The 112,258-nt window shown below is 69.9% G+C and carries 109 protein-coding genes and 1 riboswitch (2 of these 110 only partly in view); of the genes, 60 read left to right on the top strand and 49 right to left on the bottom strand.

Features of this window, described 5'->3' with window-relative positions:
* Positions 1-227, bottom strand: the 5' portion of a protein-coding gene (locus AB0I69_RS39055; protein WP_363100504.1) for a metalloregulator ArsR/SmtB family transcription factor. Its footprint begins 109 nt before the window's first position; the window shows 227 of its 336 coding nt (coding positions 1-227); the start codon lies at positions 225-227; the stop codon falls past the left edge of the window.
* A 68-nt stretch (positions 228-295) separates the two neighbouring features.
* Positions 296-553, bottom strand: a complete 258-nt coding sequence (locus AB0I69_RS39050; RefSeq protein WP_363100524.1) for a MerR family DNA-binding protein — start codon at positions 551-553, stop codon at positions 296-298.
* Positions 554-623: 70 nt separating this feature from the next.
* Between AB0I69_RS39050 and AB0I69_RS39045 the strand changes: the two genes are divergently transcribed.
* The 6 genes from AB0I69_RS39045 (at position 624) to AB0I69_RS39020 (ending at position 4,489) form a co-directional block, all read left to right on the top strand.
* Positions 624-875 (top strand): glutaredoxin domain-containing protein, encoded by a 252-nt coding sequence (locus AB0I69_RS39045; RefSeq protein WP_363100503.1) that lies wholly within the window; start codon positions 624-626, stop codon positions 873-875.
* Positions 876-890: 15 nt separating this feature from the next.
* Positions 891-1,085 (top strand): hypothetical protein, encoded by a 195-nt coding sequence (locus AB0I69_RS39040; RefSeq protein ID WP_363100502.1) that lies wholly within the window; start codon positions 891-893, stop codon positions 1,083-1,085.
* Complete coding sequence (locus AB0I69_RS39035) at positions 1,082-1,315, top strand: hypothetical protein (protein WP_363100501.1); 234 nt, start codon at positions 1,082-1,084, stop codon at positions 1,313-1,315. Before AB0I69_RS39040 ends, AB0I69_RS39035 begins: the two co-directional genes overlap by 4 nt.
* Complete coding sequence (locus AB0I69_RS39030; protein ID WP_363100500.1) at positions 1,312-3,252, top strand: copper resistance protein CopC; 1,941 nt, start codon at positions 1,312-1,314, stop codon at positions 3,250-3,252. Before AB0I69_RS39035 ends, AB0I69_RS39030 begins: the two co-directional genes overlap by 4 nt.
* A 53-nt stretch (positions 3,253-3,305) precedes the next feature.
* On the top strand, positions 3,306-3,740 hold the full coding sequence (locus tag AB0I69_RS39025; RefSeq protein WP_363100499.1) for a hypothetical protein: 435 nt from the start codon (positions 3,306-3,308) through the stop codon (positions 3,738-3,740).
* A gap of 98 nt (positions 3,741-3,838) precedes the next feature.
* On the top strand, positions 3,839-4,489 hold the full coding sequence (locus AB0I69_RS39020; protein ID WP_363100498.1) for a DUF3105 domain-containing protein: 651 nt from the start codon (positions 3,839-3,841) through the stop codon (positions 4,487-4,489).
* A gap of 52 nt (positions 4,490-4,541) precedes the next feature.
* Here the strand turns inward: AB0I69_RS39020 and AB0I69_RS39015 are convergent, their stop codons facing one another.
* The 3 genes from AB0I69_RS39015 to AB0I69_RS39005 form a co-directional block, all read right to left on the bottom strand.
* A complete protein-coding gene (locus AB0I69_RS39015) occupies positions 4,542-5,474 on the bottom strand; it encodes an LLM class F420-dependent oxidoreductase (protein ID WP_363100497.1) in 933 nt (310 codons plus the stop codon).
* Positions 5,475-5,497: 23 nt separating this feature from the next.
* Entirely contained in the window at positions 5,498-6,412 is a 915-nt protein-coding gene (locus AB0I69_RS39010) for an aldo/keto reductase (protein WP_363100496.1), read from the bottom strand.
* An 83-nt stretch (positions 6,413-6,495) separates the two neighbouring features.
* Positions 6,496-7,131: a nuclear transport factor 2 family protein gene (locus AB0I69_RS39005; protein ID WP_363100495.1), complete on the bottom strand. Its 636-nt coding sequence runs from the start codon at positions 7,129-7,131 to the stop codon at positions 6,496-6,498.
* Between the two features lie 213 nt (positions 7,132-7,344).
* Here AB0I69_RS39005 and AB0I69_RS39000 point away from each other — a divergent pair, with 213 nt between their 5' ends.
* Positions 7,345-7,977, top strand: coding sequence for a TetR family transcriptional regulator (locus AB0I69_RS39000; protein ID WP_363100494.1), 633 nt, complete (start codon positions 7,345-7,347; stop codon positions 7,975-7,977).
* 6 nt (positions 7,978-7,983) lie between these two features.
* On the opposite strand, the gene AB0I69_RS38995 is transcribed toward AB0I69_RS39000, so the two are convergent.
* The 4 genes from AB0I69_RS38995 to AB0I69_RS38980 form a co-directional block, all read right to left on the bottom strand.
* Complete coding sequence (locus tag AB0I69_RS38995) at positions 7,984-8,211, bottom strand: hypothetical protein (RefSeq protein WP_363100493.1); 228 nt, start codon at positions 8,209-8,211, stop codon at positions 7,984-7,986.
* 131 nt (positions 8,212-8,342) lie between these two features.
* Complete coding sequence (locus tag AB0I69_RS38990; RefSeq protein WP_363100492.1) at positions 8,343-8,912, bottom strand: lamin tail domain-containing protein; 570 nt, start codon at positions 8,910-8,912, stop codon at positions 8,343-8,345.
* A gap of 329 nt (positions 8,913-9,241) precedes the next feature.
* Positions 9,242-10,783 (bottom strand): glycoside hydrolase family 16 protein, encoded by a 1,542-nt coding sequence (locus tag AB0I69_RS38985; RefSeq protein WP_363100491.1) that lies wholly within the window; start codon positions 10,781-10,783, stop codon positions 9,242-9,244.
* 137 nt (positions 10,784-10,920) lie between these two features.
* Positions 10,921-12,573, bottom strand: a complete 1,653-nt coding sequence (locus AB0I69_RS38980; protein WP_363100490.1) for a chitinase — start codon at positions 12,571-12,573, stop codon at positions 10,921-10,923.
* 231 nt (positions 12,574-12,804) lie between these two features.
* Between AB0I69_RS38980 and AB0I69_RS38975 the strand changes: the two genes are divergently transcribed.
* Positions 12,805-14,139 (top strand): acyltransferase, encoded by a 1,335-nt coding sequence (locus tag AB0I69_RS38975; protein ID WP_363100489.1) that lies wholly within the window; start codon positions 12,805-12,807, stop codon positions 14,137-14,139.
* A 212-nt stretch (positions 14,140-14,351) separates the two neighbouring features.
* On the opposite strand, the gene AB0I69_RS38970 is transcribed toward AB0I69_RS38975, so the two are convergent.
* A complete protein-coding gene (locus tag AB0I69_RS38970; protein ID WP_363100523.1) occupies positions 14,352-16,742 on the bottom strand; it encodes an endonuclease/exonuclease/phosphatase family protein in 2,391 nt (796 codons plus the stop codon).
* 389 nt (positions 16,743-17,131) lie between these two features.
* Here AB0I69_RS38970 and AB0I69_RS38965 point away from each other — a divergent pair, with 389 nt between their 5' ends.
* The gene (locus tag AB0I69_RS38965; RefSeq protein ID WP_363100488.1) at positions 17,132-18,931 is read left to right on the top strand and encodes a beta-ketoacyl-[acyl-carrier-protein] synthase family protein; all 1,800 of its coding nucleotides are present in this window, start codon (positions 17,132-17,134) and stop codon (positions 18,929-18,931) included.
* 598 nt (positions 18,932-19,529) lie between these two features.
* Here the strand turns inward: AB0I69_RS38965 and AB0I69_RS38960 are convergent.
* On the bottom strand, positions 19,530-20,591 hold the full coding sequence (locus tag AB0I69_RS38960; RefSeq protein WP_363100487.1) for a Ku protein: 1,062 nt from the start codon (positions 20,589-20,591) through the stop codon (positions 19,530-19,532).
* 71 nt (positions 20,592-20,662) lie between these two features.
* Between AB0I69_RS38960 and ligD the strand changes: the two genes are divergently transcribed.
* On the top strand, positions 20,663-21,547 hold the full coding sequence (gene ligD / locus AB0I69_RS38955) for a non-homologous end-joining DNA ligase (protein WP_363100486.1): 885 nt from the start codon (positions 20,663-20,665) through the stop codon (positions 21,545-21,547).
* Between the two features lie 897 nt (positions 21,548-22,444).
* Here ligD and AB0I69_RS38950 read toward each other — a convergent pair.
* Positions 22,445-23,248 carry a nuclease-related domain-containing protein gene (locus AB0I69_RS38950; protein ID WP_363100485.1) on the bottom strand — a complete coding sequence of 268 codons (804 nt, stop codon included), beginning with the start codon at positions 23,246-23,248 and terminating at the stop codon, positions 22,445-22,447.
* 96 nt (positions 23,249-23,344) lie between these two features.
* Here AB0I69_RS38950 and AB0I69_RS38945 point away from each other — a divergent pair, with 96 nt between their 5' ends.
* The 11 genes from AB0I69_RS38945 (at position 23,345) to AB0I69_RS38895 (ending at position 33,465) form a co-directional block, all read left to right on the top strand.
* On the top strand, positions 23,345-23,851 hold the full coding sequence (locus AB0I69_RS38945; protein ID WP_363100484.1) for a dual specificity protein phosphatase family protein: 507 nt from the start codon (positions 23,345-23,347) through the stop codon (positions 23,849-23,851).
* A 125-nt stretch (positions 23,852-23,976) separates the two neighbouring features.
* A complete protein-coding gene (locus AB0I69_RS38940) occupies positions 23,977-24,714 on the top strand; it encodes a hypothetical protein (RefSeq protein WP_363100483.1) in 738 nt (245 codons plus the stop codon).
* Positions 24,714-25,958, top strand: coding sequence for a HAMP domain-containing sensor histidine kinase (locus AB0I69_RS38935; RefSeq protein ID WP_363100482.1), 1,245 nt, complete (start codon positions 24,714-24,716; stop codon positions 25,956-25,958). The genes AB0I69_RS38940 and AB0I69_RS38935 overlap by 1 nt, the downstream gene beginning before the upstream one ends.
* Positions 25,959-26,143: 185 nt before the next feature.
* Entirely contained in the window at positions 26,144-26,590 is a 447-nt protein-coding gene (locus tag AB0I69_RS38930) for an SH3 domain-containing protein (RefSeq protein WP_363100481.1), read from the top strand.
* Between the two features lie 61 nt (positions 26,591-26,651).
* A complete protein-coding gene (locus AB0I69_RS38925; RefSeq protein WP_363100480.1) occupies positions 26,652-28,010 on the top strand; it encodes an FtsW/RodA/SpoVE family cell cycle protein in 1,359 nt (452 codons plus the stop codon).
* Positions 28,007-29,464 (top strand): penicillin-binding transpeptidase domain-containing protein, encoded by a 1,458-nt coding sequence (locus AB0I69_RS38920; RefSeq protein WP_363100479.1) that lies wholly within the window; start codon positions 28,007-28,009, stop codon positions 29,462-29,464. The genes AB0I69_RS38925 and AB0I69_RS38920 overlap by 4 nt, the downstream gene beginning before the upstream one ends.
* Before the next feature lie 44 nt (positions 29,465-29,508).
* Positions 29,509-30,027, top strand: coding sequence for a DUF3291 domain-containing protein (locus AB0I69_RS38915; protein ID WP_363100478.1), 519 nt, complete (start codon positions 29,509-29,511; stop codon positions 30,025-30,027).
* Between the two features lie 134 nt (positions 30,028-30,161).
* Entirely contained in the window at positions 30,162-31,100 is a 939-nt protein-coding gene (locus tag AB0I69_RS38910) for a diiron oxygenase (RefSeq protein ID WP_363100477.1), read from the top strand.
* A 164-nt stretch (positions 31,101-31,264) separates the two neighbouring features.
* Positions 31,265-31,912 (top strand): helix-turn-helix domain-containing protein, encoded by a 648-nt coding sequence (locus AB0I69_RS38905; protein ID WP_363100476.1) that lies wholly within the window; start codon positions 31,265-31,267, stop codon positions 31,910-31,912.
* A gap of 10 nt (positions 31,913-31,922) precedes the next feature.
* Positions 31,923-32,237, top strand: a complete 315-nt coding sequence (locus tag AB0I69_RS38900; protein WP_363100475.1) for a hypothetical protein — start codon at positions 31,923-31,925, stop codon at positions 32,235-32,237.
* 103 nt (positions 32,238-32,340) lie between these two features.
* Positions 32,341-33,465, top strand: a complete 1,125-nt coding sequence (locus AB0I69_RS38895) for an NlpC/P60 family protein (protein ID WP_363100474.1) — start codon at positions 32,341-32,343, stop codon at positions 33,463-33,465.
* Here the strand turns inward: AB0I69_RS38895 and AB0I69_RS38890 are convergent.
* From AB0I69_RS38890 to AB0I69_RS38870, 5 genes are read right to left on the bottom strand one after another with little or no spacing between them, the layout of a single operon-like run.
* Complete coding sequence (locus tag AB0I69_RS38890; protein WP_363100473.1) at positions 33,462-34,715, bottom strand: styrene monooxygenase/indole monooxygenase family protein; 1,254 nt, start codon at positions 34,713-34,715, stop codon at positions 33,462-33,464. The genes AB0I69_RS38895 and AB0I69_RS38890 overlap by 4 nt on opposite strands.
* A 50-nt stretch (positions 34,716-34,765) precedes the next feature.
* Positions 34,766-35,407, bottom strand: a complete 642-nt coding sequence (locus AB0I69_RS38885) for an ATP/GTP-binding protein (RefSeq protein WP_363100472.1) — start codon at positions 35,405-35,407, stop codon at positions 34,766-34,768.
* Positions 35,388-35,798, bottom strand: coding sequence for a DUF742 domain-containing protein (locus tag AB0I69_RS38880; RefSeq protein WP_363100471.1), 411 nt, complete (start codon positions 35,796-35,798; stop codon positions 35,388-35,390). Before AB0I69_RS38880 ends, AB0I69_RS38885 begins: the two co-directional genes overlap by 20 nt.
* Positions 35,795-36,298 (bottom strand): roadblock/LC7 domain-containing protein, encoded by a 504-nt coding sequence (locus tag AB0I69_RS38875; protein WP_363100470.1) that lies wholly within the window; start codon positions 36,296-36,298, stop codon positions 35,795-35,797. Before AB0I69_RS38875 ends, AB0I69_RS38880 begins: the two co-directional genes overlap by 4 nt.
* Positions 36,295-39,150, bottom strand: a complete 2,856-nt coding sequence (locus AB0I69_RS38870) for a nitrate- and nitrite sensing domain-containing protein (protein ID WP_363100469.1) — start codon at positions 39,148-39,150, stop codon at positions 36,295-36,297. Before AB0I69_RS38870 ends, AB0I69_RS38875 begins: the two co-directional genes overlap by 4 nt.
* A 354-nt stretch (positions 39,151-39,504) precedes the next feature.
* On the opposite strand from AB0I69_RS38870, the gene AB0I69_RS38865 reads away from it, so the two are divergent.
* Positions 39,505-40,293, top strand: a complete 789-nt coding sequence (locus tag AB0I69_RS38865) for a protein phosphatase 2C domain-containing protein (protein WP_363100468.1) — start codon at positions 39,505-39,507, stop codon at positions 40,291-40,293.
* Positions 40,294-40,311: 18 nt separating this feature from the next.
* Here AB0I69_RS38865 and AB0I69_RS38860 read toward each other — a convergent pair whose 3' ends face one another.
* On the bottom strand, positions 40,312-40,833 hold the full coding sequence (locus AB0I69_RS38860) for a MarR family transcriptional regulator (protein WP_363100467.1): 522 nt from the start codon (positions 40,831-40,833) through the stop codon (positions 40,312-40,314).
* A gap of 209 nt (positions 40,834-41,042) precedes the next feature.
* Here AB0I69_RS38860 and AB0I69_RS38855 point away from each other — a divergent pair, with 209 nt between their 5' ends.
* Complete coding sequence (locus AB0I69_RS38855) at positions 41,043-41,861, top strand: lysozyme (protein WP_363100466.1); 819 nt, start codon at positions 41,043-41,045, stop codon at positions 41,859-41,861.
* A 75-nt stretch (positions 41,862-41,936) separates the two neighbouring features.
* On the opposite strand, the gene lon is transcribed toward AB0I69_RS38855, so the two are convergent.
* Complete coding sequence (gene lon, locus AB0I69_RS38850; RefSeq protein WP_363100465.1) at positions 41,937-44,354, bottom strand: endopeptidase La; 2,418 nt, start codon at positions 44,352-44,354, stop codon at positions 41,937-41,939.
* Between the two features lie 194 nt (positions 44,355-44,548).
* On the opposite strand from lon, the gene AB0I69_RS38845 reads away from it, so the two are divergent.
* Positions 44,549-45,367, top strand: coding sequence for a GNAT family N-acetyltransferase (locus AB0I69_RS38845; protein ID WP_363100464.1), 819 nt, complete (start codon positions 44,549-44,551; stop codon positions 45,365-45,367).
* A gap of 425 nt (positions 45,368-45,792) precedes the next feature.
* Here AB0I69_RS38845 and AB0I69_RS38840 read toward each other — a convergent pair whose 3' ends face one another.
* Positions 45,793-46,353 (bottom strand): TIGR03086 family metal-binding protein, encoded by a 561-nt coding sequence (locus tag AB0I69_RS38840; RefSeq protein WP_363100463.1) that lies wholly within the window; start codon positions 46,351-46,353, stop codon positions 45,793-45,795.
* A gap of 170 nt (positions 46,354-46,523) precedes the next feature.
* On the opposite strand from AB0I69_RS38840, the gene AB0I69_RS38835 reads away from it, so the two are divergent.
* Positions 46,524-48,020 (top strand): sulfatase, encoded by a 1,497-nt coding sequence (locus AB0I69_RS38835; RefSeq protein WP_363100462.1) that lies wholly within the window; start codon positions 46,524-46,526, stop codon positions 48,018-48,020.
* Here AB0I69_RS38835 and AB0I69_RS38830 read toward each other — a convergent pair.
* A complete protein-coding gene (locus tag AB0I69_RS38830) occupies positions 48,017-48,886 on the bottom strand; it encodes a rhomboid-like protein (RefSeq protein ID WP_363100461.1) in 870 nt (289 codons plus the stop codon). The two genes, AB0I69_RS38835 and AB0I69_RS38830, sit on opposite strands and share 4 nt — an antisense overlap.
* A gap of 193 nt (positions 48,887-49,079) precedes the next feature.
* Between AB0I69_RS38830 and AB0I69_RS38825 the strand changes: the two genes are divergently transcribed.
* The 5 genes from AB0I69_RS38825 to AB0I69_RS38805 all read left to right on the top strand — a co-directional run bounded on the left by AB0I69_RS38825 (position 49,080) and on the right by AB0I69_RS38805 (position 56,080).
* Positions 49,080-49,757 carry a spermidine synthase gene (locus AB0I69_RS38825; RefSeq protein WP_363100460.1) on the top strand — a complete coding sequence of 226 codons (678 nt, stop codon included), beginning with the start codon at positions 49,080-49,082 and terminating at the stop codon, positions 49,755-49,757.
* A gap of 114 nt (positions 49,758-49,871) precedes the next feature.
* Complete coding sequence (locus AB0I69_RS38820) at positions 49,872-50,612, top strand: response regulator transcription factor (RefSeq protein WP_033282112.1); 741 nt, start codon at positions 49,872-49,874, stop codon at positions 50,610-50,612.
* Positions 50,609-51,715: an ATP-binding protein gene (locus AB0I69_RS38815; protein ID WP_363100459.1), complete on the top strand. Its 1,107-nt coding sequence runs from the start codon at positions 50,609-50,611 to the stop codon at positions 51,713-51,715. The genes AB0I69_RS38820 and AB0I69_RS38815 overlap by 4 nt, the downstream gene beginning before the upstream one ends.
* Positions 51,716-51,996: 281 nt before the next feature.
* Entirely contained in the window at positions 51,997-55,812 is a 3,816-nt protein-coding gene (locus tag AB0I69_RS38810) for a multifunctional oxoglutarate decarboxylase/oxoglutarate dehydrogenase thiamine pyrophosphate-binding subunit/dihydrolipoyllysine-residue succinyltransferase subunit (protein WP_363100458.1), read from the top strand.
* 85 nt (positions 55,813-55,897) lie between these two features.
* Positions 55,898-56,080: a DUF6104 family protein gene (locus tag AB0I69_RS38805; RefSeq protein ID WP_019075209.1), complete on the top strand. Its 183-nt coding sequence runs from the start codon at positions 55,898-55,900 to the stop codon at positions 56,078-56,080.
* Positions 56,081-56,107: 27 nt separating this feature from the next.
* On the opposite strand, the gene AB0I69_RS38800 is transcribed toward AB0I69_RS38805, so the two are convergent.
* Positions 56,108-56,953, bottom strand: a complete 846-nt coding sequence (locus AB0I69_RS38800) for a hypothetical protein (RefSeq protein ID WP_363100457.1) — start codon at positions 56,951-56,953, stop codon at positions 56,108-56,110.
* 184 nt (positions 56,954-57,137) lie between these two features.
* On the opposite strand from AB0I69_RS38800, the gene AB0I69_RS38795 reads away from it, so the two are divergent.
* Positions 57,138-58,136 (top strand): hypothetical protein, encoded by a 999-nt coding sequence (locus tag AB0I69_RS38795; protein ID WP_363100456.1) that lies wholly within the window; start codon positions 57,138-57,140, stop codon positions 58,134-58,136.
* 1 nt (position 58,137) lies between these two features.
* On the top strand, positions 58,138-59,217 hold the full coding sequence (locus AB0I69_RS38790; protein WP_363100455.1) for a helix-turn-helix transcriptional regulator: 1,080 nt from the start codon (positions 58,138-58,140) through the stop codon (positions 59,215-59,217).
* Between the two features lie 58 nt (positions 59,218-59,275).
* On the opposite strand, the gene AB0I69_RS38785 is transcribed toward AB0I69_RS38790, so the two are convergent.
* The 4 genes from AB0I69_RS38785 to AB0I69_RS38770 all read right to left on the bottom strand — a co-directional run bounded on the left by AB0I69_RS38785 (position 59,276) and on the right by AB0I69_RS38770 (position 62,783).
* Entirely contained in the window at positions 59,276-59,845 is a 570-nt protein-coding gene (locus AB0I69_RS38785) for a Clp protease N-terminal domain-containing protein (protein WP_363100454.1), read from the bottom strand.
* On the bottom strand, positions 59,845-60,054 hold the full coding sequence (locus tag AB0I69_RS38780) for a helix-turn-helix domain-containing protein (RefSeq protein ID WP_363100453.1): 210 nt from the start codon (positions 60,052-60,054) through the stop codon (positions 59,845-59,847). The genes AB0I69_RS38785 and AB0I69_RS38780 overlap by 1 nt, the downstream gene beginning before the upstream one ends.
* Before the next feature lie 132 nt (positions 60,055-60,186).
* Complete coding sequence (locus AB0I69_RS38775; protein WP_363100452.1) at positions 60,187-61,152, bottom strand: zinc-binding dehydrogenase; 966 nt, start codon at positions 61,150-61,152, stop codon at positions 60,187-60,189.
* Positions 61,153-61,559: 407 nt separating this feature from the next.
* Entirely contained in the window at positions 61,560-62,783 is a 1,224-nt protein-coding gene (locus tag AB0I69_RS38770; protein ID WP_363100451.1) for an NADP-dependent malic enzyme, read from the bottom strand.
* 500 nt (positions 62,784-63,283) lie between these two features.
* Between AB0I69_RS38770 and AB0I69_RS38765 the strand changes: the two genes are divergently transcribed.
* From AB0I69_RS38765 to AB0I69_RS38755, 3 genes are read left to right on the top strand one after another with little or no spacing between them, the layout of a single operon-like run.
* Positions 63,284-64,234, top strand: a complete 951-nt coding sequence (locus tag AB0I69_RS38765; RefSeq protein ID WP_363100450.1) for an ABC transporter substrate-binding protein — start codon at positions 63,284-63,286, stop codon at positions 64,232-64,234.
* A gap of 33 nt (positions 64,235-64,267) precedes the next feature.
* A complete protein-coding gene (locus AB0I69_RS38760; RefSeq protein WP_363100449.1) occupies positions 64,268-65,206 on the top strand; it encodes an amino acid ABC transporter permease in 939 nt (312 codons plus the stop codon).
* Positions 65,203-66,009: an amino acid ABC transporter ATP-binding protein gene (locus AB0I69_RS38755; RefSeq protein WP_363100448.1), complete on the top strand. Its 807-nt coding sequence runs from the start codon at positions 65,203-65,205 to the stop codon at positions 66,007-66,009. The genes AB0I69_RS38760 and AB0I69_RS38755 overlap by 4 nt, the downstream gene beginning before the upstream one ends.
* Positions 66,010-66,076: 67 nt before the next feature.
* Here the strand turns inward: AB0I69_RS38755 and AB0I69_RS38750 are convergent, their stop codons facing one another.
* Positions 66,077-66,835: a methyltransferase domain-containing protein gene (locus AB0I69_RS38750; protein ID WP_363100447.1), complete on the bottom strand. Its 759-nt coding sequence runs from the start codon at positions 66,833-66,835 to the stop codon at positions 66,077-66,079.
* Positions 66,836-66,935: 100 nt separating this feature from the next.
* On the opposite strand from AB0I69_RS38750, the gene AB0I69_RS38745 reads away from it, so the two are divergent.
* On the top strand, positions 66,936-67,565 hold the full coding sequence (locus tag AB0I69_RS38745) for a CGNR zinc finger domain-containing protein (protein ID WP_363100446.1): 630 nt from the start codon (positions 66,936-66,938) through the stop codon (positions 67,563-67,565).
* Here the strand turns inward: AB0I69_RS38745 and sodX are convergent.
* Positions 67,469-67,903 carry a nickel-type superoxide dismutase maturation protease gene (gene sodX, locus AB0I69_RS38740; RefSeq protein ID WP_363100445.1) on the bottom strand — a complete coding sequence of 145 codons (435 nt, stop codon included), beginning with the start codon at positions 67,901-67,903 and terminating at the stop codon, positions 67,469-67,471. The genes AB0I69_RS38745 and sodX overlap by 97 nt on opposite strands.
* Before the next feature lie 145 nt (positions 67,904-68,048).
* On the opposite strand from sodX, the gene sodN reads away from it, so the two are divergent.
* The 4 genes from sodN to AB0I69_RS38720 all read left to right on the top strand — a co-directional run bounded on the left by sodN (position 68,049) and on the right by AB0I69_RS38720 (position 70,263).
* Positions 68,049-68,444 carry a superoxide dismutase, Ni gene (gene sodN / locus AB0I69_RS38735; protein ID WP_019058247.1) on the top strand — a complete coding sequence of 132 codons (396 nt, stop codon included), beginning with the start codon at positions 68,049-68,051 and terminating at the stop codon, positions 68,442-68,444.
* A gap of 146 nt (positions 68,445-68,590) precedes the next feature.
* The gene (locus AB0I69_RS38730; protein ID WP_363100444.1) at positions 68,591-69,001 is read left to right on the top strand and encodes a helix-turn-helix transcriptional regulator; all 411 of its coding nucleotides are present in this window, start codon (positions 68,591-68,593) and stop codon (positions 68,999-69,001) included.
* 10 nt (positions 69,002-69,011) lie between these two features.
* Positions 69,012-69,428 carry a VOC family protein gene (locus AB0I69_RS38725; protein WP_363100443.1) on the top strand — a complete coding sequence of 139 codons (417 nt, stop codon included), beginning with the start codon at positions 69,012-69,014 and terminating at the stop codon, positions 69,426-69,428.
* Positions 69,429-69,510: 82 nt separating this feature from the next.
* A complete protein-coding gene (locus AB0I69_RS38720) occupies positions 69,511-70,263 on the top strand; it encodes a VOC family protein (protein WP_363100442.1) in 753 nt (250 codons plus the stop codon).
* A gap of 10 nt (positions 70,264-70,273) precedes the next feature.
* On the opposite strand, the gene AB0I69_RS38715 is transcribed toward AB0I69_RS38720, so the two are convergent.
* The 7 genes from AB0I69_RS38715 to AB0I69_RS38685 all read right to left on the bottom strand — a co-directional run bounded on the left by AB0I69_RS38715 (position 70,274) and on the right by AB0I69_RS38685 (position 75,951).
* On the bottom strand, positions 70,274-70,627 hold the full coding sequence (locus AB0I69_RS38715; RefSeq protein ID WP_363100441.1) for a DUF952 domain-containing protein: 354 nt from the start codon (positions 70,625-70,627) through the stop codon (positions 70,274-70,276).
* Positions 70,628-70,636: 9 nt separating this feature from the next.
* Positions 70,637-71,854 (bottom strand): sigma-70 family RNA polymerase sigma factor, encoded by a 1,218-nt coding sequence (locus AB0I69_RS38710; protein ID WP_363100440.1) that lies wholly within the window; start codon positions 71,852-71,854, stop codon positions 70,637-70,639.
* A 5-nt stretch (positions 71,855-71,859) separates the two neighbouring features.
* On the bottom strand, positions 71,860-72,273 hold the full coding sequence (locus AB0I69_RS38705; protein WP_363100439.1) for a YciI family protein: 414 nt from the start codon (positions 72,271-72,273) through the stop codon (positions 71,860-71,862).
* Positions 72,274-72,358: 85 nt separating this feature from the next.
* Entirely contained in the window at positions 72,359-72,544 is a 186-nt protein-coding gene (locus AB0I69_RS38700) for a hypothetical protein (protein ID WP_363100438.1), read from the bottom strand.
* 4 nt (positions 72,545-72,548) lie between these two features.
* Positions 72,549-73,154, bottom strand: a complete 606-nt coding sequence (locus AB0I69_RS38695) for a GNAT family N-acetyltransferase (RefSeq protein ID WP_363100437.1) — start codon at positions 73,152-73,154, stop codon at positions 72,549-72,551.
* Positions 73,155-73,327: 173 nt separating this feature from the next.
* Entirely contained in the window at positions 73,328-74,431 is a 1,104-nt protein-coding gene (locus AB0I69_RS38690) for a family 2 encapsulin nanocompartment cargo protein polyprenyl transferase (protein WP_363100436.1), read from the bottom strand.
* Between the two features lie 113 nt (positions 74,432-74,544).
* Positions 74,545-75,951 carry a family 2B encapsulin nanocompartment shell protein gene (locus AB0I69_RS38685; RefSeq protein WP_363100435.1) on the bottom strand — a complete coding sequence of 469 codons (1,407 nt, stop codon included), beginning with the start codon at positions 75,949-75,951 and terminating at the stop codon, positions 74,545-74,547.
* Positions 75,952-76,246: 295 nt separating this feature from the next.
* Between AB0I69_RS38685 and AB0I69_RS38680 the strand changes: the two genes are divergently transcribed.
* Both AB0I69_RS38680 and AB0I69_RS38675 read left to right on the top strand, forming a co-directional pair.
* Positions 76,247-76,837: an N-acetylmuramoyl-L-alanine amidase gene (locus AB0I69_RS38680; RefSeq protein WP_363100434.1), complete on the top strand. Its 591-nt coding sequence runs from the start codon at positions 76,247-76,249 to the stop codon at positions 76,835-76,837.
* A 261-nt stretch (positions 76,838-77,098) separates the two neighbouring features.
* Positions 77,099-78,013, top strand: coding sequence for a pyridoxal-phosphate dependent enzyme (locus AB0I69_RS38675; RefSeq protein WP_363100522.1), 915 nt, complete (start codon positions 77,099-77,101; stop codon positions 78,011-78,013).
* Positions 78,014-78,214: 201 nt separating this feature from the next.
* Here the strand turns inward: AB0I69_RS38675 and AB0I69_RS38670 are convergent, their stop codons facing one another.
* Positions 78,215-79,810 carry a Na+/H+ antiporter gene (locus tag AB0I69_RS38670; protein ID WP_363100433.1) on the bottom strand — a complete coding sequence of 532 codons (1,596 nt, stop codon included), beginning with the start codon at positions 79,808-79,810 and terminating at the stop codon, positions 78,215-78,217.
* A gap of 62 nt (positions 79,811-79,872) precedes the next feature.
* Between AB0I69_RS38670 and AB0I69_RS38665 the strand changes: the two genes are divergently transcribed.
* From AB0I69_RS38665 to AB0I69_RS38655, 3 genes are all read left to right on the top strand, one after another.
* On the top strand, positions 79,873-80,133 hold the full coding sequence (locus AB0I69_RS38665) for a UBP-type zinc finger domain-containing protein (protein ID WP_266772430.1): 261 nt from the start codon (positions 79,873-79,875) through the stop codon (positions 80,131-80,133).
* A gap of 266 nt (positions 80,134-80,399) precedes the next feature.
* A complete protein-coding gene (locus AB0I69_RS38660; protein WP_004925829.1) occupies positions 80,400-80,813 on the top strand; it encodes an anti-sigma regulatory factor in 414 nt (137 codons plus the stop codon).
* On the top strand, positions 80,810-81,952 hold the full coding sequence (locus tag AB0I69_RS38655) for an RNA polymerase sigma factor SigF (RefSeq protein WP_363100432.1): 1,143 nt from the start codon (positions 80,810-80,812) through the stop codon (positions 81,950-81,952). The genes AB0I69_RS38660 and AB0I69_RS38655 overlap by 4 nt, the downstream gene beginning before the upstream one ends.
* 27 nt (positions 81,953-81,979) lie before the next feature.
* Here the strand turns inward: AB0I69_RS38655 and AB0I69_RS38650 are convergent, their stop codons facing one another.
* Positions 81,980-82,435 carry a hypothetical protein gene (locus AB0I69_RS38650; protein WP_363100431.1) on the bottom strand — a complete coding sequence of 152 codons (456 nt, stop codon included), beginning with the start codon at positions 82,433-82,435 and terminating at the stop codon, positions 81,980-81,982.
* Between the two features lie 116 nt (positions 82,436-82,551).
* Between AB0I69_RS38650 and AB0I69_RS38645 the strand changes: the two genes are divergently transcribed.
* Entirely contained in the window at positions 82,552-83,520 is a 969-nt protein-coding gene (locus AB0I69_RS38645) for a diacylglycerol kinase family protein (protein ID WP_363100430.1), read from the top strand.
* 319 nt (positions 83,521-83,839) lie between these two features.
* Positions 83,840-84,097, top strand: coding sequence for a WhiB family transcriptional regulator (locus tag AB0I69_RS38640; protein ID WP_006142322.1), 258 nt, complete (start codon positions 83,840-83,842; stop codon positions 84,095-84,097).
* A 171-nt stretch (positions 84,098-84,268) separates the two neighbouring features.
* Here AB0I69_RS38640 and AB0I69_RS38635 read toward each other — a convergent pair whose 3' ends face one another.
* Both AB0I69_RS38635 and AB0I69_RS38630 read right to left on the bottom strand, forming a co-directional pair.
* Positions 84,269-85,735: a PAS domain-containing sensor histidine kinase gene (locus AB0I69_RS38635; protein ID WP_266867674.1), complete on the bottom strand. Its 1,467-nt coding sequence runs from the start codon at positions 85,733-85,735 to the stop codon at positions 84,269-84,271.
* Between the two features lie 363 nt (positions 85,736-86,098).
* Positions 86,099-86,728, bottom strand: a complete 630-nt coding sequence (locus tag AB0I69_RS38630) for a TetR/AcrR family transcriptional regulator (protein WP_363100429.1) — start codon at positions 86,726-86,728, stop codon at positions 86,099-86,101.
* A 108-nt stretch (positions 86,729-86,836) separates the two neighbouring features.
* Here AB0I69_RS38630 and AB0I69_RS38625 point away from each other — a divergent pair, with 108 nt between their 5' ends.
* Entirely contained in the window at positions 86,837-87,589 is a 753-nt protein-coding gene (locus AB0I69_RS38625; protein WP_363100521.1) for an SDR family oxidoreductase, read from the top strand.
* Between the two features lie 33 nt (positions 87,590-87,622).
* Here the strand turns inward: AB0I69_RS38625 and AB0I69_RS38620 are convergent, their stop codons facing one another.
* Positions 87,623-88,693, bottom strand: coding sequence for an SIS domain-containing protein (locus AB0I69_RS38620; RefSeq protein ID WP_363100428.1), 1,071 nt, complete (start codon positions 88,691-88,693; stop codon positions 87,623-87,625).
* A 215-nt stretch (positions 88,694-88,908) separates the two neighbouring features.
* On the opposite strand from AB0I69_RS38620, the gene nagB reads away from it, so the two are divergent.
* Positions 88,909-89,694, top strand: coding sequence for a glucosamine-6-phosphate deaminase (gene nagB / locus AB0I69_RS38615; protein WP_363100427.1), 786 nt, complete (start codon positions 88,909-88,911; stop codon positions 89,692-89,694).
* Positions 89,695-89,807: 113 nt separating this feature from the next.
* Here the strand turns inward: nagB and AB0I69_RS38610 are convergent, their stop codons facing one another.
* The 4 genes from AB0I69_RS38610 to AB0I69_RS38595 form a co-directional block, all read right to left on the bottom strand.
* Positions 89,808-91,337 carry a glycoside hydrolase family 3 protein gene (locus AB0I69_RS38610; RefSeq protein WP_363100426.1) on the bottom strand — a complete coding sequence of 510 codons (1,530 nt, stop codon included), beginning with the start codon at positions 91,335-91,337 and terminating at the stop codon, positions 89,808-89,810.
* 8 nt (positions 91,338-91,345) lie between these two features.
* Positions 91,346-92,209, bottom strand: coding sequence for a carbohydrate ABC transporter permease (locus AB0I69_RS38605; RefSeq protein ID WP_363100425.1), 864 nt, complete (start codon positions 92,207-92,209; stop codon positions 91,346-91,348).
* Complete coding sequence (locus tag AB0I69_RS38600; RefSeq protein ID WP_363100424.1) at positions 92,206-93,189, bottom strand: sugar ABC transporter permease; 984 nt, start codon at positions 93,187-93,189, stop codon at positions 92,206-92,208. The genes AB0I69_RS38605 and AB0I69_RS38600 overlap by 4 nt, the downstream gene beginning before the upstream one ends.
* A 100-nt stretch (positions 93,190-93,289) precedes the next feature.
* Positions 93,290-94,576 carry an extracellular solute-binding protein gene (locus AB0I69_RS38595; RefSeq protein WP_363100423.1) on the bottom strand — a complete coding sequence of 429 codons (1,287 nt, stop codon included), beginning with the start codon at positions 94,574-94,576 and terminating at the stop codon, positions 93,290-93,292.
* A gap of 309 nt (positions 94,577-94,885) precedes the next feature.
* Here AB0I69_RS38595 and AB0I69_RS38590 point away from each other — a divergent pair, with 309 nt between their 5' ends.
* From AB0I69_RS38590 to AB0I69_RS38545, 10 genes are all read left to right on the top strand, one after another.
* Positions 94,886-95,650, top strand: coding sequence for a GntR family transcriptional regulator (locus AB0I69_RS38590; RefSeq protein WP_363100422.1), 765 nt, complete (start codon positions 94,886-94,888; stop codon positions 95,648-95,650).
* 68 nt (positions 95,651-95,718) lie between these two features.
* Positions 95,719-97,866, top strand: a complete 2,148-nt coding sequence (locus AB0I69_RS38585) for a carbon starvation CstA family protein (protein WP_363100421.1) — start codon at positions 95,719-95,721, stop codon at positions 97,864-97,866.
* On the top strand, positions 97,838-98,038 hold the full coding sequence (locus AB0I69_RS38580) for a YbdD/YjiX family protein (protein ID WP_363100420.1): 201 nt from the start codon (positions 97,838-97,840) through the stop codon (positions 98,036-98,038). Before AB0I69_RS38585 ends, AB0I69_RS38580 begins: the two co-directional genes overlap by 29 nt.
* 152 nt (positions 98,039-98,190) lie before the next feature.
* Positions 98,191-98,454: a DUF3311 domain-containing protein gene (locus AB0I69_RS38575; RefSeq protein ID WP_363100419.1), complete on the top strand. Its 264-nt coding sequence runs from the start codon at positions 98,191-98,193 to the stop codon at positions 98,452-98,454.
* The gene (gene mctP, locus AB0I69_RS38570) at positions 98,451-100,052 is read left to right on the top strand and encodes a monocarboxylate uptake permease MctP (RefSeq protein ID WP_363100418.1); all 1,602 of its coding nucleotides are present in this window, start codon (positions 98,451-98,453) and stop codon (positions 100,050-100,052) included. The genes AB0I69_RS38575 and mctP overlap by 4 nt, the downstream gene beginning before the upstream one ends.
* A 106-nt stretch (positions 100,053-100,158) precedes the next feature.
* Positions 100,159-100,665, top strand: a complete 507-nt coding sequence (locus AB0I69_RS38565) for a GNAT family N-acetyltransferase (RefSeq protein WP_363100417.1) — start codon at positions 100,159-100,161, stop codon at positions 100,663-100,665.
* 17 nt (positions 100,666-100,682) lie between these two features.
* Positions 100,683-100,842, top strand: a riboswitch (cobalamin riboswitch).
* A 262-nt stretch (positions 100,843-101,104) separates the two neighbouring features.
* Positions 101,105-103,405: a ribonucleoside-diphosphate reductase subunit alpha gene (locus AB0I69_RS38560; RefSeq protein ID WP_363100520.1), complete on the top strand. Its 2,301-nt coding sequence runs from the start codon at positions 101,105-101,107 to the stop codon at positions 103,403-103,405.
* A complete protein-coding gene (locus tag AB0I69_RS38555) occupies positions 103,405-104,418 on the top strand; it encodes a ribonucleotide-diphosphate reductase subunit beta (protein WP_318018734.1) in 1,014 nt (337 codons plus the stop codon). Before AB0I69_RS38560 ends, AB0I69_RS38555 begins: the two co-directional genes overlap by 1 nt.
* Positions 104,419-104,728: 310 nt before the next feature.
* On the top strand, positions 104,729-106,813 hold the full coding sequence (locus AB0I69_RS38550; RefSeq protein WP_363100416.1) for a putative Ig domain-containing protein: 2,085 nt from the start codon (positions 104,729-104,731) through the stop codon (positions 106,811-106,813).
* 126 nt (positions 106,814-106,939) lie between these two features.
* On the top strand, positions 106,940-107,395 hold the full coding sequence (locus AB0I69_RS38545) for a hypothetical protein (RefSeq protein WP_363100415.1): 456 nt from the start codon (positions 106,940-106,942) through the stop codon (positions 107,393-107,395).
* Here the strand turns inward: AB0I69_RS38545 and AB0I69_RS38540 are convergent.
* The gene (locus tag AB0I69_RS38540) at positions 107,373-107,537 is read right to left on the bottom strand and encodes a hypothetical protein (protein WP_363100414.1); all 165 of its coding nucleotides are present in this window, start codon (positions 107,535-107,537) and stop codon (positions 107,373-107,375) included. The two genes, AB0I69_RS38545 and AB0I69_RS38540, sit on opposite strands and share 23 nt — an antisense overlap.
* Positions 107,538-107,624: 87 nt before the next feature.
* Between AB0I69_RS38540 and AB0I69_RS38535 the strand changes: the two genes are divergently transcribed.
* Positions 107,625-108,587 carry a helix-turn-helix domain-containing protein gene (locus tag AB0I69_RS38535; protein WP_363100413.1) on the top strand — a complete coding sequence of 321 codons (963 nt, stop codon included), beginning with the start codon at positions 107,625-107,627 and terminating at the stop codon, positions 108,585-108,587.
* A 4-nt stretch (positions 108,588-108,591) separates the two neighbouring features.
* On the opposite strand, the gene def is transcribed toward AB0I69_RS38535, so the two are convergent.
* The 4 genes from def to AB0I69_RS38515 form a co-directional block, all read right to left on the bottom strand.
* Positions 108,592-109,242, bottom strand: coding sequence for a peptide deformylase (gene def / locus AB0I69_RS38530; protein ID WP_363100412.1), 651 nt, complete (start codon positions 109,240-109,242; stop codon positions 108,592-108,594).
* Between the two features lie 263 nt (positions 109,243-109,505).
* Positions 109,506-110,486, bottom strand: a complete 981-nt coding sequence (locus tag AB0I69_RS38525; RefSeq protein WP_363100411.1) for a hypothetical protein — start codon at positions 110,484-110,486, stop codon at positions 109,506-109,508.
* 104 nt (positions 110,487-110,590) lie between these two features.
* Positions 110,591-111,841, bottom strand: a complete 1,251-nt coding sequence (locus tag AB0I69_RS38520) for an HD domain-containing protein (protein WP_363100409.1) — start codon at positions 111,839-111,841, stop codon at positions 110,591-110,593.
* A 4-nt stretch (positions 111,842-111,845) separates the two neighbouring features.
* Positions 111,846-112,258: the 3' end of an HD domain-containing phosphohydrolase gene (locus tag AB0I69_RS38515; RefSeq protein WP_363100408.1), read on the bottom strand. 895 nt of this gene lie beyond the right edge of the window; the window shows 413 of its 1,308 coding nt (coding positions 896-1,308); its start codon lies off the right edge, out of view; it ends in the stop codon at positions 111,846-111,848.

The raw sequence follows: 112,258 nt of genomic DNA, 5'->3' as shown, positions 1-112,258 counted from the left end.
TCGTAGCGGGTGCGGCGGCCGACGGGGACGGCGACGACCAGGCCGCAGTCGCGCAGGCAGGCGAGGTGGTTGGAGAGCCGGGTACGCGAGATGCCCAACCGGTCGGCCAGATCGGACGGGTGGGCCGGCGCGTCGCGCAGGGCGAGCAGCAGGCGGCAGCGGATGGGGTCGGCGAGGGCACGGCCGAAGCGGGCGAGTACCTCGACCTCCGTGGCAAGAGTCAGCACACCCTGACGATACAAGAATTCCTGAATTCAGAAAATCATGGATCAACGCCCGCTGTGTGGCACCTGCCTCAGTCAGGAGTCGCGCCTTCGATGATTCGGCAGACGGCGGGGCTCGCGCCCGGCTCGGTCGCTTGGTCAGCCGTCTGCCGAGCCCGCCGAAGGGTGGTGCGCAGGGACTGGAACTCGGTGATGCGGCGGTCGATGTCCTCCAGGTGCTGGTCGAGGAGGCCGACGACGAGCGTGCAGGGCTGCTCGCCACCGCGGTGGAGGTCGAGGATGTCCTTGATCTTCTTCAGGCCGAGGTCGAGCGCCTGGGCCCGGCGGATGAAGCAGAGAAGCGGGATCGCGTCTTCTGCTCCTCGCCGACCTCAAAGCCGGAGCCGGAGTCCGATCGTCGTGATCGCGCTGACCCTGCTCACCCGGGCGGACTGCGCCTGGTGCGACCGCGCGAAGAAGCTCCTGACCGAGACCGACGTGGACGTCGAGGTCACCGAGGTGTCCCTGGACACCGACGAGGGCCGCCAACTGGCCGCCCGGCACCGGTTGTTGTTCGCCCCCGGCCTCCTGCACGACGACCGCCTCATCGCGTACGGACGCCTCTCCGAGCGCGCCCTGCGCCGCGAACTCGCCCGAATCCCGCAGACCTGACAAGGAGTTCCCGCCATGGACAAGCTGCTCTACGTCCTCCCCGTACTGGCCTGCCCGGTCGGCATGGGCCTGATGATGTGGCTCATGATGCGCCCCAGGCACGGCGCCCAGTCGGCCTCCAGCACCGACCAGCAGGAACTGCTGCGCCTGCGCAAGGAGATCGACGCCCTGCGCACCGAACACACCGACGTCCAGGACCATTTGGCGTGACGGACATCTGGCTCCCGCTCGCGGCAACCGCTCTCGCCGCAGCCCTGACCTGGTGGTGCTGCATCCGCCCGATGGTCAGAAACCGCTCCTGCTGTACGACCGCTGCCGACACGGAGTTGCAGGAGGAACTGCGCCGCGCCCGCGAGGAGTTCCAGCAGCTCCCGCAGCTGCGCAACGATGCGACCCCGCCCGCCGTACGCCCCCGCCGACCGGAGATCCTCGACCGGTGACCGTCCTCGCACCGACCCTCCGACGCCCCGCCGCCGCGCTGCTCACGCTCGTCTCGCTCGTCCTGGCTCTCCTGCTGGGCACCGGCGCTCCCGCCTCCGCGCACGCCACCCTGCTGTTCACCAGCCCGGCAGCGGACGCCACGGTCGCGGACTCTCCGGCCTCGCTGGTCCTCGTCTTCGACCAGCCGGTCGGTGTCAGCGGCTCGGCCGTACGCCTTGAACCGACGGCCGGGCTCGGCAGGCCGACGCGGAGCCACGGCGGGCGGACGGTCACCTTCCCGGTGCACGGCAAGCTCGCCGAGGGCGTCCACACGATCGAATGGCAGGCCACCGCCCAGGACGGCGACATCATGACCGGCAGCTACCGTTTCGCGATCGGCCCCCGCACCGTCGCCCTCGCCTCCGGCCAGAGCACCACCGCCAAGGACCCCGTCCCCACCACGATCCTGCGCTGGCTGCTGTTCACCGCCCTGGCCGTGCTCCTCGGCGAAGCCGCGCTCAACCGCCTCACCGCCCGCGTCCCCGACACCCCGTCCCGACGGCCGCGCTCCTGGGCCCTGCCCGCCGCCCTGGTCGGCTGCGCCGCCGCGCTCGGACTGACCGCGCTGGTGATCGGCGACGGCTCCCTGCGGTCCGCGGTCGACACCCGCCCCGGCGTGCTGTCGCTGATCGAGGTGGCGGGCTTCGCCCTGGCGGCCGTGGCCGTAGTCGTTGCCGTACGCCGCCGGGTCTGGGCCCTCGTACCGCTCGCCGCCGTCGTGATCGCCGAGGCACTGCGCGCGCATCCACAGGCCGAACAGGCCGTCGCCGGGCCGGTGTTGACCTTCGCCCACCTCGCTGCCGCCGCCCTGTGGGTGGGCGCGCTGGTGCAGGTGCTGCGCACGGTGGTGGCCTGGCGGGGTGAGCGAGCCGCCTGCCGAACCCTCATGCTCGCGTACGCCCGGCTCGCCGCCTGGCTGTTCGCGGCCGTCGTCACCTCCGGCGTCATCGCCGCGCTGCTGCTGGTCCCGCTCGACGACCTGGCCACCACGACCTACGGCCAGGTCCTCCTCGCCAAGACCGGCGCGGTCGCGCTCGTCGCCGCCCTCGCCTACACGGCGCGCGGACGCCTGCGCCGTACGACCGGCGGGCTCGCGTACCGCCCGGCTCGCGTCGAAGCCTCCGTCCTGGCTGTCGTCCTCGCCCTGTCCGCCACCCTCACCGTCCTGCGCGCACCCGCCGACGCCAACCGCCCGCTGTCCTTCGCGCCGCCTACCACCGGACCGGTCGTCCCCGCCGGCACCCGCGCCGGAGAGATCGGCATCAGCGCCCGCGCCGGCACCGGCCAACTCGTCATCGAGCTGACCGCGCCCCAGGCCGGCGACGCCTCGAAGCTGTCGTACGGCCTGACCGCCACCCTCGCCGATCCGCGCGGCAGCAAACGAAGGCTGGGCCTGCGCGGTTGCGGCACCGGCTGCTTCTACACCCCGCTGACCTGGCGCAAGGGCACCAGCCACCTCACCCTGACCGCGTCGGCGGGCGAGGAGTGGGCCGGCGGGCGTGCGGGCCTGGCCATCACCTGGCCGTCCCGCCCCGATCCCACTCTGCTGCGCGAGACCGTGGCCGCGATGAAGAAGGCCCCCCGCTTCACCCTGCACGAACTGGTCACCAGCAACACCACCCTCGGCCTCGGCGACCTCAAGCAACTCCCCATCACCGGCAAGGAGTTCCTCGCCGCCGAGCCCTACGGCAGCGGCACCGCCCCGGTCACCACCCGCCTGCCCGACGAGAACGGCCACCACCGCCTCGCCCTCGCCTACCCCGCCGAGCACACCCAGCTCGACCTCACCCTCGACGAGACCGGCCGCATCCTGCACGAGACCCTGACGGCCCCCAACCACCTCGTCACCCGCACCTTCGTCTACCCCGGGACCGACGAGGACGACCATGGCCACTGACCTCACGGGCCCGGCCGAAAGCGTGCTCACAGGCACCGCTTAGCATCACCGTGATGAGCAACTGGCCGCAGCGGCACAGCAGGGCCCACGGCGCGTGGCGGACCACGCGAACCGTGGCGCTCTGCCCTGCCCTGGCGGTGCTGTTCGCCGCGCTGGTCATGTGCCTGGGCTCCATGGCCCACGCCGCCGACGCCCCGCCGGCCGTCCCCATGACCGCCATGTCCGCTACGGCGGTCCGGGCGGACACCTCGGCGACACACCACGCCCAGACGATCGGGCACCCGGCCGGCTGTCCTGCCGGTGACGTGTGCTGCGCCCCGGTCGCCCACGGCGTACGGGCTGTCCGCACCACGCCCGCCGGGCCGCTGTCGGTGAACCTGCCCCGCCTGCGGAGCCTCCCCGGGCCGGACGCCCCCGCCGACTTCCCCGGTCTCCCGCCCGCCCGGGGTGCCCCCGATCTCCACGTCCTCCAGGTGCAACGGATCTAGAGGGATGCCCGCGCGCACGCGCACCGCCATCCACTCACCCCTGCACCCACGCGCACCGCCGCCCGACGACACCGCGCGGCGGGGACAAGGACGTACCCATGAGCAAGACCAGCAAGAAGACGGCCGCCGCCGACCGCAAGGCGCGCATAGAGGAGATGCGGCGCGCCGAGAAGGCCCGTGATCGCCGCAACCGGATCATCACCATCAGCACGGTCATCATCGCCGGACTGGTCGGCTGGGGCGCCTACGCCATCGACAACGCCAACGAGAAGAGCGACCAGAAGGCCGCCGCCGCGAAGAAGCCCATACGCGGCGAGAAGACCTGGGACGCCAAGAAGCTCGGCCGCACCCACGTGACCGGCACCGTCAAGTACCCGATGAACCCGCCCGTCGGCGGCAACCACGCCCCGGCGTGGATGACCTGCAACGGCAACGTCTACACCAACGCCATCCCGAACGAGAACGCCGTCCACTCCCTCGAACACGGCGCGGTCTGGGTCACGTACAACGACAAGGCCGGCGCCGCCGACGTCAAGACCCTCGCCGACAAGGTCACCAAGACCCCCTACACGCTGATGAGCCCGGACAGGACGGAGTCCGGGCCGATCATGCTGTCCGCCTGGGGCCACCAGCTCAGCGTGAACAAGGCGTCCGACCCCAGGGTCGAGCAGTTCCTCACCAAGTACGTGCAGGGCGCGCAGACCCCGGAGCCGGGCGCGGCCTGCACCAACGGGCTGACCGCGTCGTGACGGACACGGCCGCCGCGGCGCGGTCCGCGACGGACCCTGGCGGGGCGGCCTGTCAGAAACCGGCCGCGCGGGCCGCCGTGTACACCTCGGCGGCCACGTCCTTCAGTTCCTGGGCGTCCCGCGCGGCCCACGAGAGGTCGACCAGGAACTCGTCGAGGCCGATCTCGGCGTAGGCCATCAGGTCGGTGACGATCTGTTCGACGTCGCCCTGGAAGGGCTGGCGGTCCGGGCCCTCGTACCGCTTGGGGGTGTAGTCCGGGTTCACACGTACCACCGTCCGCAGCGGCCGGGTGCGGCCCCGCTCGGCGGCGAGGTCCTGCAACTGGCGCCAGCTCTCGGCCACTTGGGCGGGGCCGTCGGCGTACGGCAGCCAGCCGTCGGCCTGGTCGACGAGTCGGCGCATCGCCCGTGGGGTGTTGGCCGGCACCAGGATCGGGATCGGCCGGGCCGGCTTCGGGCCTACGACGGCCGAGGCGATCCTCGTGATCCGGCCGTCCGCGTAGACCACCGGGTCCGGGCCCCACACCGCCCGGCACACCTCGAACACCTCGTCCATGACCTTGCCGCGTTCCGCGAACGGGCGGACCCCGGCGGCGGCGTACTCGTCGAGGGACCAGCCGCTGCCGAGGCCCGCGATCACCCGGCCGCCGCTCGCCGCGTCCAACGAGGCCAGGGACTTGGCCAGTTGGAAGGGGATGTGCAGCGGGGCGACCAGCACTGCGGTGCCCAGTTCGGCCCGCTCGGTGGCCGCCGCCGCGAGGGTCAGCGTGACGAGCGGCTCGGCCACGCCCCGGTAGGCCTCGGGCCAGGGCAGGCCCGGGACGCCGTAGAGCGGCTGGGTCTGGGGGTCCGGGAACAGGGCGCGTTCGTACACCCAGAGGCTGTCGTATCCGATCGCTTCCGCGGCGCGTGCCACGTCGGGCACGTCCTTGCCGAGGTTGTACTGCCGATTCTGCGGGAGACCGGTTCCGAGCCGGATCGTCATGCCGGTGCGCTCCTCTTTGTTCGTCAGCCGTGTGTGGTGGGGTCCACTTCGCCCCAGGCGAGCCCTGTTCCGCGGTCCATACGGCGGATGTCGTCCATGTCGGCGTCGTCGATACGGAAGGAGAGAACGTCCAGGTTCTCGCGCATGCGCGCCGGGTCGGTGCTTTTGGGGAGCACCGGCCAGCCGTTCCGCACGCCCCAGGCCAGGAGGAACTGCGCCTCGGTCACGCCGTATTTCTGCGCCAGCTTCTTGAAGGGAGCATCGGAGCGTTCTCCTTCGGCGCGCATCTCCCGCGTCTTTCCGCTCAGGTGGCCCGGCGCGGTACGCCAGGTCGACAGCGGGACCAGGCTGCTGTAGGCGATGGGCGTGATGCCCTGCTGGTTCAAGTAGGCGACCAGTTCCGGCTTTTGGGACCAGGGGTGCAGTTCGATCTGGTCGGCGTGCGGAACGGGAAGTCCCGCCTCGACCAGCTCGTCGATGTGAGCGGCGTTGAAGTTCGAGACGCCGATCGCACGCGCCTTGCCACTCTTGTGGGCCTCGACCAGTGCCTGCCACTGTTCCAGTCGCTGCTCGCGCCCGAACGTGGCGTGGACGAGGTACAGGTCGACCTGTGCCAGACCCAGCCGGTCGAGACTCTCGTCGAGGGACCGCAGGGTCTCCTCGCCCGTCTTGTTGCGGTCCTGGGTCAGCGGCCACAGCTTGGTCGTCACGAACACGTCGCCGCGTTCGAGGCCTGCCTGCCGCATACCGCGCCGCAGTCCTTCGCCGACGCCGCGCTCGTTGTCGTAGATCTCGGCCGTATCGATGTGTCGGTACCCCGCGGCCAGGGAGTTCTCCACGGCGGACGCGGCCTCTTCGTCCGGGATGAGATACGTCCCGAAACCGACGAGGGGAATCCTCACCTCAGCGGTCAGCTCACGATCATGTGTACCGGTCATCAGCGTCTCCTCATCTCCTTGCGGCAGAAAGCGGCGGGTGAGGTGCGGCTGGTGGTGCCCGCACCTCACCCGCCGGGGACGGTTCAGTGCTTGTTGACCGCCGAGGCCCAGTCGAAGTTCACGCCCATGTCGGAGTACATCTTCGAGTAGCCGACGAAGCAGTTGAACGTCGTGACCTTGCCGTTCTTCAGGTACCAGAAGTCGGCGGTCGGCGCGGCGACCTTGTTGCCGTTCCCCTTGAGGACGCCCGCCGGCGTCTGGAGCTGCCCGTCGAACGTGCCGTCGATCGACAGCTCGATGCTGACGGTGTCGCCGTTCACGGTGATGCGCTTGAGGTCACGGTGAACGTTGGAGAAGAGGCTCTTCATGTAGGGCAGGACGGTGCCGAGCGCCTTACCCCGATAGGCCACGCCGGGGACCATGTCGTTGAAGACGCCGTCCTTGGTGAAGCTGTTGACGAACGTCGGGACGTCGATGTGGCTGCCCTCCGCGACGTAGTAGTCGCGCAGGACGATCGCGAGGTTGGCCTTCTCGTGCTTGGTCAGGTGCCGGTCGGTGAGCGGCAGCTTCGCCAGTTGGCGTGCGGTCAGGGTCGGGGCGGCCGTCGCCTTGTGGTGGGCGGGGCTCGCGGCCTGTGACGGCACCGCGGCGATGGAAAGACCGCCCAGGACAGCTACTGCGGTGGCGGCGGTGATCGACTTCCGGCTGAGCAGCTTCATGTCGTATTTCTCCAGGTTCGTTCACGAGGTCCGAGAGCCGTCGGGCGGCCTCCCGTGCGCTCTTAGTAAATCAAGCGATGGCTTGACTTTATGAACGGCGGCGCCAACCTGTCAAGCCACTGTTTGAATTGTTTGCCTCCTCGACCGCAGGGGCACCTCGACCTGCAAGCAACCGCTTGACAATGAAGTCAATCAACTGATTGAGTACATGATGTGATACAGGCGAAAAAGACGGACCTGCGCCGAGAAGCCGGCCAACGCACACGGGACGGCCTGCAGTCGGCCGCCCTGGAGCTGCTCGCGCAACGGGGCCAGGAGGGCGTGACACTCCGCGAGATCACGGACCGCGCCGGAGCCAACGTCGCCGCGGTGAGCTACCACTTCGGGTCACTGAAGGCACTGTGCGACGCGGCGATCGAGCACGCGCTGGAACAGTATCTGGACGCGCAGATGGCGGCTCTCGACTCCCTCGCCCCCACTGCGACACTCCATGAAGTGGCGGCAGCGTTCGCCGGGCCGATGATGCGCGCACTCGCGGCCGGCGGACAAGAGCTCGCCGTGATGCGCACCGTGGCGCGCGTCGGCATCGAACCGCCCCAGGGATGGGAGCGGCTGACCGGCAAGTTCGACAAGAGTCGCCGGGACGCCCTCCGGGTGCTGAAGCCGAACATTCCCGGAGTCGACGAGGAGGAGCTGATCTTCCGTACGCGCTGCGCGGCCGGCCTGCTGAACTGGCTCGCGCTGGCACCCATCGGCACGGAGCTGGCCGCCATGTCCGCCGAGCAGATCGAGCGGCAGCTGGTCCCCGTGGTGGCCGGGGCGTTCCGCGGGGACCAGGGTTCGTAGTGTGCGCTACTTGTCCGCCCGGTACAGCTTGATGTCCTTGTTGACGAAGAGGTGGACGTAGCCGCAGCGCCAGCAGATCAGGCCGGTGGCGTTCTCGTCGGCCCAGGCCAGCTTCATGAACTCCATGCCGGTGCTGTTGAGCAGGACATCCCGCTCTCGGAACAGATCCCCTTGGCAGACCTGGCACTTGAGCCAGACATCCCCCAGTGCCGCCCGTACCGGTTTCTTCGCCATCGCGTGAACTCCCCCGTCCCTGCCCTGTGTTGGGAACGAGGCTACCCACACGCGCCCGCGGCGCGCCGCCCCTGGATGGGGAAGCGCGCCACGGGTGTCACGTCACTGCTCGGACGTCATGGTGCGGGTGGTCAGTGGTGGCCGCCACCACCGTGGCCGCCGCCCTCGTGACCGCCACCACCGTTGTGACCGCCGCCGTTGTGCCCGCCGCCGTGGCCGCCACCGCGGTGCTCACCCCAGGACTTGTCGTCGACGAGGCGTCGGTGGTCGTTGCGCAGGGTGGCGGTGTCGGAGCGGTTGTCCCACACGTAGTCACGGCTGTCCTGGTAGACGTCGTTGCCGCTGTCGCGGCCCATTCCGGTGTGGACGCGGACGGTGGCGTGGCCGTCGAGGCGGTAGTGGTGGAAGGTGTAGGTCTTGCCGTCCTTGTTCGACAGCTTCCAGCCGTCGAGGTTGACGCCGCGGCGGCCGTGGTTGGTGATCTCCACCCACTCGTTGTTCAGCGAACGGGCGGAGCGGTCCTCCGGTCCCGGAGAGTCGTACTGCACGCGGCTGATCTCCACGTTCGCCCGGACCGCGTGGTGGTCGGCAGCGGTCGCCGGCAGTGCCGCCGCGCCGACGAGAGCGCCGGCGGCCAGAGCGGCTGCGGCCAGACGGCGGACGGACACGGAAGGTGAAGAGGTCACGGGTTCCCCCAGCATGGTGCGGGCACTTCCCCGGATACGGCAACGGCCGGATCCCGGGTTGTGCGGTGTGCGGGTGGCGGCCTGTTGGCCGCACACCCACACCTTCTCCACCGGGCGGACGAGATATGAGCGATACGTGAATCGTGTTACGAGTCGGTCGTATTTCCGTGACTGTCGGCTGTAGCGTCCATTTATGCGCGTGATGCACCAGGTTGACGCCCTGGCGAGCGGACGGGCCTTGTGGGCACTGGACCGAGCTCCGCGATCGCCACGGTGCGCCACCCCAGTCCCGCCGGGAGCGTCACCCGAAAGTGGATAACGGTGGGCCTCCCACCTGCGCATTGTTACTGGTAGTAACAGTACTTCGCCGTTCCTGATGCCGGGTCACCGAACACCCCGTTGGTGCAGGGGGTGCCGCCGCTGAACGACCCGTAGAAGTACTGACCGTTGGCCCCGTACGCCACCTCGTGGGTGCCGGAGAAGGAGCAGGTGCCGTTCTCCGCCGCGCACGTCGTCCAGGTCACGAAGGTCGGGGGTGGCGATACGACTGAGCAGGTCTTCGCCGTGCCGGAGATCGGGTCGCCGAAGACCGCGTTGGTGCACGGGGTGCCGCCCGGCAGCGTGGCGTAGCGGTAGCTGCCGTTCGCGCCGTAGGCCACCGTCATGACGCCGGAGAAGGCGCACGTGTTGTTCTCGGACGCGCAGGCGGACCAGATGTCTGTCGCTGGGGGTGCCGCTTCGGCGTAGCAGGACTTCACCACTCCGGAGGCCGGGTCGCCGAAGACGCCTGTGGTGCAGGGAGTTGAGCCGGTGGCTGTCGTGTAGGTGAAGCGGCCGTTCGCGCCGAAGGCGACTGCCGAGGTGCCGTTGAGCGTGCAGGTTCCGTTCTCGGCGGCGCACTGGGTCCAAGTGCCGGGCAGGGCTTGGGTGGTGGAGCCCGTGGCGCTTCCCGTTGTGGTGTACGCCGCCACGTAGTCGACGCTCAGTGTGCCGCCCGAGGTCGTCGAACCGGACGGCGTCGTGCAGCCGCATGCCGCGTCGGGGAAGGTGCCGCCCATGGCCAGGTCCAGGATGATCGACTGGTTGTGGTCGAAGGCCGCCTGCCAGGTGGCTGTGCCCACCTGGGCCTCGGAGACCGAGTAGTAGGCGCTGCCGTCCAGGTAGAACGTGATCGTCTCCGCCGCGGTGTCGGTGCGGTCGAGGATCATCGAGTACGTGTGGAAGCCGCTCTGGCAGCCGGAGCAGGCGCGCAGGCCGCTGCTGATTCCGGTGCCCTCGTTGCAGGGGCCGCCCGGGGAGGTGCCGCAGTGGATCGTGCCGGCCACGTCGGACAGGGCGTTGACGTCCTCCATGACGTCGATCTCGCCGTTCTCCGGCCACTGGCCGGGGCCCAGCATCCAGAACGCGGGCCAGTAGCCCAACCCGCTTGAAGGGCTGGGCTGTTGGATGGACGCGGTGACCTGGAGCTTGCCACCGGCCGGTGCGCCCACGTTCGCGGTCGGGGTCTGGATCCTGCCCGAGGTCCACGAACTGCCGGAGCCCAGCGCGGTGATGTCCAGGTTGCCGTTGCCGTCGAGGTGGGTGTTGGCGGTGGAGTCGGTCATCGTCTCGATCTCGCCGGTCCCGAAGCCGGCGCCCGGGCCGGTGTCGAACTTCCAGTTGGCCGACGAAGGGGCCGCTCCCGCCGACCCGTTGAAGTCGTCGCTGAAGACGGTGGACCAGCCGGAGGGGGCTCCGGGGGCGGCGGCCGTGGCGGGCTGGGTGGTTGTGGTGCCGTAGAGCAGGGCGACCATCGGGGCCAGGGTCGCCAGCCAGACCAGTCGTCTCGTCCGTGCCCTGCGCCCGGTGGTGTGGGTGTCCTTCAATCCGAACTTCGATCTGAACATCGTCCGGCCTCCCATGTGAGGATCTGGCGGAACGTGCAGAACCCGGCGGCCGGTGGATTGAAACGATCGAAACGTTCAATCCACCGGCCGACCGAGCGGAATCGGCATCGACAGCGACATCGGCTTCAGGGGTGCAGCTACTGCACGTAGCAGGACTTCGCGGTACCTGACACCGGGTCACCGAAGACGGTGTTGCTGCACCCGGTGGACCCGGACACGGACCGGTAGACGTACCGTCCGGCCGCGCCGTACGCCACCTCGTGGGTGCCGGAGAAGGTGCAAGTGCCGTCTTCTGCCGCGCAGTTGGTCCACGTGGCGAAGGACGGCGGGGCGCCGATCAGATAGCAGGACTTGGCGGTGCCGGCGGCCGGGTCACCGAACACGGTGTTGGAGCACGCCGCACCGCCGGGCAGGGTCGCGTAGTTGAACGAGCTGCCGGCGCCGTAGGCCACCGTCATCACGCCGGAGAAGGCGCAGGTCCCTCCCTCGGCGGCGCAGGACGTCCAGACGTTGGTCGCGGGTGGGGCGCTCTGGCCGTAGCAGGACTTGGCGGTGCCGGAGATCGGGTCACCGAAGACCGCGTTGGTGCAGGGCGTGGAGCCGGTCTCCGTCGCGTAGTTGAAATGGCCGCTCGCACCGTAGGCCACGGCCGTCGTCCCGCTGACCGCGCAGGTGCCGTTCTCGCTCGCGCACTGGGCCCAAGTCCCGGGCAGGGCCTGCGCGGTGGAGCCGGTACCGCCACCGCCACTACTGCTGCCGGAGGTGAACGGCTGGAAGATCCGCGCGAAGTCACCGGTGTTCTGGCTGACGCCGCTGCACGTGCCGGAGGCCGAAGTCTGGCCGGGGCAGCCGCCGTTGTCGCGGTTCTGCGACCAGTACGACGTCAGGGCGATGCCCCGGGAAGCGTCGAAGGCTTCCACGCTGCGGGCGTTGTCGAGGGTGAAGATCTCGCCGGCGCTGTCGTTCTGGCCGATCATCGGGGTGTTGCCGAGCTTGGCGTACGCGGCGGACGTGGAGATGCCGAACGCGCTCGCGACCTGGCTCGCCGCGGCGTCCACGGACTGGTTGGCCGCGCTGCCCATGTCGGTGCCCGAGGAGCCGTAGTCCATGGTCATCAGGTTGACGACGTCCGGGGTGAAGCCGTTGGAGCGCGCGTTGTTGAGGACGTTCAGTCCGTCGCCCGAGAGGCCGCTGGGGAGGGCCGGGAGCGTGAACGAGACCGACAGGGAACGGCCGTTGTTCGCGGCCCAAGTGCGCACCTGGGCAAGGGCTTTGTCGCGGCGGTCGATGCCGGACGAGTTGGTGAGCGACGCCGATTCGATGTCGAAGTCGACGTGCGAGAGGTTGAACGTGGTGATGACGTTCTCGATCTGCGCTGCCGCCGCCTCCGGGCTGGAGCAGGAGTCGCCGATCTCGGTGAGTGCGGTGTCGGCGCCGTAGCCGCCGAACGAGACGGAGACGTCGCCGCCTTGGGCGCGCAGGGCGTCGATCTGCGACTGGAGGGAGGCCTGTTCGCCGATCTGCCAGTTGCAGCCGGGGCCGTCGACGAAGGCGATCGTGAAGAACTTGGTGCCGTAGTTGTTGGCCACGTCGGTGAGGGAAACGTTTCCCGACCACGTGTCCGCGAACGGGGCGAAGACGTGAGCGGGCCAGGCGTTCGGGGCGGAGGCCGCCGACGCGGGTGCCGCCGCCGAGGTGAGGCCGGCCGCCGCGAGGGCTCCGGTCAGCAGGGCGGTGGAGAGGACGGAACGGGAGAGGGAACGGGAACGGGATCTCGATCGGGTGCGCATGTGCGACCTCCACGGGGGACGGGGGGTGAATCGATTCAATCCCTGCGCGATATTGGTGCAGACCAATTCGCTGTGTGGGCCCAGGGAAGCAGCGTTGGCAGGGGCGAGTCAAGGCAAGGGTGGGTCAAGAGACACGGTCAGCTGTCGCGGGTGTCGTGTCGGGTACGGATTGATTGCGGGACGGCGCCACTCCCCCTCAACTGCCGCCCGCCGACGGCACTATGACGTCCCATGGGGAGCTTGAGCGGGGGCAACGGTGGCCGGGATCGCTACGTCGACTTCTTGCGGGCCTGGGCGATCGCGCTGGTGGTGTTCGGGCACTGGCTGATCACCGGGCTGGTGCGGGACCCCAACGGGGCGATCAGCGCACCGGAGTTGCTCGCGACCGTGCCCTGGACCCAGTGGCTGACCCTGGGGTTCCAGATCATGCCGTTGTTCTTCCTGGCCGGAGGGCATGCGGCGGGCGGCTCCTGGGCACGGGCGCGGACCGAGGGCCGTACGGCGACCGGATGGGTGGGGCAGCGGGCGCTACGGCTGCTGCTGCCGGCCGGGGTGTACAGCGGGCTGGTGCTGGTCGCCGTCGCGATCTGCTCGGCGGTCGGGGTGGACCCCGGCATCCTCGCGCTCGTCGGGTGGGCGATGGCCATGCAGTTCTGGTTCCTGCCGGTGTATCTGCTGCTCAGCGCGGCAACGCCGGTGTTGCACACGGCACATCGGAGGTGGGGGCTGCGGGTGCCGGTGGTGATGGGGGTGGTCGCGGTCGGCGCCGACGCACTGGTGGTCAGCGTGCACGCGCCCTTCGTCGGGCTGCTCAACTACGTGCTCGTGTGGGGCGTCGCCTACCAACTGGGCTTCTGCTGGCGGGACATGCTCCTCACCGAACGGTCCGCGCTCCCGGCCTGCATGGCTGCGGGCGGTGCGGTCGCCTTCGCCGCGCTGGTCGCGCTCGGGCCGTTCCCGGTGAGCCTGATCCTGGTGACCGGGCAGAGCCCGAGCAACACCAATCCCCCGTCCGCCGCGATGCTGGCCTGGGCGGTCGGGCAGGTGGGGCTGGCGCTGCTTCTCGCGCCGGTGCTGCGGCGGCTGTTGGAACGTGAGCAACTCTGGGGGCTGGTAAGGCCGTTGGGCGGCGCCAGTATGACGCTCTACCTGTGGCACATGCTGCCGGTGCTGATCGTCGCCGCCGCCTTCTATCTGACCGGGCTCGCGCCCGAACCGGCCTACGGGTCCGGGAGTTGGTGGGCGCTGCGGGTGCCCTGGCTGGGCGTGCTCGGGGTCGTGCTGGTGGGGGTCGTAGTGGTGCTGCGGCCGTTGGAGCGCGGGCTCTCGGTGGTGTACGAGCGGACGCGACCCGGCGATCTCCCGCTTGAACTCCCGCGTCGGCCTTGGGCGTTGTGGGTCGGGGCGGCGGCGAGTGTGAGTGCGCTGACGTGGTTCGCCGGGCACGGGTTCGCCTACGACGGGCGGTTCCCTGTGCTGCCTGCGCTGGGGCTGTCGGTGGGTGTCGGGCTAGTCATGGTGATGGGGCGGAGTGCGGTGGATCGGGGTGTGCGCCTTAGCGTCTGAGTGGCTTGTGTTGTCTTGCGAGTGGCGGGTGCGTTGTGGCTGGTCGCGCAGTTCCCCGCGCCCCTTAGGGGGGTGCCCTGCCCGGGACCGGGAGGCGGAGGCGGTTACTGCCGGACTGGGGGCTTGCCCTGGCTCCTCGCTGGGGCCGGGGCCGGTCATGGTGACGGGGCAGGACAGCTCACGCCGTTCTGCCCCGTTACCGTCCAACTGCCTTAGTGCCTACGGCATTTGGCGAGGTCGATACGTACGATCTGCGGGTCGTGGTCGCTTGCCTGGTCCGCGAACTCCGCGTTGATGTGCACGACGTCGTAGTTGAAGGACGTCACCGCGGGGCTGGTCAGGATGTGGTCCAGGGTCTGGGAGTTGCCGTCGTAGACGTAGGTGTAGCGCTCGGCGGCGGGGAGGGTGGTGATCAGGGGCGTGAGGACCTTGTCGGCCGTCAGGGTGGTCACCGTCTGGGAGAACTCGTAGTCGTTGAGGTCGCCGAGGACGACCGCCTTGGCGTTCTTGTCCGCCGCCAGCAGGGACTTGACGAAGGTGTTGACCTCCGCCGCCTGGGCCGCACGCTGGGTCTCCGAGCTGCGGGCGGGGGGCTGGTAGCGGCCGTGGATCGGCTGGTCGCCGCCCTTGGAGATGAAGTGGTTGGCGATCACGAAGACCTGCTCGCCCTGGAAGGTGAACTCGCCCACCAGCGGCTTGCGGCTGTCCTCCCAGGCCGCGTTGGTCGGGTCGATACGGCCCGGGGAGTAGGTGAGTTCGACGCCCTTGCGGGTCTTCACCACGCTCGTGGCCGTGGTCGCGTCGCCGCCGGGGTGATCGGTGAAGGCGACCCGCTTGGGGTTGAAGAGGAAGACCTGGCGGATGTTGCCGCCGGGCTCGCCGCCGTCCTGGTCGTTCGTCGGCGAGATGTAGCGCCACTTGTACGCCGGGCCGCCGGCCGCGCGGACCGCGTCCGTGAAGCGCTTCAGTGTGCCCTCGGCGGTCACCGTGCCGTCGTTCGTCGCGCCGTTGTCGTCCTGGATCTCCTCCAGGGCCACGATGTCGGGCGAGTTGAGGTTGACCGCGACGCCCTCGGCGAGCCGGTCGAACTTCTCCTGGGTGTCGAGCGCGTCCAGGTTCTCCACGTTGTACGTGGCGACCGCCAGCTCGTCCTTCTTCTGACGGCGGGTCACTTCCTGCTTCAGGCCGTTGTCGACGAGGGTGCCGAGCTGGGTGGCCTGGACGTTGTAGCCGCCGTAGGTGGAGTAGTCGAGGGGGCCGGTGGTCGTGCCTGACAGTTCGTCACCGACGTTGGCGGCGGGGAAGGTTGAGGTGGTGTCGAGCGACATGACCTCGATACGGCCGGTGTTGGGCTGGTCGTAGGAGGAGTAGAGGGTGCCGCCGCGGGCGGTGGCGTTCTCGTCGGGCTTGACCGTGACCCACAGCTCGCCGTAGGCATCCGAAGCGCCGACCACACGGGCGTCGGCGAACGTGACCCGCATGCCCTCCAGGGACTCGAAGAAGTCCTGGGCGTAGACGGTCGGTTGGAGCGCGAGGGACTCGATGCTGCCGCCGGACGCGGTCGGGATGTAGGCGTCGGGGACCGAGTCGGCGTCCAGCGTCACGGCGTCCGGCAGGGCGTTGCCGCTGGAGAGGACCGTCGCCGTCGGGCCGGTGATCTCGGTGTTCGACTGGCTGGTGCTGCTCGGGTAGTACTCGCTGACCTTGCCGGTGACCAGGACCGAGTCGCCGACCGCCACCGTGGGCTTGGTGGAGCCGGTGTAGACGAAGACGGCCTCGCTGGTGCGCGGGTCGGTGTCGGGGGTCGGGTCCTGGATCCAGTAGCCGAGGGAGCCGCTGCTGCGGACGCCGGTGACGATGCCCGGGACGCGGGTGACCGTCTGGCCGGAGTACGGCGAGAGGCGGGTCGTGCCCTGGATGTCGTGGACGCGGACGGTGCCGGGGTCGGTGGGCGAGCCGCCACCGTCACCGCCGCCGTCGCCCGAACCGGGCGTCTGGCCGGCCGAGTTGACCGGTGTCGGGGTGCCGGCGGTGAAGTCCGCCGCGTTGTCGTCGGTGTCGGCGAGCGAGTCGGCGCGGGCGACCGCGGCCGTGTTGGAGGCGCCGGTGGCCGGGCCGCTGCCCTCGCGGACGACCGCGGTGCCGTAGCCCGTCAGGTCGACGATGCGGGTGTCGGCCGCGCAGTCCGCGGCGGTCTTGCAGGTCAGCGCGGTGGTGCCGGAAACCAGGGCGATCGTGCCGGAGGTGGCGCTCATGGCGATCGAGCCGGTGGCGTCGGTGGTCGGCAGGGCGGTGATGCCGCCGCTGCCGGTGCCCTCGCCGACCAGGTAACGGGCGCCGGGGGCGATCGCGCCGGTGAGGGCGGTGACCTGCCAAGTGGAGCCGGAGGAAGGCGTACCGGGCAGGTACTGGACGCTGTAGCCCGACAGGTCGTAGGCCGTCGAACCGGCGTTGCCGAGTTCGACGAAGTCGCGGGTCAGGGTGGCTCCCGAGTTGCCCCCGCCGCCGTACACCTCCGCAATGACCGCCGAGGCGGACGGAGTTGCGGACGCGGTGGGCAGGGCGGTGAAGGCGAATGCGCCCGCCGCGCCCACCGAGACGATCGCTTGGGCGGTGCGGCGGGCGCGGGGTCTGCGCCCTTCAGGTCTGGACACGCTGGCGGTCTCCTCGTACTTCGTGTAGCTGCCGATACCGGTGCCTGTGGGGAGTCGGCTCAAGTTACGCGCGTAGAAAGGGAGTTGCCAGAGGGCCTCGCGTTAAATCCAGGGAACAAGTGAGCGCGGGGGCGACGGTCGCGGTCGCGAAAGTGATGTTCCACACATAACCCCGGTGATCAATTCGGGCAACTCACCCTATCTGGGTGGTCTTTGAGGGCCCCCGAGGCCCAACAGGTTCACCTTTCAACCGTGGCTTTTTCCGGTTTCGTCCAGTTCACTCGGGATGGTTTGCCGTAGGGCACAAGTCCGTTCTGCCCCCAGGAAGTGTGCGAGATATGTCTAATTCATCCGATTCGTCGCGTGTTCCCTTCGCTCCCCACGCGGTGAGTGCCGCCGAAGTCATCCCGGGCGATCTGATCGCCCTGACCCCGGACGACTCCGAACGCGACTGCTGGTACGTCGTCGCCCACACCCTCCCCGAGACGCCCGAGACGATCCGGCTCACGCTGCGGCCACCGCTCGGCGGGCCGGACCACGACGAGGTGCTCGGCCGGGACCGCCGGGTGACCAGCGCGTGCCGTCGGCTGGACGTAGGAGCCGTGCCGCGTCTCGTCTCCGACGACCTCGCCACCGTCGAGTTCCGGGAGGGCGACCGGGTGACCTTGCTCCGGGTGGTCGACCCGCGGGCCGACGAGGTGTCGTACGTACGGCGTTGGGGTGTGTGGCACCGCGACCTCGACGGCGGGACGGGGGATGTCGTGACCGATGCCGAGGTGCAGAGCTGGGGTGGTGGTGCGGAGACGCCGGGTACTGGTGCGGGGGTCGGTGCCGAGTACGTCGTACGGCATCATCCGCGGCCGGAGCGGGCGGCGGCCGTGGGTGGGCCGCGGCTGGTCGTGGTCACCGGGCTGGGGGCTGTTACGCCGCTCGGGGTCGGGGTCGGCGAGTTGTGGCGGGGGCTGCTCGACGGGCGGCACGGGATACGGGAACTGGACGGTGAGGAGTTCGCGGAGTTGCCGGTGCGGGTGGCCGGGACCGTGCCGGTCGATCCGGCGGAGCTGCTGCCGCGGCAGGCGGCGCGGCGGATGAACCGGGCCGCGCAGTTCGCCGTGCTCGCCGCGCGGGAGGCGTGGGGTGACGCCGGGTTCGTGGCGGGCGGCACGCGGGAGAGCGGGATCGATCCGGAACGGGTCGGTGTCAGCCTCGGCGCGATTCTCGGGGACGCGTCCGTGCTCGTCGGCGGCGACCGCAAGCTGCGGGACAGGGGACCACGCGCGGTCTCACCGCTCACCACCCCCATGACCGTGCCCTCGCAGGCCGCGTCCCAGGTCTCCCTCGACCTGCACATCACCGGCGAGGCCCGCACGGTCACCGCGGCGTGCGCCTCCGGCACCGAGGCGATCGGGGCGGCCATCGACCGCATACGGTACGGCCGTGTCGACGTCGCGCTCGCGGGCGGGGCCGAGGCGGTCGTCACGCCGGCGATCATGGCGTCGTTCGCGGCGATGCGGGCGTTGTCCACGCGGGGGTTGGCGGACGGTTCGTCTCCGTCCCAGCCGTTCGGGAAGGACCGGGACGGGTTCGTGAACGGGGAGGGTGCGGGGGTGCTCGTCCTGGAGGCCGAGGAACACGCACGCGCGCGTGGGGCGCGGATCTACTGCGAGGCCGCCGGGTGGGGGCTGTCCGCCGACGCGCATCACATGGCGGCGCCGGATCCGTCGGGCGCCGGGGTCGCGCTCGCGGTACGGCGGGCGGTGCGGGACGCGGGCGGGCATGTCGTGGACGTCGTCCACGTGAACGCCCATGCCACGGCGACGGTGGAGGGGGATCTCGCGGAGGCGGAGGCGCTGCGGGCCGTTTTCGGGCGACGGGACGTTCCCGTCACCGCGCTGAAGGGGCACCTCGGGCATCTGCAGGGGGCTGCGGGCGGAGTCGAGGCCGTGGCGACGGTGCTCACGCTGCATCACGGGGTGGTGCCCCCGACCGTGGGGGCGGACGAACTGGACGAGGCGATCGGGCTGGACGTGGTGACGGGGGCGGCGCGGGAGTTGCCCGGGGGCGGGGATCTCGCGTTGAGCAACTCGTTCGGGTTCGGGGGGCACAACGCGGTGTTGGCGCTTCGGAGGGTGGGGTAACGCTGCGGGGGGGCTGGGGAGGGGGGCTGGGGCTTGGGCTGGTTGTTTGCGGGGGGGCACCTTCAATGCCGGGGTCGGTCCGGAGTCGTTGCCGGGTTTCTTTGCGGTCGCGGCGAGTTTGATCGCGGTGGCGGCGATGGTGGGTGGGGCTGCGCTGCGCGGGGACCGGCGAGGTGGCTGCGGCTCAAGTCGTTCGGTTTCGCGGAGTTGCCTTCTTGGCCAAGGCCTTCGCCAGGGGTTCTCTCGCCGGCTCGGTGGACCTCGTCGCGGCGGTGGTGGGCAAGGTAACGCTGCGCGGGGGTCGGTGAGGGGGCTGGGGCTCGGGCTGGTTGTTTGCGGGGGGGGCTTCAATGCCTGGGTCGTTGCCGGGTTTCTTCGCGGTCGGCGTGAGTTTGATCGCGGTGGTGGCGGCGATGGTGGGTGGGCCGCGCTACGCGGGGACGGGCGAGGAGGCTGCGGCTCAAGCCGTTCGCCTGCGCGGAGTTGCCCTCTTCCCTGGGGGGCCTTCGCCAGGGGTTCCCTCCCCGGCGCGGTGGACCTCGTCGCGGTGGTGGTGGGCAAGGTAACGCGGCGCGGAGACCGGTGAGAAAAATGCGGCTCAAGCCGTTCGCTTGCGCGGCGTTGCCCTCTTCGCTGGGGACTTCTTCGGCGTCGCGGTGGACTTGGTCGCCGTCGTTTTTTTGGTCGTGCGCGTCGATTTCTTCGCCGGAGCCGGTGCCGATGTCGCGGACTGGGGCTGGGACTTCTTCGCCGTTGTCGTCTTCTTCGTTGCCGTGGAGGTCGACTTCTTGCCGGGGGTCTGTTTCGGGGTCGCGCGTGGTGAGAGGGGTCTGACCTCGGCCTTCACGCCCCTCTCCGCACCGCCCTTCTCCTCGCCGCGCGACTCCTTCGCCTCGCGGACGCTCTTCTCCAGGGCCGCCATCAGGTCGAGAACCTTGGCGCCGGGGGCCGGGGACGGGGATGCCGCGGGCTGTTCGCCGGAGGCCTTGGCCGTGATCATCTCCTCGACCGCCTCGCGGTAGTCGTCGTGGAGGTCGGCCAGGTCTACCTCGCCGAGCGTGTCCATCAGGGCGTCCGCCAGGTCGAGTTCCTTGTCGCGGACGGTGACGCTCGTCTCGGGGGCGACGCCCTCGGGGACGCGGATCTCGTCCGGCCAGAGCAGGCCGTGCATGGCGATCACGTCGTCGACCACGCGCAGCATGCCCAGGCGTTCCCGGCCGCGCAGCGCGTACTTCGCGATGGCCACCTTCTGGCTCCGCTTCAACGCCTCGCGCAGGAGTGTGTACGGCTTGGCCGCGGGAACGCCGTTCGCGGAGAGGTAGTACGCCGCGTCCATCTGGAGCGGGTCGATCCGGTCGGCCGGCACGAACGCCACGATCTCGATCGTCCTCGCCGTGGGGATCGGCAGCTGGGCCAGGTCCTCGTCCGTGATCGGGATCATCGTGCCGTCCGCGTCCTCGTACGCCTTGCCGATCTCGGACTGGGTGACCTCGCGGTCCTCCAGTTCGCAGACCTTGCGGTAGCGGATGCGGCCGCCGTCCTCGGTGTGGATCTGGCGGAAGGAGATGGAGTGGTTCTCGGTCGCGTTCACCAGCTTGATCGGGATGCTGACCAGGCCGAAGGATATGGCGCCGTTCCATATGGATCGCACCTGCCGCACCCGCCTTCCGATTCCGGTCCGCGATTCCGACTCACGTCCGGTTCGTCACGTTTCCATGGGATTCTCATCGTATGACGCCGATCACAGAGGTGGAGGGGCGAAGGCTCGCGCTCAGCAACCTGGAGAAGGTGCTGTACCCGGCGACCGGGTTCACCAAGGGCGAGGTCCTGCACTACTACGCGACCACCGCCGAAGTTCTGCTGCCCCATCTGCGGGATCGGCCGGTGTCCTTTCTGCGGTACCCCGACGGGCCCGAGGGGCAGGTGTTCTTCACCAAGAACGTGCCTCCGGGTACACCCGACTGGGTCACCACCGCGGAGGTGCCTCGGTCGGAGGGGCCCGCGCGGATGGTGCTGGTGCAGGATCTGGCGTCCTTGATGTGGGCGGCAAATCTTGTCACCGAGTTCCATACGCCGCAGTGGGTGATCGGGGCGCCCGGTGTCGCCGACCGGCTGGTGTTCGATCTCGATCCCGGGGAGCCGGCGACGGTCGTCGAGTGCTGTCGGGTCGCGGTGTGGCTGCGGGAGCGGCTGGCGGCGGACGGGATCACGGCATATGTGAAGACGTCCGGGGCGAAGGGACTGCATGTACTGGCGGGGGTGTCGCCGGCGTCTTCGGTGCGGGCGACCGCGTACGCGAAGGAACTGGCCGTGGAAGCGGAGAAGGCGATGCCCCGGCTTGTCGTCCACCGGATGACACGGAGTCTGCGGCCCGGAAAGGTGTTCGTCGACTGGAGTCAGAACGCTGCGCGGAAGACCACGGCCGCGCCCTACACGTTGCGGGCACGGGCGGCGGAGCGTGTATCGGCACCGGTGACGTGGGAGGAGGTGTCGATGTGCAGGAACCAGGCTCAACTAGCCTTCACCGCAAGGGAGTTGATGGTTCGACTGCTTGAGCACGGCGATCTGCTGAAACCGTTGCTCGACGCCGGACGAGCGGGAGCCCTGCCTCGATGAGGGGTTACGTGGGGATACGTCTGGCTCTCTTCAAGTGAACGTTGGGCCGCCCGCTTCCTTGTCAGGGTCGGGCTTCCGCGGCCCGAGTAAAGGGCGCTCCGCTGCGCTACGCGTCGCCTCCGGCGATGGCCCTGCGGGCCACCCTTGACTAGGGCCGCTCCAGCCCATCTCAGAAGCGAGCGAACGGCCCCGAAAAGGCGGTTGCCCAGGGGGAGGGTCCTTACGTCGACTGCGTGGTCAACGGCGTTGAGGAGCGCGCTCGCGCCTCGCCGGCACGCCGGGTCGGCTCGGCGGCCAACTCCGAGTGGCGGGTGGCGCGTTCACCCGGTCCCGGGATGCCGTCGGGTGGGCTGGCGGCTGTGCCGGGAGCCGAGGGTGCGGGGGGGCCGGGAAGCTGGGTGTTTTTCTAACCGGTCAAGTAGCAGATAGCTGGTTAGTTTTGCGACAGCTTCTTGACACCACCTACTCCGCCCCGCCCGTTCCGTCGAGCTCTGCACCGCCCCGCTCCCTCAACACACTCCACCCCACCCGGTGTCGGCCGCCGAGCCGACCCGGCGTGCCGGCGAGACGCGAGCGCGCCCCCGGCGCCGGGTGAGGGCATGACAGGCCCGAGGGCCTACTCACCTGGGCAACCGTCTCTTCGGGGCCGCTCGCTCGCTTCTCGAACGGGCTGGAGCGGCCCGAGTCAAGGGTGGAGCGAAGCGGAATCGCCGGAGGCGACGCGTAGCGCAGCGGAGCGCCCTTTACTCGGGACGTGGAAGCCCGACACTGGCAAAGAAGCGGGCGGCCCGACGTTCACTTGATGACACACGCGACAAACTCGCCCCAAGAGGGTGCGGACAACTCGGCGACGAGTTGGCCCCCGACCTCGACGGATGCTCCTCACGCCCTCACCCCTCACACTCTCCCCCACGTATGCCGATCCCGAGCCATCGCATGCAGCGCCTCCACATCCGCCGGCTTCAACACCCCGCCCGTCCTTGCCAGTCCGGACAGTTCCGTGTCCTGGAGTACGCGGATCTCGCGGAGCGGAGTCGTCACCGTGATGTCCGTCGGGCCGGAGAGGGCGAGGATCGGGTGGACCTCGGCAGTCAGAGCGTAGGACGCGCGGTCCGCGTCGGAGCGGACTCGGCGGAGGAGCGGGAGCGGGTCGCGGCGGCCCAGGGTGACCATGGGGTCGGCGATCCGGACGCGCTGTTTGCGGGCGTACAGCGTGTGCAGGGCGAAGAGGCCGCCGGGGCCGATCAGCAGGTGGTGGAGGCGGTCGCCGCCGGGGAGGGGGATGGAGTGGAGGGCGTGCCAGCCTGCGCCGTCGAGGGCGTCCAGGGCTTCGCCCACCGCCTGTTCTGCCGACAGGGCTCGGCGGCGGGGGTCGGGGCGGAGGCGGTGCGGTGGGCCCGGGTCCCGGTCGAGGGCCATGTGGAGGGCCTCGCCGGGGCGGTTGGGGGCCAGGTCGTCGTCGGGGTGGAGGGTCAGGCGGGCCAGTTCCGCGGGGGTCGGTACCGGTGGTGGGCCCACTGTGACCGGGCCGGTGAGGAAGGGGCCGAGGGCGTGCAGGACGTCCTCTCTGCGGTCCTCGCTCAGCAGGTTGATCCGGGCCGCCTCCCTGTCGTACCAGGCGACGTTCCTTCCGTCGGTGTGACAGACGTACAGCCGTTCCTGACCGTGGCGCCAGGTCGGTATGACGCGCAGTCCGCTCATGCACCATCACCCCTCGACCATGGGAACAGGCGGGGTGCTCAAGGGGCAAGAACCCGGTTACCTTTGGGTCAGTCGCTGGGGCTTGGGGAGGCGCCGTTGCGGACGCGCAGGAAGCAACCCGACGTACCCGCTCCGGACAGTCCGTGGAGCGAGATCACGCCCAGTCTGTGGATGGGCGGACACGAGTTCAGGGGGCGATCGGGGCAACTGGAGTTCGCGGTGGTGCGGGACGAGTTCGACCTCGTGCAGACGCTGCTGCGGCTGCCGGGGCACGGGCCCGATCCCGGCGTCGAGCACCATGTGTGGCCCATCCCGGACGGGCCACTGGACGGGACGCAGCTGGCGGGCGTGATGCGGCTGGCCGTCGCCGCCTGCGACGCGCTCGACGAGGGGCGGAAGGTCCTCGTCCGCTGTTATCACGGCTACAACCGGTCGGGGCTGGTCGTCGCGCACGCGCTCGTCCGCCGCGGGCACTCCACCGAGGAGGCGATACGGCTGATCCGGACCCGCCGGTCACCCTGGGCGCTGCACAACGAGCTGTTCGTGGACTACCTGCGGGCGGGGCTGTCGACGGCCCGACTGCTGGAGGAACTGGCCGAGTAGACGAATAGCCCCATAGCCGACCGGCCGAGTAATCGTTTCCCCCAACCCGCCCGCACACATGAACAAAAAGGACTTCCCTACGAATAGGGTGTACGGGTCCCACACCGGCGCCCCTCAGGAGAGCAGTGCCACCCCGTCGCCCCCGTCACCCCGCCCGCACCACCGCCGTCGTCGCCCTGCTGCTCGCGACCGCGGTGGGCTGCGGTGACACCGGCGCACTGCGCGGCGCGGGCGCGACTCCGACGGCGACCAGCCCCGCCCGGCTTTGGCCGGATCTGTCGCCCGCCGCCTCCCCCGCCTACGACTTCGACGAGGCGGACACGGAGACCGTGAAGGGCATCACAGTCCCCGGGGACGACATCCGCAAGGTGGACCCGATCGCCGTCGTACGGGCCGAGATCGCCGCGAACCCCAGTGACTACGACGGCTCCAAGGCGCCGTACCACGGGACCGCCGAGCGGATCGCCGACTGCACGGACACGGGCGCGGGCCGGAGCGGGTGTCCCGTCCTCAAGCCGTACTACCGGGACCTGACCGGCGACGGACGCGAGGACCTCACGCTGGGCTTCCGGCTGCTGCCGACCAGGATGACCGCCGTGCGGGTCTACACCGTCGAGAAGCACAGGCTGGTGCAGGTCATGGCCAACGACGACGCGGTCAGCGGCGTCGAGCTGGCCGGGCACTCGGTGATCATCCGTTCGCCGTCCGAGCTCGCGGGGTACGAGTACCGCGTCCAGTGGACCTGGGACGCGGACCAGAAGGCGATGCTGCTCACTCACGACGAGTTCCTGCGCACGGGCGGCCGTAAGCACGGCGTCCGCCGCGCGACCCCCGCCTCCCCCGTCCCTTCGGCGAGCCCGTGATGCGGCTCGCGCCGCCCCGGTGGGCCGGGACCCTCGCCTTCAAGGCCGCCGTGTTCATCACGGTGATGTGCTGCGCGCTGGCCGCCCTGCTCGGCGTACTCGTGCATGTCTCGGTGACCGACCGGACCGTCGGACAGGCCCGCGGCCTCGCGCTGTCGCGGCTGAAGGAGGCGACGACGCAGTACGAGGCCGGGGACTCGCTCGTGCACGGCGCGGGCGTCGATCCCAAGGGCGTGCCCGGGCCGCTGCAACAGCTGGCGGCGGCCGGGGAGCGCGGCACGATGGTCGGCAGGCACCGGGGGCGTCCGACGATGTGGGCGGCGGGTCCGGCCTCCGGCGACCGCGTGCTGGCCGTCGCGGTCGACTACTCCCAGGGCGCCGACACCATCGCCGGACTCGACCGGGCGATCGTCTGGTCCTCGGCGCTGGCGATCGGGGCGACCCTGCTGGTCGGCGCCTTCGCGGTGACCCGGGTGACCCGGCGGCTGCACGGGACCGCGCAGGTGGCCCGGCGGATCAGCGCCGGTGACCTGGACGCGCGGGTCGACGATCCCCGTACGAAGGACACGACCCTGCCTCAGGACGAGGTGGCCGCGGTGGCCGCCGCGCTCGACACCATGGCCTCCTCGTTGCAGGGCAAGCTGCTGACCGAGCAGCGGTTCACCGCGGATGTCGCGCACGAGTTGCGTACGCCGTTGACCGGGTTGCATGCGGCTGCTGAGTTGTTGCCGCCGGGGCGGCCGACGGAACTGGTGCGGGACCGGGTGGCCGCGTTGCGGACGCTCACCGAGGACCTGCTGGAGATCTCCCGGCTGGACACCCGGCGGGAGAAACTGGAGCTGGGCACCGAGCAGTTGGGGGCGGTGGCGGGGCGGGTGGTCCGAGCGTCGGGGACCGACACGGAGGTCGTCGTCGTACGGGATGAATGGGTGGAGACGGATCGGCGGCGGCTTGAGCGGGTGCTGGGGAATCTGGTCGCCAACGCGCACCGGCACGGTCGGGGGCCGGTTGTGGTCACGGTGGAGGGGGCCGTGGTGACCGTGCGGGATCACGGGGACGGGTATCCGGAGTACCTCGTCGAGCATGGGCCTCAGCGGTTCCGGACGGAGGGGGGTGCGACGGGGCATGGGCTTGGGTTGACCATCGCGTTGGGGCAGGCGGAGGTGTTGGGGGCGCGGTTGGAGTTCAGCAACGTGGACGCCGGCGATGATGGTGGGGCGTTGGCGACGTTGACGCTCCGTTGAGAGCGGCCGTTCGTCGGCTGCGGGCAGGTGGGGGCTGAGCGCGCCCACGCGGCGGAGCCGCATATCGATACAGCCCCGCGCCCCTTTGGGGGCGCGCTCGTGTGGACCAGTGTGGCGAGCGCCCCCCACCCTCCCCTCCTAATGTGGCGAATAGTCAGCTTCGCCCCATTCATGGAGGTACCCCCATGTCCCTCAGCCTCTCCCTCCGTCGGCTCGGTATAGCGGTCGCCGCCGGTGCGCTCGTCACCGCTGCCGCCGTCACTCCCGCCGTGGCCGACGACGAATGGGGCGACGAAGACCCGGGCTCCAGTCAGCAGCAGGACGACGGCTGGAACCAGCAGAGCGACGACGGCGGCGACCACCGCGGCGACTTCGACCACGGAGACCACGACAACCCGCGCCTCTACCACGGCATCGTCACAGCCGGCCAACTGGCCCTGCGCTCCCGCCCGGACCGCGGCAGCAGGATCATCCGGTACGCCTACCGCGGCGAGCACGTCGAGATCTTCTGCAAGACCAACGGCTCCAACGTCCAGGGCAACCATCTCTGGTACCTGCTCACGGACGGCACCTGGGCCTGGGGTTCGGCGCGCTACATCGACAACATCGGACCCGCCCCCCGCTGGTGCTGACGGACGAGACACACTCCTCACCCAAGGCACACAACCCGCCCCATTTGGGTAAGTTCCGGACATGACTCAGGCCGGAACCACCGTCACAGCGGAACCTCCCACACCCGCTGTACGCCTCCCCCGGCGCCGTGGCATCGAACTCACCCTCATCGTCGTGGCCGTCCTCCTCTCCGTGTACGGCTACTGCGCTGTCGGTCTCGCCAAGAACGGCACGGTCCCGCCCGGCGCCGCCGGTTACGGCGCCGGGCTCGGCGTGCTCGCCCTGCTGGCCCACGTAGCCGTGCGCCTGCGGGCGCCGTACGCCGACCCGCTCCTCCTCCCCATCGGGGTCCTCCTCAACGGCCTCGGGCTCGTCCTCATCTACCGGCTCGACCTGGAGACCCCTGGCGACCGCGCCGCGCCCACCCAACTCGTGTGGTCGACGCTGGGCGTGGCCTTCTTCATCGTCGTAGTACTGGCTCTCCGCGATCACCGCGTGCTCCAGCGCTACGCGTACGTGTGCGTGGCCGCCGCCCTCGTCCTTCTCACCCTCCCGGTCCTCTTCCCGGCCGTGAACGGGGCCCGGATCTGGATCCGGATCGCCGGATTCTCCATCCAGCCGGGCGAGTTCGCGAAGGTGCTGCTGGCGATCTTCTTCGCCGCGTACCTGGCGGCCAACCGCAACGCGCTCGCCTACGCGGGCCGCCGCGTCTGGCGCCTCCAGCTCCCCACCGGCCGGGTCCTGGGCCCGATCGTCGCGATCTGGCTGCTGAGCGTCGGCGTCCTGGTCATGGAACGCGACCTGGGCACGTCCCTCCTCTTCTTCGGCCTGTTCGTGACCCTCCTCTACGTCGCCACCGGCCGCACCGGCTGGATCGCGGTCGGCCTGCTGCTCGCCGCCCTCGGCGCGGTCGCGGTCGGCTGGCTCGAACCGCACGTCCACAGCCGCGTCCAGGACTGGCTGCACCCCTTCGCGTCGATCGACGCGGGCCAGGGACCCAACCAACTCGCCCAGTCCCTCTTCGCGTTCGCGGCCGGCGGCATGCTCGGCACGGGCCTCGGCCTCGGCCACTCGATCCTCATCGGCTTCGCCGCCAAGTCGGACTTCATCCTGGCCACGGCGGGCGAGGAACTGGGCCTGACCGGCCTCTCCGCGATCTTCATCCTCTACGGCCTGCTCGTGGAGCGCGGCTACCGGGCGGGCCTGGCGCTGCGCGACCCCTTCGGCCGGCTGCTCGCGGTCGGCCTCGCCTCGATCGTCGCGCTCCAGGTGTTCGTAATCGCGGGCGGGGTGACCGGCCTGATCCCGCTCACCGGCATGGCGATGCCGTTCCTCGCCCAGGGCGGCTCCTCGGTGGTCACCAACTGGGCGATCGTGGCCCTGCTGATCCGGGTCAGCGACTCGGCCCGCGGCCAGTACGACGGCGAGGTCACCGCATGACCCGCCACATCCGCTTCGCGGCGGCCCTGTGCACCCTGCTCCTGGTCGCCCTGCTGGTGAACGCCACCCGCATCCAGATCTTCCAGTCCCGGACCTACGACGACAACATCGCCAACCGCCGCCACACGATCGCCCGTTACGACCAGCCGCGCGGCTCCATCCTCGTCGGCGGGAAACCGGTCACCGGCTCCCGGGACTCCCGCGAGCAGCTCCGCTACGAACGGACGTACAAGGACGGCCCGTTGTACGCGCCGGTCACCGGCTTCGCCTCGCAGGAGTACGGCACGACGTTCCTGGAGCACTCCGAGGACGACATCCTCTCCGGCACCGACGCGATGCTCTCGCCGTTCCCCCTGTGGAACGACCTGACCCGCGCCCAGAACCCCGGCGGCAACGTCGTCACCACTCTCGATCCTGCCGCGCAGCGGGCGGCGTACACCGGACTCGGCACGCGCAAGGGCGCGGTCGCCGCGATCGAGCCGTCGACCGGCCGCGTCCTCGCGCTGGTCTCGACCCCGTCCTACGACCCCGGGGCCCTGTCGGGCAACGGCCGTGCAGCGAACCGGGCTTGGGCCCGGCTGAACGCCGACACGAACAAGCCGATGCTCAACCGGGCGGTGCGGCAGACGTATCCGCCGGGTTCGACGTTCAAGGTGGTCACGGCAGCGGCGGCGCTCGACGCGGGCGTGGTGACGGACCTGGACGCGGCGACCAACTCGCCCGACCCGTACACCCTCCCCGGCACGTCCACGACACTCACGAACGAGGGTGACGGGTGCGTGGACGCGCCGCTCCGGTCCGCCTTCGCATGGTCGTGCAACACGGTGTTCGCGAAGCTGGGCGTGGATGTGGGCGTGAAGGACATGGGGGCCACGGCGGAGGCGTTCGGCTTCAACGACGCTGACGTGAAGGTGCCGTTCGCGGTCTCGCCCAGCACCTTCGACACCTCGGTGGACAAGGCGCAGCTGGCGCTGTCGTCGATCGGGCAGTACAACACGCGGGCCACGCCGTTGCAGATGGCGATGGTCGCGGCGGCGGTCGCGAACGGCGGGCAGGTGCGGGAGCCGTATCTGGTGGAGCGTACGACGAGGCGGGGCGGCGAGACGGTGTCGGCGGCCGGTTCACGCCCGGTCCGCCAGGCGATGCACCCGGCAACAGCCGTACAGATGAAGGAACTCATGGAGGACGTGGTCACCGAGGGCACCGGCACGAACGCGGCGATCCCCGGCGCGACCGTCGGCGGCAAGACCGGCACCGCGCAGCACGGCATCGGCAACTCCGGTACGCCGTATGCCTGGTTCGTGTCCTGGGCGCAGGGCGAGCGGGACATGGAGCCGAAGGTGGCGGTCGCGGTGGTGGTGGAGGACGCGTCGGCGGACCGGTGGGACATCAGCGGGGGCGGGGACGCGGCGCCGATCGCGAAGGCGGTGATGGAGGCGGTGCTCGGTTCGTGAGACGGGGGGTGCAGCGAGGCGGGTGCCCGACCTACCGTTCGGCCATGACTGAGCCGTTGACAGTACCCGCGTACGAACTCGCCCAGGTCAACATCGCCCGCCTCCGATTCCCCCTGGACTCCCCGGAGTTGAAGGACTTCGTGGACGCACTCGACCCGGTGAACGCCGTCGCCGACGACGCCGGGGGTTTCGTGTGGCGCCTCCAGTCCGACACCGGCAACGCGACCGACGTCCCCGTTCTCGGCGACGACTGGCTGATCATCAACATGTCGGTGTGGCGCGACCCGGACGCCCTGACCGCGTTCATGTACCAAGGGCAGCACCGGGAGTTGCTGGCCCGCCGCCGGGAGTGGTTCGAGCGGATGCGGGAGGCGATGGCGGTCCTGTGGTGGGTCCCGGCGGGCCACCGGCCCACGGTCGCGGAGGCGGAGGAACGGCTGCTGCATCTGCGGGCGCACGGGCCGACGCCGTACGCGTTCACGCTGCGGACCTCGTTCCCGGCACAGGGGGCGGAGCCGATGGCACCGGTCAACATCCCGGCGGGGCTGGGCTGTTCGGTCTAGGACCGGGCAGGTGGGCGTCGCACGGACCCGACAAGTCACGCACAGGGGATTGACGAGCTTGCTGACAAGCAGTCTCATAAGACTTCGGAGGATGTGACCCCTGGTAACACGCCGATCCGCGAGGTGGGAGAACCATGACGACGCTGACCGAAGCCGACGCGGTCGACGGGCTGCGTGACGCACTCGGCCTGCTCAAGGACCGTGAGCAGGTGGCCGAGCGGCTGCTCGCCTCCTCCGCCAGGCACTCCTTCGACCCCGACAAGGAACTGGACTGGGACGCACCGTTCGAGGACGGCAAGTGGTTCTGGCCACCGGAGCTGGTGTCGCTCTACGACACCCCGCTGTGGAAACGGATGGGGGAGGAACAGCGCATCCTGCTCTCCCAGCACGAGGCCGCGGCGCTCGCCTCGCTCGGTATCTGGTTCGAGCTGATCCTGATGCAGCTGCTCGTCCGGCACATCTACGACAAGGCGGCGACGAGCGCGCACGTCCGCTACGCGCTCACCGAGATCGAGGACGAGTGCCGGCACTCGAAGATGTTCGCGCGGCTGATCTCGCGCGGGGACGCGCCCTGGTATCCGGTGAGCCGCGCCCACCAGAACCTGGGGCGGTTGTTCAAGACCATCTCCACGACGCCCGGTTCCTTCACCGCGACCCTGCTCGGTGAGGAAGTCCTCGACTGGATGCAGCGGTTGACGTTTCCGGACGAGCGGGTGCAGCCGCTCGTGCGGGGGGTCACGCGGATCCATGTCGTCGAGGAGGCACGTCATGTCCGTTACGCCCGCGAGGAGTTGAGGCGCCAGATGGTGACCGCGCCGCGCTGGTCCCAGGAGTTCACGCGGGTGACCTCCGGGGAGTTCGCGCGGATCTTCTCCATCGCTTTCGTCAATCCCGAGGTCTACACGAACGTAGGGCTCGATCGGGAGGAGGCGGTGGCTCAGGTGCGGGCGAGTGGGCATCGGCGGGAGGTCATGCAGAGCGGGTCGAAGAAGCTGACGGATTTCTTGGACGACATCGGTGTGCTGCGGGGTGTGGGGCGACGGCTTTGGAAGGCGTCCGGGCTGCTGGCTTGAGTTCACGGTGCGGCCCGGTGGGGGCTGGTCGCGGAGTTCCCCGCGCCCCTTAAAGACACGGGTCGGCCTGCGTTTTTAAGGGCGCGGGGCTGTGACATTAGCGGCTCCGCCGCGGGGCGCGACCAGCCACGACGCACCCGCACCCGCCCGACTACCCTGCACACATGCCCCCTGCCGCGCCCGCCTACCGCCGCCTGAACGTCGAAGAGCGACGCAGCCAACTCCTCGACGCCGCCCTCACCCTCTTCGCGCACCGCGCCCCCGAAGAGATCTCCCTCGACGACGTGGCGGAAGCGGCCGGCGTCTCTCGCCCCCTGGTCTACCGGTACTTCCCCGGCGGAAAGCAGCAGCTCTACGAAGCCGCCCTGCGCTCCGCCGCCGAGGAACTCCAGCAGTGCTTCGACGAACCCCGCGAGGGCCGCCTCCTCCCCCGCCTCGCCCGTGCCCTCGACCGCTACCTCGGCTTCGTCGACCAGCACGACGCCGGGTTCAGCGCGCTGCTCCAGGGCGGCAGCGTCGTGGAGACCTCCCGTACGACGGCCATCGTGGACGGCGTCCGCAGGGCCGCGGCCACGCACATCCTCAGCCATCTCGGCGTGGCCGACCCCGGACCGCGCCTCCGCATGACCGTACGGATGTGGATCACGGCGGTGGAAGCGGCCTCTCTCATCTGGCTCGACGAGGACAAGCAGCCGCCCGTGGACGAGCTGCGGGACTGGCTGGTCGAGCAGTTCGCGGCGGTGCTCTCGGTGACCGCCCGCCGGGACCCGCAGACCGCCGCGCTTGTCCAGGCGCTCGCGGCGGATGGCTGACACTGGTCCCGTGAAGAGCGAAGACACCCCGTTCGAGGGCGGCCCCATGGACGGGCGCTCCCTGCCCGTCCTGCTCGGCCCGACCGGAACCCCGCCGAAGACCTACCGCATCCCGGTCCCCGACGCGGCCGGCGGCCCGCCCACGGTACTCGTGTACCGCAGGGTGCCCCGGGGCCACAGCAAGCGGCTCGGCCTCCCCAAGGGCTGGAAGTACGAGTACGACCCGGAGGGCAAGCGAGGCAGCACTCTGCGCTGGCCCTGGACCAAGCCGGACTCCGCACCAGACGCCACGCCGGGCGGCAAGCCGGACGACACCCACGGGTGACGATGTTGCGCCGAACCGCGCACACCCGGCGCGCGGACCCGGCGCCCACGTCTGATGCTCACGATGCGGGGCGGAAGGCCCGCCGCGCACCGGAGGTGATGACGTGTCAGGAAGGCTTCTGCGTCTGGTCTGTACGGCAACGGTGGCGGCCGGCACCGTCCTCGCACCGCTGCCCGCCGCGGCCGTACCCGATCCGCAGGCACCCGGACAGCGCCCCGTGGCCGAACTGCTGACGGACCTTCAGACCCTGTACCGCGACGCCGAGCAGGCCACGGAGACGTACAACGCCACCGAGGAGAAGCTGAAGAAGCAGCGCGCCGAGGTCGACCGCCTCGACTCCGAGCTGGCCCGCGCCCGCCTCTCCCTGCACGACAGCCGAGGCGCCGCCGGCCGGCTGGCCCGGGAGCAGTACCAGAACAGCACCGCCATCTCCCCGTACGTACGACTGCTCCTCGCCCGCGATCCGCAGCACGCGCTCGACGAGGGCCATGTCATCGGCCAGTTGGCGCGGGAGCGGGCCGAGACGGTGGGCCGGCTGGTCGGCAGCGAGAAGAAGAGCGACGGCCTGGCCCGCGAGGCCCGCAAGGCCCTGGACGGTCAACTCACCCTGGCCGCCCGCCAGAAGAAGGACCAGGACGACGTCCGCAAGCGCCTGGCCGACGTCGAGAAACTCCTCACGTCCCTCTCCCCCGACCAACTCACCGCCCTGGCCGCCTTCGAGAAGACCGACGTCGACAAGGCCCAGCAGAAGCTGGTCACTTCAGGCGCGCTGGGCGACGACGCCCGCGAACCGTCCCGGGAGGGAGACCGCGCGTTGCGTTACGCGGTACAGCAGATCGGCAAGCCGTACGAGTGGGGAGCGGAGGGCCCGAAGACGTACGACTGCTCAGGCCTGACGTCTGAGGCGTGGGGCCACGCGGGCACCCCGATCCCGAGGACCAGCGAAGAGCAGTGGGCCGAGCTGCCAAGAGTCCCGCTGAACGAACTCCGCCCAGGCGACCTGGTGATCTACTTCCCCGAGGCGACGCACGTGGCGTTGTACCTGGGCGCGGGCCAGGTGGTACAGGCCCCCCGCACAGGCGAGAAGGTCCAGGTATCCCCGATCGCGTCCTACCCGATCCTAGGAGCCGTACGTCCAGATTCTTCGCCTAAAGGGGCGCGGGGAACTGCGCGACCAGCCACAACGGACCTACAGCCGCCAACTCCCCGCAACCCCAACGGCGATTAGGCCCCGGCAACCGAGGCAAGGTACGCCCCAGTCTTCTCCGGCTCATAGAAGAAGTTCTCAAAGTCGGCCGGGTCATCAAACCCGTTGGCGAACCGATCCGCCACCGGCGGCAACTGCCCCGCCGCACCAATGAGGTTGAGAATATGCTCCGGCGGCGGAGACAGCATCGCGTTGGTCCACTTGGTGACGTGCCGCGCAGTCTCCCAGTACCGCTCGAACGTCGCCGTCATCCAGTCCCCGTCGAACTCCTTCTCACCGTGGTCGAGGATCGACGCGAGATACGAAGCGGCGCACTTGGACGCGGAGTTGGAGCCCTGACCGGTGATCGGGTCGTTCGCGACGACGACGTCCGCGACACCCAACACCAGGCCACCACCCGGCAGCTGACCGACCGGGTTACGGACCGTGGGCGCGTACCGCCCGGCCAACGTGCCACCGGCGTCGGTCAGTTCGACGCCCCGTGCCCGCTCGTACTCCCACGGCGTGAACTTCTCCATGAGTCGCAGGGTCAGGGAGAGATGTTCGGCCGGGTCCTTCACGCCGTTGAAGACGTCCAACGGCCCGCCGGGTATGCCCTCCCAGAACAGGATGTCGGCGCGCCCGGACGTGGTGAGCGTCGGCATGACGAACAACTCGCCGACGCCCGGCACCAGGTTGCAGCGGACCGCGTCGTACTCCGGGTGCTCCGGGCGCGGGCCCAGACCGTGGACGTAGGACACGGCCAGCGCGCGCTGCGGCTCGGTGTACGGGGAGCGCTCCGGGTCGCGGGCGAACATCGAGACCAGCTCGCCCTTGCCGGCCGAGACGAGGACGAGGTCGTACGTACGGGAGAAGTAGTCGAGGTCGCCGACTGCCGCGCCGTGGATGACCAGTTGGCCGCCGCGCTGCGCGAACGTCTCCATCCAGCCGGCCATCTTGACCCGCTGGTCGACCGACTGCGCGTACCCGTCGAGCTTGCCCACCCAGTCGATCGCGCGCTGTGTCGGCCCCGGGTCGTGCGAGCCGGGGGCGGCGACCGAGACGCCGAGTCCTTCGATCCTCGGGGCCTGGGACTCCCAGAAGTTCACCTGGAGATCGCGCTCGTGCTGCAGTGCCGTATGGAACATGCACTGCGTCGACATGACCCGTCCGGAGCGGATCTCGTCCGCCGTCCGGTTGGACATCAGGGTGACCTCGTACCCGTGCGACTGGAGTCCGAGGGCGAGTTGGAGCCCGGACTGACCGGCTCCGACGACGAGTATCTTCCGCATACGGGTGCTGGCTCCTTGGTCGCGACTGCTCAGGGACTGCTGCTCGGGAACTACTCGGGGGTGACGTCCAGCGCGTGGGCGACGAGTGCGAGCAGGGTCTCGATGGCCGAAATCCGCCGCCGCGCATCCATGATCATGACAGGTACGTGTGCGGGGATTGTCAACGCCTCCCGTACGTCCTCGGGGTCGAACCGCTCGCTGCCGGCGAAGTGGTTGACCGCGACGACGTACGGCAGTCCGCAGCTCTCGAAGTAGTCCAGCGCGGGGAAGCAGTCCTTGAGGCGGCGGGTGTCGGCCAGGACGACGGCGCCGATCGCGCCGCGCACCAGGTCGTCCCACATGAACCAGAACCGCTGCTGCCCCGGCGTACCGAACAGGTAGAGCACCAGGTCGTCGTCGAGGGTGAGGCGGCCGTAGTCCATGGCGACCGTGGTGGTCGTCTTCTCCGGGGTACCCGTGAGGTCGTCGGTCTCCTCGCTGGCCTCGGTCATCAGCGCCTCCGTCTGGAGGGGCTGGATCTCGGAGACGGCGCCGACCATGGTGGTCTTGCCGGCGCCGAAGCCGCCGGCCACCACTATCTTCGTGGCGACGGGCGCGCGGGTGCGGTCCGTCTGCCAGGACCGCGGTTGCTCCTCTTCGGCGAGGAGCGGGGAGACGCCGTAGGCGGCGGCGTCAGAGACGACGGAGTCCACTCAGCACCTTTTCCAGCAGAGCGCGGTCAGGACGGCCCGTACCGTGAGCGGTTCCGGTTCCGTACACACGGATCTTTCCCTGGTCCGCGAGATCGCTCAGGAGCACGCGGACCACACCGAGCGGCATCTTCAGCAGCGCGGCGATCTCGGCCACCGTGCGCATACGGCGGCACAGTTCGACGATGGCCTGCATCTCCGGCATCACCCGGGTGTTGAGGGAACCATTCGCCAACTCCTTGCGCTCCTCGGGCGCTTCGAGCGCCGCGACGAACGTCTCCACCAGGAGCACGTGCCCGAAGCGGGTACGGCCGCCGGTGAGCGAGTAGGGGCGCACCCGGGCGGGCTTGCGGTCGCCGCCGCGCACCGGGAGCTTGTTGGGCGTACGGCTCATCGGGCGCTCCGCTCGGCCGCGTCTTCGAGCGATTTCCGTAGCTCGGTGCGGAGTTCGGGCGTCAGCACATGGCCGGCCCGGCCGACGAAGAGCGCCATGTGGTACGCCACGACGCTCATGTCGCAGTCCGCGGAGCCGTGCACACCGAGCAGTGAACCGTCGCTGATCGACATCACGAAGAGGCTGCCCTCCTCCATCGCGACCATCGTGTGCTTCACCGTGCCGGAGTCCATCAGCTTGGCGGCGCCGATGGTGAGGCTGCCGATGCCGGAGACGATGGTGGCGAGGTCGGCGGCGGAGCCGCGCGGACTGGTCCGCTTGGCTTCGAGGGCCTCCCTGGCCTCCGTGTTCCTCCCCGGGTCGGAGGAGAGGAGCAGCAGGCCGTCGGAGGAGACGACCGCGACCGACTGGATGCCGGGCACCTCCTCGACGAGGTTGCTCAGCAGCCAGTGCAGGTTGCGGGCTTCACTGCTCAGTCCGAAGGTACTGGGCGCGGTCAACTGCTTGCCTCCTCGACGGTGCCCCCCGTGGCTGCTTCGGATCGTTCGGTCGCGCTGCGCGGTGCCGGGACCGGGTTCTGGCCCGTCTGTTCGGCGATCTCCGCTTCTACGTCCCGGTAGCCGGCGGAGGCTCCCGCGCGGAAGCCGCCGAGTCTGCGGCGCAGGGCGTCCGCGTCTACTGCGCCGGTTCGCCGGCGCGGGGCCTGGGCGGGTTGGGTGAGCTTGGGGGTGCGTTTGGGGAGGCCCTTGGCTGTTACGGGGTCCCCGTCTGCTGCCCGCTCGTGTTCTACGGCTTCGGCTTCGCCGTCAGCCGTGATCTGATTCCCACCCGCACCGCCCGTGCGGGCATCGCTGTCGGGTGCGGGTGGCCCCTGTGGGGCGAACTCGCCGTCGGCGGCTGACCGTTCAGCTGCGGCTGATCGCTCACCTGCGGCCGGTCCTGCACCTGCGGCTGGCCCCGCGTCCGCCGCCGGCCGGACTTCCGCGGCCGACCGGTCCACCGTGACCGCTCGGTCCTCCGGTGTCAGTGGCAGCAGGAGTTCCATCGTCATTTCCGCCGGGGATTCCGCCGGGGCTGCCGTCAGGGTTTCCGCCGGGGTCTCCCGTACCGCCTTCTCCGCCAGCGCGACCAGTGGGTCCTCGTGTGGCTTCGAACGGGCGTGCAGGACGTTGGAGTTGACCTCGGCGGCGGCCCCGGGCAGGGAGTACGAGTGCGTGCCCCCGGTCATCGGCGCCGACGTCGGTACCGCCGAGGTCGAGGCCGTCGCAAGGAGCGGGCTGGGCAGGACGACGACCGCCGCGATGCCGCCCTGCTTCTGGTCGCGGAGCTGGACGCGGACGCCGTGGCGGTGGGCCAGGCGGGCCACCACGAACAGGCCCAGGCCGAGGCCCTCCTCGCCCTCCTGGTCGTAGGGGGAGTCCGGGTCGAACTCGGCGAGGCGGGTGTTGAGGCCGGCCATGCGGCCGACGGTCATGCCGATGCCCTCGTCCTGGACGGAGAGCATGACCTCGCCGTTCTCCAGGAGCCAGCCGGAGATCTCGACGGGGGCGTCCGGCGGGGAGAACGAGCTCGCGTTCTCCATCAGTTCGGCCAGCAGGTGGCTCAGGTCGTCCGCCGCGAAGCCCGCCACGTGCGCGTGCGGCGGGAGCGCCGAGATGCGGACGCGTTCGTAGCGTTCGATCTCGCTGACGGCCGCCCGGACCACGTCGACGAGCGGGACCGGGCCCGCGTGCTGCTGGACGTGCTCGGTGCCGGCGAGGACGAGGAGGTTCTCGCTGTGGCGGCGCATGACCGTGGCGAAGTGGTCGAGCTTGAAGAGGGTGGAGAGGCGCTCGGGGTCCTGCTCGCGCTCCTCCAGGCCCTCGATGACGGCGAGTTGGCGCTCGACGAGGCCGAGGGTGCGCAGCGCGAGGTTGACGAAGGTGCCGCCGATGCTGGTGCGCAGCCGCTCCAACTGCCCGGCGGAGTCGGTGACTTCGGCACGGAGTTCCTCGCGGGCGTCGGCCATCTTCTGGCGCTGGCCGACGAGGTGCTTGCGGTCGGCCTCCAGGGTCGCGATGCGCTCGTGGAGGGCGGCGGCGTGCGCGTGCAGGGTGTTGACCGAGCGGACGACCTGGGCGAACTCGTCGTTGCGGCCGGTGAACTTGATGGGCTCTTCGGTGCTCGGGTCCTCGGCCTCGGCCAGGCGCGTCGAGCCGCGGCGCAGCACCGACAGCGGGCGGGTGAGGGTGCGGGCCATGGCGGTGGCGATGCCCACGGCCAGCAGCATGAGGGCGCCGAGGATCGCGACGCGGAGTTCCAGCGCCTTGACGTCGTCGTCGCGGAGCTGGGCGAGGTCCTTGGAGCGGTGCTCGTAGAGAGCGGACTCCTCGCCGCGCATCAGGTCGACCCGGGCGGAGAGCGCCGCGTCCAGCTTCTTCGTGCTGGTGTCCAACTCGCTGTCGGACAGGGTGGGTTGTTCGGTGAGGGAGGCGAGGTACTTCTCGGCGGAGTTGACCTCGGGTCCGGTGACCGTGGAGTCGTAGCCCGCGAGGGCGTCCTTCGTCGCGCTGTCGCGGAAGTCGGCGAGGGCCGCGTCGGAGCGCAGCCGGGCCTGCTGGGCGGCGGCACTGAGGGCGTCGCGCTGCTTGGTCTGGGCGTCCGAGGAGCTGGTCTCGGTGACGGGGAGGCCGGTGATGGAGCTGATGACCGTCCGGGTGGTCGTCGGCACGTTCAGGGCGGCGAGGAGCAGCCCGCGGGCGGCGGCGGCCTGTTGGACGGCGGCGTCGAGTTCGGCGAGCGCGTAGGCGCCGGAACCGGCCCGCGGCGGCATCTTCTCGGCCAGCTGCTCGGCGAGCCGGTGCAGTTCGGTGATGGCGCCGGAGTAGGCGTTGTGCGCCTCCAGGGCGCTGCTCTTGCCGGTGAGCGCGGCCCGTCGTACGGCGGCGACGTCGTCGAGGTCCGACCTCAGGGTGGCGGTGGTGTCGGTGTCGTCGCGCAGTTCCTCGATCTGCCGGTCGACGCGGGCGCTGCGGTCCTCGGCGGGCGCCTGGGACTTGGGGCGCCCGGCGGCGATGTACGAGGTGACCTCGTCCCGCTCGTCGGCGAGGGAGTGGGCCAGCGACAGCGCGTCCTGGGTCTGCCCGGCGAGCGTCACCAGGTCCTGGGAGTCGCTCAGTTGGCCCGAGGCGGTGATCAGTGAGGGGACACCGGCCGCGGCGATGGCGGCGGCCACGACGGCTACGGCGACGATGAGCCGGTTGCGTACGTGGGTGCTGCGCCCCCTGCCGGCGGGGTCGGGCGCGGCGGCTCCGGTGGCGCCCCCCTGAGGGGCCGTCTGCTTGCCTGTGCGCCGAGGCCGCTTTTTCTGCACCGGTGCTCGCATTCCTGACTCGTGAGTACCCATGGGTCCGGGTGACGCTCCGTCATCCCGGTACGGCGACCCTCCCAGTGCCGGTAGGCAGTGGTCGCGCATCGTCCGGCCCGCCACCCGAAGGAGTGAACCCCGTAGGGGAGTTGGCGGGCAAGTTCCGGCGGCGGGTCCGACACCCCTGGGCGCCGCGCCGGTTGGACGTGAGCGGCGCGCTTTGGCAGGATTCGCCGCCACGCATTCCCGGAGTGATCCATTCCCTCCCAAACCAGGCGTCTGACCTGCACGACTGCGCCAATCCGGCAGTCGGCGCCAACCTTTTGCAGACCCTGTGAAGAGGTCGTGCAGACTGGCTGAATGCGTACGGAACTTGTGTCAGAACCCGGTGACCCGACCCGCCCCAACGAGGACTTCGCGAGCGTCGGCCTTCCGGCCTCGGGACAGGGCGGTTCGCTGATCGTCCTGGACGGCGTGACACCGCCCAGAGGGGAGACGGGCTGTCTGCATTCGGTCCCCTGGTTCACCGCGCGCCTCGGTGGCGCACTGACCGAACTGACCGTTTCCTACCGGGATCTGACCTTGTCGGAGATTCTCTCCCGGGCGATCCTCCGAACAGCTGAGGCCCACGCCACCACCTGTGACCTTTCTCACCCACGCACACCTCAGGCAACGGTGGTGCTGGCCCGCTGGTCACCGCAGGAGATCGAATACCTGGTCCTCTCGGACTCGGCCCTGCTCGTCGAGTCCCCGGCGGGCGAGGTGACCGCCGTACTGGACGACCGTCTCTCCCGCCTCCCCCGCTCCGCCCTCGCGACGGACGCCCTGATCGACACCACGCTCCGCAACAAGGAGGGCGGCTTCTTCACGGCCGCCGCCGATCCCGCGGTCGCGGAGCGGGCGGTGACGGGGTCGCTCCCCCGCGCCGACGTCCGCGCCCTCGCCGCCCTGACGGACGGGGCGACGAGGTGGGTGGAGAAGTTCCACGAGGGCGACTGGGCGGACTGCTTCGCTCTCGTACGGAAGCAGGGGGCGGCGGAGCTGGTGACCCGGGTGCGGGCGCTGGAGCGGGCCGACGAGGAGACGCGGACCCATCTTCGGCGGAGCAAGACGCACGACGACGCGACGGTCGTGTACGTCGAGCTGTGACCGGCCGCTACGTCGGTGTCACTTCTCCATGACGCCGTTCAACTGGTGGAGCAGCCGGGCCAGTTCGGCGACCTCGTGGCGGTCCCAGTGGTTGAGCTGGGTGACGTAGCGGGCCCGCCGGGCCTCGCGGACGCGCGTGACACGGCGGCGGCCCTCGTCGGTGAGGTCGACCAGCCAGGCGCGGCCGTCCGCAGGGTCGGGCTCGCGGGCGATCAGGCCCAGGTCCTCCAGGGCGCGCAGCTGGCGGGACATGGTGGCCTTGCCGACGCCGATGTAGGCGGCCAGCTCCGTGGCCCGCTGCCTGCCGCACTCCTCCAGCCGGACCAGCAGGCCGTACGCGGCGGACTCCAGGTCGGGGTGGACCTCGCGGGCCATCTCGCCCTGGTTGGCCCGGGCCCGACGGAAGAGAAACGTCAACTCGCGTTCCAGGGAAAGGTATTCCTGGTCCGGAAGCCCGCCGACTCCCGCTGGAAGCCCACCAACGTCCGCAGGAAGCCCGTCGTCGCTTCTGTCCTCGCCCTTGTGCACGTCAGCACCCATTGGTCCGCTTTCCCGATCGTGAAAGTTTCCGCCAAAAGCCGTCATCGCCGCAGCTCCGCCAGTATTTCGCAGGGCTAGACCAACGGCAGCGTCCGGACCCCCTTCCCAGCCGGTCGGCCGCGTGCGTAGCGTCTTCACCAGGCGACAGCTGGCATGCCCACGCCACTCACACTCCCGGCACTCCCCCACCGCGCCCTCGGAGGCACGCCATGCCCGTGCACAGACCCCGAACGTCACGCCTGCGGCACCTCTCCCTCACCCTCGCCCTCTCCGGAATCCTGCTGACAGCCCTCTCCCACCCGGCCGGCGCCGCCACCGTCCCCGTCCGCGGTTCCGCCTACATGGGCATCGGCGTCCTGGCGCACGACGGCCGCGCCACCACGCCCACCAGCGCCGAAGCCACCCAGACGGAGGGCGTCGACGTCAGCGGCTACCAGGGAAACGTCGCCTGGTCGACCCTGTGGAGCAGCGGGGTCAAGTGGGCCTACACGAAGGCGACCGAGGGCACGTACTACACGAACCCGTCCTTCACCCAGCAGTACAACGGCTCCTACGCCGTCGGCATGATCCGCGGCGCCTACCACTTCGCGACACCGGACACGACGTCCGGCGCCACCCAGGCCAACTACTTCGTCGACCACGGCGGCGGCTGGTCCAAGGACGGCCGCACCCTCCCCGGCGTCCTCGACATCGAGTGGAACCCGTACGGCGCGTCCTGCTACGGCAAGTCGGCGGCGGCGATGGTCAGTTGGATCGCCGACTTCCTGTCCACGTACAAGTCCCGCACCGGCCGGGACGCCGTGATCTACACGGCGACGAGCTGGTGGTCCGACTGCACGGGCAACTCCAGCGCCTTCGCCTCGGCGAACCCACTGTGGATCGCGCGGTATGCCTCGGACCCGGGGACGCTGCCGGGCGGGTGGTCGTTCTACACGATGTGGCAGTACACGTCGTCGGGGCCGACGGTCGGGGACCACGACAAGTTCAACGGGGCGCTCGACAGGGTCGTGGCACTCGCCAACGGGTGACCATGGGTGAACGACGAAGGCCCGGGCCCCCCTTGAAGAGACCCGGGCCCTCGCCCATTCATCCGGCAGCGTCCGTCACGCCGCCACCGGAACCTCCGACGTCGCGCCGTTCGTGGCCGGCGCCAACGCCAGCTCCAGGACCTGGCGGACGTCCGTCACCGCGTGGACGTCGAGCTTGTCCAGAACCTCGGCCGGGACGTCGTCCAGGTCGGGCTCGTTGCGCTTCGGGATGATCACCGTGGTGACCCCGGCCTGGTGCGCGGCGAGCAGCTTCTGCTTCACGCCGCCGATCGGGAGGACCCGACCGGTCAGGGAGACCTCACCGGTCATCGCCACGTCCGTGCGGACCAGTCGGCCGCTGAGCAGCGACGCCAGGGCCGTCGTCATCGTGACACCCGCGCTCGGGCCGTCCTTCGGCACCGAACCCGCCGGGAAGTGGATGTGCACGCCCCGGTCCTTCAAGTCGCCGACAGGCAGCTCCAGTTCGGCGCCGTGCGAGCGCAGGAAGGAAAGGGCGATCTGCGCGCTCTCCTTCATCACGTCACCCAGCTGACCGGTCAGCGTCAGACCCGCCGCGCCCGTCTCCGGGTCGGCCAGCGACGCCTCGACGTAGAGGACGTCACCGCCCGCGCCGGTGACCGCGAGGCCGGTGGCGACACCGGGTACGGCCGTACGGCGCTCGGCCGGGTCCTGGGCGGACTCGGGAACGTGGTGCGGCCGTCCGATCAGGCCACGCAGGTCGGCATCCGTGACGGTGAACGGCAGCTCCCGCTGGCCGAGTTCATGCTGGGCCGCGATCTTGCGCAGCAGCCGGGCGACGGACCGCTCCAGGGTGCGGACACCCGCCTCACGGGTGTACTCACCGGCGAGCTTGCGCAGCGCGCTCTCGTCGATGACGACCTCGTCGTCCTTGAGCCCCGCCCGCTCCAGCTGGCGCGGGAGCAGGTGGTCACGGGCGATGACGACCTTCTCGTCCTCGGTGTAGCCGTCGAGCCGGACCAGTTCCATACGGTCGAGCAGCGCCTCCGGGATGGCTTCGAGCACGTTGGCCGTCGCCAGGAACACCACATCGCTCAGGTCGAGTTCGACCTCCAGGTAGTGATCGCGGAAGGTGTGGTTCTGCGCAGGGTCGAGGACCTCCAGCAGCGCCGCGGCCGGGTCCCCCCGGTAGTCGGACCCCACCTTGTCGATCTCATCGAGCAGGACCACCGGGTTCATGGACCCGGCCTCCTTGATGGCCCGGACGATACGACCGGGCAGCGCGCCGACGTACGTACGCCGATGTCCACGAATCTCCGCCTCGTCCCGCACCCCACCGAGCGCGACCCGGACGAACTTCCGCCCCATCGCGTGCGCGACGGACTCACCGAGTGAGGTCTTACCGACACCGGGCGGCCCCACGAGGGCGAGCACGGCACCACCGCGCCGACCACCCACAACCCCCAGCCCCCGCTCCGCACGCCGCTTGCGCACGGCCAGGTACTCGGTGATGCGCTCCTTCACGTCGTTCAGACCGGCGTGCTCGGCGTCGAGGATCGCCTTGGCACCCTGGATGTCGTACTCGTCCTGGGTCCTTTCGTTCCAGGGCAGTTCAAGAACGGTGTCCAGCCAGGTGCGGATCCACGACCCCTCGGGCGACTGGTCGGAGGACCGCTCCAGCTTCTCGACCTCCTTGAGCGCGGCCTCACGGACCTTCTCGGGAAGATCGGCGGCCTCGACGCGGGCCCGGTAGTCATCGGACTCCTCGCCCTCGACCGAGTCTCCATTCAGCTCGCGCAGTTCCTTGCGGACGGCTTCGAGCTGGCGCCGCAGCAGGAACTCACGCTGCTGCTTGTCGACGCCTTCCTGCACGTCCTTGGCAATGGTCTCGGCGACATCCTGCTCGGCGAGGTGGTCGCGCAGGTGCTGCGTGGCGAGCTTCAGCCGGGCCACCGGTTCGGCGGTCTCCAGCAGCTCGATCTTCTGGTCGGTGGTCAGGAAGGGCGAGTAACCAGAATTGTCGGCAAGCGTGGACACATCATCAATAGCCTGCACGCGGTCGACGACCTGCCAGGCCCCCCGCTTGCGCAGCCACGCGGTGGCCAGCGCCTTGTATTCCTTCACCAGCTCGGAAACGGAGCCGGGCAAGGGTTCGGGCAGGCTCTCGTCGAGAGCGGTGCCCTCGACCCAGAGCGCGGCACCCGGGCCGGTGGTCCCGGCGCCGATCTGTACGCGGCTACGGCCGCGGATCAGCGCGCCCGGGTCGCCGTCGGCCAGCCGGCCGACCTGCTCGATGGTGCCGAGCACGCCGGTGCTCGCGTAAGTCCCGTCGATGCGTGGCACCAGCAGGACCTTGGGCTTTCCGGGCTCGGACCGCGCGGCGGCCTGGGCGGCCTCCACGGCGGCGCGTACATCGGTGTCGTTCAGGTCCAGCGGAACCACCATTCCGGGCAGCACGACCTCGTCGTCGAGCGGCAGCACGGGCAGGGTGAGCGGTGTGGACGTCGAAGCCATGATCTCCCCTTAGGCAGTCAAGTTGAGCTATGCCGACTCAATGCTTGGGCTCCTTCGATTGTTCCCCAGCTGTTGTTCGCCGTGAGCGATCAGCCGGCTCACCACTGCCTCGCCCCAGGTCAACGCGGAATGGGCGCCGTGGCTTCCCGCCAAAACCGGTTGCTGCGGCCACGCACCTCGGCGACCCTCACCCCGTGACAGAGACAGAGATCTTGCTGGCGGCCTACGACGACCAGTTGCGCGGCACCCCGCCCATTCCGCCCGCGGGAGTGACGTACGAGAAGGACGGGCCGCTGCTTCGGGTCGTCGGGCAGTTCCGGGGGTTCGTGAGCGGGCCGCGTGACCTGGGGATACGGGGGCGGGAGCTGGATGAGCTGATCGTGCGGCAGCGGGACTTCTTCGCGGCGCGCGGAGAGTCCGTGGAGTGGAAGACCCGCGCCCATGACATACCGGCCGACATCCCGGACCGGCTGCGCGCGGCGGGGTTCGTGGCCGAGGAGCGGGAGACCGTGCTGATCGGGCGGGCCGAGGAGATGGCCGTACGGAAGCCCGTGCTGCCGGACGGGGTCACGATCCGCCGGGTCACTGCCGAGGCGGACCTGCGCCGGCTCGGGGCCCAGCAGTCGTCCGTCTGGGACGCGGACCTGAACTGGCTGGTCACCGATCTGCTCGGCCGGATCGCCGCCGCTCCGGACGAGATGGCCATCTACGTCGTCGAGGCGGAGGGCGAGATGGTCTGCACGACCTGGATCGGCTTCCGGCCGGGGACGGGGTTCGCCAGCCTGCTGGGCGGCTCGACGGTCGCCGAGTGGCGCGGCAAGGGCATCTACCGCGCCCTCGTCGCCACCCGGGCCGCCCTCGCCGCGGCCCGTGGAGTCCCGTACCTGCACGTGGACGCCACGGACGACAGCGCGCCGATCCTGCGCCGCCTGGGCTTCCGGGCGGTCACGACGACCACGCCGTACGTGTGGTCACCGGGCCGACCTGATCAGGAGGCCGTGCGACCGAGGTAAACCGGCAACCGCTCGTGCGGGCCGCACACCACGGGGCCGGACCGGCCGACGGTCCGAGTGGACACCCCGACGACCGCCCGCCCACCCTGCATCGAGCCGCCCTCCGGGCGGGCCGCGCCCCGCCGGGTGGCCTGGACCGGCCGGCCGGTCCAGACAGACACCGCGACGACCACCCGCCCAGCCGACCTCCGGGCGGGCCGGACCCGCCGGGCGGCCCGAACCGGCCTCGCGGCCCAGGCAGACACCCCGACAACCACCCGCCCAGCCAACCTCCGGGCGGGCCGCACCCCGCCGCGTGGGCCGGACCCGCCAGGTGGCCCGGACCGGCCTCACGGCCCAGGCAGACACCCCGACGACCACCCGCCCGATACCGACCCACCTTCCGGCCGATCACCACGACCACGCCCTCACGCACGGTGGCCGGATCAGGAGCAGGAAAGGGAGCGGCCCAAGTAGGCCAGCAGCTGCCCGTGCGAAGCCGCGCCCGGCGCCGGCTGGACCTCGGGGCCGAAGACTCCGGGCATGCGGAACGCGTCGAAGCCGCCCATCCCCCGCATCACCGACAGCAGTTCCGCGCACAACTCCTCGTCCACCGAAGCCTGTTGACCCGTCGCGACCGCCAGGTCCACGCCGTGGACGCAGACCTCCGTGAAGTGGATCAGCGCGGCCATCGGGCCGGGCAGCGCGCCCAGCGAGATGTGGACGGTGATGTCGAGGGCGCCGGGGCGGTTCCAGGCCGCGCGGTCGGCCTCGGCCGCCTCCGTGTACGCGCCGCGGGGATCGGCGCCCAGCCAGTCGGACTCGTGCGCGGCGCTCGGGCCGGTGCCGTCCAGTTCGGCGGTGAAGATGCGCATCCCGCCCACCGTGTGGTTGAGGAGGGTCCTGGCGTCCCACTCCACGCACGGGGTGGGGTTCGTCCACTGGGCTTCGGCAACTCCCGCCACCACCACAGCAGTTGCGTCGATCGCCCGCTCGATCCACCGCACCGCATCCGCATCCCGTATCCGTATCCGTCACTTGGACCTCCCCCGTCCCGGACCGCGATCGACTCTCCGCGTCTTCGCAAGGGAATCGCTACACCCCCGCAACGGCATTCACAGGCAACTGCCGCAAGATGCAAGCCGATTCACAGCTTACGGTCGGCACATACGGGGACATGGGGGATCAAGTGGGCGACGATCAGCAGCGGCGTGGACCGGGGAGGCGGACGGTCGTGGCCGGGGCCGCCGTGCTCGCGACGGCGGCGGCGATCCCGGTCGCCCTCCGCGTGGCGAAGGGCGACAAGAGCGACCCGGCGACCGAACCGGCCACGCCCGTACGGAACATCACCTCCCCCACTCCGCACACCCGTGCCCGTGGCGACGACCGCCCCAACATCCTCGTCGTCGTCACCGACGACCAGCCCAAGGACACCGACTGGGCGACCCCGCAGACCGTCGACTGGCTCGGCGACCACGGGGTCACCTTCGAGCGGGCGCACGCCAACACCCCGCTGTGCGCGCCCTCCCGTGCCTCGATCATGTCGGGCCGGTACGCGCACAACCACGGTGTCCTGGACACCCGTCACCCGTACCACCTCGACCAACACACGACCGTGCAGCGGCAGTTGCACAACTCCGGTTACCGCACAGGCCTGTTCGGCAAGTACCTCAACTACTGGCACACCGGCGACAATCCGCCCCACTTCGACGAGTGGCTGCTCCAGGAACCGGTGGCGTACTACAACGGTCATTACAACGACGGCGGGACGGTCCGGAACATCCCCGGCTACAACACCACCGTCATCAAGGACCGCGCGCTCGCCTTCCTGGAGGGCTCCCGCACGGACCGGCGGCCTTGGTTCGCGTACGTCGCCACTCGCAGCGCCCACGAGTTCAACATCCCGGAGAAGAAGTACGCCGACACGCGTGTTCCGGAGTGGGCCGGGCGGCCGTCCGTCTTCGAGAGCGACAAGGCCGACAAGCCTGCCTTCCTGCGCAAGGCCAAGGACGGGCTGCGCGCCGGACAGGCCCTGCGCGCCCGCCAGTTGCGCACGCTGCTCTCGGTCGACGACGCGATGCGCGACTTCCGCGACAAGCTGCGGGCGCTGGGCCAGTTGGAGAACACGCTCGTGCTGTACACCAGCGATCACGGGCTGTGCTGGGGCGACCACGGCTGGCTGCGCAAGTCGGTGCCGTACCGGCCGAGTCTGGAGGTGCCGTTCCAGCTGTCCTGGCCGGCCCGGGGTCTCGACAGGGGCACCTCCGACGACCGTCTCACCGGTCACGTCGACATCGCGCCCACCCTCCTCGACGCGGCCGGCCTCACCCCGGACACCCCGCACGACGGCCACTCGCTCCTCGGCACCGGCGACCGGGACCATCTGCTCGCCGAGTGGTGGTGGAACCGGCAGGACCAGGAGCCGATCCACACCTGGGCGACGTACATCGGCAAGTCCGAGCAGTACACGGAGTACTACCGCACCCGCCTCGACAGGAACGGCCTGGCGACGAACGGCGACGGCAAGGTGCTCTTCCGCGAGTACTACGACCTGCGCGCCGACCCCTACCAGCTCACCAACAGACTCCACGCCGCAACCGCCGAGGAGGAGAAGCGACTTGGCATCCCTGCGTTGGCGAAGAAGCTGAACTCGGCCAGACAGGCCGGGAGTTAGGCCAGGGCCGCCGACTCCTGCTGCCAGCGCCGTATCAACGGCAAGGTCGCGATGCCTATCGTGAGCGAGATCAGATGGCCCCAGTTCGTCATGGGGTCGGTGAACTCGATCAGGTCCTCGACCAGCGACCAGCCGAACAGGCCGATCAGCGGCAGGCCCAGCCACGGCCGCAGCAGACCGGACAGCGCTCCTATGCTCGTCGCGACGCCGAAGCTGATGCCGTAGTCGAGGCGGTGGAGCGAGCTGTTGGGCAGATGGCCCGCCAACACGGCGATTCCCACGGTCCCTTCGGTCGCGAGCGTGGCCAGGATGTGGCCGGACAGGAACACCCCGGCGGCCCGGACCCCGCCGATCCGCCGCTCCAGCGCGGTCAGCACGAGCAGGAAGAGGATCGCGTACGGCGACATCATCCCGCCGACGATCCACAGCGCACTGGCGATCAGCACGAGGAACGGGTCGCGCACGAGGTGGGCCACATCAGTGCTGGAGGCCTGGTGCAATTCGTTCACGAGGGTCGGATCGGCGTACTGCGCCACGAGGGAGGTGACGAGGAGCAGCATCGCGTAACCGAAGGTGAACGGCGTCCCGGTGGGCGTGGGCAGCAACCGCCAGGGGTGGAGGCGGCGGAGCGCCACCAGGAGTCGCGATTCTCCGGGAACGGCGGGGGTCGACGCCGAGACGGACACGGCTGCCCGGCCCGCCGGGGCGAGGGCCAACTCCCCTGCTGTCGCCGCGACTTCTCGCTGTCTCGGCATCGCGTCCAACAGCCCGGGGTCCAGTACCGAATCCGGCCCGGAATCATCAGCCAAGGGCGCGCCCGAGGGCGCAGCGGAGGCCTTTGTGTCGGCCGTCGCGGTCCGTTCCACTCTGAGGCGCTCCTTACGTTTCGGCCCACCCTTCGCCGTCCTCCATGCCGCTGTCTATGACCGACGCCACGCGAGAGCCGATTCACAGCAACCCCAGAGCTTTCTTACGCGTCCGCGAGCAGCTTGCACCCGGACGTGTCTCCCCGGGGTTAATTCGGCTGCCCATTCCGGTGAAACTGCCAGGATGGGTCGCATGACCACCGCGTACGACACTCCCGTTGTCCTGGACCGTCGCGAGGGCCCCTACGGCGAGGTGGTGCTGCGCCGGCACGGGGAGTTGCTGCAGATCATCGCCAACGGCTGCTTCCTGATGGACACCTCGGACGGCCGCTCGGAGCGGCTGCTGGTCGACGCCGCGTACGACGCGCTCGACAGCCGCCGGGAACCTGCCGTGTTGATCGGCGGGCTCGGTGTCGGGTTCTCGCTCGCGCATGCCGCCGCCGACCCCCGCTGGGGCCGGATCACGGTCGTGGAGCGGGAGCCCGCGATCGTCGAATGGCACCGTTCCGGGCCGCTGTTGGCGCTCTCCGCGTCCGCTCTCGCCGATCCGCGGACCGACATTGTGAAAACGGATCTTGTCGCATTCGTCAATGAGACTTGCGCCACTTTCGACGCGCTCTGCCTCGACATCGACAACGGCCCCGGCTGGACGGTCACCGACGGCAACGACAGCCTCTACTCACCGGCCGGACTGGCAAGCTGCGCAAGGGTGTTGAGACCGGGCGGGGTACTGGCCGTATGGTCGGCGCAGCCCTCGCCGGAATTTGAACGAACCTTATGGAATGCCGGGTTCCAACAGGTGCGTACCGAAGAGATCCCGGTTGCCCGAGGCGTTCCCGACGTCGTGCACCTCGCCGTACGACCTGGATAGCAAAGCCGCCGTCACTCCCCGTACTCTGCTTCCCTGACGCAGATCATTCAAGCGTCAAGCGCAGTCATGGGATCACCCCACATGGTTCCGGAAAGCACACTTCAGGGGCGGGCGATGGAGCAGACACACACCTCCCACAACGGCACGGCCACGGCCACGCCGGGCGCGCAGCGCCGGGTGCTGGTGGTCGAGGACGACCCGACGATCGTCGACGCCATCGCGGCCCGTCTGCGTGCCGAGGGATTTCTCGTGCAGACCGCGGGCGACGGGCCTTCGGCCGTCGACACCGCCGAGGCCTGGCAGCCCGATCTGCTGATCCTCGACATCATGCTGCCCGGCTTCGACGGACTGGAGGTCTGCCGCCGTGTGCAGGCCGCCCGCCCGGTGCCGGTGCTGATGCTCACCGCGCGCGACGACGAGACCGACATGCTGGTCGGGCTCGGGGTCGGCGCCGACGACTACATGACCAAGCCGTTCTCGATGCGGGAGCTGGCGGCGCGGGTGCACGTCCTGCTGCGCCGGGTGGAGCGTGCCGTGGTGGCCGCGTCCACCCCGCGCTCGGGCATCCTGCGGCTCGGCGAGCTGGAGATCGACCACGCGCAACGCCGGGTACGGGTGCGCAGCGAGGACGTGCATCTCACGCCCACCGAGTTCGACCTGCTGGTGTGCCTGGCGAACACCCCGCGTGCCGTGCTCTCGCGCGAGCAGCTGCTTGCCGAGGTGTGGGACTGGGCGGACGCCTCCGGCACCCGCACCGTCGACAGCCACATCAAGGCGCTGCGCCGGAAGATCGGCGCCGAGCGGATCCGCACGGTGCACGGCGTCGGCTACGCACTGGAGACTCCTACGCCATGAGCGACGGGCCGACGTCACGGAGGAGCCCCGGGGAGCCCTGGGGCGGCGTACGCCCGTTCTCGATCAAGACCAAGCTGGGCGCGCTGGTCGTCATCGCGGTGCTCATCACCACCGGGCTGATGATGATCGCCATGCGCACGGCGACGGAGCTGCGCTTCATCACGGTCTTCTCGATGATCGCCACACTGCTGATAACGCAGTTCGTGGCCCATTCGCTCACCGCGCCGCTGGACGAGATGAACACGGTGGCCCGGTCGATCTCGCACGGCGACTACACGCGCCGGGTGCGCGAGAACCGCCGCGACGAACTGGGCGACCTGGCCGGGACGATCAACGTCATGGCCGACGAGCTGGAGGCCCAGGAGCGCCAGCGCAAGGAACTCGTCGCGAACGTCTCGCACGAGCTGCGCACCCCCATCGCGGGCCTGCGCGCCGTACTGGAGAACGTCGTCGACGGCGTCTCGGCCGCCGATCCGGAGACCATGCGGACGGCGCTGAAGCAGACGGAGCGGCTGGGACGGCTCGTCGAGACGCTGCTCGACCTCTCGCGGCTGGACAACGGCGTCGTCCCGCTGAAGACCCGCCGCTTCGAGGTGTGGCCGTATCTCTCGGGCGTGCTCAAGGAGGCCAACATGGTCGCCTCCGCGCGCGGGGGCATCGCGTCGGGCTCGGGGAGTCACACGCGGACGGACGTCCATCTGCACCTGGACGTGTCCCCGCCGGAGCTGACCGCGCTCGCGGACCCGGAGCGCATCCACCAGGTCGTCGCCAACCTCATCGACAACGCGGTGAAGCACAGCCCGGCGCACGGGCGCGTGACGGTGAAGGCGCGGCGCGGGTCACTGCCCGAGTCGCTGGAGCTGGAGGTCCTGGACGAGGGACCCGGCATCCCGAAGGCGCAGTGGGCGCACATCTTCGAGCGGTTCAACCGGGGCGCGGTGAGCTCGCCGCACGGACCCGGCAGCGACGGCGGTACGGGCCTCGGCCTGGCGATCGCCCGCTGGGCGGTGGATCTGCACGGCGGCCGGATCGGAGTGGCCGAATCCGACCGTGGCTGCAGGATCATCGTCACCCTCCCGGGACTGTCATCCGTGCCAAGTTGACGTAAAGTTCGACCCGGAGCCCCAAGATCCACGGCAGTCCATGCTGACGGACACGTGTGATCAGGCACAGGCCCGCGCCGTTCGTGCGCCCGGCCCGCACCAACACACCCCTCCCATAGCGGAACCACGCTTGTTTCCCGCCATTTCGGCCCCCGAAACACACTTTCCGGTGTGACTTACACGACGATGGACCGGCCCGACCTGACCTTCGTGGTCATGGGGGCGTAGCCTTAATTCCCGCTGTCCATCACCTTGTGAAGCGGAAGAGGGCGGTTGCCGCCGTGTCGTCACAGTCCCCCAGTAACTCGACCATCTCGACCGAGTCCGACCAAGCCGCGGGTAAGAATCCCGCGGCGGCGTTCGGTCCCAACGAGTGGCTCGTCGACGAGATCTATCAGCAGTACCTCCAGGATCCGAACTCGGTAGACCGAGCCTGGTGGGACTTCTTCGCCGACTACAAGCCGGGCGCTGCCGCCGGCCCGACCTCGGCAGGTACTGCGGCCGCGGGGGCCGTAGGCACCACTCCGGCCCAGGCGGCACCCGCCGCCCCGGCTCCGGCCCCGGCCGCTCCTGCCGCGCCCCCTGCGCCCGCCGCTCCGGTGGTCCCCGCACCGGCGCCCGCAGCCGCCGCTCCGGCGCCGGTGAAGGCCGTAGCCCCGGCTCCGGCCCCCGTGAAGCCCGCCGCGGTCGCGAAGCCGAAGGCCGAGCCCGCGGCGGAGGCCCCCGGTGGTCCGGAGTACGTGACGCTGCGCGGCCCCGCCGCCGCGGTCGCGAAGAACATGAACGCTTCGGTCGAGGTGCCCACGGCGACGTCCGTGCGCGCGGTCCCGGTCAAGCTGCTCTTCGACAACCGCATCGTCATCAACAACCACCTGAAGCGTGCCCGGGGCGGGAAGATCTCCTTCACCCACCTCATCGGCTACGCGATGGTGCAGGCCATCAAGGCCATGCCGTCGATGAACTACTCCTTCGTGGAGAAGGACGGCAAGCCGACCCTGGTCAAGCCGGAGCACGTGAACTTCGGTCTCGCCATCGACCTGGTGAAGCCCAACGGCGACCGCCAGCTCGTCGTCGCCGGCATCAAGAAGGCCGAGACGCTGAACTTCTTCGAGTTCTGGCAGGCCTACGAGGACATCGTCCGCCGCGCCCGCGACGGCAAGCTGACGATGGATGACTTCACGGGCGTCACCGTGTCGTTGACCAACCCCGGCGGCCTCGGCACGGTCCACTCGGTGCCGCGTCTGATGCCCGGTCAGTCGGTCATCATGGGCGTCGGCTCCATGGACTACCCGGCGGAGTTCCAGGGCACGAGCCAGGACACCCTGAACAAGCTCGGCATCTCGAAGGTCATGACGCTCACGTCGACCTACGACCACCGGGTCATCCAGGGCGCCGCCTCCGGCGAGTTCCTGCGCGTCGTCGCGAACCTCCTGCTCGGCGAGAGCGGCTTCTACGACGAGATCTTCGAGGCGCTGCGCATCCCGTACGAGCCGGTCCGCTGGCTCAAGGACATCGACGCGTCGCACGACAACGACGTGACGAAGGCCGCCCGCGTCTTCGAGCTGATCCACTCCTACCGGGTCCGCGGCCACGTCATGGCCGACACCGACCCGCTGGAGTACCGCCAGCGCAAGCACCCCGACCTGGACATCACCGAGCACGGCCTCACCCTGTGGGACCTGGAGCGGGAGTTCGCGGTCGGCGGCTTCGCCGGCAAGTCCCTGATGAAGCTGCGCGACATCCTGGGAGTGCTGCGCGACTCTTACTGCCGCACCACCGGCATCGAGTTCATGCACATCCAGGACCCGAAGCAGCGCAAGTGGATCCAGGACCGCATCGAGCGCTCGCACTCCAAGCCGGAGCGCGAGGAGCAACTGCGCATCCTGCGCCGCCTGAACGCGGCGGAGGCCTTCGAGACCTTCCTTCAGACGAAGTACGTCGGCCAGAAGCGCTTCTCCCTTGAGGGCGGCGAGTCCGTCATCCCGCTGCTGGACGCGGTCATCGACAGCGCGGCCGAGTCGCGCCTCGACGAGGTCGTCATCGGCATGGCCCACCGAGGCCGCCTCAATGTGCTGGCGAACATCGTCGGCAAGTCGTACGCGCAGATCTTCCGGGAGTTCGAGGGCAACCTCGACCCGAAGTCGATGCACGGCTCCGGCGACGTGAAGTACCACCTGGGCGCCAAGGGCACGTTCACCGGCCTGGACGGCGAGCAGATCAAGGTCACCCTCGCGGCGAACCCGTCCCACCTGGAGACGGTCGACCCGATCATCGAGGGCATCGTCCGCGCCCGCCAGGACATCATCAACAAGGGCGGCACGGACTTCACGGTCCTGCCTCTTGCCCTGCACGGTGACGCGGCCTTCGCGGGCCAGGGCGTGGTGGCCGAGACGCTCAACATGTCGCAGCTGCGCGGCTACCGCACCGGCGGCACGATCCACATCGTCATCAACAACCAGGTCGGCTTCACGGCGGCTCCCGAGTCGTCGCGTTCCTCGATGTACGCCACCGACGTGGCCCGCATGATCGAGGCCCCGATCTTCCACGTGAACGGCGACGACCCCGAGGCCGTCGTCCGCGTCGCCCGCCTGGCCTTCGAGTTCCGCCAGGCGTTCAACAAGGACGTGGTGATCGACCTCATCTGCTACCGCCGCCGCGGTCACAACGAGTCGGACAACCCGGCCTTCACCCAGCCCCTGATGTACGACCTGATCGACAAGAAGCGCTCGGTGCGCAAGCTGTACACCGAGTCCCTCATCGGTCGCGGCGACATCACCCTTGAGGAAGCCGAACAGGCACTCCAGGACTACCAGGGCCAGCTGGAGAAGGTCTTCACGGAGGTCCGCGAGGCCATCGCACAGCCCGGCGCGGCTCCGATGGCGGACCCGCAGGCGGAGTTCCCCGTCGCGGTCGGCACCGCGATCTCCTCGGAGGTCGTGAAGCGGATCGCCGAGTCCCAGGTCAACATCCCGGACAACTTCCACGTCCACCCGCGCCTGCTGCCCCAGCTGCAGCGCCGGGCGACGATGGTCGAGGACGGCACGATCGACTGGGGCATGGGCGAGACGCTGGCGATCGGTTCGCTGCTCCTTGAGGGCACCCCGGTCCGCCTCTCCGGCCAGGACTCCCGCCGCGGCACGTTCGGCCAGCGCCACGCGGTCCTCATCGACCGCCAGACGGGCGAGGACTACACCCCGCTCCAGTACCTCTCCGAGGAGCAGGCGCGGTACAACGTCTACGACTCCCTCCTCTCCGAGTACGCGGTCATGGGCTTCGAGTACGGCTACTCGCTGGCCCGCCCCGACGCCCTCGTGATGTGGGAGGCGCAGTTCGGCGACTTCGTCAACGGCGCGCAGTCCGTGGTCGACGAGTACATCTCGGCGGCGGAGCAGAAGTGGGGCCAGACGAGCGGTGTGACGCTGCTCCTCCCCCACGGCTACGAGGGACAGGGTCCCGACCACTCCTCGGCTCGTGTGGAGCGCTTCCTGCAGCTCTGCGCGCAGAACAACATGACGGTCGCGATGCCGACGCTCCCGTCGAACTACTTCCACCTCCTGCGGTGGCAGGTGCACAACCCGCACCACAAGCCGCTGGTGGTCTTCACCCCGAAGTCGATGCTGCGCCTCAAGGCCGCCGCGTCGAAGACGGAGGAGTTCACGACCGGTCAGTTCCGCCCGGTCATCGGCGACGAGTCGGTGCAGGACCCGGCCGCGGTGCGCAAGGTCGTCTTCGTGACGGGCAAGCTGTACTACGACCTGGAGGCCGAGCGGGTCAAGCGCGGCACCACGGACACGGCGATCATCCGCCTTGAGCGGCTGTACCCGCTGCCCGGTGCCGAGGTCCAGGCCGAGATCGCCAAGTACCCGAACGCCGAGAAGTACCTCTGGGCCCAGGAGGAGCCGGCCAACCAGGGCGCCTGGCCGTTCATCGCCCTGAACCTGATCGACCACCTGGACCTGGCGGTCGGCGCGGACGTGCCCCACGGCGAGCGCCTGCGGCGCATCTCCCGCCCGCACGGCTCGTCGCCGGCGGTGGGTTCGGCCAAGCGGCACCAGGCGGAGCAGGAGCAGTTGGTGCGTGAGGTGTTCGAGGCGTAACCGCCCCGCACTGGCGCACGCGGCCGGGCCGCACCCCCTCTCCGGGGGTGCGGCCCGGCCGTTTGCGCGCACTTATCCTTGACCCATGTACTTCACGGACCGTGGCATCGAAGAACTGGAGAAGCGGCGCGGCGAGGAAGAAGTCACCTTCGAGTGGCTCGCCGAGCAGCTGCGGACGTTCGTCGACCTGAACCCGGACTTCGAGGTCCCGGTGGAACGCCTGGCGACCTGGCTGGCACGGCTGGACGACGAGGACGACGACGAGTAGTTCCTGCGGTGGTACCGCCGGGCTGTGTCAGTCCCGCGGGCGGGCGAGGTCGTAGGCGAGGCCCAGCGTTCCGTGGGCCAGGAGCAGTGCCCCCGCGACGATCCAGCCTCCGCTACGGCGTCGTAGGCCCCACGTCGTGAGCGGGAGGCCCGCCGTCATCTGGGCCAGGGCCAGGGCGCGTGCCGCGGGGGTGCCGGACCAGGGCATCCAGGGGCCCAGGCGGCTGTTGTCGACCGCGTCGAGTTCCGCGCGGACCGCCTCGCGCCAGCCCGACCACTCCACCTGCCGGGCGTCCGGGCGGATGCGGGCGATCTCGCGGAGGCGGTCGGCGGGTTCGCCGGGGGTGAGGCCGGTGGGCAGTGCCACTCCCGCGCGCGTGAGGACCGCGAGGAGACCGCGCAGGCGGGTGCGGGCGTCGGCTTCGGGGTCCGGTCTCGTGAGGTGGTCGAGGGACTGCAGGTCCAGTACGGGGTCCAGGCCGAGGCGGGCGGCGAAGGTGCGCATCGCCTCGTCCTCGCCGGCCGGGGTGCCGTCGGTGAGCCAGACGTAGCCGACGGGGCGGCGGAAGCCCGAGGCCAGGGTGTAGCCGGCGCGGTCGGCGTCCCACCACAGGGCGAGGACGGGCCAGGGGGCGCCGACGGCGAGCGCGGTGGCCCAGCCGGTCAGGACGCGGTCGACCGGTTCGCCGCCGTGCAGCCAGGGCTTGCCCTCGGGGACGAGGACGCTCCAGTCGTCGCCCGCGCGGGTCAGCAGCATGCGTTCGCGGAGCAGGTGTGCCGCCTGGGCGACGGACTCGGGTTCCGCCCGGCAGAGCAGCAGGGCGCCCGGGGTGGCACCGGTCTGACGTCTGGCCTGGGGCTTCTCCGTCGACATGGTCACACGCTAGGCCAATTTGTTCACTTTCGTCTGCCGTGCGGTACTTGGCGACCGATCGCGGACCACCGGAACGGGTGTCTTGACTTTCCTCATCCACGATATATCGTGTTTCTCGGAAGACGCGATATGGCGCGTCGTGTCCGATCCCGTCCCGTCCGGTTCGACCGAGGAGGTCTGCATCATGTCCGAGTGGTCCGTCGCAGAGCCCAGGAAGCTCACGTTCGACGAGCCCGTGAGCGATCTCCACGTGCGCATCGTCAACGGAACAGTGAACGTCGTGGGGACGGACGAGGGTTCCGCCCGTCTCGAAATCTCCGAGATCGACGGGCCGCCCCTGGTGGTGACCCAGAAGAACGGCACGCTGACGGTGGCGTACGAGGACCTGCCCTGGAAGGGCTTCCTCAAGTGGCTCGACCGGAAGGGCTGGCGGCGCAGCGCGGTGGTCTCCCTGGCCGTTCCCGCGAGCACCCGGGTCGAGGTCGGGGTGGTCGGGGCGGCGGCCGTCGTCTCCGGGATCAGCGGGCCCTCGGTGGTGCGGGGGGTCACGGGCGACACGACCCTCGTCAGCCTCTCCGGGCCGGTCCGCGCCGAGACGGTCTCGGGGAACCTGGAGGCCCAGGCCGTCACCGGCGACCTCCTGTTCCACTCCGTCTCCGGCGACCTCACCGTCGTCGAGGGCTCGGGACCGTCCGTGCGCGCCGACTCGGTGAGCGGCTCGATGATCGTGGACCTCGACCCGGACGGCCCGACCGACGTCCGGCTGAACAACGTCTCGGGCGAGATCGCCATCCGGCTGCCGCATCCGGCGGACGCGGACGTCGAGGCGAACACGGCGAGCGGTTCGATCTCGAACGCCTTCGACGGGCTGCGGGTGCACGGCCAGTGGGGCGCCCACAAGATCACCGGCCGACTGGGCGCGGGCACCGGAAAGCTGCGGGCCACGACCGTCTCCGGCTCGATCGCCCTGCTGCGGCGCCCGGCGGCGGAGGACGGGGACGGGCCGTGGGAGACCGGTGCGAAGGACACCGTCCAGGACAGCGGACAGGGGACTGAGGACGATGTGACCGGTGCCCCCGTGGACGGGGCTCAGGGCGACTCGGGGGACAATTCCGTTTCCGGCCCGGACGGCGCTTCCGGCACCGCCGCGGCCGACGGTACGACCGACAAGAAGGTGCTCTGACATGCCTCCCGTCTTCGCCCACGGCCGCCTGCGCCTCTACCTGCTGAAGCTGCTGGACGAGGCCCCCCGACACGGCTACGAGGTCATCCGCCTCCTGGAGGAGCGCTTCCAGGGGCTGTACGCGCCGTCGGCGGGCACGGTCTACCCCCGCCTGTCCAAGCTGGAGGCCGAGGGCCTGGTCACCCACACCAGCGAGGGCGGCCGGAAGGTGTACGCCATCACGGACGCCGGCCGCGCCGAACTGGCCGACCGCAGCGGCGAGTTGGCCGACCTGGAGCTGGAGATCCGCGAGTCGGTGGCCGAACTGGCCGCCGAGATCCGGGCCGATGTCCGGGGCGCGGCGGGCGACCTGCGGCGCGAGATGCGCGCGGCGGCCTCCGAGGCCCGGCAGGGAGCCGGGACCGGGCGCGGCCGACGGGGCGAACACGAGGTCCCTGTCGGGGACTTCACCGACTTCGGCGACAAGGAGTCGTGGCGCGCCGCCAAGGAGGAGATGCGCCGCGCCAAGCAGGAGTGGAAGGAACAGGCCCGGCGCGCCAAGGACGAGAGCCGGCGGGCCCGTGAGGAGGCCCAGCAGGCCCGGCGCCAGGCCAAGGAGGCGCAGGCGCGGGCGTGGGCGCAGGCCCAGGAGGAGATGCAGCGCATCGGCCGCCAGGTCCAGGAGCACGCGCAGGACCACTTCGCGCGCGGCGACTGGCCCACGGGCGTAAGGGAGAGCCTGACCGAACTGGCCAAGGAGTTCGGGGACTTCGGGAAGGAGTTCGGCAAGGACTTCGGGTTCGGGCGGCCGGGCTCAGGTACAGGTGCGGGCAAGTCGGCACCGGCAGCGCCGTCGGCGCCCGAGTACAGCCAGACCCCGGAGGACTTCCCCGCCGAGTACGAACCGGCCTGGGCCCACGAGGACTCCACCGGCGAACCGGCCCGCGACCTGGACCGCCTCCTGGACCGTTTCCGGGACGACATCCGCGACGCGGCCCGCGACCGCGGTGTCACCGAGGACCAACTCCGCGACACCCGCCGCCACTTGTCGGCGGCGGCGGCGCACATCGGGGCGGTACTGCGCGGCAGCCGCAAGGCCTGAGCCGGCACACCGTGACAGGGGCGCCGGGACACCCGCCCCGGGCGCCCCGCCCCGCCGCTCAGCCCGCCTTCGCCTCTCCCCCGCCGTACAGCACGCGCGTCGCCGTCTCGTGGGTCACCCCGTGATCGGCGAGCACCTCACCGGGCACGCCGGGGAGGATGGTCAGGGCGAGGAGGAGGTGTTCGTCGCCGATGTGCCGGTCGCGGTGGGCCACGGCGAGGCGCAGGGACCTCTCCAGGACGTTCTTGGCGCCGCGGCTGAAGGCACGGCGGCCCGACCACCACTCCTTGTCCCTGCGGTCGCCGGACATCGCCCCGACGCCGTGCACCTCCTCGACCCGAGCGACGATCTCCGAGACGTCGATGCCGAGCCCGGCAAGGGCGTCGGCCTCGGACTGCGAGAGCCCCGCACGTCGGCGCGCGTCGCCCAGAGCCTGCCGTACGGACTCCTTGCGTTCCTCTGGAGCGAGGCCGAGGGCGGTCAGGGCGAAGGAGGCCCGGCTGGCCTCGCGGTCGAGGAGGGCCAGCAGCAGGTGTTCGGGCTCGACGGAGCCGGACCCCGACCGCTCGCAGTGCTCCACCGCGCCCTGCACCACGGCGCGGGCGTCCTTCGTGAACCGTTCGAACATCACTGCCTCCCGTACTTCTTGTGCACGGCCTGCCTGCTGACACCGAGTTCCGCGGCGATCTCCTGCCACGACCAGCCCTGGTTGCGCGCACTGCGCACCTGCACCGCCTCCAACTGCTCCACGAGCTTGCGCAGCGCGGAGACGGCACGCAGGCCGATCCGTGGATCACGGTCACCCGCGCGCTCGGCGAGATCCGTTGCTTCGGTCATGATGTCAACCTACGTTGACACGCCTTCCATGTCAACCAAAGTTGACGGACGATGCCGGCAAATGTCTGCGGCCGGCCCGGAAACCCGGACCGGCCGCAGAGCCATGGAACTGAAGGGAAGGGAGGGGAGCCGCTAGCCGTTCGTGAGCACGATCTTGCCGAACTGGCCGCCGGAGTTGAGCCGTTCGAAGCCCTCGCGGGCCCGGTCCAGCGGGAGGACCTCGTCGATGACCGGGCGGACCCCCGTCGTGGCGCAGAAGGCGAGCAGGTCCTCCAGCTCGTCCTTGGTGCCCATCGTGGAGCCGACGACCTTGAGTTCGAGGAAGAAGATGCGGGTCAGTTCGGCGTGCGAGGGTCGGTCGCCGCTCGTGGCGCCGGAGATGACGAGCGTGCCGCCGGGCTTCAGCGACTTGACCGAGTGGGACCAGGTGGCGGCGCCGACGGTCTCGATGACGGCGTCCACGCGCTGCGGCAGCCGCGCACCCGGCTCCACCGCCTCCAGGGCGCCCAGTTCCAGCGCCCGCTTCCGCTTGGCCTCGTCCCGGCTGGTCGCGAAGACCCGCAGCCCGGCTGCCTTCGCGAGCACGATGGCGGCCGTGGCGACACCGCCGCCGGCCCCCTGGACGAGCACCGAATCCCCGGGCCGCACCCCGGAGTTGGTGAAGAGCATGCGGTACGCCGTCAGCCAGGCCGTGGGCAGACAGGCGGCCTCCGCGAAGGACAGCTCCTTCGGCTTCGGCAGGACGTTCCACGTCGGTACGGCGACCTGCTCGGCGAAGGTGCCCTGGTAGTGCTCGGTGAGGATGGAACGGGGTTCCCTGGGGCCGACGCCGTGGCCGGTCTGGCCGATGACGGAGTGCAGGACGACCTCGTTGCCGTCCTCGTCGACACCGGCGGCGTCGCAGCCGAGGATCATCGGCAGCTTGTCCTCCGCGAGGCCCACGCCGCGCAGGGACCACAGGTCGTGGTGGTTGAGGGAGGCGGCCCTGACGTCGACGGTGCTCCAGCCCGGCCGGGCCTCGGGGGCGGGGCGCTCCCCCAACTCAAGGCCGGAGAGCGGCTGGTCGCGGTCGATTCGGGCGGCGTAGACGGCGAACATGACCTTGACGATAGGCTCCGCCGGTTGGCCAGGGAACTACCTCGCGCTGTGACACATGCCCTCTTGCGCGAGGGGTGCGGGGTGTTGGCCTGACCGTCTCCTGGGGGCTGCGCCCCCAGACCCCCGCTGTCGGCCTGAACGGCCTCGTCCTCGAACGCCGGACGGGCTGAGATTCCCGGACCCAGCGACTGCCTGCGGCCGCCGGCCGGCTCCAGCCGCCCACGGCAAGGCCCGCTCATCGGTGGTCCGAACGGGCGGGCGGGTGGGATGGCGCCCGAGCCCTCACGGCCCGCAGCCGCCGAAGAAGCACGAGCCCGCCACGGCAGACGCCCACCCCTCAAGTCACCCGAACGGGCGGGCGGGCGGGCAAAGAAATGGCCCCGCCCGGGCGGACGGGGCCATCGGAGTTACCGTCGGGCAACGCCCTCCGCCCGCGCCGCCGCGGCCACAGCGGCCGTCACCGCAGGCGCGACCCGCTCATCGAAGGGCGACGGGATGACGTAGTCCGCGGCGAGATCGTCACCGACGACACCGGCCAGCGCCTCCGCCGCCGCGATCTTCATCCCCTCCGTGATCCGGGACGCCCGCACCTGCAGCGCGCCCGCGAAGATGCCCGGGAACGCCAGCACGTTGTTGATCTGGTTCGGGAAGTCGGACCGCCCCGTCGCGACGACCGCCGCGTACTTGTGCGCCACATCGGGGTGCACCTCGGGGTTCGGGTTGGCCATGGCGAAGACGAACGCGCCCTCGGCCATCGAGGCCACGGCCGGCTCCGGCACCGTACCGCCGGAGACACCGATGAAGACGTCGGCACCTTCCAGCGCCGCTTCCAGCGTCCCGGACAGCCCGGCCTTGTTGGTGAGCTCGGCCAGTTCCCGCTTGACCGGCGTGAGGTCGTCCCGGTCACGCGAGACGATGCCCTTGCGGTCGGCGACGGCGACGTCACCGAGCCCGGCCTCCAGCAGGAACTTGGCGATGGCCACGCCTGCCGCGCCCGCGCCGGAGATGACGGCCCGCAGGTCGCCCAGCTCCCGCCCGGTCAGCCGCGCAGCGTTCCGCAGGGCCGCCAGCGTCACGATCGCCGTACCGTGCTGGTCGTCGTGGAAGACCGGGATGTCGAGCCGCTCCTGGAGCCTGCGCTCGATCTCGAAGCAGCGCGGCGCCGAGATGTCCTCCAGGTTGACACCCCCGAAGGACGGCGCGAGGCGCACCACGGTCTCGATGATCTCGTCGACGCCGGTGCAGGCCAGCGCGATCGGCACCGCGTCCACGCCGCCGAACTGCTTGAACAGGATCGCCTTGCCCTCCATGACGGGGAGGGAGGCCTCGGGACCGATGTCGCCGAGTCCGAGCACGGCCGTACCGTCCGTCACGACGGCGACCACGGACGACTTCCATGTGTAGTCGTGGACGAGTTCCGGCTGCTCCGCGATCGCGGTGCACACGCGCGCGACGCCGGGTGTGTACGCCAGGGACAGGTCGTCCTTGTCGCGGATCGGCACGGTGGCCTGCACGGCCATCTTGCCGCCGCGGTGCAGCGCGAACACCGGATCGAAGGAATCGAGGGGCTCGGCCCCGCCGTCCTGATCCGTACTGCTGTCGCTGCGAGGATTGACGATCTCCGCTGCCACTTTGTCTAACCCCTTAGGTCTTCATTGATTTGAGGGTGGCCACTCCCTGGTGAGGGGTGGGCGGGCACCGCGCAGGGCCCAGAGAGTTGATGCGTACGAGCACCTGCGCGACGGGCGCGCCGCACACGCGCCCTGAGCCCCGGATGAGGGGTGTAAAGAACCTTCTTACCGGACGGACGGCACCGAGGACGAGTCCAATAGGCGCAAGGTCACATCTCGTCCGCCGAGGGCGGAAGGCTGATCGATCACTTCGTGGGACAAGCCGAAGATCTTCCGGCCGGAACGAGGCATTCCCGTAGATGGTCCGTGCCGAGGCCGTCCCGATGTACCGACCTGATGCGATTCGGGGGTCACCCGTTATCCGATTTTGACATGGAGAGTCCCCTGAATGGTTCAGTCCGAATGGCAAGATGCCCTAATCACACGAGGTCGCGACACCCGAAGGTGTGTGTTCTCGTCGACCCGTCGGCACCGCCATCCATCCGCCGGAGGATTTCACCATGACCGCACGCTTCACCCGTCGTACGACCGCCCCGCACACCCGGCTGGTAGCGGTCGGTGCGGTCGCGGTCGCCGGCGCCCTGCTGGTGACCGGCTGTGGTGACCAGACCAAGAAGAGCTCCGACAGCGCATCCACCAGCTCGGCGCCGCTGGCGAGCAAGCTCCCCGCCGCGATCCGCGACAAGGGAGTCGTGAGGGTCGGTTCGGACATCGCGTACGCGCCGGTCGAGTTCAAGAACGACTCCGGCACCGTCGTAGGCCTCGACCCGGACCTCGCGGCCGCGATGGGCAAGCAGCTCGGCGTGAAGTTCCAGTTCGAGAACGGCACGTTCGACGGCCTGCTCACCGGTCTGCGGTCCAACCGCTACGACATCGCCATGTCCGCGATGACGGACAACAAGAACCGTCAGGACGGCGTCGACCCCGACACCGGCAAGAAGGTCGGCGAGGGCGTCGACTTCGTCGACTACCTGACCGCCGGTGTCTCGATCTACACGCGCAAGGGCCAGACCGAGAACATCGCCTCGTGGGCCGACCTGTGCGGCAAGAAGCTCGCCGTCGAGCGCGGCACGGTCTCCGAGGACCTCGCGAAGTCCGAGTCGAAGAAGTGCACGGGCGGCAAGAAGATCACCATCGAGCCCTTCGACGACGACCAGCAGTCCCAGACCCGCCTGCGCTCCGGTGGCGCGGACGCGGCCTCCTCCGACTTCCCGGTCGCCGCGTACGCGGTGAAGACCTCCGGCGGCGGCAAGGACTTCCAGCTGGTCGGCGAGCAGGTCGAGGCGGCGCCGTACGGCATCGCGGTCGCCAAGAGCAACACCCAGCTGCGGGACGCGCTGCAGGCCGCGATGGACGCCGTGATCAAGAGCGGTGAGTACCAGAAGATCCTGACGAAGTGGGGCGCCGAGGACGGCGCGGTCAAGTCGTCCGTCGTCAACGGTGGCAAGTGACCGCGAATCCGCTGTCGCTGAGAGGCAACATCCGTGACTTCTGACATCGACAAGACGGCGGGGCCGAAGGACACACCCCCGGCCGGTCCTGAGGCCATCAAGGCCATTCCGGTCCGGCACTACGGGCGCTACGTCTCCGCCGTCATCGCGATCGGCATCCTGGTCGCGATCGTCTACGCGTTCGGCCAGGGCAAGATCAACTGGCATGCCGTACCGGACTACTTCTTCGACCACCGGATCCTGACCGGTGTCTACAAGACCCTCCTCCTGACGGTCCTGTCGATGGTGATCGGCATCGTCGGCGGCATCGGCCTCGCGGTGATGCGGCTGTCGAAGAACCCGGTGACCTCGTCGATCGCCTGGTTCTACATCTGGTTCTTCCGCGGCACTCCGGTCCTGGTCCAGCTGTTCCTCTGGTTCAACCTGGGCCTGGTCTTCGAGTACATCAACCTCGGGCCGATCTACAAGAACTACTGGTCGGCCTTCATGACGCCGCTACTGACGGCGCTGCTCGGCCTCGGCCTCAACGAGGCCGCGTACATGGCGGAGATCTGCCGCGCCGGTCTGCTGGCCGTCGACGAGGGCCAGACCGAGGCCTCGCACGCCCTGGGGATGAGCCACGCCAAGACGCTGCGCCGGATCGTGATCCCGCAGGCGATGCGGGTGATCGTGCCGCCCACGGGCAACGAAGTGATCAACATGCTGAAGACGACCTCGCTCGTGGCGGCCGTCCAGTATCCAGAACTCTTCCGGTACGCCCAGGACATCGGCCAGAACTCCGGTGCCCCGGTGGAGATGTACTTCCTCGCCGCCGCCTGGTACCTGATCATGACGTCCGTCCTGAGCGTCGGGCAGTACTACATCGAGCGGTACTACGCCCGCGGTTCCAGCCGTGCGCTGCCGCCGACGCCACTGCAGAAGATCAGGGCGAACGTGCTGTCCATCGGCCGTCCGAAGGGAGCCGCGGCATGACCGACAAGCTCACCGAGTCCGACTCGGCCACGACCGACCCGTCGGTCCCGATGGTCAAGTCCGAGGGCGTCCACAAGTCGTTCGGCCCGGTCGAGGTCCTCAAGGGCATCGACCTGGAGGTGAAGTCCGGCGAGGTGTTCTGCCTCATCGGCCCGTCCGGTTCCGGCAAGTCGACCTTCCTGCGGTGCATCAACCACCTGGAGAAGATCAACGCCGGCCGGCTCTCCGTCGACGGCGAACTGGTCGGCTACCGCCAACAGGGCGACAAGCTCTACGAGTTGCGTGACCGCGAAGTGGCGGTGAAGCGCCGGGACATCGGCATGGTCTTCCAGCGCTTCAACCTGTTCCCGCACATGACGGCCGCGGAGAACATCGCCGAGGCGCCGGTGCAGGTCAGGGGCGTCAACAAGGGGCAGGCCAGGGAGCGCGCGATGCAGCTCCTGGAGCGGGTGGGACTGGCCGACAAGGCCCAGAGCTACCCCTCGCAGCTGTCCGGCGGCCAGCAGCAGCGGGTGGCGATCGCCCGGGCGCTGGCCATGGACCCGAAGCTGATGCTGTTCGACGAGCCGACCTCGGCGCTGGACCCGGAGCTGGTCGGTGACGTCCTCGACGTCATGCGCGACCTCGCCGAGTCCGGCATGACGATGATCGTCGTCACGCATGAGATGGGCTTCGCCCGGGAGGTCGGCGACAGCCTCGTCTTCATGGACGGCGGCGTGGTGGTCGAATCCGGCCACCCGCGCGACGTTCTGACGAACCCTCAGCACGAGCGGACACAGGGGTTCTTGTCCAAGGTGCTGTAGCGGTACGGCGGTTCCTTCAAGGGGCGGTACGGATCTTCCGTACCGCCCCTTGCGCTTGTGCGGCGGGCTACTTCAGCGCAAGCAGCAACGTGTCCGAAGGGGAGCGCCACACCGGCCGTGCCTCCCCGAACCCCTTCTCGCACAGCACGCGCGCGTGCCACGCGGCCGAGGGCATGTCGCCGTCGGCGTGGTCGCCGTAGATCTCGAAGCGCTTGGCCGTGGGTTCGGCCAGGGCCGGGTCCTGGGCGGCGAGTTGCCACCACTCGGCCCAGTCGAGGGCGCCGTTCCGCATGGCCTGATCCATGCGGGCGTGGCGCTGGGTGCGCTCGATCGCGTTGATCCTGGGCGTGGTCTCGTCGATCATGTGGTCGGCGTTCATGAAGACGCCGCCGTAGCGGACGAGTTCGGCGATCCGACCGTAGAGGGCCGCGAGGGGTTCGTCGCGAAGCCAGTGCAGGGCCGTGGCGGTCAGGACGGCGTCGTACGAGTCGTACGGCAGCCTCGTCGTCCACTCCGGGTCCTTGAGGTCGGCCGTGACGAAGGAGACGCGTTCGTCGCCCTCGAAGGTGCCGCGGGCGATGGTGAGGAGGGCGGGATCGAGGTCGACCCCGGTGCTGGTGGCGTTCGGGAAGCGGGCCAGCAGCCGGGCCGTGATGCTGCCGGTGCCGCAGGCGAGGTCGAGGATGCGCGGCTCGGGCCCGACGCAGGCCTCGACCATGTCGAGCATGATCCGGAAGCGGTCCTCCCGGTCGGGCATGTACCACTCCTGCTGCTTGTCCCAGCTCTCCTGCCAGGCCTGCCAGTCGGTTCCGACACCGGTCGTCATGAGGACCCCCTGTCCAGTCACTGTCGTAATACCCTGGAAGTGCAATCGGCTGTTACCCGACCGCATCCACGACAATAGAGCGCCCCTGTAAGGACTACAAGTGGAACTGGCCTATTACTCGGACTATGCCGTACGCCTCATCAACACCGAGGAACCGGTCCGGGGCAAGGACTCCCTGACCTCGGTCGAGGCCGTGCGGGACCTGTTCGGCACGAACCAGGAGGCGGCCCGTCGCGCCACCGACGCCGACGTCACGCGGTTCCGTTCGGTCCGGGGGCGGCTGCGGGCGGTCTTCGAGTCGGCGGACGGCGGCGACGAGACGCTCGCGGTGAACCTGCTGAACTCGCTCCTGCTGGAATTCCCGGTGAGCCCGCAGATCTCCGGGCACAACTTCCGGAACGACGACGGCCGCCCGCTGTGGCACATGCACCTCGCGGACCACCCGTCCAACGCGACCGCCGGCTACGCGGCCATCGCGGCGATGGGCCTGGCGTTCCACCTCACCGAGTACGGCGTCGACCGCCTCGGCCTGTGCGAGGCGGCGCCGTGCCGCAACGCCTACCTGGACACCTCGACGAACCGCTCCCGGCGCTACTGCTCGGACCGCTGCGCGACCCGCGCCAACGTGGCCGCCTACCGGGCCCGGAAACGCCTGGAGGCCGACCGGTCGGAGAGGACGGGCCTGGCGGCCGAGAGCGCCCAGCGGACGAGCGCGACCGGCGACCGCTGACCGGCCTTCGGCGGCCGGTACCGAAAACGCACCCTGCCCAGCACCAGATCCTCGGGCACGGCACCGTAATCGGTACTGTCCCCCCCGGCGAACGCGTTGTCCCCGAGCACCCACCACCCGCCGTCCCGCCGCTCCGCGGCCCGCTTGACGACCAGCAGGTCCTGCTGGAACGGATGCCGCAGCACGACGACGTCCCCGGGCCTGACCCTGGCGCCGTACTGCACCACGAGCAGATCCCCGTGACACAGCGTCGGCACCATGGACGGCCCGGTCACCTCGGCCGTCCCGAAGGGCAGTACGGCCCTCCCACGCTCGGTCTCCTGCGACAGCTCCGGCATCCCCGGCACCTCCCCGGTCCTATCCTCCACCAGTCTGAGTCCGACCCTGGACTTTTGTCCTAAGCCCATGGGGGCACTCGCGAAATCAGCTTCTCCAGGGAGTAATGTCCCACCTGAGAAGACGATCACGAGGAAGGAACGCTCCATGCTTTCCCGCCTGTTTGCCCCCAAGGTGAAGGTCAGCGCGCACTGCGACCTGCCCTGCGGCGTGTACGACCCGGCCCAGGCCCGCATCGAGGCGGAGTCGGTGAAGGCCGTACAGGACAAGATGGCCGCCAACGACGACCCGCACTTCCAGGCGCGTGCCATTGTCATCAAGGAGCAGCGCGCCGAGCTCGCGAAGCACCACGTCTCGGTGCTCTGGAGCGACTACTTCAAGCCCCCGCACTTCGAGAAGTACCCGGAGCTGCACCAGCTGGTCAACGACACCCTGAAGGCCCTCTCGGCCGCCAAGGCGTCCACCGACCCGGCGACGGGCCAGAAGGCGCTCGACTACATCGCCCAGATCGACAAGATCTTCTGGGAGACCAAGAAGGCCTGACACCCAGTCGGCCCGCCCCGACCGACCGACGATCGGTGCACCATCGACGGTCAACGGGCGCGGGGAAGGGGCTCTGCCGGTTCGCCGGTGGGGCCCCTTCGTCCATCCCGATCCGGGGAAAGCCGCCCCGTGCCATCCTGGACGACGTGAACCGCGAAGACCTCGTACGGCTGCGCCGGGCCCGCGACCGGATGAACCGCGAGTACGCCGAGCCGCTCGACATGGCCTCGATCGCCCGCACCGCGCTGATGTCACCGGGCCACTTCCAGCGCAGCTTCCGTGCCGCGTACGGGGAGACGCCGTACAGCTATCTCATGACCCGCCGGATCGAGCGTGCGAAGGCGTTGCTGCGGCGCGGCGACCTGAGCGTGACCGAGGTGTGCATGGCCGTCGGCTGTACCTCGCTCGGTTCCTTCAGCTCCCGGTTCACCGAACTGGTCGGCGAGACCCCCAGCGCCTACCGCGCCCGCTCGCACGAGGCAGGCGCGGTCATCCCGTCCTGCGTGGCCCGCACTTTCACCCGGCCGAACCGGGCGGGACCGCCCCTCCGGCCCTAGCCTGTCGTCCATGGATCTCAAACTCCGCCAGTGCTTCATCGCCGTCGACGACCACGACAAGGCGCTCGCCTTCTACTGCGACGTCCTGGAGCTGGAAATCCGTAACGACGTCGGTTTCGAGGGCATGCGGTGGGTGACCGTGGGGTCGCCGTTGCAGCCGGACGTGGAGATCGTCCTGGAGCCGCCGGCCGCGAACCCGGACGCCTCCCCCGCCGACAAGCAGGCCATGGCCGAACTGCTCGCCAAGGGCACCCTGCGCGGGGTCAACTTCACCACCACCGACTGCGACGCCCTCTACGCCCGCGTCCAGGAGTCCGGCGCCGAGGTGGTCCAGGAGCCGACGGACCAGCCGTACGGCGTCCGTGACTGCGCGTTCCGCGACCCGGCCGGGAACATGCTGCGGTTCATGGAGCGGAGCGAGGACTGACAGAGGGGGCTGAGAGAGGGGCTGGCAGAGGGGGGCTGGAAATTGCGCGGGGCGGTCGCGGTCTCCCGCCTACCATCACGCCATGAGCCCTGCAAGCAGCATCCGCTGGACCTACGCCTTCGTCGACCGCCCGCTCGGCCTCTTCGGCCCCGCCTGCGCCTTCTGGACGGCCGTCACGGGCACCCGGTTGTCCGAACTCCGCGGTGAGCAGGAGGAGTTCGGCACCCTGCTGTCGGAGGGGGCGGACGCCTGCGTGAAGGTCCAGGGTGTCGGGGCGGGCCCGGGCGGCGCTCATCTCGACTTCTCGGTCGACGACGTACCGGCGTTCGTGGAGTCCGCGCTGCGGCTCGGCGCGGACACCGTCGCCGAGCACGACGCCTGGGCCGTACTCCGGTCCCCCGCCGGGCAGTTGTTCTGCGCGGGCCCCTGGCACGGCGAGGCCGTACGACCGCCCGTCGTGGCCGGCACCCGCCTCGACCAGGTGTCCATCGACATCGGACCCGGCTCCTACGACGCCGAAGTCGCCTTCTGGAGCGCCCTGTTGCCCGACTGGACCTCGCTGTCGGGCGCACTCCCCGAGTTCCATGTGGTCAAGCCCCCGCCCGGCCTGCCGGTCCGCATCCTGCTCCAGCGCCTCGACGAGGAGCGCACCGCCTCCGCCCACCTCGACCTGGCCTGCGCGGACATCGACGCGGCCAGGGCACGGCACGAGGAACTGGGCGCGACCGTCGTCTCCCACGGCAGGCACTGGACGGTGATGCGGGACCCGGCGGGCGGTACGTACTGCCTGACCGGGCGCGACCCGGAGACCGGCGGCCTGCCCAGCCGTTCCTGAGGCAACTGGCTCAGCCCGTCCACTCCTCCACGTCCACCACCGCGCCCACCGGAATCGCCCCGTACACGTGCGGGAACTCCTCCCCGCCCGGCTCCGGCGCCTCGTACTTCAGCGGTGCGCCGAGCCGCCCCGGGTCCACGACCAGGACCACCAGGTCGTCGGGGCCGTCGTAGGAACCGTACAAAAACGCTGCCACGCGCGGGAGTTGGGTGCGGGTCGAGCAGTGGATGAAGCCCTCCTCCTGGAGGGTGCGGCCACGGGTCGACCACTCGTAGGTGCCGCGCTCGCGGGCCGCGTCCCAGAGGGCGCGCTCGGTGATGTGGAGGATGGGGGTGGTGGCGGTGGTGGGTTCGTGTTCCGGCATGGGAGCACGCTACGGCCTCAGCCGCGCCGCCCGCGTCCGAAGGTAGCGCTGCTCGGGCAGGCTGAGGGTCCTGGCCGCCGCCGACTCGTAGGCGGCCCGGGCCGCGGTGAACTCTCCGGCCCGTTCCAGGAGGTGGCCGCGGACCGCGTCGGGGCGGTGCCCCTCCCCCAACTCGTCCGCCAGTAGATCCAGTTCGGCCAGGCCCGCGTGCGGACCGTCGACCATGGCGACGGCGACAGCCCGGTTGAGGCGTTCGACGGGGCCTGGCACCAGGCGCACCAATACCTCGTACAGGCCGAGGATCTCGTGCCAGTCCGTCGCCCGCGCCGACGGCGCCTCGTCGTGTACGGCGGCGATCGCCGCGCGCAACTGGTACGGCCCCGCGGGCCCTTGGGACAGCGCCCGGGTGACGAGGGCGACGCCCTCCTCGATCGCCGCCCTGTCCCAGCGGTCGCGGTCCTGTTCGTCGAGGGGGACGAGTTCGCCGTGCGGGCCGGTGCGGGCGGCCCGGCGGGCGTCGGTGAGCAGCATCAGCGCGAGCAGCCCCGCCACCTCACCGACCTCGGGGAGCAGCCGGTGCGCGGCACGGGTCAACCGGACGGCCTCGCCCGCGAGTTCGCGCCGCGTCAGACTCGGGCCGGACGTCGCCGTATAGCCCTCGTTGAAGATCAGGTACAGCGTGTGCAGAACGGCCGGCAGCCGCTCGGCCCAGTTGTCCGGCCGCCCGAAGCGCACACCGCGCACCCTGGCCTTCGCGCGGCTGATGCGCTGCGCCATCGTCGCCTCGGGGACGAGATACGCCCGGGCGATCTCGGCCGTCGTCAGTCCGCCGACCGCCCGCAGGGTGAGCGCGATCTGCGCGGTCGGGGTCAGCTCCGGGTGGCAGCAGAGGAAGAGCAGGGAGAGGGTGTCGTCCTCGCGCGGCGGCTCGGCCGTGTACGGCTCCCGGGGCGCGAGTGCCGCGGCCTTCTCCTCCCGCGCCCGCCGCGCCTCCTCGCTGCGCAGCGCGTCCGTCAGCCGCCGCGAGGCGACCCGGATCAGCCAGCCGCGCGGATTCTCCGGCACCCCGCGCTCCGGCCACTGCCTGGCCGCCGCCAGCAGCGCCTCCTGTACGGCGTCCTCGGCGACGTCGAAATGGCCGTACCGCCTGACCAGCGCGCCGAGGACCTGCGGCGCGTGGCGGCGCAGCAAGTCCTCGGTGCCGGTGATCCCGGTGGTGTCACGCATACGGCTCAGATATCCCCGCCGCCGTCCCCGATGGGGCGGATCACCACCGCGCGGTTGACGGCACCTTCGGGCAGGGGACAGCGGGTGACACGGTCGGCGATCTCCGTGACGCGCTCCAGGCTCGCGCACTCCAGGACCCAGTAGCCGGCCATCAGCTCCTTGGTCTCGCTGTACGGCCCGTCGGTGATCACGGCCTTGCCGTCCGCGCCCAGCGCCACCAGCCGGGTCCTCGCGGGCTCGGTCAGCCCCTGCGCGTCGATCAGCTCACCCGTCTCGGACAGGTCGTCGTTGATGGCGCCCATGTGGGCGAACATGGCCTGCGTCTCCGCCTCGCTCCAGGCCGGAGAACCCGGGGTGGGCTTGCCCTGCATGCCGTCGTAGTCCGCCTGTGTGCCCTGCACCATGACCAGGTACTTCATGAGTCCGCTCCTTCGCCTCCCGCCACCCGTGCCGGGCGGCTCTCACAGGAGACATCGGAGCCGGGCCGGGATTCTCGACACGGGTTCAGGATTCTTTCGGGGCGGAGTCGGCATCGGGCTCCACGCCCCCGGGAACGTACGCCTCGCACTCGGGGTTCCGGCACGGGCCGGCCACCCACTTCGGTACCCATGCGCCGAGCGTCTTGTACCGCCGGACGACGGTGGCCACCGGCTGTCCGCAGACGGGACAGGTGTGCTCTTCTCTGCCCATGCACTCAGCCTAGAACCGTCCGGGGCTCCCGCCACATCGGATACATGTGCGGGCCGTCCGGGAGGTCGAGGGTGTGGTCGGTGAACGTGTAGCCGAGGCGCTCGTACAGCTTGGTGCTGCGCTCGCTGCTCGCCTCCAGGTACGCGGGCAGGCCCTCGCGGTCGCAGCGGTCCAGGACGTGCCGGATGAGCGCGGCACCGAGGCCCTCGCCCTGGCGGCCCGGTGTCACGGCGATCATCCACAGGTACTCGTGGGCCCGGCCGGCGGGATGCCCCGCCGCCATGAGCCGGGCTATCGTCTCGACCCGCTCGTTGTCCGGATCCACCAACTCCCGGAGCTGTACGGCCTCGTCCTCGCCGTCCTCCGTATGCGCTTCGGCCGGTACCGACAGCCACAGCGCGCACGCCGCGCCGTCCTCGGCGAGGTCTATGCGGCCGCCGGCGAACGAGGCGTCGGTGAAGGCGGCCATGAGTCTGTGGTGGGTCGTGCGGCGGTACTCGGCGTCGGGGAAGACCCAGCCGCTCACCGGATCGTTCTGGAACGCCTCGTCCAGCAGTCGGACGACCAGCTCCCGGTCACCCTCGCCCGCCGCCCGGATCGCCACGCCCATGTCCCGCCCCCACGTCTCAACAGTCGTATTCCGTACGGGTGTTGAGCCTATCGGGATTTCCGCGGATGAGGGCGGGCCCCGCGCACCGTGGGGATGCGCGGGACCCGCCTGTCCGGGGCCCTCGGTGGCCGCGCGGGGTCAGGACCGCGCGGTTGCGGAGAGCTCCGGAGTCATCAACTGCTGCGCCGGGTCACGAACTCGGCCAGCGCGAGCAGACCGCCCGCGTCCTGCGGGTCCGGAATCGCCCGGGCCAGTTCCTGCACGGCACGCGCCATCCGGTCGGCCGCCTGGGCCTGCGCCCAGTCCCGGCCGCCCGCCCGCTCGACGGCGAGCGCGGTGCGCTCCAACTCCCCTTCCTCGTACGGCGTTCCGTACAGTTCCGCGAGTTCGACGGCCGCCGGGGTGCCCGAGGTGAGGGCGGCGACGACGGGCAGGGACTTCTTGCGGACGGCGAGGTCGGCGCCGGCCGGTTTGCCGGTGCGGCCGGGGTCGCCCCATATGCCGATGACGTCGTCGATCAGCTGGAAGGCGAGCCCGGCCTGACGGCCGAACGCGTCCAGCGCCTCGACGTCCTCGGCGGACGCCCCCGCGTACAGCCCGCCCACCGCGCAGGCGCAGCCGAGCAGTGCGCCGGTCTTGGCCTCGGCCATGGCGAGCACCTCGTCGAGGGTGACCTCGCCGGGGCCGCGCTTCTCCATGGCCGTGTCCGCGTGCTGCCCCTCGCACAGTTCGATGACGCAGTCCGCGAGCCGGACGGCGACGGCCGGGGACGCCGGGTGCGGATCCTCGGCGAGCAGCCGCAGGGCCAGTGCCTGGAGTGCGTCCCCGGCGAGGATCGCGTCGGCGTCGCCGAACACGGTCCAGGCGGTGGGCCGGTGCCTGCGGGTGGTGTCCCGGTCCATCACGTCGTCGTGCAGCAGCGTGAAGTTGTGGACCAGCTCCACCGCCGCCGCGGCCCGCAGCGCGCTCGCCCGCGCCCGCTCGCCGCCGAGCGCGGTGGCCGCGGCCAGGACGAGGCCGGGGCGGATCGCCTTGCCTGCGTTGCCCGCCGCCGGTGTGCCGTCCGCGTGCTCCCACCCGAAGTGGTAGAGCGCGATCCGGCGCATCGAGCCGGGCAGCGAGTCGATCGCCGAGCGCAGCTCGGGGTCGACGGATGCCCGGGCCTCCTCCAGGATCACCGCCGCCTCGTGCCCGTCGGGCGGCGGCGTCGGCGGTGTCCCGTCGAGCGCCCGCGTCCCGTCGGCAGGCTGTTTCGTCTCCGTCCCGAACTCGGCCATGGGGTCCCCCTCGGACAGTCCGCGGACGGTGACGTCTGCGCTGCGACCGGTCGCATACGACCGGGGTGTACCCGCCCTGACGGGCGGGGACACCGCGTCCAGCTGCTGAAACGTCACCTCCAGCGGCCGATCTCGACGTTCTCCAGGACGCCGAGGGCGTCCGGCACCAGGACCGCCGCCGAGTAGTAGGCCGTCACGAGGTACTTGATGATCGCCTGTTCGTTGATGCCCATGAAGCGCACCGACAGGCTCGGCTCGATCTCGTCCGGGATGCCGGCCTGCTGGAGGCCGATGACGCCCTGCTCCGCCTCGCCGGTACGCAGGGCGATGATCGAGGTGGTCCGCCGGTCGCTGACCGGGATCTTGTTGCACGGGTAGATCGGCACCCCGCGCCAGGTGGGGATGCGGTTGCCGCCGACGTCGAGGGACTCCGGGACCAGTCCGCGCTTGTTGAGCTCGCGGCCGAACGCGGAGATCGCGCGCGGGTGGGCGAGGAGCATCTTGGTGCCGCGCCGCCTGCTGAGCAGCTCGTCCAGGTCGTCCGGGCTGGGCACACCGTCGTGCGGCTGGAGCCGCTGGTCGTACTCGCAGTTGTTGAGCAGGCCGAACTCGCGGTTGTTGATGAGCTCGTGCTCCTGGCGCTCCTTCAACGCCTCGACGGTGAGCCTGAGTTGCTGCTCGGTCTGGTTCATCGGCTGGTTGTAGAGGTCGGCGACGCGCGAGTGGATGCGCAGGACGGTCTGGGCGACGCTCAGTTCGTACTCGCGCGGCCGGGCGTCGTAGTCGACGAACGTGTGCGGGATGTCCGGCTCGCCGGAGTGGCCCGAGGCGAGGTCGATGGACTTCTCGCCGTACTTGTTGGTGCGCTGCTCGGGGATCGCGCGCAGCTGCGTGAGGTGGTCCCGCAGGGTGTCGGAGCGCTCCGCGACCTGCTCGACGTCACCTCGGGCCAGCACGAGCACCGTGCAGGCGGTGTCCGCGCGGGCCGTGTACTCCCAGATGGCCGCCGGGTCGAGCAGCCCCTGGTCGCCGAAGTAGGCGCCGTCGGCGAGGACTCCGAGCACCGTGTCGTCGCCGTACGGGCCCGTGCCGACCTTCTCCACCCTGCCGTGTGCCAGCAGGTACACCTCGTCGGCTTGACTGCCGAACGACGCGATCGCCTCCCCCGGGGCGAACTCGCGCTGCCGGCAGCGGGTGGCCAGCTCCGAGAGCACCTCCTCGTCCTCGTAGTCCCGCAGCGCGGGCAGCTCGCCCAGCTCCGCGGGGATGACCTCGACGCGGTCGCCGGTCTTCACGAATGTCACCCGGCCGTCGCCCACGGAGTAACTCAGCCGTCGGTTCACCCGGTATGTGCCACCCTGCACGTTCACCCACGGCAGTGTGCGCAGCAGCCAGCGCGAGCTGATCTCCTGCATCTGCGGCGCGGACTTCGTGGTCGTGGCCAGGTTCCGCGCGGCCGCCGTGCCAAGACTCTGCTGCGGCTTGCCCTGCTCCGTGCGGACCTCTTCGCCTACCGACATAGAGAAATGCCCTCCCCATTCGCCCGGCACGGTTGCGCCGGGCATCGTTCCCGCGCACCAGCCTTCCTCACGGAGCGTGCTGATGGTATTACCCAAAAGAGCGGGAATGGATCTTCAACTGCTGGGCACGGGGGCTGTTTACGTCGAATGTTGTTCGAGTGGCCGCTGGTGTCCGGGGTGTCCGGATCGACTCGCACGCCGTACGAACAAGTCGTCCGTACCGCGCTTTTTCGGTACAAGCAGCGATACCAGACGGCCTCGAACGACGGCCGTCGCACAGCACGAAGGAGGCGTCATGGCCTCACCCATGTCCGCGGGCGGTTTCCTGGCCGGTCTGAAGGCGGAGGGCGTCAAGGTCGTCGAGGTCGGCGACTGGGAGCACCACAACCGCAACCACAAGGGCCCGTGGGGGCCCGTCCACGGCGTGATGATCCACCACACGGTCACCAACGGCAGCGCGCGCACGGTGGAGTTGTGCCGCGAGGGCCGCCCGGACCTCCCCGGCCCGCTCTGCCACGGCGTCATCACCAAGGACGGCACCCTCCACCTGGTGGGCTACGGCCGCGCCAACCACGCCGGCCTCGGCGACGACGACGTGCTGCGCGCGGTGATCGCCGAGAAGACGCTGCCGCACGACAACGAGGCCAACACCGACGGCAACCGGCACTTCTACGGCTTCGAGTGCGAGAACCTCGGCGACGGCGAGGACCCCTGGCCCGAGGCCCAGTTGGAGACCATCGAGAGGGTCTCCGCGGCGATCTGCCGCCACCACGGCTGGTCGGAGCGGTCGGTGATCGGGCACCTGGAGTGGCAGCCCGGAAAGGTGGACCCGCGCGGCTTCACGATGAACTGGCTGCGCGCCCGGGTCCACGACCGGCTGAAGTGACCCCGGGTGGCATGGGGCTCGGGGTGGCACGGGCGACACGGGCGACACGGGCGAGATGGATGCTCCAGCCGGCACGGGCGCCTCTGACAACCCGGGGCTCCGGATGCCCCAGGCGACATGGACGCCTTGGGCAACCCCGGCGACATGGGTGACACGGGTGCCTCGGGCAACCCCGGCGATCTGGATGTCCCGGGCACCCTGGGCGACATGGACGCCCCGGGCGACCCGGGCAGCCCGGATGCCCCAGGTGACAATGGTGCCGTGACCAGCCCCGACCGCGCCGACCTCGCCGCCCTACGGCCCCGGCTCCCCTCGCCGGTGGAGGAGATCTCGGACGGGCGCTTCGGTCGGCACGGCATCCGGCTGCTGCTCAAGCGGGACGACCTGATCCACCCGGACCTGATCGGCAACAAGTGGCGCAAGCTCGCGCCGAACCTCACGGCGGCGGCCGGACGTACGGTCGTCACGTTCGGCGGCGCCTACTCCAACCACCTGCGCGCCACCGCCGCCGCGGGCCGCCTCCTGGGTCTGCGCACGGTCGGCGTGGTCCGCGGCCAGGAGCTGACGGACCGCCCGCTCAACCCGTCCCTGGCCCGGTGCGCGGCCGACGGGATGCGCCTCCACTTCGTCGACAGGTCGACGTACCGGCGCAAGACCGAGCCGGAGACGCTGGCCGCGATCCTGCGCGCGGCGGACACGGAGGACGCGTACGTCGTCCCCGAGGGCGGCAGCAACTCCCTTGCCGTGCGCGGCTGCCGGGCCCTGGGTGAGGAACTGCGCGCGCGTGCCGACGTCGATGTCGTCGCCCTCGCCTGCGGGACCGGCGGCACGCTGGCCGGGCTGGCCGCCGGACTCGCCCCCGACCAGCGCGCCTTGGGGATACCGGTCCTCAAGGGCGGCTTCCTGAGCACCGATGTCGCAGCCCTCCAGGAGCGGGCCTTCGGCGGTCGGCGGGGCGACTGGTCGCTGGACGACCGCTTCCATTTCGGGGGCTACGCGCGCGTGCCGGCCGAACTCGACGCCTTCGCCGAGGACTTCGAGCACCGGCACGGGCTGCCGGTCGAGCGTCTCTATGTCGCCAAGTTGCTCTACGGACTTGTCGTGCTCGCCGACGAGGGCGCCTTCCCGCGCGGGACGACGATCACGGCGGTCGTCACCGGGCGCCCATTCCCGTAAGCCCCCTCCAGGCGCCGCGGCCGCCACTGGGCGCTCCGCCGGCTGTGTCGATGTGCGGCTCCGCCGCGGGGCCGCGAGATGCCGTCCGATCGTCTGCGGCACCGTCATGGCTGGTCGCACCCGCGCGGCGGAGCCGCACATCGACACAGCCCCACGCCCCTTCAGGGCGCTGCCGAACCGTGGATGACTCTGCCGACCTGCTCAGGCGGCCTCCCGGTAAGCCGCCGCCTCCTCCAGGTCCAGCCTGCGCAGCAGGGTGCGGAGCATCTCGTCGTCGATGTAGCGGCCGTCGCGCAGGCGCACGAACATCGAGCGCTCGGCGCTGATCATCTCGCGGGACAGGCGGCGGTAGGTGTCGTCGACGGTCTCGCCGGTCACGGGGTTGGTGGCGCCGAGGCGCTCCCAGACGGCGTTGCGGCGGCGCTCCAGGACCTCGCGGAGCCGGTCGGCGAGTGGCGGGGGCAGGGCGTTGCGCTCGTCCTCCAGGAGGGCGTTCAGGCGTTTTTCGGCGACCCGGGAGGCCTGCGCCTGGGCGTTGGCCTCGGCCAGCGTCTCGGCCTGGGGGTCGCGCCCGGGGAATTTCAGCAGGCGGATGATCGGGGGCAGGCTCAGACCCTGCACCACCAGGGTCCCGATGACCGTCGTGAAGGTCAGAAACAGGATGAGGTTGCGCTGCGGGAAGGGGTCACCGCCGTGCACCGTGAGCGGGATCGAGAAGGCGATGGCCAGCGAGACCACGCCCCTCATGCCGGCCCATGCGGTGGTCATCGCCCCCTTCCAGGTGGGGTTGTCCTCGCGCTGCCTGATCCGCTCCGACAGCAGACGGGGCAGGAAGGCCGCCGGGTACACCCACACGAACCGGGTCGCGACGACCACCAGGAAGAGGGCGACCGCGTACAGGGCGGCGTCGAGGCCCCGGTACTCCCCAAGGCCCTTGAGAACCACCGGCAGTTGCAGCCCGATCAGCGCGAAGACCGCCGACTCCAGGACGAAGGCGACCATCTTCCAGACCGCCTCCTCCTGGAGGCGGGTCGCGAAATCGACCTCCCACGCGCGGTGCCCCAGATAGAGCGCCACGACCACGACGGCGAGCACCCCGGAGGCGTGCACCTGCTCGGCGACCGCGTAGGCGACGAACGGGATCAACAGGGAGAGCGTGTTCTGCAGCAGCGCTTCCTTGAGGTGCGTGCGCAGCCAGTGGATCGGCACCATCATGAGGAGCCCGACCCCGACACCGCCGACGGCCGCGAGCAGGAACTCCCCGATGCCGCCGCCCCAGGTCGCGCCCTCGCCGATCGCGGCCGCGAGGGCCACCTTGTAGGCGGTGATCGCGGTGGCGTCGTTCAGCAGGGACTCGCCCTGGAGGATCGTCGTGATCCGTGACGGCAGTCCGACCCGGCGCGCCACCGCCGTCGCGGCGACCGCGTCCGGCGGCGCCACCACCGCGCCCAGCACCAGCGCCGCGGTCAGCGGCAGCCCCGGCACGATCACATAGGCGGCCCACCCGACGACGAACGTGGCGAAGAGCACGTAGCCGACCGACAGCAGTGCCACGGGCCGCACTTGGGCCCGCAGGTCGAGGTACGAGCTGTCGGTGGCCGACGTGTACAGCAGCGGGGGCAGCAGCAGCGGCAGGACGACGTCCGGGTCGAGGGTGTAGTCCGGTACCCCCGGGACGTACGAAACGACCAGCCCGACCGCGACCAGCAGCAGCGGCGCCGGCACCGGGGTGCGCCGGGCCGCGGCGGCCACCACGGCACTTCCCGCCACCAGCAACAGCAGTGGCATCACGTCCATCGTCCTCGCCCGCCCTCGTTTTTGCGCGCGGCCAACCGCACACCCGTCGTAATCTGGCAATCATGAAACAGTGCACGCACGCCGACGCGCTGCCGCTCCCGGAGCCGGGGCCCCAGAGCGAGACCTGTCTGGAGTGTCTGGCGGCCGGCACCCACCCCGTGCAGCTGCGACTGTGCCTCTTCTGCGGCCATGTCGCCTGCTGCGACTCCTCGCCCGCCCGTCACGCGACAGCACATCACAAGGACTCCGGGCATCCGGTGATGAGGACGTTCGAGCCCGGGGAGAGCTGGCGCTGGTGCTTCGTCGACCACGTCCTCCTGTGACCCCGTAATCCGAGCGCCGGTTTCGACGGTTCGACCGTCTGACGTCTGGGTACGTCAACCCGGCGCGCGCTCTTCCCAATTGGGCCCGCAGGACCCCTAGCCACGGAGCGTATCCGTAGGTTTACTATGAGTGACACCATGGGGTTGGGGTCCCGGGGACAGGAAAGTTCAGAGCGCGGTAGCGTCACCGCTGAACCAAGTATCGCGTTACCCCGGGGGGCGACCCCTGGGCCCCCGAAAGAGCTTGTACCACCTTGGAGGTGAGGGTGTCCCAGATCGCAGGCGAGCCCGCGACCCAGGACTTCGTGGAAGTCCGGCTGCCGGCTGCGGGTGCCTACCTGTCGGTGCTGCGTACGGCCACGGCCGGCCTCGCAGCCCGTTTGGACTTCACCCTCGACGAGATCGAGGACCTTCGCATCGCGGTGGACGAGGCCTGCGCGATCCTGCTCCAGCAGGCCGTGCCGGGCTCAGTGCTCAGCTGTGTCTTCCGGCTCGTGGACGACTCGCTCGAAGTCACCGTCTCCGCCCCGACGACGGACGGTCACGCACCCTCGCGCGACACCTTCGCCTGGACCGTGCTCTCGGCCCTCGCGGGCAAGGTCTCATCGGCAGTCGACGAGGACAAGACCGTTTCGATCAGCCTCTACAAACAGCGCGGCGCGGGACCCGGGCCGGCGTGAGGAACGGGGACGGGCCGGTGCGGGACGAAGAGCGCGGCACACGGGAGCTGCCGGCCGAGGGCGGCTCGGACGAATCCCGCCGCACGGCGGACGGCAACCCCCTCGTGCCATGCGGCGGAATCCCGGAACAGGCCCGGCCGCACCCGGAGGACGAACCCTCGGAGGCCGGTTTGATGGACGACGGTCAACGTGAGCAGGACGGTGCCGTGCGTATTGGTGGGGTCTCCCCCGTTGCCGGGGGTCCCCCCGCTCCGACTGAGTCGAGCGTGGGGGAGGAGGCGAAAGCTCGGGAAAGGGCGACGGGCGGGACCATGAGCGAGCACGAGCGGGACGACGTGGCGGGCACACCGGTTGTGCAGGCCGTGCAGGTCACACGGCACGACCCTCACGACCGCAGCGGAGCGCGCGCACTCTTCATCGAGCTGCGCACACTCAAGGACGGCAGCGTCGAGTACGCGGAGCTGCGCAACCGGCTGGTCCGTATGCACCTGCCGCTCGTCGAGCATCTCGCGCGCCGCTTCCGCAACCGTGGCGAGCCGCTGGACGACCTGACCCAGGTCGCCACCATCGGCCTGATCAAGTCGGTCGACCGCTTCGACCCGGAGCGCGGCGTCGAGTTCTCGACGTACGCCACCCCGACGGTCGTCGGCGAGATCAAGCGGCACTTCCGTGACAAGGGCTGGGCGGTGCGCGTCCCGCGCAGGCTCCAGGAGCTGCGCCTCGCGCTGACCACGGCGACGGCGGAGCTCTCGCAGCGGCACGGCCGCTCCCCCACGGTCCACGAGCTGGCCGAGAAGCTGGGCATCTCGGAGGAGGAGGTCCTGGAGGGCCTGGAGTCGGCCAACGCCTATTCCACGCTGTCCCTGGACGTCCCCGACACGGACGACGAGTCCCCCGCGGTCGCGGACACACTGGGCGCGTACGACGAGGCCCTGGAGGGCGTCGAGTACCGCGAGTCGCTCAAGCCGCTCCTGGAGGACCTGCCGCCCCGGGAGAAGCGAATTCTGCTGCTCCGCTTCTTCGGCAACATGACGCAGTCGCAGATCGCGCAGGAGGTCGGCATCTCCCAGATGCACGTGTCCCGGCTGCTGGCCCGGACACTGGCCCAGCTGCGGGAGAAGCTCCTCGTCGAGGAGTAGGACCGGCGGTGCAAGACCGGAAAAAGGTCAGCTCTTCGGCTCTTCGGTGCGGCCGGGCCCTCGGATTCCGAGGGCCTGTGTCGTCGCCTGGTTCACCAGCAGCACCAGCGAGACGATCGCGATCACCGCGAGCGCGATACCGGCCGGGATGGCCACACTGTCGGCCTGGAGCAGGTTGTAGGCCACGGGCAGCGCCATGATCTGCGTGATGACGGCGGGCCCCCGGCTCCAGCCGCGGCGGCCGAGCAGCCCGCGCGCGGCGAGCAGCGGCAGCAGCGCGAGCACCACCAGGGTCACTCCTCCGGTCACGGCCTGCTGCCGGTCGTCCGGATCGCCGGTGAGACCGAGGACGAGCATCCAGACACCGCCCACAGCCAGCGCGAGACCCTCCAGCGCGACGAGGACCGCCGCGTAGGTCAGGCGTCGCGGGCGGGGTCCGTCGGCTCCGTCGGTCTCCGGGGCGGGGGTCTGCTCAGCGCTCACCCCAGAAGGGTAGCCCTCGGGGTTCGGCCCCAGGTGTCCAGGCTCACGCCCTCACCTCTTACCCAACGCCTACCTCGGTATGGGACGAGTACCCCCCAGTAGGTACGCTGCAACTCATGCGTGCACTTCTCGTGGTCAATCCGGCGGCAACCACCACAAGCGCACGTACGCGCGACGTCCTGCTCCACGCACTCGCGAGCGAGATGAAGCTGGAAGCGGTCACCACGGAGTACAGAGGGCACGCGCGCGACCTCGGCCGGCAGGCCGCAGAGAGCGGGAACGTCGACCTGGTGGTGGCCCTCGGCGGCGACGGCACGGTCAACGAGGTCGTCAACGGCCTCCTGCACACCGGCCCCGACCCGGAACGCCTCCCCGGCTTCGCCGTGGTCCCCGGCGGCTCCACCAACGTCTTCGCCCGCGCCCTGGGACTGCCCAACGACGCCGTGGAGGCCACCGGCGCCCTGCTGGACGCCCTGCGCCGGGGCAGCGAGCGCACGGTCGGGCTGGGGCTGACCTCCGGGACGCCCGGCACCGAGGACGAGGCGGTGCCGTCCCGCTGGTTCACCTTCAACGCCGGGCTCGGATTCGACGCCGGGGTGGTCGGGCGGGTCGAACAACAACGGGAACAGGGCAAGAAGTCCACGCATGCGCTGTACGTGCGTCAGGTGGTCCGGCAGTTCCTCGGCGAGCAGCACCGCCGGCACGGGACGATCACCCTGGAGCAGCCCGGTGAGGACCCGCTCACCGATCTCGTGGTGGCCATAGTCTCGAACACGTCCCCCTGGACTTACCTGGGCAATCGCCCGATGTACACGTCACCTAAGGCGTCGTTCGATAAAGGCCTCGACGTACTCGGTCTCAGCCGCCTGTCCAGCGCCGCGGTTGCCCGGTATGGCACCCAGTTGCTCACTTCGTCCCCCGAGCGTGGACCCCATGGCAAGCATGCTGCGGCCCTGCACGACCTGACCGAGTTCACCTTGCATTCGAAGGCCCCGTTGCCCCTCCAGATGGACGGCGACCACCTCGGACTGCGTACGAGCGTGACGTTCACAGGCGTACGCCGTGCACTGCGTGTGATTGTGTGAGCAGAAAGGGCTGAAGTCCTTTCACTCGAACGTTTAGACCAGGATCCACCCCATGGAAGTACGGCTGTGACCTAGTCGACACCGAGGAATCAAAAAAAACTTTCCAGAAGGGGTTGTATCCGCCGCTGAGGTTTGCGAGTCTCTACGTGGCGATCGAGACGGCCCGCAACACCGGCCTCCACGGATCACCGGAACCCCTCTTCAATCCACAGGACCCCGCCAGTGAACCTGGCGTTCGGCCCTTCACTTGTTGAGGGATTCGTGAAAGCGTTCACATTCACAAGCAACCCGCACGTAATACCAAGGAGAGGTAGCAGCCATGGACTGGCGTCACAACGCCGTTTGCCGCGAGGAAGACCCCGAGCTCTTCTTCCCCATCGGCAACACCGGTCCTGCGCTGCTGCAGATCGAGGAAGCCAAGGCCGTCTGCCGTCGCTGTCCCGTTATGGACCAGTGTCTGCAGTGGGCGCTTGAGTCCGGCCAGGACTCCGGCGTCTGGGGTGGTCTCAGCGAGGACGAGCGCCGCGCCATGAAGCGCCGCGCCGCTCGCAACCGTGCCCGTCAGGCCTCCGCCTGACGCCCACCCTGCTAACAGCCTGAGCTTGGCGGCGCGTACAGCGAGTACGCATCTCCCGCCCCCGAGCCGCAGCGCGCAGTACCCCCGATGCGCATAGCAACGAGCGAGCAGCCCCGGATCAGTTGATGATCCGGGGCTCTTTGCTGTCCCCGTACACCCTTTCCCCGTACGTCACTTGTGCGCCTGCACCGGCACGTCCAGGATCACCCGGGTCCCCCGCTCCGGCCCCGGCACCATGTCGAACGTGCCGCCCAACTCGCCCTCCACCAGCGTCCGTACGATCTGCAGACCCAGGTTGCCCGAGCGGTGCGGGTCGAATCCTTCGGGGAGTCCTACGCCGTCGTCCTGGACGGTGACCAGGAGGCGGGCGTCCTTCGAGGTGCCGCCGCGGACGGCCGAGACCTCGACCGTGCCCGTCTCGCCCTCGCGGAAGCCGTGTTCCAGGGCGTTCTGCAGGATCTCGGTGAGCACCATGGAGAGCGGGGTCGCGACCTCGGCGTCCAGTATCCCGAAGCGTCCGCTGCGCCGGCCGGTGACCTTGCCCGGGGAGATCTCGGCGACCATCGCGAGCACCCGGTCGGCGATCTCGTCGAACTCCACGCGCTCGTCCAGGTTCTGGGACAGCGTCTCGTGCACGATCGCGATCGAACCGACCCGTCGTACGGCCTCCTCCAGCGCCTCCCGGCCGCGCTCGGAGTCGATCCGGCGGGCCTGGAGGCGGAGGAGGGCGGCGACCGTCTGGAGGTTGTTCTTCACCCGGTGGTGGATCTCCCGGATGGTCGCGTCCTTGGTGATCAACTCCCGCTCGCGGCGGCGCAGTTCGGTGACGTCCCGGAGCAGTACCAGTGAACCGATGCGGGTGCCCTTGGGTTTGAGCGGGATCGCCCGGAACTGGATGACCCCGTCGCGTGCCTCGATCTCGAACTCGCGCGGCGCCCATCCGCTGGCGACCTTGGCGAGCGCCTCGTCCACCGGGCCCCGGGTCGGGGCGAGTTCGGCGGTGGTCACGCCCAGGTGCTGGCCGACGAGGTCGGTGGCGAGGCCCATGCGGTGGTATGCGGAGAGGGCGTTGGGCGAGGCGTACTGCACGATGCCGTCGCCGTCGAGCCGGATCAGTCCGTCGCCGACGCGCGGTGAGGCGTCCATGTCGACCTGCTGGTTCGGGAACGGGAAGGAACCGGCCGCGATCATCTGCGCGAGGTCCGACGCGCTCTGCAGGTAGGTGAGTTCGAGGCGGCTCGGGGTGCGCACGGTGAGCAGGTTGGTGTTGCGCGCGATGACTCCCAGGACGCGTCCGTCCCGTCGTACCGGAATCGACTCGACGCGGACGGGGACCTCTTCGCGCCACTCCGGGTCGCCCTCGCGCACGATCCGGCCCTCGTCGAGGGCGGCGTCCAGCATGGGGCGGCGGCCGCGCGGGACGAGGTGGCCGACCATGTCGTCCTGGTACGAGGTGGGGCCGGTGTTCGGCCGCATCTGGGCGACGGAGACATAGCGGGTGCCGTCGCGCGTGGGGACCCACAGGACCAGGTCGGCGAAGGAGAGGTCGGAGAGCAGCTGCCACTCCGAGACCAGCAGGTGGAGCCACTCAAGATCGGAGTCGTCGAGTGCGGTGTGCTGGCGTACGAGTTCGTTCATGGAGGGCACATCTGCGAGCGTACCCGCCGGTCTGTACCTGTCCTAAAAAACACCCGCGGGCCGCGGCGCCTGAGAGGGACCCTCAGCCCTCTCGGCACCGCAGCCCGGAGCAGCAACGGCCACGGGGTGTGCGGTCCCGATCGGCCGATGGATGAGGAGCCGGGGCAGTCAGGGCAGAGAGCCTCGGTTCCTCGGTCCGTCTTCCTGTGCGGGGAAGACGGAGGCTTACGCCTTAACACATTGTGGACTAGACCACTAATCCGTGTCCATGCGTTGAAGGATGTTTGATGTCGATGCTTTCCCGCACCTGTCCGCAACTACTCGGACGTCCCAGCATCCTCCGCGAAGCCTAACCGTGTTGGGTCATGTGCGGGGCCAGATGGTCATGGCAATTTCGGCGAGCGCCTCCAACTCCTGACGGCTCGCTCCGTCCCGCGCCTGCTGGGACATCCCCTGGACGACGGCCCCTGTATGCCGGGCGAGCGCGGCGGCGTCGAGGTCCGCCGGCAGCTCCCCCGCGGCGATGTCCGCTTCGATACGACGCTCGAAGGCAACGAGGTTGGCGTTGCGCCGCGCTCGCAGGGACTCCTCGACCTCGGGGCTCGTGCAGTTGGTGGCCGCGTGGATGACGAGACAGCCGTGCGGGCGGCCCGGGACGGTGTACTCGACGGCCGCCTCGCGCAGCGTCCGCGCCACGGCGGCCCGGGCGGTGGGCTCCTCGGCGAGGGCGCGGTCGGTGAAGGAGCCGTAGCGCGTGCCGTACTCCGCCACGACCTCGGCGAACAGGGCCTGCTTGTCACCGAAGGCCGCGTAGAGACTGGGCGCGCCGATGCCCATGACGCGGGTGAGGTCCGAGACGGAGGTGGCTTCGTAGCCGTGCTCCCAGAAGGCGAGGATCGCCCGCTCCAGCGCGGTCGTACGGTCGAAGGAACGTGGTCGCCCTCGCGACTTACCGGCCTTGACCTGCGGTTTCGTCTCTTCGCTGCGCACCATGGAGTGAATTGTATAGCGAGTGCTAGAGAAATGTCGGTGCGCTGCTGTACGGTCTTTTCTGTAGCGACCGCTAGCGAAATGCGGAGGGGTGTGGACATGGGGATGGACATGGGTGTGCTCGCGGGCAGGACGGCACTTGTCACGGGTGCGAGCAGGGGAATCGGGCGGGGCATCGCGGAGCGGCTGGGGAGGGACGGGGCACGGGTCGCGGTGCACTACGGCAGGAGCGAGGCGGCTGCGAAGGACGTGGTCGCGGCGATCGAGGGGGCGGGTGGCTCGGCGTTCGCGATCGGCGGGGAACTGGGTGTGCCCGGGGATGTCGAAGGGCTCTGGGCGGAGTTCGACCGGCAGGCGGACGGGCTGGACATCCTGGTGAACAACGCGGGGATCGGATCCTCCTCGCCGATCGAGGAGATAGGGGAAGAGGAGTACGACCGTGTCTTCGCGGTGAATGTGAAGGCGCCGTTCTTCCTCGTCCGGCACGGTCTGGGCCGGCTGCGGGACGGGGGCCGGATCATCAACATCTCGTCGGGGCTCGCCCGGAGCGCGGCGATGCCGCACAACATCGCGTACTCCATGACGAAGAGCGCCCTGGACGTCTTCTCCCGGGACCTGTCGAAGGTGCTCGGGCCCCGGGGCATCACGGTGAACTCGGTGGCACCGGGGCTCATAGACACGGACAACACCGCCGAGTTCCTGCACGGGAGCGAGGACGGCTGGGCGCGGGCGGCGGCCTTCTCCGCGCTGGGGCGGGTGGGAGAGACCGCCGACGTGGCGGACGTGGTGGCGTTCCTCGCGTCCGACGGCGGGCGGTGGATCACCGGGAGTTGGGTGGACGCGACGGGAGGTTCGCTGACGTAGGGACGTGGGGTCAGGGGGTCTCCGCCACCTTGATCAGCGGGTCTCCGTCACCTTGGCCAGGGCGCGGGGCGCGTCCGGGTCCTGGCCGCGGGCGATGGTGACCTCATAGGCGAGGAGTTGGAGCGGGAGGATCTCCAGGATCGGCTGGAGCTCCTCGGGGACGCCCTCGACAGGCAGGACGAAGCCGGCCGAGGCCTGTTCGACCTGGCCTGCCGGGCCGATGACGACCAGGTCGGCGCCGCGGCCACGCAGTCGGTCGAGCACGGGCTGGAGGGCGGCGCCGCCCTTGCCGTCCGTCACGACCGCGATGACCGGGGAGACGTTGTCGACCATGGCGAGGGGGCCGTGCAGCAGGTCGGCGCCGGAGTAGGCGAGGGCGGGAATGTAGCTGGTCTCCATCAGCTTGAGGGCGGCTTCCTTGGCGGTGGGATAGCCGTAGCCGCGGGAGGTGATCACCATGCGTTCGGCGAAGCGGTAGCGGGAGGCGAGGGTGCGGACCTCCTCCTGGCGGGCGAGGAGTTGTTCGGCGAGGTCGGGGAGCGCCTTGGCCGCCGCGCCGTCGCCGCCGCGAAGACCCTCGACGAAGAGATAGAGCGCGAGAAGGGAGGCCGTATACGTCTTGGTCGCGGGGAGGGCCTTCTCCGGCCCGGCCATGATGTCGATGTGGTACTCGGAGACGGCGGCCAGCGGTGAGTCCGGGTTGTTGGTCACGGCGACCGTGATCGCGCCGGCCTCGCGGGCGGCGCGGGTCGAGGCCACCAGGTCCGGGGAGCCGCCGGACTGACTGACGGTAACGACGAGGACGTCGGTCAGATCGGGGTGGGCGCCGTAGGCCGTGGTGGTCGACATCGAGGTGAGTCCGCAGGGCAGGCCGAGGCGGATCTCCAGGAGGTACTTGGCGTACAGGGCGGCGTTGTCGGAGGTGCCGCGGGCGGTGAGCAGGACGAAGCGGGGCTTGCGGGCGGCCACGTCCTGGGCGACCTGCCGGATGCGCGGGGCGCCCTCGTCCAGGATGCGGCGCAGGACGGCGGGCTGCTCGGCCATCTCGCGGGCCATGATCCGGCCGGGGAGTTCGTTCAGGGGGGCCGGGGTCGTGGCGGTCATGCGGGGTCCTCCGAAGGTCGGTCGGGGCTGCGGTGCGGTGTCCATTTCACCCCCTCTGGGGGAGGTGCGCCCCTGTGGGGCGGTTACCGGTTTTCGGACAGGCGGCGAACTCTGGGAGGCAGGACCCTCCTCTGTTAGATTGGTGCGCGGATTGGTCTAAACCACACAGCTCCTCCGGGCTCCTCGAAGTCCCCTCTGCAGAACGGCAGGCCAGCGTGGAAGTTGTCATCGTTCCGGACGCCAAGTCGGGCGGCGAGCTGATCGCCGAGGCCATGGCACAGCTGCTCCGGCGCAAGCCGGACGCCCTTCTCGGCGTGGCCACCGGGTCGACGCCGCTGCCCATCTACGAAGCGCTGGCGGCCAAGGTCCGTGCCGGGGCCGTGGACACCTCGCGGGCGCGGATCGCCCAGCTCGACGAGTACGTGGGGCTGCCGGCCGAGCACCCGGAGTCGTACCGCTCGGTCCTGCGGCGCGAGGTGCTGGAGCCGCTCGGGGTCGGGATGGACTCGTTCTTCGGGCCGGACGGGACGGCCGAGGACGTGCAGGGGGCGTGTGAGGCATACGACAGGGCGCTGGGTGAGGCCGGCGGGGTCGATCTGCAGATACTGGGGATCGGGACCGACGGGCACATCGGGTTCAACGAGCCGTGCTCGTCGCTGGCCTCGCGGACGCGGATCAAGACGCTGACCGAGCAGACACGGGTGGACAACGCGCGGTTCTTCGACGGCGACATCGAGCAGGTGCCGCACCACGTCATCACGCAGGGCATCGGCACCATCCTGGAGGCCCGGCACCTGGTGCTGCTCGCGACCGGTGAGGGCAAGGCGGACGCGGTCGCCGCGACCGTGGAGGGGCCCATCGCCGCGGTGTGCCCGGCGTCGGCGCTGCAGTTGCACCGGCATGCGACGGTCGTGGTCGACGAGGGCGCCGCGTCCAAGCTGAAGCTCGCGGACTACTTCCGGCACACGTTCGTCAACAAGCCCGACTGGCAGGGGATCTGAGGCGCGGGTTCCTCCGACGCGTACGTGCCGGTGCCGGGCTCGCTCGTGGAGAGCCCGGCACCGGTGTATTCGGAGGTGTTCCCCCGGGTCGGGGTCGCTCCCCCGGCTCATGGTCACGCGCCCGCGATGACCTCCGCCGCCGCGTGGCCGCAGACGCGGGCCGCACCGTGGGTCGCGATGTGGAGGGCGCCTCGGGGCGGGGTCTGCGGGACGCCCATCTCGACCACGACGGTGTCGGGGCGGGCCGCCAGCAGGGTGTCGAGGGTGGACGCCATCCAGGGGTGCCGGTGTTCGTCCCGGACCACGGCGACGATGCGCCGCGTGCCGGCCGCCTCCAGGGCCTCGGGTCCCGCGCCCTCCCCGGAGAAGCTGCCCGTCTCCGTGCCGGGCAGCTTCCGGGACAGTTCGGCGGCCACGCCCCAGGGGGTCTCGTCGCCGACGGCGATGTTGGCGACCGGGGTGAGGAGGGCGACGTAGGGCGGTTCGGTGAGCGGGGTGAAGCGGTCGGTGGCGGTGACCCTGAGGGCACGGCGGGCGGCGATGAGACCGATGTCGACGCGCGTCACCTCTGCCGTAGAAGCGGAACCCGTGTCCGAAGCGGAGCCCTCGTCCGAGGTGGACGCAGCCGCCCCCGAAGCCGTCCACCGGGCCAACTCCCTTACCCGCTCGGCCGCTTCGGTCAGGCGTTCCTCCGGTAGTTCGCCCGCGTGCACCGCTCCCACGAGCGCGTCCCGCAGGCGTCGTACCGTCTCGTCGTCCGCGAGGCCGCCGCCCACGCAGATCGCATCGGCGCCGGCGGCGATGGCGAGGACGCTGCCGCGTTCGATGCCGTAGGTGGCGGCGATGGCCTGCATCTCCATGCCGTCGGTGACGATGAGGCCGTCGTAGCCGAGTTGGCCGCGGAGGAGGTCGGTGAGGATGCGGAGGGAGAGGGTGGCCGGGTGGTCCGGGTCCAGGGTGGGGACCAGGATGTGGGCGCTCATCACCGCGCGGGTGCCGGCGGCGATGGCCGCGCGGAACGGGAGCAGTTCGCGCCGTTCCAGGACCGACGACTCCGCGTCGATGCGCGGTAGCGCGTGGTGGGAGTCGACCGCCGTGTCGCCGTGGCCCGGGAAGTGTTTCGTGCAGGCGGCGACGCCGGCCGCCTGGAGGCCGGTGACGTAGGCCGCCGTGTGCCGGGCGACCAGTTCCGGGTCGGCGCCGAAGGAGCGGACGCCGATGACCGGGTTGGAGGGGTTGGAGTTGACGTCGGCGGAGGGGGCCCAGTTGAGGTTCACGCCGCATGCGGCGAGGCGGCGTCCCAGCTCGTGGGCCACCGCCCTCGTCAGGTCCACGTCGTCCACCGCGCCGAGCGCGTGGTTGCCCGGGAAGGAGGAGCCGGTCCGCACCTCAAGGCGCGTGACGTCTCCGCCCTCCTCGTCGATCGCGACCAGCACGTCGTCCCGTTCGGACCGCAACTGGGCGGTCAGGGAGGACAGTTGCTCGGGCGAGGCGATGTTGCGGCCGAACAGGCCCACCGAGGCCAGGCCTTCGCCGAGGCGGCGGAGCAGCCAGTCGGGGGCCGTGGTGCCGGGGAAGCCGGGCTGCAGGACGGTGAGGGCGTCGCGCGTCAGGGTGTCGGTACCGCTGGCGAGTGTCGTCATCGGTTGCGTTATCCCTTCACAGCGCCCGCGGTCAGCCCCGCGGCCATCTTGCGCTGGACGATGAGGAACAGGACGACGATCGGCACGGCCATCATCGTGGCGCCGGCCATCATCGGGGCGTACTCGGTGCCGTGCTTGGTGGTGAAGTTGCCGAGCCAGACGGTCGCCGTCTGGTGCTCCTGGCTGAGCAGCATGAGGGCGTAGAGGTACTCGTTCCAGGCCTGGATGAAGCCGTATACGGAAGTGGCCACCATGCCGGGGGCCAGGAGCGGGAAGACCACGCGGATGAAGGCGCCGGTGCGGGAGCAGCCGTCGACCATGGCCGCCTCCTCCAGCTCCTTCGGGATGTTGACGATGAAGCCGCGCAGGGTCCACACCGTGAACGGGAGGATGAAGGTCAGGTAGGTGATGACCAGGCCGGAGAGCTTGTCGTACTGGTCGAGGTCGTTCAGGAGCAGGAAGACCGGGATGATCATCGAGACCAGCGGGACCATCTGGACCGCGAGGATGCCGACGATCACGATCTTGCGGCCCCGGAAGGCGAAGCGGGAGATCGCGAGCGCGGCCAGCAGGCCGACGATGACGCCGATCACGACCACCGACAGGGACACGATGAGGCTGCGGCCGACCGGGCCCCAGAAGTCGGCGATGTCCAGCGCCCGGCGGAAGTTGTCGAGGGTGATGCCGGTGGGCAGCAGGCTCGGGTCCGGGTCGATGGCGTCCTTCGCCGGTTTGAACGCCGTGTCGAGCATCCAGTAGAGGGGGAAGCCGACGACGACGAAGACGAGCAGGCCGACGAGGTTCCAGCCGAGCTTGGACTTCTTGCGCCCACCGGTCGTCCTCCGGGGCGCGTCGGTCGTGAGCGCGCTCATTCGACCTCTCCGATCTGAAGCATCTGACGCATGTAGACGGCGACGACACCGAGCAGCAGCACCACCGTGACCAGGGCTATCGCGGAACCCTGTCCGTAGTCGTTGACGACGAACGCGCGGTCGTACGAGTAGGTGCTGAGCAGTTGGAAGTCGGCCTCGGGGTGGCCGCCGCGCATCACGAACACCTGCGGGAAGACACCCATGTCCCAGATCACCGACAGGGTCGTGAGCATCACGATGATCGGCTTGAGGATGGGCAGGGTGACGTACCTGAAGACGCCCCACGCGCCGGCGCCGTCGAGGCGGGCGGCCTCCTCCAACTCCTGGGGGACCTGGGTGAGTCCGGCGCTGAGGGTGATCACCACGAAGGGCACCGCGCCCCAGACCACCAGCAGCATGATCACGAGGAGGCCCTGCGGTCCGCTGGCGAACCAGTTGTGGCCGACCATGTCGACGCCGGGCAACTTGCTGAGCAGGGCGTTGAAGACGCCGTAGTCCGTGTCGAAGAGCCACTTGAAGACGGTGGTCGCGACGATGACCGGCATGCCCCAACTGGCCACCAGGACAATGTTGATGAGGGTCTTCAGCCAGCCGGATACCTTCTGCTGGAGCAGCGCGAGCGCCATGCCGGCGACCATCGTGAAGATGACCGAGCCGGCCGCGAAGACGATCGTGCGGACGACGACGCCCCAGAACTCGCCGTCGCCGAGGATCCCCGAGAAGTTTTCGAAGCCGACCCACTCGGCGGGCTTGAAGCCCCACAGCTGGGACTGCCCGAAGGACTGGAAGGACAGCGTGACCAGGCGGACCAGCGGATAGCCCATGACCAGGGCGAGGATGAGCAGACAGGGGGCGAGCAGCAGCCAGGGAACCCCGGTCCCTCTCGACGTCCGCTTTCTGCGGGGTGCGTGGGGGACGCCCGGTGGCGGCGCCTGCCGCGGCGGCGGCACCTTGGCGGGGGTGGTCGTGTCGGCACTCATCGCGCGCTCCTCAGCGATCCCTCAGGTCGTACGGCCGTACGTGAGGCAGGGCCCTGCCCCGAAGAAATCCCCCGGGGTCCAACAGGGCCCTGCACTCAGATCACTTGGTGTTGATGACCTTGTCGATCGCGGCATCCGCCGTCTTCGCGGCGTCCTCGACCGACTGCTTGCCGGTGCCGATGTTCTGCAGCATGGTCTGCAGGACCTGGGCCTTCTCGACCTGGCCCCAGCCCGGTGCCATCGGGACGAACCAGTTGGACTCGGCCGCGGTGGCCGGGACCGCCGTCGCGGGGTCGCTCTTCAGCGTCGCGAGGTCGGTCTTGTTGTTGGGCAGGTTGCCCTTGGCGATCAGGCCCTTCTGGCCGGACGGACCGGTGAAGGCGTTGATCCACTCGGCGGCGAGCGCCTGCGCCTTGGACTTGACCGGGATGGCCAGGTCCGAACCGCCCAGGAACACGGGCATGTTCTTGCCGGACGGGCCGGGCATCACGAAGTTGACGAGGCTGGTCTTCAGCTTGCCGCCGGTCTTGTCGGCCTTCGGGTCGGCCGCGCTCGCGCCCTCCCAGGCGGCGCCGAAGATCATGGCCGCCTTGCCCTGGCCGTAGACGATGTAGCGGTCGGACTCGTCCTTGGTCTTGTCGCCGTGCATGTACTTGTCGATGACCGACTTCCACTCGTTGAGTCCCTTGATGGACTCGGGCGAGGAGAGGCCGGCCTTCCACTGGTCCCCGGACTGGGTGGCGATGGCGCCGCCGGCGTCGTAGACGAAGGACATGGCCGCGTACCAGTCACGGGTGGGCTGGTACCAGGCGCTGAACTTGCTGCCTTCCTTCTTCTGGATCTTGTCCAGGTCGGCGGTCAGCTCGGTGTACGTCGTCGGGGGCGCCTTGATGCCGGCCGAAGCGGCGATGTCCTTGCGCCAGTTGGCGACGCGGCCACCGGCGTAGTAGGGGACGCCGTAGGTCTTGCCGCTGTAGGTCACCGAGGCCTTGAGGCCGTCCAGCCAGGCGGAGGAGTTGGTGAACTTCGAGGCGTCGACGGGCGCGAAGGCGCCCTTCACCATGTAGCTCAGCATCTCGGTGTTGCCCATCTCGACCACGTCGGGGGCCTTGTCGGTGGCGAGGACCGCGTCGAGCTTGGTGTTCTTGTCCGGCCAGCCGTAGTACTCGTGCTTGATCTTGACGCCCGGGTGGGCCTTCTGCACGGTGGCGTCGGCCGCCTTCACCAGTGCGGGCCAGTTGTTCTGCGCGTCGACGGTGAGCCAGACGGTCAGCTCCTTGGCGTCGGCGCCGCTGTTCGAAGAGCTCTTGTCGTCGTTGCCCCCGCACGCCGCGATGGAGACCATCATGCCCGCGATACCGATCGCGGCTATCAGCTTGCGCTTCACGCCACCCTCCTCAGGGATGCCTGCCACACCTCCCGCCCAAGAGCCGGGACCTGAACCAATGGTGTAGACCAGTACCGGGAGCTTGGACCAGACCACAGGGCCTGTCAAGAGCCCCCGAAACACCCCTGACCAGCTGTTATGCGACCTACATATGCAGGAACCTTTAAGTAAGAAGGCAGCGAAAACAACGGCGCCGGAGTACTCTCTTCCGCTAGACCACTTGGCGCTGTGGACTAGACCAAAAGAGACGGCAACGGTATACAGAGGGGATCACCGAATGACCCCTGTCCGGAGCCGGGAAGGCGGAGCATGAGCACCGATGTCAGCAGTGCGGAGAACGAGGGTGGGCCCACCGTCCGCACCGCTCGTGTGCCCAAGTACTACCGCCTGAAGAAACACCTGCTCGACATGACGGAGACGCTGCCACCCGGCACGCCGGTCCCGCCCGAGCGCACCCTCGCCGCGGAGTTCGACACCTCGCGCACCACCGTCCGCCAGGCCCTTCAGGAACTGGTCGTCGAGGGCCGCCTGGAGCGCATCCAGGGCAAGGGCACGTTCGTCGCGAAGCCGAAGGTCTCGCAGGCCCTCCAACTCACCTCGTACACCGAGGACATGCGCGCCCAGGGCCTCGAACCCACCTCGCAGCTCCTCGACATCGGCTACATCACCGCCGACGACACCCTCGCCGACCTGCTCGACATCACCACCGGCGGCCGGGTCCTGCGCATCGAGCGCCTGCGCATGGCCAACGCCGAACCGATGGCCATCGAGACGACCCACCTCAGCGCGAAGCGCTTCCCCGCCCTGCGCAGGTCCCTGGTCAAGTACACGTCCCTGTACACCGCGTTGGCCGAGGTCTACGACGTCCACCTCGCCGAGGCCGAGGAGACCATCGAGACCTCGCTGGCCACCCCGCGCGAGGCCGGCCTCCTCAGCACCGACGTCGGCCTGCCCATGCTGATGCTCTCCCGCCACTCCCTCGACAAGGAGGGCAAGCCGGTGGAGTGGGTGCGCTCGGTGTACCGGGGGGACCGCTACAAGTTCGTGGCGCGACTCAAGCGGCCGCAGGACTAGGGGACTTACGCAGTAACGCTGGTTGCTCTACGTTCCCCCCGTCGCCGCATGGACGGGAGGACCACCCGGTGCGTACCGCGAACGTCCGAACCATCGTCGTCTGGACCCTCGTCGCGCTCGTCGGCGCGGCGGGCTGGTCCGTGCTCGCGCTGGCGCGGGGCGAGAACGTGTCGGCCGCCTGGATGGTCGCCGCCGCACTCGGCTCGTACGCCATCGCCTACCGCTTCTACTCGAAGTTCATCGCGTACAAGGTCCTGAAGGTCGACGGCACCCGGGCCACCCCGGCCGAACGCCTCGACAACGGCATCGACTACCACCCCACCGACCGCCGCGTCCTGCTCGGCCACCACTTCGCCGCGATCGCCGGCGCCGGACCGCTCGTCGGACCCGTACTGGCCGCGCAGATGGGCTACCTGCCCGGCACGGTCTGGATCATCGCCGGTGTCATCTTCGCGGGCGCGGTCCAGGACATGGTGGTGCTGTTCTTCTCAACCCGGCGCGACGGCAGGTCACTTGGCCAGATGGCCCGTGAGGAGATCGGCCCCTTCGGTGGCGCGGCGGCCCTGTTCGCCACCTTCGCCATCATGATCATCCTGCTCGGGGTGCTGGCCCTGGTCATCGTGAACGCGCTGGCCTCCTCGCCCTGGGGCACCTTCTCCATCGGCATGACCATCCCGATCGCCCTCCTGATGGGCTTCTATCTACGGGTACTTCGCCCCGGCCGCATCTCCGAGGTCTCCCTCATCGGCGTGGCCCTGCTGCTGCTCGCCCTGGTCGCGGGCCGCTGGGTCGCCGAGTCGTCCTGGGCCGGCACCTTCACCCTCGCGCCCTCGACGCTGGTGATCTGGCTGGTGGCGTACGGCTTCATCGCCTCGATCCTCCCCGTCTGGACCCTGCTCGCCCCGCGCGACTACCTCTCCACCTTCATGAAGATCGGCACCATCGCCCTGCTGGCGATCGGTGTCGTCGTCGCCCTGCCCGCCCTGAAGATGCCCGCCGTCACCGACTTCGCCAAGCACGGCAACGGCCCGGTCTTCGCCGGCTCGCTCTTCCCGTTCGTCTTCATCACGATCGCCTGCGGCGCCCTGTCCGGCTTCCACTCGCTGATATCGAGCGGTACGACGCCGAAGATGATCCAGAAGGAAACCCAGATCCGCATGATCGGCTACGGCGCCATGCTGATGGAGTCGTCGGTCGCGATCATGGCGTTGGTCGCCGCGAGCATCATCGACCCCGGTCTGTACTTCGCGATGAACGCCCCCTCGGGCGCGATCGGCACGACGGTGCAGAACGCCTCGCAGGTGGTGAGCAGTTGGGGCTACCACATCACCCCCGCCGACCTCGCGCAGGCCGCGAAGAACGTCGACGAGGCCAGTCTGCTGTCCCGCACCGGCGGTGCGCCCACCCTCGCGGTCGGCGTCTCGGAGATCTTCTCCAAGGTCACCGGCGGGAGTCTGCGGGCCTTCTGGTACCACTTCGCGATCATGTTCGAGGCGCTGTTCATCCTGACCGCGCTGGACGCGGGCACCCGCGTGGGCCGGTTCATGCTCCAGGACATGCTGGGGAACGTCTACCGGCCCTTCAAGAACGTGAGTTGGAAGCCCGGCCTGGCACTGACCAGCGCGATCGTGTGCGCCCTCTGGGGCTACTTCCTCTGGGTCGGCGTCCACGAACCGCTCGGCGGGATCAACCAGCTCTTCCCGATCTTCGGCATCTCCAACCAGCTCCTCGCGGCCGTCGCCCTGGCCGTCTGCACCACCCTCCTGGTGAAGTCCGGCCGCCTCAAGTGGGCCTGGATCACCGGGGTTCCGCTGACCTGGGACGCGACGGTCACCCTGACCGCGAGCTGGCAGAAGGTGTTCTCCAGCGACCCGAAGGTCGGCTTCTTCAAGCAACGGTCCGTGTTCCAGGACGCCATCGACGCGGGCAAGGTCCTGCCGCCCGCCAAGAACATGGACGACATGCACACCGTCGTCACCAACTCCACGGTGGACGGGGTACTTTCGGCCATTCTCGCGGTGCTGGTAGTGGTCGTGATCGCGGACGCCCTCCGAGTCTGTGTTCGACACGTCCGCCGCCCCGCGCTCTCCACACTGAGCGAGACGCCGTACGTGGAGTCGAAGATCGTGGCACCGGCCGGGCTGGTCCCGACCCGGGAGGAGAAGGAAGAGGAGGCGGCGGCGCGCGATGCGGTCGGCGTTCAGGCGGGCGGTTAGCGGAGTGCGGTGGTACGTCCGGGAGCTGATGGACGAGTCGGCGTACGAGCGGCATGTGGCGCACGTACGCCGGGACCACCCGGACGCGGCGGTCCCGAACCGGCGCGACTTCGAACGGATGCGGACGGACCGCCAGGAGGCCGACCCGAGGCAGGGCTTCCGCTGCTGCTGACCCCTGCTGCTGCCCCCTGCTGTTGACACCGATGTCGGGCTTTCACCGAATCGACATGCCGATATGCGGACGAGGTCTTTCGCTGCGGTGACACCGTGACCTACATTGCCTGCGCGTTACACAGGTGATCAGTGAGGGGACGGAGCCGCGAAATGTCAGATGTACCCGAAGTTCCGCCCGAAGTGGCAGCACCGGTGGTGACACCGGCGCGCGTCGTCATCGCCGTCTGCCTCATCGCGCCCTTCGTGGCGCTGCTCTGGGTCGGCTCCTACACCAAGATCGACCCCACGTTCATCGGCATCCCGTTCTTCTACTGGTACCAGATGCTGTGGGTGCTGATCTCGACGGCGCTGACCATGACCGCCTACAAGCTCTGGCAGCGTGACCAGCGCGCCCGCCACGGAGGTACCCGGTGAACGACGGCGTGAACGGCGTCGCTCTCGGCGTCTTCATCTTCTTCTTCGTGGCCGTCACGGTCCTGGGCTTCCTGGCCGCGCGCTGGCGCCGGGCCGACAGCGAGCAGAGCCTCGACGAATGGGGCCTGGGCGGACGGTCGTTCGGCACCTGGGTCACCTGGTTCCTGCTCGGCGGCGACCTCTACACGGCGTACACGTTCGTCGCGGTCCCGGCGGCGGTCTACGCGGCGGGCGCGGCCGGCTTCTTCGCCGTGCCCTACACGATCCTCGTGTACCCCCTCATCTTCACGTTCCTGCCCCGCCTCTGGTCGGTGTCGCACAAGCACGGCTACGTGACGACGTCCGACTTCGTGCGCGGTCGCTTCGGCTCGAAGAGCCTGTCGCTGGCGGTCGCGGTCACCGGCATCCTCGCGACCATGCCGTACATCGCGCTCCAACTGGTCGGCATCCAGGCCGTGTTGGACGTCATGGGAGTGGGCGGCAGCGCGAACTCCAACTGGTTCGTGAAGGACCTGCCGCTGCTGATCGCGTTCGCCGTGCTGGCCGCGTACACCTACTCGTCCGGTCTCCGCGCACCCGCGCTGATCGCGTTCGTGAAGGACGGGCTGATCTACATCGTGATCACGGTGGCGATCATCTACATCCCGATCAAGCTCGGCGGCTTCGACGACATCTTCAGCGCGGCGGGAGCCAAGTTCAAGGCGGCCGGAGCGGGCGGACTCGTCCCCGCACCGGCGGGCCAATGGACGTACGCCACACTGGCGTTGGGCTCGGCACTGGCCCTGTTCATGTACCCCCACTCGATCACCGCGACCCTCTCCTCCAAGAGCCGCAACGTGATCCGCCGCAACACCACGATCCTGCCCCTGTATTCACTGATGCTGGGCCTGCTCGCCCTGCTCGGCTTCATGGCCATCGCGGCCGGAGTCAAGGTCACCAACGGGCAGTTGGCCATCCCGCAGCTCTTCGAGAACATGTTCCCGGACTGGTTCGCGGGCGTGGCCTTCGCGGCGATCGGCATCGGCGCCCTCGTCCCCGCGGCCATCATGTCCATCGCCGCGGCGAACCTCTTCACCCGCAACATCTACAAGGACTTCATCAACCCGGACGCGACCCCCGCCCAGGAGACCAAGGTCTCCAAGATCGTCTCGCTCCTGGTGAAGGTCGGCGCCCTGGCCTTCGTCCTCACCATGGACAAGACGGTCGCGATCAACTTCCAGCTCCTGGGCGGCATCTGGATCCTCCAGACCTTCCCGTCCCTGGTCGGCGGCCTCTTCACCCGCTGGTTCCACCGCTGGGCCCTGCTGGCCGGCTGGGCGGTCGGCATGATCTACGGCACGTTGGCGGCCTACGGGGTGGCGTCTCCGACCCAGGACCACTTCGGCGGCTCGTCCAAGAAGATCCCCGGCATCGGCGAGATCGGCTACATCGGCCTGACGGCATTCGTCCTGAACGTCGCCGTGACGGTGGTGCTGACGTTCGCCTTGAAGGCGTTCAAGGCCCCCGAGGGCATCGACGAAACCAGCCCCGCCGACTACACGGCAGACGCAGGCGACCCGGGAGTAAAAGAGGAGCTCCCTGTGATCGCCGGCCACTAAGACCCCCTAGGGGCGCGGGGAACTGCGCGACCAGCCACACACGACCCGCAGCGGGCCGCCGAAAAGCAAGACCATCGGCGGCCCGCTTTCGTACACACTCACCTACATGGACATCCTCATCCGCCGAGCCAACCCCACCGAATACGAACCCCTCGGCACCCTCACAGCCCACGCCTACCTGGACGACGGCCTCCTCGACTACGGCGAGACCGACCCGTACCTCCCCGTACTGAAGGACGTAGCAAGCCGAGCCGCAGCCGCCGAAGTCCTCGTCGCGATGGACGGCGACCACCTCCTCGGCGGTGTCACCTTCGTCCAAGGCCCCGGCCCCGTGGCCGACATCGCCCGCCCCGGCGAGGCAGAGATCCGCGCACTAGCAATCGCCCGCGCCGCCCGCGGCCGAGGCGCCGGCGAGGCCCTGGTCCGCGCCTGCATCGACCGCGCCCGAGCCACAGAAGCCTGCACAGCCATCGTCCTGTCGACCCAACGCTCGATGCACGCGGCCCACCGCATCTACGAACGCCTGGGTTTCGTCCGCACACCCGACCGGGACTGGAATCCCGTGCCGCATCTGGACGATCTCACTCTGCTCACCTACAAGCTGACGCTCTGAAACCACCGCGACACAACATCTGGTGGTGGCGTGACGGGCGGGCACAAGATGTATGCTCATGCTCGCTGTCGCCGCAGGGGAATCCGGTGCGAATCCGGAACTGTCCCGCAACGGTGTACTTACGTGCATATGCACGTATGGTCAGTCCGAGGACCTGCCGACAGCTCGCGTCCGGCCACCCGGCCAGGGCGCATGACGTCCGGGCCTCGTGGAGTGGGCCGGTGGACGCGACGCCCCGCGCGCTCGTGTACTGCCGCCTGCCCTCCGCAAGGCCCCGTGCCGAGCGAGGGAGAGCCCCACCGTGACCATCGCGCCAGCAGAGCCGGCATCAGCGACCCAGGCGAACGAGGCGACCGTAGCGACCGCGACCGGAACCGACGTTCCTGGTACGGCCGTTCCCGGAGCGACCGTTCCCGGAGCCGACGGCCCCGGTACCGCGATCCTGCGGACCCTGACCGAGCTGACCGCCGACCTTCCCGACGCCGACCCCGGCCGGGTCGCCGCCGCCACGTTGCGCGGCCGGTCCACGCACGCGGACGTGACGGAACTGCGCGAACTGGCCACGGAGGCTGCCGCCGGCCTCATCTCCGAGGACCCGGTCTACTCCCGGCTGGCCGCGCGCCTGCTGACGATCAGCATCGCCGCCGAGGCCGCCTCCCAGGGCGTCACGACGTTCACCGAGTCCGTCTCGGTGGGCCACCGCGAGGGCCTCATCGCCGACCGCACCGCCGAGTTCGCCCGGCTGCACGCGGCCCGCCTCGACGCGCTGGTCGACACCGAGGGCGACGACCGCTTCGGCTACTTCGGTCTGCGCACCCTCTACAGCCGCTACCTCCTCCGCCACCCGATCACCCGCAAGGTCATCGAGACCCCCCAGCACTTCATGCTGCGTGTGGCGTCCGGCCTGGCGGAGGACGACAGCACCCGCGCCCTGGACGAAGTGGCCGCGCTCTACCGCCTGATGAGCCGCCTGGACTACCTCCCGTCCTCCCCCACCCTCTTCAACTCCGGCACCCGGCACCCCCAGATGTCGTCCTGCTACCTCCTCGACTCCCCGCTGGACGAGCTGGACTCCATCTACGACCGCTACCACCAGGTCGCCCGCCTCTCGAAGCACGCCGGCGGCATCGGACTGTCGTACTCCCGTATCCGCAGCCGCGGTTCGCTGATCCGCGGCACGAACGGGCACTCCAACGGCATCGTCCCGTTCCTGAAGACGCTGGACGCCTCGGTCGCCGCGGTGAACCAGGGCGGCCGACGCAAGGGTGCCGCCGCGGTGTACCTGGAGACCTGGCACTCCGACATCGAGGAGTTCCTGGAGCTGCGGGACAACACCGGTGAGGACGCCCGTCGTACGCACAACCTGAACCTGGCGCACTGGATCCCGGACGAGTTCATGCGCCGGGTGAACGAGAACGGCGACTGGTCGCTGTTCTCCCCCGCCGACGTGCCCGAGCTGGTCGACCTGTGGGGCGACGAGTTCGACGCCGCGTACCGCAAGGCCGAGGCGCAGGGGCTCGCCAAGAAGACCATCCCGGCCCGTGACCTCTACGGCCGCATGATGCGCACCCTCGCGCAGACCGGCAACGGCTGGATGACCTTCAAGGACGCGGCCAACCGCACCGCCAACCAGACGGCCGAGCCGGGCCACACCGTCCACTCCTCCAACCTCTGCACGGAGATCCTGGAGGTCACGGACGACGGCGAGACGGCGGTCTGCAACCTGGGTTCGGTGAACCTCGGCGCGTTCGTCACGAATGGCGAGTTGGACTGGGAGCGGCTGGACGAGACGGTCCGTACCGCCGTCACCTTCCTCGACCGTGTCGTGGACATCAACTTCTACCCGACCGAGCAGGCGGGCCGATCCAACGCCCGCTGGCGCCCGGTCGGCCTGGGCGCGATGGGCCTCCAGGACGTCTTCTTCAAGCTGCGCGTCCCCTTCGACTCCCCGCAGGCCAAGGCCCTTTCCACCCGTATCGCCGAGCGCATCATGCTCGCCGCGTACGAGGCCTCCGCCGACCTCGCCGAGCGCAACGGCCCGCTCCCGGCCTGGGAGAAGACCCGTACGGCCCGGGGTGTCCTGCATCCCGACCACTACGACGTGGAACTGACCTGGCCCGAGCGCTGGTCGGCACTGCGGGAACGTATCGCCCAAACCGGCATGCGCAACAGCCTGTTGCTGGCGATCGCCCCGACCGCCACCATCGCCTCGATCGCGGGCGTGTACGAGTGCATCGAGCCGCAGGTCTCCAACCTGTTCAAGCGCGAGACGCTGTCCGGCGAGTTCCTCCAGGTCAACTCCTACCTGGTCGACGAGTTGAAGCAGCTCGGCGTGTGGGACGCCCGCACCCGTGAGGCGCTGCGTGAGGCCAACGGCTCGGTGCAGGGCTTCAGTTGGATCCCGGCGGACGTGCGCGCCCTGTACCGCACCGCGTGGGAGATCCCGCAGCGCGGCCTGATCGACATGGCCGCCGCCCGCACGCCGTACCTGGACCAGTCGCAGTCCCTGAACCTGTTCCTGGAGACGCCGACGATCGGCAAGCTCTCCTCGATGTACGCGTACGCCTGGAAGCAGGGCCTGAAGACGACGTACTACCTGCGCTCACGCCCCGCGACCCGCATCGCCCGCGCGGCCCAGGCCCAAGCCCAACCCACCCTCCCCGTACAGCAGTTGACCCCCGACGAAGACGCGGTCGCCTGCTCCCTGGAAAACCCCGAGTCCTGCGAGGCCTGCCAGTAATGACCACCGAAGCCAAGAACCTTCTCGACCCGGGCTTCGAGCTGACCCTCCGCCCCATGCGCTACCCGGACTTCTACGAGCGCTACCGGGACGCGATCAAGAACACCTGGACCGTCGAGGAGGTCGACCTCCACTCGGACGTCGCCGACCTCGCGAAGCTGACGCCGGGTGAGCAGCACATGATCGGCCGGCTGGTCGCGTTCTTCGCGACGGGCGACTCGATCGTGGCGAACAACCTCGTGCTGACGCTGTACAAGCACATCAACTCCCCCGAGGCGCGGCTGTACTTGAGCCGCCAGCTCTTCGAGGAGGCCGTGCACGTCCAGTTCTACTTGACGCTCCTCGACACCTACCTCCCCGACCCGGAGGACAGAGCGGCGGCGTTCGACGCGGTGGAGAACATCCCCTCCATCCGCGAGAAGGCCGAGTTCTGCTTCAAGTGGATCAACGAGGTCGAGAAGCTGGACAGCCTCCAGACCCAGGCCGACCGCCGCCGCTTCCTCCTCAACCTGATCTGCTTCGCCGCATGCATCGAGGGCCTGTTCTTCTACGGCGCGTTCGCGTACGTCTACTGGTTCCGCAGCCGGGGTCTCCTGCACGGTCTCGCCACCGGCACCAACTGGGTGTTCCGCGACGAGACCATGCACATGAGCTTCGCCTTCGAAGTGGTCGACACCGTCCGCAAGGAGGAGCCGGAGCTGTTCGACGACCAGCTCCAGCAGGAGGTGACCGACATGCTGCGCGAAGCCGTCGAGGCGGAGCTGCAGTTCGGGCGCGACCTGTGCGGTGAGGGTCTGCCGGGCATGAACACCGACTCGATGCGCCAGTACCTGGAGTGCGTCGCGGACCAGCGCCTCCAGCGGCTGGGCTTCGCCCCGGTCTACGGCTCCGAGAACCCCTTCTCCTTCATGGAGTTGCAGGGTGTGCAGGAGCTGACCAACTTCTTCGAGCGCCGTCCGTCGGCGTACCAGGTCGCCGTGGAGGGCACGGTCGACCTCGACGAGGACTTCTAGCCCTCGTCGAGTCCTCGTCGGACGAGGGCGCATAGCCTTCTTTATCTGCCTCTTACTTCGCGGACGGCCCATGGAGCTTCCATGGGCCGTCCATGGAGTTTCTATGGAGCGGCAAAGTTCATGAGGCGCGTCTGTTCGCGGTCTCGTCACCCCGGCTACGTTCTGCCCGTCCTGTTCATGTCATTCACGGCGACCCCACAGGACGTTCAAAGTGTCATGCCCATGACGACGTCTACCGCCGCCGCTACGCGCGTCACAGGCCTGCCACCACGCCGAGGAACCCCACTCCAACGATGGAGGCAGTACCCCCATGCGTGAGAAGCCCAGACGGAGTCTGCGAAGACTGCTGACCGCCGCCATACCCGCCCTCACCCTCAGCGTCTTCGGGCTCGCGGCGGCCTCCCCCGCCGACGCGCAGCCCGCCCCGCAGGCAGTCGCCCAATCCGCCCAGGTCTCCAAGGTCACCCAGAACTCCAAGGCCCTGACCTCCCCCGCGGCCCAGGCCGTCCACTCGACCGGCAAGGCCGGGCAGAAGGTGCCGACCGAGCACCTGTGCGCGACCGCGGCTCCGGGCCAGGCGGCCTGTTTCGCCCAGCGGCGCACCGACATCAAGCAGAAGCTGGCCTCCGCGGTGAAGGCGGACGCCGCCGCCGCGGTCTCCGGCCTCAGCCCGGCCAACCTGCACAGCGCGTACGCGCTCCCCTCGACCGGCGGCTCCGGCCTGACGGTCGCGGTGGTCGACGCGTACAACGACCCCAACGCGGCCTCGGACCTGGCCACTTACCGCTCCAACTTCGGCCTGTCGGCCTGCACCGTGGCCAGTGGCTGCTTCAAGCAGGTCAGCCAGACCGGCTCGACCACGTCCCTGCCGACGAACGACAGCGGCTGGGCGGGCGAGGAAGCGCTCGACATCGACATGGTCAGCGCGGTCTGCCCGAACTGCAACATCATTCTGGTGGAGGCCAGTTCGGCCACCGACTCCGACCTCGGCACCGCCGAGAACGAGGCCGTCACCCTGGGCGCGAAGTTCGTCTCCAACAGCTGGGGCGGCTCCGAGTCCTCCTCGCAGACCAGCGAGGACACCTCGTACTTCAAACACCCGGGTGTCGCGATCACCGTCTCCTCCGGTGACAGCGCCTACGGCGCCGAGTACCCGGCGACGTCCCAGTACGTGACGGCAGTCGGCGGCACCGCCCTCTCCACCTCCTCCAGCACCCGCGGCTGGACCGAGTCCGTGTGGAAGACCAGCAGCACCGAGGGCACCGGTTCCGGCTGCTCGGCGTACGACTCGAAGCCGAGCTGGCAGACCGACACCGGCTGCACCAAGCGCATGGAGGCCGACGTCTCCGCCGTGGCCGACCCCGCCACCGGCGTGGCCGTCTACGACACCTACGGCGGCTCCGGCTGGGCGGTCTACGGCGGCACCAGCGCCTCGTCCCCGATCATCGCGGGCGTCTACGCGCTGGCCGGCACCCCGGGTTCCAGCGACTACCCGGCGAAGTACCCCTACTCCCACACCAGCAACCTGTACGACGTCACGAGCGGCAACAACGGCTCCTGCTCGACGAGTTACTTCTGCACCGCGGGCACCGGCTACGACGGCCCGACCGGCTGGGGCACCCCGGACGGCACCGCCGCCTTCACCTCCGGCACCACCACGGGCAACACGGTGACCGTCACCAACCCGGGCAGCCAGTCCACCGTGACCGGCTCCACGGCCAGCCTGCAGATCTCGGCCACGGACAGCGCGAGCGCGACCCTCACCTACAGCGCGAGCGGGCTGCCGACCGGCCTGTCGATCAGCAGCTCGACCGGGCTGATCTCCGGCACCGCGTCCACCGCCGGCACGTACGCCGTGACGGTGACCGCGACCGACTCCACCGGCGCCTCCGGCTCGGCCTCCTTCACCTGGACGGTCAGCACCTCCGGCGGCGGCACCTGCACCTCGTCCCAGCTCCTGGGCAACGCGGGCTTCGAGTCCGGCAACACGACCTGGACCGCGAGCAGCGGCGTCATCACCAACTCCAGCAGTGAGTCCGCACACGCGGGCTCGTACTACGCGTGGCTCGACGGCTACGGCTCGACCCACACCGACACGCTCTCCCAGTCGGTGACGATCCCGTCCGGCTGCACCGGCACGACCTTCACCTTCTACCTGCACGTCGACACCGCGGAGACCACCACCAGCACGGCTTACGACAAGCTGACGGTCACCGCCGGATCCACCACCCTGGCCACCTACTCCAACCTCAACGCGGCCAGCGGATACGTCGCGAAGTCCTTCAGCCTGTCCTCCTTCGCCGGATCCACCGTCACGCTGAAGTTCAGCGGCGTCGAGGACTCCTCCCTCCAGACCAGCTTCGTCCTCGACGACACCGCCGTGACGACCAGCTGACCTCCTCATGAGCTGGACCCCGGTCGTCTCGCAGCGGCCGGGGTCCTGTCATGTCCACGGATAATTCACAGTTCACGAGGGATCCGGATGCGTCCGTGACACGTCAAAGGACCAAAGGAGGCCCCCATGCGTCGATCGATTCTTGGTCCGTCCCTCGCCGTCGCCACCCTGGCGCTCGCCCTCGCGGGCTGCGGCACGACGTCCGACACCGGCAGCGCCAGTGTGTCGCCGTCGTCGTCCCCCACGCCGAGCAAGACCCGGTCGGCCTGTACGGCGAAGGAGACCCTCGCCGCCACCGACAGCAACGGCACGTTCTGCCTGACGACCGGCAACACCGTGCGGATCCTGCTGGACGGGACGACCGCCCGGCCCTGGACGCCGGTCAAGACCGCCGGCAGCGGCCTGGAGGCCACCAACAGCGGGATCCTGATCCGGCCCGGCGACGCGAGCAACGCGTTCAAGGCGGTCTCGGCCGGAACCGTGAAGCTCACGTCGTCCCGGCCGCTGTGCGCGACGGCCCCGCACAAGATCTCGTGCAAGGGCATTCAGGAGTGGTCGGTCACCGTCGTGGTGTCGAAGTGATCATCCGGTGGGCCGTCCGGATCTGACGGTCGATGCGCCGGTCGTGCGCGATACCGAGCAGCGACGGGAAGGTCACGGCCACGAAGGCGGCGACGACGACGAGGAGGGCGATGAGGTTGTCCACGGCTGCGTTCATGGACATGAGTCTCGTCCTTTTGACTCCTTACCGTGAGTGGCAGGACTGCCGTACACCCTCGATTTACTGCCAGTCGTGGCGCACACTGGCACCATGCTGACGAACGTGGCCGTGGTCCTGCTCGACGGAGTGCACCCCTTCGAACTCGGCGTCGTCTGCGAGGTGTTCGGCCTCGACCGCAGCGATGAGGGCCTGCCGGTCTACGACTTCGCGGTCGCCTCGGCCGAGGGCCCGACGCTCACCACCCACGCAGGCTTCTCCCTGACCGTCGAGCACGGTCTGGAGCGCCTGGAGAGCGCGGACCTCATCGCCGTTCCGGCCGGTGCGACCTACGCGGCCCGGGAGTACCCGGAGGCACTGCTCGACGCCCTACGACGGGCCGTGGACCGGGGTGCCCGGGTGCTCAGCGTCTGCTCGGGCGTGTTCGTGCTGGCCGCCGCCGGGCTGCTGGACGGACGCCGGTGCGCGGTGCACTGGCATCACGCCGAGCTGCTCGCCCGCCGGTATCCGAAGATCGTCGTAGAGCCGGATGTGCTGTACGTCGACGCGGACCCGGTGATCACCTCGGCGGGCACCGCGGCCGGCATCGACGCCTGTCTGCACATCGTGCGCAAGGAGCAGGGGCCGGAGGTCGCCAACGCCATCGCCCGGCGCATGGTCGTACCGCCGCACCGCGACGGCGGCCAGGCCCAGTACATCGAGCGGCCGCTGCCGCGCTCGCAGTGCGACACCGTGGGCGAGGTGCTGGTGTGGATGGCGGAGCACCTCGACGAGGAGGTCACCGTCGAACAGCTCGCCGCCCGCGCCCTCATGTCACCGCGGACCTTCGCCCGGCGCTTCCAGCAGGAGACCGGGACCACGCCGTACCGCTGGATCCTGCGTCAACGGGTGCTGCTGGCCCAGCAGTTGCTGGAGGGGACGGACGAGACGATGGACACGATCGCCTGGCGGGCCGGCTTCGGCACCGCGCCCGCCCTGCGCCACCAGTTCGTCCGCGCCCTGGGCACCACCCCGAACGCCTACCGACGCACGTTCAGGGGCCCGGAAGCCGCCTGAACAGTCAGTCGTTGGCGACCACGGGGTAACGGGGCTCGTTCTCGGCCATCTGCCGCAGCGCGTCCTTGCGGTCACGCTTGGAGAGCCGGTCGATGTAGAGGTAGCCGTAGAGGTGATCGGTCTCGTGCTGCAGACACCGTGCGAAGTAGCCGGTACCGCGGACCTTGATCGGGTTGCCCCGCTCGTCCTGCCCGGTCACCTCGGCGTAGTCCGGGCGGGCGAGCGGCGCATACGCGGTCGGCACCGACAGACACCCCTCGTTGCTCTCGTCCAGGTGCCGCTTGTCGGCGGGCAGGTCGACCACCTTCGGATTGCAGACGACACCGACGTGCCGCTTGCCCTCGTCGTCCATGCAGTCGTAGACGAACACCTTCAGGTCGACGCCGATCTGGTTGGCGGCGAGGCCGACACCCTCGGCGGTGCGCTGCGAGGCGAACATGTCCGCCACCAGCGTCTCCAGCTCCGCACCGAAGTCGGTGACGTCCGTGCACTCCTTGTGCAGCACCGGATTCCCGACGACCGTGATGGCCCGCGAACTCCCCCGCTCCCGCCAGGCCGCCTCACGCTCCTCGGTCTCCTCGGTGTCGACGACGAAGCCCTCGTCATCCACGGGGAGCACGCCCACGTGCTGCTGATCGGTGTCCTGCTGCGCCATGCCGACGAACGCCTTCCTCAAAAACCAGGGGGATTACTGCGAATACAGGGTACGTGGACGCGCCCTTCAGGGGCGCGGGGCTATGCATATTTGCGGCTCCGCCGCATGGGCGCGACCAGCGACAACGCCCTGTCTTTTAGGGGCGCGGGGCTGTGTCGATGTGCGGCTCCGCCGCGTAGGCGCGACCAGCGGCAACGCCCTGTCTTTAGGGGCGCGGGGAACTGCGCGACCAGCCACAGCGGACCCGCAGCGACCCACCGGCCTCAGCAAACCTCTTCCAAATCCCGCCAGTCCCGTGAATCAGGGCTATCCGCAACCCACCCGTCCAACAACCCCCGAACAAGCGACGCCGGCGCCGCAAGCCCACACTCCCGCTCCGGCACCCACAACTGCCCATCCGTCCGATGACCGAGCGGCCCAGGATGCCCCGGCTCACTGTGGTCATGCGGATCGAGATGCTCCCCGTCACCTTCATCGGACGGCATCCGGGACTCAGAACACATCCGACACAGCAACCGCACGGAAGACGACCAGTCCTCCGCCGCGAACCCCGCATCCGCCGCCAACTGCTCCAACGCATCCCGATCAGCCTCGGCGGCAGCCTCCAGCAGCACCACCCACGTAGGCACGGGCGACGGCGCCCACAACTCGATCTCGTCGAACACGGGGTACGAGTGCCCGGCCGCCGTGGTCCGCTCCCCGTGCGGCACCCCGTCGTGCAGCACGACCTCACCCCAGCGTCGCCCGGACGAGGGAAGCGGGATCGACAGCACCTCGACCCGCGCCGGATCCAGCCGCCGCCCCCACACCACCTCGGCCTCCCCCTCCGGGGACAGCCGTACGGCCGCGCTGCCGAGATCCATACCGCCCGGCTCACCCGCGCCGGTGACCCCGCCCGGCACCCGCAGCCCGTACGCCTGCCAGGCCCGCCGGGCCAGCGGCCAGTCCTGCAGGGCGGTGGCCGCGATGCCCACGTTCCACCAGTCAGGCGCGCCGGCCTCCCGGTCGAGCAGCGCGACGGCGCGCAGCCCGGCCGCGCGGGCCTGCTCCCAGTCGTGCCGGAACTTGTGCAGCAGGGCGAGGTTGAACCAGGACTCGGACAGCCAGGGCTCCAGATCGGCGGCCCGCGTCAGCAGCGCGCCCGCGTCCTCGTACCGGCCGTCGCCGATCAGCGTGAACGCACGGTCGGTGGCCTGCCGCCAGGAGGCGGAGGGCCGGTGCCGTCCCTTGCCGAAGATCCTCACGATTCCCGCCTGCCAGTTCCGTTCAGTGGGCTGGCTCTGCCCCCGGACACCCTCTTCTTCGCATCCAACCACGTACGGCTGGGAGGGCGCTCATTACCCATGGGTTACCCAGCCGAAGGCAAGGTCAGACAGTCCCGGGACAGTACCCGGGCCAGCGCTTCCACGACCTCGGGAGCGTAGTCCCCGGCGGTCCCGAGGCGCAGCTCCTCCAACGCCTGGAGAGGCCCACCGGGGCCGCCTGCCCGCGTTTTCTCCTCGTACGCGTTCACGGCCCGGACGATCCGCGCGCTGACGGGCTGCTCCCGGCAGGGATCGGCCTGCCGCTCGACCACGGCCGCGACCTGGGGACTCACCCCGGTCTGCCGTACGACGGCCCCGCCGAGCAGTGCTATCCGCCGCTGCTCCGCCACGGGGAGTACGGCGGTGGCCCCGGCCGGTACCGGGTCGACGAGGCTGAGCTGGCCGATGTCGTGCATCAGGGCGGCGTACTCCAGGACGGTGAGGTCGGGCTCGGACAGCCCCAGATCCCGCCCGACCGCCTGACAGAGCGCGGCGACCCGGCGGGCGTGCCCGGCCGGGGTGTATCCGGCTATCTCGGTGGACCGGGCGAGGGAGGCGATGGTCTGCCGGTAGGTGTCCCGTACGGCCGCGTACCGCCGGAAGGACAGCTGGGTCAGCAGCAGCGGCACCGAGAACACGGGCAGCGCCCACAGCCCCACGACGGCGACCGCGAGCGCCATCACCGCGCCGGTCGCGCAGACGGCGGACCCGATCCCGAGCATCCCGCGCAGCTCGTCCCGCAGCAGCGGCCCGAACGGCCAGCCCGTGCGGGAGTGCGCGAGCGCGGCGGCGAGTACGGCGTCGCAGAGCGCGGTGAGGGAGAGCAGGGCGAGGAGGAGCAGGGCGTAGGCGGGGCCGCCCCAGTGCCGGAACACCCCCTGGTTGTACAGGGGTTGGAAGCAGACGGCCGCGAAGCCGACGGTCAGGACGCGGCGCGCCATGTGATCGGGGGTACGGCTGTGGCCGCGCGCGATGTGCGGCACACAGCCGACGAGTGAGGCGGCGACGACCACGGCGACGACCTGGAAGACGCCGTGGTGGGTGGGGTGGCCGGCGTCGGCGCCGAGCAGGGCGTAGGAGAGGGCACCGGCGGCGCCGAGCGGGGCGGTTTCGCGGAGGCCGGTGGTCCCGTTCCACCGGCTCAACTCCCCTACGGCGACGAGGACTCCGAAGGCGAGGGCGACTCCGCGTTCTTCGAGGCCGGTCCAGAGGGTGAGGGTGAGGGAGGTGGTGGCGAGGAGGGCGGCGGAGGTGTGGATGGCGGCGAGGGCGAGAGGGGCACGGAACAGGGGCATTTCGTCAACCCCTCAACACACTTGAAACGGGCGGAGTGGGTGGGAGAACAATGGACGACTGGACTTCGTCAGCAGTCACCGCCGGGTGCCACCCGCACCGCCCCAGCGCCCGCACCAACGCCCGCACCATCAACGGGTCGAACTGCGTACCGGCACAGCGCGACAACTCCTCCAGCGCCGCAGACACCGGCCGAGCCCTCCGGTAGGACCTCGTCGACGTCATCGCGTCGAAGGCATCGGCGACAGCGACTACCCGTGCGGACTCCGGGATCTGACTCCCCAACAGCCCGTACGGATACCCGCTCCCGTCCAACCGCTCGTGGTGGTGCAGGACAGCCGCACGGGCCTCCCCCAGAAAACCGATCCCGCGCACCATCTCGTGGCCGTACTCGGGATGCAGTTCGATCACCCGCCGCT

The organism is Streptomyces sp. NPDC050508 (genome assembly GCF_040655155.1).
Classification (GTDB): domain Bacteria; phylum Actinomycetota; class Actinomycetes; order Streptomycetales; family Streptomycetaceae; genus Streptomyces.
Note: the sequence above shows the minus strand (reverse complement) of the source record. Positions and strands in the feature narration are given on the sequence as shown.

Bases quoted from the DNA above. Each gene is read 5' to 3' on its own strand.
- AB0I69_RS38670 (WP_363100433.1), bottom strand. From the start codon at position 79,810: ATGGACGTGATGCCACTGCTGTTGCTGGTGGCGGGAAGTGCCGTGGTG.
- AB0I69_RS38975 (WP_363100489.1), top strand. From the start codon at position 12,805: ATGGGGAGCTTGAGCGGGGGCAACGGTGGCCGGGATCGCTACGTCGAC.
- AB0I69_RS38630 (WP_363100429.1), bottom strand. From the start codon at position 86,728: ATGGTGCGCAGCGAAGAGACGAAACCGCAGGTCAAGGCCGGTAAGTCG.
- AB0I69_RS38555 (WP_318018734.1), top strand. From the start codon at position 103,405: ATGACCACCGAAGCCAAGAACCTTCTCGACCCGGGCTTCGAGCTGACC.
- AB0I69_RS38750 (WP_363100447.1), bottom strand. From the start codon at position 66,835: ATGACGACCGGTGTCGGAACCGACTGGCAGGCCTGGCAGGAGAGCTGG.
- AB0I69_RS38765 (WP_363100450.1), top strand. From the start codon at position 63,284: ATGACCGCACGCTTCACCCGTCGTACGACCGCCCCGCACACCCGGCTG.
- AB0I69_RS38780 (WP_363100453.1), bottom strand. From the start codon at position 60,054: ATGACCGAAGCAACGGATCTCGCCGAGCGCGCGGGTGACCGTGATCCA.
- AB0I69_RS38590 (WP_363100422.1), top strand. From the start codon at position 94,886: ATGAGCACCGATGTCAGCAGTGCGGAGAACGAGGGTGGGCCCACCGTC.
- AB0I69_RS38910 (WP_363100477.1), top strand. From the start codon at position 30,162: ATGACGACGCTGACCGAAGCCGACGCGGTCGACGGGCTGCGTGACGCA.
- AB0I69_RS39010 (WP_363100496.1), bottom strand. From the start codon at position 6,412: ATGACCGGTACACATGATCGTGAGCTGACCGCTGAGGTGAGGATTCCC.
- AB0I69_RS38930 (WP_363100481.1), top strand. From the start codon at position 26,144: ATGTCCCTCAGCCTCTCCCTCCGTCGGCTCGGTATAGCGGTCGCCGCC.
- AB0I69_RS38545 (WP_363100415.1), top strand. From the start codon at position 106,940: ATGCGTCGATCGATTCTTGGTCCGTCCCTCGCCGTCGCCACCCTGGCG.
- AB0I69_RS38625 (WP_363100521.1), top strand. From the start codon at position 86,837: ATGGGTGTGCTCGCGGGCAGGACGGCACTTGTCACGGGTGCGAGCAGG.
- AB0I69_RS38865 (WP_363100468.1), top strand. From the start codon at position 39,505: ATGCGTACGGAACTTGTGTCAGAACCCGGTGACCCGACCCGCCCCAAC.
- AB0I69_RS39020 (WP_363100498.1), top strand. From the start codon at position 3,839: ATGAGCAAGACCAGCAAGAAGACGGCCGCCGCCGACCGCAAGGCGCGC.
- AB0I69_RS38775 (WP_363100452.1), bottom strand. From the start codon at position 61,152: ATGTTCGCCGTCTACGCCGCCCGAATCGACCGCGACCAGCCGCTCTCC.
- AB0I69_RS38720 (WP_363100442.1), top strand. From the start codon at position 69,511: ATGAGCCCTGCAAGCAGCATCCGCTGGACCTACGCCTTCGTCGACCGC.
- AB0I69_RS38565 (WP_363100417.1), top strand. From the start codon at position 100,159: ATGGACATCCTCATCCGCCGAGCCAACCCCACCGAATACGAACCCCTC.
- sodX (WP_363100445.1), bottom strand. From the start codon at position 67,903: ATGCCGGAGCTGTCGCAGGAGACCGAGCGTGGGAGGGCCGTACTGCCC.
- AB0I69_RS38755 (WP_363100448.1), top strand. From the start codon at position 65,203: ATGACCGACAAGCTCACCGAGTCCGACTCGGCCACGACCGACCCGTCG.
- AB0I69_RS38815 (WP_363100459.1), top strand. From the start codon at position 50,609: ATGAGCGACGGGCCGACGTCACGGAGGAGCCCCGGGGAGCCCTGGGGC.
- AB0I69_RS38800 (WP_363100457.1), bottom strand. From the start codon at position 56,953: ATGTCGACGGAGAAGCCCCAGGCCAGACGTCAGACCGGTGCCACCCCG.
- AB0I69_RS38715 (WP_363100441.1), bottom strand. From the start codon at position 70,627: ATGCCGGAACACGAACCCACCACCGCCACCACCCCCATCCTCCACATC.
- AB0I69_RS38665 (WP_266772430.1), top strand. From the start codon at position 79,873: ATGAAACAGTGCACGCACGCCGACGCGCTGCCGCTCCCGGAGCCGGGG.
- AB0I69_RS38600 (WP_363100424.1), bottom strand. From the start codon at position 93,189: ATGAGTGCCGACACGACCACCCCCGCCAAGGTGCCGCCGCCGCGGCAG.
- AB0I69_RS39025 (WP_363100499.1), top strand. From the start codon at position 3,306: ATGAGCAACTGGCCGCAGCGGCACAGCAGGGCCCACGGCGCGTGGCGG.
- AB0I69_RS38890 (WP_363100473.1), bottom strand. From the start codon at position 34,715: ATGCGGAAGATACTCGTCGTCGGAGCCGGTCAGTCCGGGCTCCAACTC.
- AB0I69_RS38700 (WP_363100438.1), bottom strand. From the start codon at position 72,544: ATGGGCAGAGAAGAGCACACCTGTCCCGTCTGCGGACAGCCGGTGGCC.
- AB0I69_RS38965 (WP_363100488.1), top strand. From the start codon at position 17,132: ATGTCTAATTCATCCGATTCGTCGCGTGTTCCCTTCGCTCCCCACGCG.
- AB0I69_RS38680 (WP_363100434.1), top strand. From the start codon at position 76,247: ATGGCCTCACCCATGTCCGCGGGCGGTTTCCTGGCCGGTCTGAAGGCG.
- AB0I69_RS38860 (WP_363100467.1), bottom strand. From the start codon at position 40,833: ATGGGTGCTGACGTGCACAAGGGCGAGGACAGAAGCGACGACGGGCTT.
- AB0I69_RS38915 (WP_363100478.1), top strand. From the start codon at position 29,509: ATGACTGAGCCGTTGACAGTACCCGCGTACGAACTCGCCCAGGTCAAC.
- AB0I69_RS38520 (WP_363100409.1), bottom strand. From the start codon at position 111,841: ATGCCCCTGTTCCGTGCCCCTCTCGCCCTCGCCGCCATCCACACCTCC.
- AB0I69_RS38645 (WP_363100430.1), top strand. From the start codon at position 82,552: ATGCGTGCACTTCTCGTGGTCAATCCGGCGGCAACCACCACAAGCGCA.
- AB0I69_RS38575 (WP_363100419.1), top strand. From the start codon at position 98,191: ATGTCAGATGTACCCGAAGTTCCGCCCGAAGTGGCAGCACCGGTGGTG.
- AB0I69_RS38635 (WP_266867674.1), bottom strand. From the start codon at position 85,735: ATGAACGAACTCGTACGCCAGCACACCGCACTCGACGACTCCGATCTT.
- AB0I69_RS38820 (WP_033282112.1), top strand. From the start codon at position 49,872: ATGGAGCAGACACACACCTCCCACAACGGCACGGCCACGGCCACGCCG.
- AB0I69_RS38995 (WP_363100493.1), bottom strand. From the start codon at position 8,211: ATGGCGAAGAAACCGGTACGGGCGGCACTGGGGGATGTCTGGCTCAAG.
- AB0I69_RS38690 (WP_363100436.1), bottom strand. From the start codon at position 74,431: ATGGCCGAGTTCGGGACGGAGACGAAACAGCCTGCCGACGGGACGCGG.
- AB0I69_RS38535 (WP_363100413.1), top strand. From the start codon at position 107,625: ATGCTGACGAACGTGGCCGTGGTCCTGCTCGACGGAGTGCACCCCTTC.
- sodN (WP_019058247.1), top strand. From the start codon at position 68,049: ATGCTTTCCCGCCTGTTTGCCCCCAAGGTGAAGGTCAGCGCGCACTGC.
- AB0I69_RS38605 (WP_363100425.1), bottom strand. From the start codon at position 92,209: ATGAGCGCGCTCACGACCGACGCGCCCCGGAGGACGACCGGTGGGCGC.
- AB0I69_RS38710 (WP_363100440.1), bottom strand. From the start codon at position 71,854: ATGCGTGACACCACCGGGATCACCGGCACCGAGGACTTGCTGCGCCGC.
- lon (WP_363100465.1), bottom strand. From the start codon at position 44,354: ATGGCTTCGACGTCCACACCGCTCACCCTGCCCGTGCTGCCGCTCGAC.
- AB0I69_RS38990 (WP_363100492.1), bottom strand. From the start codon at position 8,912: ATGCTGGGGGAACCCGTGACCTCTTCACCTTCCGTGTCCGTCCGCCGT.
- AB0I69_RS38610 (WP_363100426.1), bottom strand. From the start codon at position 91,337: ATGACGACACTCGCCAGCGGTACCGACACCCTGACGCGCGACGCCCTC.
- ligD (WP_363100486.1), top strand. From the start codon at position 20,663: ATGACGCCGATCACAGAGGTGGAGGGGCGAAGGCTCGCGCTCAGCAAC.
- AB0I69_RS38805 (WP_019075209.1), top strand. From the start codon at position 55,898: ATGTACTTCACGGACCGTGGCATCGAAGAACTGGAGAAGCGGCGCGGC.
- AB0I69_RS38950 (WP_363100485.1), bottom strand. From the start codon at position 23,248: ATGAGCGGACTGCGCGTCATACCGACCTGGCGCCACGGTCAGGAACGG.
- AB0I69_RS38855 (WP_363100466.1), top strand. From the start codon at position 41,043: ATGCCCGTGCACAGACCCCGAACGTCACGCCTGCGGCACCTCTCCCTC.
- AB0I69_RS38705 (WP_363100439.1), bottom strand. From the start codon at position 72,273: ATGAAGTACCTGGTCATGGTGCAGGGCACACAGGCGGACTACGACGGC.
- AB0I69_RS38725 (WP_363100443.1), top strand. From the start codon at position 69,012: ATGGATCTCAAACTCCGCCAGTGCTTCATCGCCGTCGACGACCACGAC.
- def (WP_363100412.1), bottom strand. From the start codon at position 109,242: ATGGCGCAGCAGGACACCGATCAGCAGCACGTGGGCGTGCTCCCCGTG.
- AB0I69_RS38920 (WP_363100479.1), top strand. From the start codon at position 28,007: ATGACCCGCCACATCCGCTTCGCGGCGGCCCTGTGCACCCTGCTCCTG.
- AB0I69_RS38880 (WP_363100471.1), bottom strand. From the start codon at position 35,798: ATGAGCCGTACGCCCAACAAGCTCCCGGTGCGCGGCGGCGACCGCAAG.
- AB0I69_RS38835 (WP_363100462.1), top strand. From the start codon at position 46,524: ATGGGGGATCAAGTGGGCGACGATCAGCAGCGGCGTGGACCGGGGAGG.
- AB0I69_RS38640 (WP_006142322.1), top strand. From the start codon at position 83,840: ATGGACTGGCGTCACAACGCCGTTTGCCGCGAGGAAGACCCCGAGCTC.
- AB0I69_RS38795 (WP_363100456.1), top strand. From the start codon at position 57,138: ATGTCCGAGTGGTCCGTCGCAGAGCCCAGGAAGCTCACGTTCGACGAG.
- AB0I69_RS38685 (WP_363100435.1), bottom strand. From the start codon at position 75,951: ATGTCGGTAGGCGAAGAGGTCCGCACGGAGCAGGGCAAGCCGCAGCAG.
- AB0I69_RS38785 (WP_363100454.1), bottom strand. From the start codon at position 59,845: ATGTTCGAACGGTTCACGAAGGACGCCCGCGCCGTGGTGCAGGGCGCG.
- AB0I69_RS39040 (WP_363100502.1), top strand. From the start codon at position 891: ATGGACAAGCTGCTCTACGTCCTCCCCGTACTGGCCTGCCCGGTCGGC.
- AB0I69_RS38540 (WP_363100414.1), bottom strand. From the start codon at position 107,537: ATGTCCATGAACGCAGCCGTGGACAACCTCATCGCCCTCCTCGTCGTC.
- AB0I69_RS38550 (WP_363100416.1), top strand. From the start codon at position 104,729: ATGCGTGAGAAGCCCAGACGGAGTCTGCGAAGACTGCTGACCGCCGCC.
- AB0I69_RS38985 (WP_363100491.1), bottom strand. From the start codon at position 10,783: ATGTTCAGATCGAAGTTCGGATTGAAGGACACCCACACCACCGGGCGC.
- AB0I69_RS38935 (WP_363100482.1), top strand. From the start codon at position 24,714: ATGCGGCTCGCGCCGCCCCGGTGGGCCGGGACCCTCGCCTTCAAGGCC.
- AB0I69_RS38580 (WP_363100420.1), top strand. From the start codon at position 97,838: ATGCGGTCGGCGTTCAGGCGGGCGGTTAGCGGAGTGCGGTGGTACGTC.
- AB0I69_RS38980 (WP_363100490.1), bottom strand. From the start codon at position 12,573: ATGCGCACCCGATCGAGATCCCGTTCCCGTTCCCTCTCCCGTTCCGTC.
- AB0I69_RS38905 (WP_363100476.1), top strand. From the start codon at position 31,265: ATGCCCCCTGCCGCGCCCGCCTACCGCCGCCTGAACGTCGAAGAGCGA.
- AB0I69_RS38925 (WP_363100480.1), top strand. From the start codon at position 26,652: ATGACTCAGGCCGGAACCACCGTCACAGCGGAACCTCCCACACCCGCT.
- AB0I69_RS38620 (WP_363100428.1), bottom strand. From the start codon at position 88,693: ATGACCGCCACGACCCCGGCCCCCCTGAACGAACTCCCCGGCCGGATC.
- AB0I69_RS39005 (WP_363100495.1), bottom strand. From the start codon at position 7,131: ATGAAGCTGCTCAGCCGGAAGTCGATCACCGCCGCCACCGCAGTAGCT.
- AB0I69_RS38825 (WP_363100460.1), top strand. From the start codon at position 49,080: ATGACCACCGCGTACGACACTCCCGTTGTCCTGGACCGTCGCGAGGGC.
- AB0I69_RS39015 (WP_363100497.1), bottom strand. From the start codon at position 5,474: ATGACGATCCGGCTCGGAACCGGTCTCCCGCAGAATCGGCAGTACAAC.
- AB0I69_RS38790 (WP_363100455.1), top strand. From the start codon at position 58,138: ATGCCTCCCGTCTTCGCCCACGGCCGCCTGCGCCTCTACCTGCTGAAG.
- AB0I69_RS38695 (WP_363100437.1), bottom strand. From the start codon at position 73,154: ATGGGCGTGGCGATCCGGGCGGCGGGCGAGGGTGACCGGGAGCTGGTC.